Origin of the sequence: Agrobacterium sp. InxBP2 (genome assembly GCF_026191755.1) — a bacterium.
Taxonomy (GTDB): Bacteria; Pseudomonadota; Alphaproteobacteria; order Rhizobiales; family Rhizobiaceae; genus Agrobacterium; species Agrobacterium pusense.
The window spans coordinates 286,862-368,594 of record NZ_JAINDY010000026.1; the positions used below are offsets into that span (position 1 = coordinate 286,862).

The 81,733-nt window shown below is 59.6% G+C and carries 72 protein-coding genes (1 of these 72 only partly in view); 44 read left to right on the forward strand and 28 right to left on the reverse strand.

Annotated elements, in window-relative coordinates; translation table 11 throughout:
* Together cmk and rpsA are read left to right on the forward strand one after the other, a co-directional pair.
* Positions 1-27: the 3' end of a (d)CMP kinase gene (gene cmk / locus K7A42_RS09345; protein WP_004437829.1), read on the forward strand. 606 nt of this gene lie to the left of the window's left edge; only the last 27 of its 633 coding nucleotides appear in the window; its start codon lies beyond the left edge, outside the window; the stop codon is at positions 25-27.
* Positions 28-197: 170 nt separating this feature from the next.
* On the forward strand, positions 198-1,898 hold the full coding sequence (gene rpsA / locus K7A42_RS09350) for a 30S ribosomal protein S1 (protein WP_004437832.1): 1,701 nt from the start codon (positions 198-200) through the stop codon (positions 1,896-1,898).
* Positions 1,899-1,983: 85 nt separating this feature from the next.
* Here rpsA and K7A42_RS09355 read toward each other — a convergent pair whose 3' ends face one another.
* The 4 genes from K7A42_RS09355 to K7A42_RS09370 all read right to left on the reverse strand — a co-directional run bounded on the left by K7A42_RS09355 (position 1,984) and on the right by K7A42_RS09370 (position 6,089).
* Positions 1,984-3,528 (reverse strand): hypothetical protein, encoded by a 1,545-nt coding sequence (locus tag K7A42_RS09355; protein WP_112555386.1) that lies wholly within the window; start codon positions 3,526-3,528, stop codon positions 1,984-1,986.
* Between the two features lie 265 nt (positions 3,529-3,793).
* On the reverse strand, positions 3,794-4,102 hold the full coding sequence (locus K7A42_RS09360; protein ID WP_037090631.1) for a hypothetical protein: 309 nt from the start codon (positions 4,100-4,102) through the stop codon (positions 3,794-3,796).
* 48 nt (positions 4,103-4,150) lie between these two features.
* A complete protein-coding gene (locus K7A42_RS09365; protein ID WP_112555388.1) occupies positions 4,151-5,380 on the reverse strand; it encodes a hypothetical protein in 1,230 nt (409 codons plus the stop codon).
* Between the two features lie 82 nt (positions 5,381-5,462).
* Positions 5,463-6,089: a ribonuclease D gene (locus K7A42_RS09370; RefSeq protein WP_006698074.1), complete on the reverse strand. Its 627-nt coding sequence runs from the start codon at positions 6,087-6,089 to the stop codon at positions 5,463-5,465.
* A gap of 175 nt (positions 6,090-6,264) precedes the next feature.
* Here K7A42_RS09370 and K7A42_RS09375 point away from each other — a divergent pair, with 175 nt between their 5' ends.
* The 8 genes from K7A42_RS09375 (at position 6,265) to K7A42_RS09410 (ending at position 14,756) form a co-directional block, all read left to right on the forward strand.
* The gene (locus K7A42_RS09375; protein ID WP_035210668.1) at positions 6,265-6,879 is read left to right on the forward strand and encodes a nucleoside 2-deoxyribosyltransferase; all 615 of its coding nucleotides are present in this window, start codon (positions 6,265-6,267) and stop codon (positions 6,877-6,879) included.
* Entirely contained in the window at positions 6,876-7,625 is a 750-nt protein-coding gene (locus K7A42_RS09380) for an SDR family oxidoreductase (protein ID WP_035210670.1), read from the forward strand. Before K7A42_RS09375 ends, K7A42_RS09380 begins: the two co-directional genes overlap by 4 nt.
* 551 nt (positions 7,626-8,176) lie before the next feature.
* Positions 8,177-9,364, forward strand: a complete 1,188-nt coding sequence (locus K7A42_RS09385) for a M24 family metallopeptidase (RefSeq protein WP_112416480.1) — start codon at positions 8,177-8,179, stop codon at positions 9,362-9,364.
* 120 nt (positions 9,365-9,484) lie between these two features.
* On the forward strand, positions 9,485-11,089 hold the full coding sequence (locus K7A42_RS09390) for an ABC transporter substrate-binding protein (RefSeq protein ID WP_037090635.1): 1,605 nt from the start codon (positions 9,485-9,487) through the stop codon (positions 11,087-11,089).
* Positions 11,090-11,152: 63 nt separating this feature from the next.
* A complete protein-coding gene (locus K7A42_RS09395; RefSeq protein WP_004437854.1) occupies positions 11,153-12,160 on the forward strand; it encodes an ABC transporter permease subunit in 1,008 nt (335 codons plus the stop codon).
* Positions 12,157-13,071 carry an ABC transporter permease subunit gene (locus tag K7A42_RS09400; protein WP_004437857.1) on the forward strand — a complete coding sequence of 305 codons (915 nt, stop codon included), beginning with the start codon at positions 12,157-12,159 and terminating at the stop codon, positions 13,069-13,071. Before K7A42_RS09395 ends, K7A42_RS09400 begins: the two co-directional genes overlap by 4 nt.
* Before the next feature lie 3 nt (positions 13,072-13,074).
* Positions 13,075-13,914: an ABC transporter ATP-binding protein gene (locus K7A42_RS09405; RefSeq protein ID WP_112555392.1), complete on the forward strand. Its 840-nt coding sequence runs from the start codon at positions 13,075-13,077 to the stop codon at positions 13,912-13,914.
* Positions 13,911-14,756 carry an ATP-binding cassette domain-containing protein gene (locus K7A42_RS09410; RefSeq protein ID WP_004437861.1) on the forward strand — a complete coding sequence of 282 codons (846 nt, stop codon included), beginning with the start codon at positions 13,911-13,913 and terminating at the stop codon, positions 14,754-14,756. The genes K7A42_RS09405 and K7A42_RS09410 overlap by 4 nt, the downstream gene beginning before the upstream one ends.
* 49 nt (positions 14,757-14,805) lie before the next feature.
* On the opposite strand, the gene K7A42_RS09415 is transcribed toward K7A42_RS09410, so the two are convergent.
* Complete coding sequence (locus K7A42_RS09415; RefSeq protein WP_112555395.1) at positions 14,806-16,275, reverse strand: mannitol dehydrogenase family protein; 1,470 nt, start codon at positions 16,273-16,275, stop codon at positions 14,806-14,808.
* A gap of 104 nt (positions 16,276-16,379) precedes the next feature.
* A complete protein-coding gene (locus tag K7A42_RS09420) occupies positions 16,380-17,054 on the reverse strand; it encodes a GntR family transcriptional regulator (RefSeq protein ID WP_108081688.1) in 675 nt (224 codons plus the stop codon).
* Positions 17,055-17,334: 280 nt separating this feature from the next.
* Here K7A42_RS09420 and K7A42_RS09425 point away from each other — a divergent pair, with 280 nt between their 5' ends.
* Positions 17,335-18,453 carry a mandelate racemase/muconate lactonizing enzyme family protein gene (locus K7A42_RS09425; RefSeq protein ID WP_112555397.1) on the forward strand — a complete coding sequence of 373 codons (1,119 nt, stop codon included), beginning with the start codon at positions 17,335-17,337 and terminating at the stop codon, positions 18,451-18,453.
* A gap of 188 nt (positions 18,454-18,641) precedes the next feature.
* Here K7A42_RS09425 and K7A42_RS09430 read toward each other — a convergent pair whose 3' ends face one another.
* Entirely contained in the window at positions 18,642-19,664 is a 1,023-nt protein-coding gene (locus tag K7A42_RS09430; protein WP_044459600.1) for an LLM class flavin-dependent oxidoreductase, read from the reverse strand.
* Positions 19,665-19,797: 133 nt separating this feature from the next.
* Complete coding sequence (locus K7A42_RS09435) at positions 19,798-20,715, reverse strand: LysR family transcriptional regulator (RefSeq protein WP_112555399.1); 918 nt, start codon at positions 20,713-20,715, stop codon at positions 19,798-19,800.
* A 212-nt stretch (positions 20,716-20,927) separates the two neighbouring features.
* Here K7A42_RS09435 and K7A42_RS09440 point away from each other — a divergent pair, with 212 nt between their 5' ends.
* The 11 genes from K7A42_RS09440 to K7A42_RS09490 all read left to right on the forward strand — a co-directional run bounded on the left by K7A42_RS09440 (position 20,928) and on the right by K7A42_RS09490 (position 33,758).
* Positions 20,928-22,136: an ABC transporter substrate-binding protein gene (locus K7A42_RS09440; protein ID WP_006698064.1), complete on the forward strand. Its 1,209-nt coding sequence runs from the start codon at positions 20,928-20,930 to the stop codon at positions 22,134-22,136.
* Between the two features lie 29 nt (positions 22,137-22,165).
* Complete coding sequence (locus tag K7A42_RS09445; protein ID WP_004437874.1) at positions 22,166-22,951, forward strand: ABC transporter ATP-binding protein; 786 nt, start codon at positions 22,166-22,168, stop codon at positions 22,949-22,951.
* Between the two features lies 1 nt (position 22,952).
* Complete coding sequence (locus K7A42_RS09450) at positions 22,953-23,654, forward strand: ABC transporter ATP-binding protein (RefSeq protein ID WP_112556699.1); 702 nt, start codon at positions 22,953-22,955, stop codon at positions 23,652-23,654.
* Positions 23,655-23,656: 2 nt separating this feature from the next.
* A complete protein-coding gene (locus K7A42_RS09455; RefSeq protein WP_004437878.1) occupies positions 23,657-24,544 on the forward strand; it encodes a branched-chain amino acid ABC transporter permease in 888 nt (295 codons plus the stop codon).
* Position 24,545: 1 nt separating this feature from the next.
* Complete coding sequence (locus K7A42_RS09460; RefSeq protein WP_006698062.1) at positions 24,546-25,553, forward strand: branched-chain amino acid ABC transporter permease; 1,008 nt, start codon at positions 24,546-24,548, stop codon at positions 25,551-25,553.
* A 73-nt stretch (positions 25,554-25,626) separates the two neighbouring features.
* Positions 25,627-27,222 (forward strand): GMC family oxidoreductase, encoded by a 1,596-nt coding sequence (locus tag K7A42_RS09465; protein WP_112556697.1) that lies wholly within the window; start codon positions 25,627-25,629, stop codon positions 27,220-27,222.
* Positions 27,223-27,235: 13 nt separating this feature from the next.
* The gene (gene mmsB / locus K7A42_RS09470; RefSeq protein ID WP_112556695.1) at positions 27,236-28,120 is read left to right on the forward strand and encodes a 3-hydroxyisobutyrate dehydrogenase; all 885 of its coding nucleotides are present in this window, start codon (positions 27,236-27,238) and stop codon (positions 28,118-28,120) included.
* Positions 28,117-30,072, forward strand: a complete 1,956-nt coding sequence (locus tag K7A42_RS09475; RefSeq protein WP_112556693.1) for an acetoacetate--CoA ligase — start codon at positions 28,117-28,119, stop codon at positions 30,070-30,072. The genes mmsB and K7A42_RS09475 overlap by 4 nt, the downstream gene beginning before the upstream one ends.
* A gap of 4 nt (positions 30,073-30,076) precedes the next feature.
* Complete coding sequence (locus tag K7A42_RS09480) at positions 30,077-30,862, forward strand: 3-hydroxybutyrate dehydrogenase (protein WP_004437889.1); 786 nt, start codon at positions 30,077-30,079, stop codon at positions 30,860-30,862.
* 124 nt (positions 30,863-30,986) lie between these two features.
* Positions 30,987-31,328, forward strand: coding sequence for a hypothetical protein (locus K7A42_RS09485; protein WP_112556690.1), 342 nt, complete (start codon positions 30,987-30,989; stop codon positions 31,326-31,328).
* Positions 31,329-31,421: 93 nt separating this feature from the next.
* Complete coding sequence (locus K7A42_RS09490) at positions 31,422-33,758, forward strand: glucose/quinate/shikimate family membrane-bound PQQ-dependent dehydrogenase (RefSeq protein ID WP_044459434.1); 2,337 nt, start codon at positions 31,422-31,424, stop codon at positions 33,756-33,758.
* A 76-nt stretch (positions 33,759-33,834) separates the two neighbouring features.
* Here K7A42_RS09490 and K7A42_RS09495 read toward each other — a convergent pair whose 3' ends face one another.
* On the reverse strand, positions 33,835-34,335 hold the full coding sequence (locus K7A42_RS09495) for a ferritin-like domain-containing protein (RefSeq protein ID WP_044459433.1): 501 nt from the start codon (positions 34,333-34,335) through the stop codon (positions 33,835-33,837).
* A 174-nt stretch (positions 34,336-34,509) separates the two neighbouring features.
* Between K7A42_RS09495 and K7A42_RS09500 the strand changes: the two genes are divergently transcribed.
* Positions 34,510-34,995: an MgtC/SapB family protein gene (locus K7A42_RS09500; protein WP_004437902.1), complete on the forward strand. Its 486-nt coding sequence runs from the start codon at positions 34,510-34,512 to the stop codon at positions 34,993-34,995.
* 6 nt (positions 34,996-35,001) lie between these two features.
* Here the strand turns inward: K7A42_RS09500 and K7A42_RS09505 are convergent, their stop codons facing one another.
* The 6 genes from K7A42_RS09505 to K7A42_RS09530 are packed head-to-tail and all read right to left on the reverse strand — an operon-like array spanning position 35,002 to position 38,879.
* Positions 35,002-36,228, reverse strand: a complete 1,227-nt coding sequence (locus K7A42_RS09505; protein WP_022563476.1) for an NAD(P)/FAD-dependent oxidoreductase — start codon at positions 36,226-36,228, stop codon at positions 35,002-35,004.
* A 19-nt stretch (positions 36,229-36,247) separates the two neighbouring features.
* Complete coding sequence (locus K7A42_RS09510) at positions 36,248-36,658, reverse strand: TIGR02588 family protein (protein WP_022563477.1); 411 nt, start codon at positions 36,656-36,658, stop codon at positions 36,248-36,250.
* A 7-nt stretch (positions 36,659-36,665) separates the two neighbouring features.
* Positions 36,666-37,526 carry a TIGR02587 family membrane protein gene (locus K7A42_RS09515; protein ID WP_004437909.1) on the reverse strand — a complete coding sequence of 287 codons (861 nt, stop codon included), beginning with the start codon at positions 37,524-37,526 and terminating at the stop codon, positions 36,666-36,668.
* A gap of 53 nt (positions 37,527-37,579) precedes the next feature.
* A complete protein-coding gene (locus K7A42_RS09520; protein WP_112556688.1) occupies positions 37,580-38,020 on the reverse strand; it encodes a PPC domain-containing DNA-binding protein in 441 nt (146 codons plus the stop codon).
* A gap of 59 nt (positions 38,021-38,079) precedes the next feature.
* Positions 38,080-38,640 (reverse strand): DJ-1/PfpI/YhbO family deglycase/protease, encoded by a 561-nt coding sequence (locus K7A42_RS09525; RefSeq protein ID WP_004437914.1) that lies wholly within the window; start codon positions 38,638-38,640, stop codon positions 38,080-38,082.
* A 17-nt stretch (positions 38,641-38,657) separates the two neighbouring features.
* The gene (locus K7A42_RS09530; protein WP_006698052.1) at positions 38,658-38,879 is read right to left on the reverse strand and encodes a hypothetical protein; all 222 of its coding nucleotides are present in this window, start codon (positions 38,877-38,879) and stop codon (positions 38,658-38,660) included.
* Positions 38,880-38,923: 44 nt separating this feature from the next.
* On the opposite strand from K7A42_RS09530, the gene K7A42_RS09535 reads away from it, so the two are divergent.
* From K7A42_RS09535 to K7A42_RS09550, 4 genes are read left to right on the forward strand one after another with little or no spacing between them, the layout of a single operon-like run.
* Positions 38,924-39,154: a hypothetical protein gene (locus K7A42_RS09535; RefSeq protein WP_004437918.1), complete on the forward strand. Its 231-nt coding sequence runs from the start codon at positions 38,924-38,926 to the stop codon at positions 39,152-39,154.
* A 15-nt stretch (positions 39,155-39,169) separates the two neighbouring features.
* Positions 39,170-39,988: an N-formylglutamate amidohydrolase gene (locus K7A42_RS09540; protein WP_022563483.1), complete on the forward strand. Its 819-nt coding sequence runs from the start codon at positions 39,170-39,172 to the stop codon at positions 39,986-39,988.
* A complete protein-coding gene (locus K7A42_RS09545; protein WP_072495045.1) occupies positions 39,985-41,862 on the forward strand; it encodes a flavohemoglobin expression-modulating QEGLA motif protein in 1,878 nt (625 codons plus the stop codon). The genes K7A42_RS09540 and K7A42_RS09545 overlap by 4 nt, the downstream gene beginning before the upstream one ends.
* A gap of 10 nt (positions 41,863-41,872) precedes the next feature.
* Entirely contained in the window at positions 41,873-42,919 is a 1,047-nt protein-coding gene (locus K7A42_RS09550; RefSeq protein WP_004437928.1) for a glutathione synthase, read from the forward strand.
* Here the strand turns inward: K7A42_RS09550 and K7A42_RS09555 are convergent, their stop codons facing one another.
* A complete protein-coding gene (locus tag K7A42_RS09555) occupies positions 42,920-43,942 on the reverse strand; it encodes an NAD-dependent epimerase (protein ID WP_112556686.1) in 1,023 nt (340 codons plus the stop codon).
* An 83-nt stretch (positions 43,943-44,025) separates the two neighbouring features.
* Positions 44,026-45,357, reverse strand: coding sequence for a UDP-glucose dehydrogenase family protein (locus K7A42_RS09560; RefSeq protein ID WP_112556684.1), 1,332 nt, complete (start codon positions 45,355-45,357; stop codon positions 44,026-44,028).
* Between the two features lie 384 nt (positions 45,358-45,741).
* Here K7A42_RS09560 and K7A42_RS09565 point away from each other — a divergent pair, with 384 nt between their 5' ends.
* Entirely contained in the window at positions 45,742-46,629 is an 888-nt protein-coding gene (locus K7A42_RS09565; protein ID WP_112556682.1) for a DMT family transporter, read from the forward strand.
* Between the two features lie 28 nt (positions 46,630-46,657).
* Here the strand turns inward: K7A42_RS09565 and K7A42_RS09570 are convergent, their stop codons facing one another.
* Positions 46,658-47,560, reverse strand: a complete 903-nt coding sequence (locus K7A42_RS09570; protein WP_112556680.1) for a LysR family transcriptional regulator — start codon at positions 47,558-47,560, stop codon at positions 46,658-46,660.
* Positions 47,561-47,770: 210 nt separating this feature from the next.
* On the opposite strand from K7A42_RS09570, the gene K7A42_RS09575 reads away from it, so the two are divergent.
* The 4 genes from K7A42_RS09575 (at position 47,771) to K7A42_RS09590 (ending at position 52,140) form a co-directional block, all read left to right on the forward strand.
* Entirely contained in the window at positions 47,771-49,300 is a 1,530-nt protein-coding gene (locus K7A42_RS09575) for an aldehyde dehydrogenase family protein (RefSeq protein ID WP_220367380.1), read from the forward strand.
* Positions 49,301-49,554: 254 nt separating this feature from the next.
* Positions 49,555-50,508: an aliphatic sulfonate ABC transporter substrate-binding protein gene (locus K7A42_RS09580; protein ID WP_282455077.1), complete on the forward strand. Its 954-nt coding sequence runs from the start codon at positions 49,555-49,557 to the stop codon at positions 50,506-50,508.
* Positions 50,509-50,524: 16 nt separating this feature from the next.
* Entirely contained in the window at positions 50,525-51,304 is a 780-nt protein-coding gene (locus tag K7A42_RS09585) for an ABC transporter permease subunit (protein ID WP_004437949.1), read from the forward strand.
* 8 nt (positions 51,305-51,312) lie between these two features.
* Positions 51,313-52,140 carry an ABC transporter ATP-binding protein gene (locus K7A42_RS09590; RefSeq protein WP_112556676.1) on the forward strand — a complete coding sequence of 276 codons (828 nt, stop codon included), beginning with the start codon at positions 51,313-51,315 and terminating at the stop codon, positions 52,138-52,140.
* A 46-nt stretch (positions 52,141-52,186) separates the two neighbouring features.
* Here the strand turns inward: K7A42_RS09590 and putA are convergent, their stop codons facing one another.
* Entirely contained in the window at positions 52,187-55,861 is a 3,675-nt protein-coding gene (putA, locus tag K7A42_RS09595; RefSeq protein WP_112556674.1) for a trifunctional transcriptional regulator/proline dehydrogenase/L-glutamate gamma-semialdehyde dehydrogenase, read from the reverse strand.
* 175 nt (positions 55,862-56,036) lie between these two features.
* On the opposite strand from putA, the gene K7A42_RS09600 reads away from it, so the two are divergent.
* A complete protein-coding gene (locus tag K7A42_RS09600; RefSeq protein WP_004437958.1) occupies positions 56,037-56,507 on the forward strand; it encodes an Lrp/AsnC family transcriptional regulator in 471 nt (156 codons plus the stop codon).
* A gap of 64 nt (positions 56,508-56,571) precedes the next feature.
* Here K7A42_RS09600 and K7A42_RS09605 read toward each other — a convergent pair whose 3' ends face one another.
* Together K7A42_RS09605 and K7A42_RS09610 are read right to left on the reverse strand one after the other, a co-directional pair.
* Positions 56,572-57,138: a sigma-70 family RNA polymerase sigma factor gene (locus K7A42_RS09605; RefSeq protein ID WP_004437960.1), complete on the reverse strand. Its 567-nt coding sequence runs from the start codon at positions 57,136-57,138 to the stop codon at positions 56,572-56,574.
* Entirely contained in the window at positions 57,138-57,344 is a 207-nt protein-coding gene (locus tag K7A42_RS09610; RefSeq protein ID WP_004437962.1) for a NepR family anti-sigma factor, read from the reverse strand. Before K7A42_RS09610 ends, K7A42_RS09605 begins: the two co-directional genes overlap by 1 nt.
* A gap of 138 nt (positions 57,345-57,482) precedes the next feature.
* On the opposite strand from K7A42_RS09610, the gene K7A42_RS09615 reads away from it, so the two are divergent.
* Together K7A42_RS09615 and K7A42_RS09620 are read left to right on the forward strand one after the other, a co-directional pair.
* Positions 57,483-58,277, forward strand: coding sequence for a response regulator (locus K7A42_RS09615; protein WP_112556672.1), 795 nt, complete (start codon positions 57,483-57,485; stop codon positions 58,275-58,277).
* A gap of 96 nt (positions 58,278-58,373) precedes the next feature.
* On the forward strand, positions 58,374-59,363 hold the full coding sequence (locus K7A42_RS09620; RefSeq protein ID WP_034500236.1) for a sensor histidine kinase: 990 nt from the start codon (positions 58,374-58,376) through the stop codon (positions 59,361-59,363).
* Between the two features lie 257 nt (positions 59,364-59,620).
* On the opposite strand, the gene K7A42_RS09625 is transcribed toward K7A42_RS09620, so the two are convergent.
* Entirely contained in the window at positions 59,621-61,345 is a 1,725-nt protein-coding gene (locus tag K7A42_RS09625) for a sensor histidine kinase (protein ID WP_112556670.1), read from the reverse strand.
* A gap of 232 nt (positions 61,346-61,577) precedes the next feature.
* On the opposite strand from K7A42_RS09625, the gene K7A42_RS09630 reads away from it, so the two are divergent.
* Positions 61,578-62,153, forward strand: a complete 576-nt coding sequence (locus K7A42_RS09630) for a PRC-barrel domain-containing protein (RefSeq protein ID WP_004437975.1) — start codon at positions 61,578-61,580, stop codon at positions 62,151-62,153.
* Positions 62,154-62,250: 97 nt separating this feature from the next.
* Here the strand turns inward: K7A42_RS09630 and galE are convergent, their stop codons facing one another.
* The 3 genes from galE to K7A42_RS09645 all read right to left on the reverse strand — a co-directional run bounded on the left by galE (position 62,251) and on the right by K7A42_RS09645 (position 64,192).
* Positions 62,251-63,234 (reverse strand): UDP-glucose 4-epimerase GalE, encoded by a 984-nt coding sequence (gene galE, locus K7A42_RS09635; RefSeq protein ID WP_004437978.1) that lies wholly within the window; start codon positions 63,232-63,234, stop codon positions 62,251-62,253.
* A 171-nt stretch (positions 63,235-63,405) separates the two neighbouring features.
* On the reverse strand, positions 63,406-63,843 hold the full coding sequence (locus tag K7A42_RS09640; RefSeq protein WP_282455078.1) for a hypothetical protein: 438 nt from the start codon (positions 63,841-63,843) through the stop codon (positions 63,406-63,408).
* Positions 63,844-63,847: 4 nt separating this feature from the next.
* Positions 63,848-64,192, reverse strand: a complete 345-nt coding sequence (locus K7A42_RS09645) for a DUF883 family protein (RefSeq protein ID WP_004437983.1) — start codon at positions 64,190-64,192, stop codon at positions 63,848-63,850.
* A 277-nt stretch (positions 64,193-64,469) separates the two neighbouring features.
* On the opposite strand from K7A42_RS09645, the gene nspC reads away from it, so the two are divergent.
* Both nspC and K7A42_RS09655 read left to right on the forward strand, forming a co-directional pair.
* Entirely contained in the window at positions 64,470-65,567 is a 1,098-nt protein-coding gene (gene nspC / locus K7A42_RS09650) for a carboxynorspermidine decarboxylase (protein ID WP_112556666.1), read from the forward strand.
* A 59-nt stretch (positions 65,568-65,626) separates the two neighbouring features.
* On the forward strand, positions 65,627-66,865 hold the full coding sequence (locus tag K7A42_RS09655) for a saccharopine dehydrogenase family protein (RefSeq protein WP_004437987.1): 1,239 nt from the start codon (positions 65,627-65,629) through the stop codon (positions 66,863-66,865).
* A gap of 292 nt (positions 66,866-67,157) precedes the next feature.
* Here K7A42_RS09655 and K7A42_RS09660 read toward each other — a convergent pair whose 3' ends face one another.
* On the reverse strand, positions 67,158-69,005 hold the full coding sequence (locus K7A42_RS09660; protein WP_022563496.1) for a DEAD/DEAH box helicase: 1,848 nt from the start codon (positions 69,003-69,005) through the stop codon (positions 67,158-67,160).
* Between the two features lie 390 nt (positions 69,006-69,395).
* Between K7A42_RS09660 and K7A42_RS09665 the strand changes: the two genes are divergently transcribed.
* The 6 genes from K7A42_RS09665 (at position 69,396) to clpB (ending at position 79,256) form a co-directional block, all read left to right on the forward strand.
* On the forward strand, positions 69,396-70,673 hold the full coding sequence (locus tag K7A42_RS09665; RefSeq protein ID WP_006698035.1) for an aspartate kinase: 1,278 nt from the start codon (positions 69,396-69,398) through the stop codon (positions 70,671-70,673).
* Positions 70,674-70,847: 174 nt separating this feature from the next.
* On the forward strand, positions 70,848-73,115 hold the full coding sequence (gene ptsP / locus K7A42_RS09670; protein WP_112556664.1) for a phosphoenolpyruvate--protein phosphotransferase: 2,268 nt from the start codon (positions 70,848-70,850) through the stop codon (positions 73,113-73,115).
* 29 nt (positions 73,116-73,144) lie between these two features.
* Positions 73,145-74,224, forward strand: coding sequence for a peptide chain release factor 1 (gene prfA, locus K7A42_RS09675; RefSeq protein WP_004437995.1), 1,080 nt, complete (start codon positions 73,145-73,147; stop codon positions 74,222-74,224).
* On the forward strand, positions 74,221-75,090 hold the full coding sequence (prmC, locus tag K7A42_RS09680) for a peptide chain release factor N(5)-glutamine methyltransferase (protein ID WP_035210709.1): 870 nt from the start codon (positions 74,221-74,223) through the stop codon (positions 75,088-75,090). The genes prfA and prmC overlap by 4 nt, the downstream gene beginning before the upstream one ends.
* Before the next feature lie 395 nt (positions 75,091-75,485).
* The gene (locus K7A42_RS09685) at positions 75,486-76,268 is read left to right on the forward strand and encodes a DUF4167 domain-containing protein (protein ID WP_112556662.1); all 783 of its coding nucleotides are present in this window, start codon (positions 75,486-75,488) and stop codon (positions 76,266-76,268) included.
* 363 nt (positions 76,269-76,631) lie between these two features.
* Positions 76,632-79,256 (forward strand): ATP-dependent chaperone ClpB, encoded by a 2,625-nt coding sequence (gene clpB / locus K7A42_RS09690; protein ID WP_006698032.1) that lies wholly within the window; start codon positions 76,632-76,634, stop codon positions 79,254-79,256.
* A gap of 67 nt (positions 79,257-79,323) precedes the next feature.
* Here the strand turns inward: clpB and K7A42_RS09695 are convergent, their stop codons facing one another.
* Complete coding sequence (locus tag K7A42_RS09695) at positions 79,324-81,270, reverse strand: M23 family metallopeptidase (RefSeq protein ID WP_006698031.1); 1,947 nt, start codon at positions 81,268-81,270, stop codon at positions 79,324-79,326.
* Between the two features lie 166 nt (positions 81,271-81,436).
* Positions 81,437-81,733 (reverse strand): hypothetical protein (locus K7A42_RS09700; protein ID WP_282455079.1); only part of this gene is annotated, 297 nt, incomplete at its 5' end.

The following is an 81,733-nucleotide window of genomic DNA, read 5'->3' on the forward strand; positions in this document are numbered from 1 at the left end:
ATCATCGACGCCGCTCTGAAGAGATAGGTTTTTCGCGGAACGGCTTCCTGCCGTCTGCGTTTAGTCAGGAATTGCCCGAAGACATGTCCTTGCGCCGGAAAGCCTTTTGAAAAGGCGGGCATGGGGTCGGGTATCAACAACACTAGCCCACCGGCGCTTTTGTATTCGCCATTGCGCGGATGCAATCAGGAGATTTCATGTCAGTATCTACCCCCACGCGCGAAGATTTCGCAGCGCTTCTCGAAGAATCCTTTGCCTCCAACGATCTTGCCGAAGGCTATGTTGCCAAGGGTATCGTAACGGCAATCGAGAAGGACGTTGCCATCGTCGACGTCGGCCTCAAGGTTGAAGGCCGCGTACCGTTGAAGGAATTCGGCGCGAAGTCCAAGGACGGCACGCTGAAGGTCGGCGACGAAGTCGAAGTTTACGTCGAGCGCATTGAAAACGCTCTCGGCGAAGCCGTTCTGTCGCGCGAGAAGGCTCGCCGCGAAGAAAGCTGGGTCAAGCTCGAAGCCAAGTTCGAAGCTGGTGAGCGCGTCGAAGGCGTCATCTTCAACCAGGTCAAGGGTGGTTTCACCGTCGATCTGGATGGCGCTGTTGCGTTCCTGCCGCGTTCGCAGGTCGACATTCGTCCGATCCGCGACGTTACCCCGCTGATGCACAACCCGCAGCCCTTCGAAATCCTCAAGATGGACAAGCGTCGCGGCAACATCGTTGTTTCGCGTCGTACGGTTCTCGAAGAGTCGCGTGCCGAGCAGCGTTCTGAAATCGTTCAGAACCTCGAAGAAGGCCAGGTTGTTGACGGCGTCGTCAAGAACATCACCGATTACGGTGCGTTCGTTGACCTCGGCGGCATCGACGGTCTGCTGCACGTCACCGACATGGCATGGCGCCGCGTCAACCATCCTTCGGAAATCCTCAACATTGGCCAGCAGGTCAAGGTTCAGATCATCCGCATCAACCAGGAAACCCACCGTATCTCGCTCGGCATGAAGCAGCTCGAGTCGGATCCGTGGGATGGCATCTCCGCCAAGTACCCGGTTGGCAAGAAGATCTCCGGTACGGTCACGAACATCACCGACTACGGTGCATTCGTTGAACTGGAGCCGGGCATCGAAGGCCTGATCCACATTTCCGAAATGTCCTGGACCAAGAAGAACGTACACCCCGGCAAGATCCTGTCCACGAGCCAGGAAGTTGACGTTGTCGTTCTCGAAGTCGATCCGTCCAAGCGCCGTATCTCGCTCGGTCTCAAGCAGACGCTTGAAAACCCGTGGCAGGCATTCGCTTACAGCCATCCGGCTGGCACGGAAGTCGAAGGCGAAGTCAAGAACAAGACCGAATTCGGCCTGTTCATTGGCCTCGAAGGCGATGTCGACGGCATGGTTCACCTGTCGGACCTCGACTGGAACCGTCCGGGCGAGCAGGTCATCGAAGAGTACAACAAGGGTGACGTCGTTAAGGCTGTCGTTCTCGACGTTGACGTTGAGAAGGAACGCATCTCGCTCGGCATCAAGCAGCTCGGCAAGGACGCTGTCGGCGAAGCCGCTTCTTCCGGCGACCTGCGCAAGAACGCAGTCGTTTCCGCTGAAGTCACCGCGGTCAACGATGGCGGTATCGAAGTGAAGCTCGTCAACCACGAAGACCTCACCTCGTTCATCCGTCGCGCTGATCTTTCCCGTGACCGTGACGAGCAGCGCCCTGAGCGCTTCTCCGTTGGCCAGGTTGTCGACGCCCGCGTCGTCAACTTCTCGAAGAAGGACCGCAAGGTCATGCTTTCGATCAAGGCTCTGGAAATCGCTGAAGAGAAGGAAGCCGTCGCACAGTTCGGTTCGTCCGACTCGGGCGCTTCGCTCGGCGACATCCTCGGCGCGGCTCTGAAGAACCGCGGCGAATAATCGTCTAGATCGTTGAAATGAAGAACCCGCCGGAATTTTCCGGCGGGTTTTTTCTTGGGCGATCCGCCGGCAGGCAATTTGGCGTTCAGAGAACGCCGCTCATCTTGAGGTAATAATTCTCCGCGCTGTCGTCGGAGGCCGTCGCCGTCGGACTTTCCTGCGTGTCGATCCCGTCATTGGCGGCAATGCGCTCTTCCAGGCCATCGCCATCGCCGGAATTTTCAGACTCCGCTCCGCTTTCGCTTTCCGCCTCATCGTCGGAAAAAGGCCCGCCGCCGCGGGGTGGCGTTTCTGATTCGTAATCATCATCGGCAGGGGGATAAGCGACGAGCGGCAGCGGCGTACCGTCTTTTGCCAAAGCGGCGGCGATCAGCGATTGCGAAGCGGATTGCTCCATCATCGCCATTCTCGCTTCCGGGTCCAGCGGGAGTCGCGAAGAGTAGGGAGTTTCAGGCCGGTGAGCCACTGTTTCCGCTTCTTCCCCTGTTGGGTGGGCAGCGGACGTCATCAGCCCCGACTTTTCGGTTGGCTGATCCTCCGGCGGCGGCGGCTCGATGCCCTGCGGCATGGCGGGGGGCTGCTGCGTCGTGCTTGCTCTCGCCGGCAGTTTGCCGGCCGTGGCGGCCAGCACAAGACTGGCCACGTTCTCTGCATCAGTTGCAGGCGGGCCGAAAATTGATGGTGAGGCGGTGCGGACGTCTTTCTGCTCGGTCTTCATCATCTCCCGAGGCGGAAGGGCAGGGCGTGTTTCGCCGGTTTGCGCGCGAGGCGGATTGCCTGGACGGGTCTCTGCCGGCGCTTCTTTTGTCATGCTGCCCGTCTGCGGCGGAAGCGGACGCGTTGTGTTTTCCGTCCTGCCTTCCGGTTTTGCCGGCTGGTCTGGCAGGTCAGGCGCATTTGCGGGCGCGGCGGAATGCCGGACGGCTCCTTCCGGTTGCGCGGTCAGCGCCGCGGGAGTTGCCTTCATTGCCGCACCGCTGAGGGCGAGTGGGCCGGTGAGCAGCGGCAACAGACGGCCGGTTGTCGTGGAGCCCTGCAATTGCGCTGCCGCGGGCGGATTGGAACGGAACTCCGCATTGGGGTTCGCGGCGGTCGGCTGCTGCCCGGGCTGGGCGGGCGCCGGACTGGCGGAATTATTCTGCTGATAGGAGGAGACCACCGCCCTCGCAGCCAGATCGGCCCCCCTGTAACGCGAAAGCTCGATCAGCAGCGCAAGCCGCGCCGCATCCGGTCCCGTCGGCTGTTTCAGGATTTCCGCGAGCATCGAAAGGCTGAGACCCTGCAGTGCTTTGCCAATCTGCTGTTCCAGCGCAAGACGCTGCGCGGGCGGCAGGGCGCGTAAGGCTTCCGTCAGACGCCCGACATAGGTTTCGACGGCTTCGCCGTCCCGTCGCGGCAGGTTCATCAGCTTGCCGAGTGTTTCCGCCAAGACTGCGGTGCTCCGGGCCAGCTGGAACTCGCCGGCGAGGGAGGCCACTGCAGCCCGTGAAAAAAGGCTGGCGCTCTGTTCGGGAAGGGCAGCGCTTGGTTGCGGCTGCACGACGCCTTTCGGCTGCGCGCGCTGTGCCGGCGCGAGCGAGGCTCCATAGGTGGCATCGGCTGCGGAAACTTTGGATACAGGCGGTAACATGCTGCGCTCCGTTTCAATCGGTGGCCGGCGCCGGCTGCGAAAGCGCCAATCCCCATTGGCTCTGTGATCCGCATCTGCCTCGAATGTTGAAAATCGCCACGCCGCTGGCATACAGGTGTCATCTCGCCCGCTCATGCGGGAGCGCCATGTGCACCATAGGCTCGAAGGCCCGCTCTTTTCAGCGCACACAGAATCATCAAGCCGAATCCTCGCCTGCAGATATTAAGATTTGGCTAACCAAGTGATTGCGACCGGCCGGACCGGCTCAGGGCGAAACGCCGATGAACATGCGATAAAGCCCGTTATCGTCCGAATTGACGGAGGAGATACGATCGGGTTCGCTCACCGTGACTTCCAGCGCCTCCGGCGGCATGGCATCCAGCCAGCTCGCTTTCGGAAAGCTCCGCTCCGGCTGGATTTCTGCGGGCGCGATAGTCGCTTCTTCGCCAGCCAGTGAAATGATGGCGGCATCCTCCGGCGCGAGGGGCGGAGCCGCCATGGAGAGAAGGGCCTGGGCCGCGTTCGGTTCGGCATCGTGAATGGCGCCGCCTGATACGCCTGAGATATCGACCATGTCTGAACTCACATCATGTTTCGCTCACGTGACAGTTCAAGACGGCAATCATGCCGCCTTTTTCTTCAGCAATGCATAGAGGCCGTTTTCATCGACCGAAATCGGCAAGATGTCGGTTCCGGCAGCTTCGACAGCGGCCTGTGCATCAAGCAGCTTTTCTGCCTCGTTTTCCGCATCGGCCGGCGTGGTGGCCGCATCCGCTCCCTCAGGCTCGTTATCGCCTTCAGCAGGTGGGGCCTCTTCCGCCGGCGTTGCCGCGAGCACGGAAATCAGGGCGATTTCCGATGAGATGTCGGCGGGGCCCTGGCCGGCTGCGCCATCCGTCTTCTCATCGGCGGAGGCGTCAATGTGCTCCTTCACGACGTCCTGAAGTTCCTGCACGTCCTCAAGCTTGCCCTGTGCGTCACGGGTCTGGATATCTTCTTCCCGTTCGGCTGCCACTTCCGCATCGTTGATTTCGCCAATGCGCTTTTCGCCACGTTCGGCCTGCAATTCTTCCTTGGACTTGGGATCCGCCACGTCTTCCAGACGCTGGATGACCTTCAGGGTCTCCCTTGTCATGAAGAGAGTGCCTTGCGCCTTGTCATTGAGCGCATCTTTTACCGCTCGCGCCTGATCTCCGTAAGGATTGGCGATGGCGGCGATCATCGCGCTGGCTGAGATGCCGAGCTCCTCGAGACCGGTCGATTCCTCCAGTTCACTGACGTTCCTGGGCAAGGTCGCCCGCGCGGCCATGATGGCCTCCGACATCTGCGCGCCAAAATCCTCCTCCGTTCCGGTGAGGCCGGCACGCTCGGCGATGCGGGCGGCAAGCGCCGCCATGGGATCGGTTTTGGCGTTGACGCCGTTGTTCAGCACATCGACGACCTGCAACTGCGAAACATCGAAGGAGGCGAAGGAAATTGTGGTGGCTTTTCCCCGCGCATCGGTTTTTTCGAAACCCTGGGTCAGGGTCAGCGCATCCTGAAGCCTTTGTGCGAAGGAAAAATTGGATTCATCCACGTCCTGCGTGATGCCGAGGGCGGCGGAAAAGCGGGAAACAAGCGAGGCGAAGGCATCCGGGTCCGGCTTCATGGCACCGAAGAGATAAGCGCTTATCTTCTCATTGGCGACGCGCTGGCTTTCATCCGGCTGCGGGTTCGTTCTGACCGCATTATCCTTCTTGGTGCCGTTGGCCTTTTCCTGCTCCTCGCGCTGGCGTTCCTCGATGGATTCGACCATCGAGCGCATGAGGTCGCTCACTGCAATGCCCGCCGTCTGTTGTAGCGGAGTAATCATCTGGAAAGTCCCCGGCCGCCCAAAGTTACGGCCGAGAATAGGCAAGTCTGGTAAATCAGTGTTTAAACGAAGGCGAAAACGCTCAGCTATGGGCGAAAATGTCGGTTTCGTCCCAGCCGAGCAGGTCTAGCTTCGCACGGGTCGGTAAAAACGCGAAACAGGCATCGGCATGATCAAGGCGGCCGTCGCGGATGAGACGCGCCGTCAGCTTGTCGCGCAGCGCATGCAGATAAAGAACGTCGGAAGCGGCATATTCGAGCTGCGCCGGGGAAAGCGTTTGCGCTGCCCAGTCAGAAGATTGCTGCGCCTTGGAAATATCGACCTCCAGCATTTCCTTGAGGTTGTCCTTCAGCCCGTGCCGGTCCGTATAGGTGCGGGTCAGCCGTGAAGCGATCTTGGTGCAGAAGACAGGCGTGGTCGTCACACCGAACGTATGGAAAAGCACGGCGATATCGAAACGGCCATAGTGAAAGATCTTCTGGTGGGCAGGATCGGCAAGCATGCGCACGAGGTTCGGCGCTTCTTTCTGCCCAGCGGCGATGCGGATGATGTCTGCCGTGCCGTCGCCCGGCGAAAGCTGGACGACGCAGAGGCGGTCGCGACGCGGCACCAGCCCCAGCGTTTCCGTATCGATGGCGATGGCGCCGGTATAGCGCGCGGCATCTTCGGCGGAAATATCGCCTTCGTGATAACGGATGGGTGCTGCCATGTCCTGCTCCAGAAATTCCTGTCTACTGCTCCGGCTATAACGGAAAGACTAGCGGGACGATACCGTTTTATCGGTCGGTCCGCCGCGCCACGCCGCACGCCCTTGGCACTTGCCTTTGCGAAAGTCCCCGGGTTAGGGTCGGAAATCTTTTCCTGACAAATCGCATGAATTCCCGATGACAAAGAAAATCTATCTCGCCGGACCGGAAGTGTTCCTCCCGAATGCGCGCGAAATGCTCGACCTCAAGGCAGCACTGGCGCGGGAGGCCGGCTTCATCCCGCTTTCGCCGGGCGATCTGCAGATCCCGCCGGCGGATACCAGGATCGGTCATGGCTGCAACATCAATGAAGTCGACGAACGGATGATGCTTGAAGCGGATGCCGTGATTGCCAATCTCACACCGTTTCGCGGCATCGCCGCCGACACGGGAACGAGCTACGAGCTGGGCTTCATGTGCGCGCTGGGCAAGCCGGTGTTCGCCTACACCAATGTCGCGGCCAATCACTTCAGCCGCATCAAGGCGCATTACGGCAATGTTGTCACCGTGGATGAAACGGGCCGGTATCGCGGACCGGACGGGTTGTCGATCGAGAATTTCGACATGGTCGACAATCTCATGCTGCACGGCGGGATTTTGCGGCGGGGCGGCAACGTTATTGTCGGCGACGTTTCCGATGAGGACTTGTATACGGATCTCGCGGCCTACCGGCGTTGCCTTGCAGCGGCGGCGGAAAAACTACTGACACCGATTGACCCTGAAAAAACGAATAGAGTGGAGGCATCATCATGAGCGGAACCATCCTCATCACCGGCGCGACGTCGGGCTTCGGAGAGGCTACGGCCCGACGCTTCATTAGAGAAGGCTGGAAGGTCATCGGCACGGGCCGTCGGGCGGAACGACTGGAGGCACTGGCGGCCGAACTCGGATCGGCTTTCTACGGCGCCGCCTTCGACATCACCGATGAGGACGCGGCCGAAAAAGCGCTTGCCGCCTTGCCGGAGGGCTTCCGAGACATCGATGTCCTCGTCAACAATGCCGGTCTGGCACTGGGCACGGCCCCCGCGCCGCAGGTGCCGCTAAAGGACTGGCAGACCATGGTGAACACCAACATCACGGGTCTGCTGAACATCACCCACCATCTTCTGCCGACACTGATCGACCGTAAAGGTATCGTCGTCAACCTTTCGTCTGTTGCCGCGCATTATCCCTATACGGGCGGCAATGTATACGGCGGCACCAAAGCCTTCCTGCGGCAGTTTTCGCTCGGTCTGCGCTCGGATCTGCACGGCAAGGGCGTCAGGGTAACCTCAATCGAACCGGGCATGTGCGAAACGGAATTTACGCTGGTGCGCACCGGGGGCAATCAGGAAGCTTCGGACAATCTCTACAAGGGCGTCAATCCGATCACGGCCGATGATATCGCCAACACCATCTATTGGGTCGCCTCACAGCCCAAACATATCAACATCAACAGTCTTGAGCTCATGCCAGTCAACCAGTCCTTCGCCGGTTTCCAGGTCTACCGGGAGAGCTGACCTCCCGCGGTAGGGTAGGTTGTGCCGAAAAACCGGGCAGTCATTCCGGAGCTATGCAGAAATGCAATGCTGCATTGCGAGACTTGCTCTGTTAAAAATCACAGATCCCGCTATATTCAAATCATCGAAGCGACGCACTCCTCCTCCCAGCGTCGCTCGATGTGGATCGGTGGTACTCCTCCTCCCAATCACCGATCAAGTTTGAAGCCTGCCGCACCTCCTCCCGCGGCAGGCTTTTTCCTTTTCTGGGCTCTTTTTTACGTGGTGGATTGGCGTCCGTTTCCCGGCTGCACGCGACGCGTGGATAAGGGGCCGGTTTCTCCCTTGGATTTCCGGGGGATTTTTGATTTCCGCGTCAAGGCAACGACTGCTGAAATCAGGCTCGCGTCGATCACGATTTCGTTATGTCTAGATAAATATGCACAGTTTTGTGGCGGTGCGTCCTCCCGCCCCATTGCTTAGCCTTCCCCCTGTGGTTAAGCATGGGCAAAAGAACGCTTGGGAGGTGCCGGCACGCCAGTGTCCGTGCGCCCGAAGGCGGCGGGGAGAGAATGGCAGACTTTCAAGAGGCGCTGAAGCAGTTTCAGCCGATCGCGGTTTCATCGATCGCTGAAGACGAGCTCAGGTTGCGGTTGCGTGGCCTGCAGGCGCGAATGACCCAGCAGAACATCAAGGCGGTCTGGCTCGACGCTTCGTCGTCGCTGACTTATTATACCGGTCTGTCGCTTGGCCTTTCCGAGCGTATTCACGGTGCTCTGGTGCCGGCCGAGGGCGAGCCGATCTATATAAGCCCGACCTTCGAGGAACCGAAACTCCAGACCCTGATCCGTATCCCCGGCGCAGTCGCCACCTGGGAAGAGGATGAAAGCCCGTTCGACCTGATGGCAAGGCGTATCGGTGCGCTGGCCTGTGCAGGTCACTTCGTCGCCATCGATCCGGCTACGCCCTTTGTTTTTGCATCCGCGCTCATGCAGCGTCTGGAAGGCCGCATCATTTCCGCTCAGCCCTTGATCGTCGCCCAGCGGCAGGTCAAGTCTGCAGCGGAGATCGCACTCATTCAGACCGCGATGGATGCGAGCTATAATGTGCAGAAGGCCGTGTTCGAAGGCCTGCGTCCCGGCATCTCCACCACGGAAGTCGCGGATTTCGTCAATGCCGCCCATATTGCCCTTGGCATGAAGCCGCTTTTTGTGGCGGTGCAGTTCGGCGAGGCGACGGCCTATCCGCATGGCGTGCCCCATGCGCAGACGCTGAACCAGGGCGACATGGTGCTGGTCGACCTCGGTGGTATTCTTCATGGCTATCGTTCCGATATCACCCGTACCTATGTCTTTGGCAAGCCAACGGAACGGCAGCGTTTTCTCTGGAATGCCGAACGTGACGCACAGGCCGCGGCCTTCGCTGCCGCCCGCGTTGGCGCCGCCTGTTTCGAGGTGGACAAGGCCGCCCGGGACAGTCTGAAGGCGGCCGGATTTGGCCCGGATTATCAGCTTCCCGGTCTGCCGCACCGCACGGGTCACGGGCTTGGGCTGGATATTCACGAAGAACCCTATATCGTTGCAGGAAATGCCACGGCGCTTGAGCCCGGCATGTGTTTTTCCATCGAGCCGATGCTGTGCGTTTATGGGGAATGCGGCGTTCGTCTCGAAGATATCGCTTACATGACGGAGGCAGGGCCGCGCTGGTTCTGCCCACCGGAAACGAACCTCGACCGGTTGTTTCAGCCGGTCGCCGGGTAATTGGTCGGGAGGCAAAGACCGAACGGCGAGACGGGCATCCCCGTGCCGCCGCTGACCAGAAGAAGGTAGGCCCCTGGAGGGGGCCGCAGGAACTCAGAAAAAGAGGGAAAGGACCATCAGATGAAAATGCTGACCCGCAGTTTGCTTATCGCTTCTGCACTTGCGATGACTTCCGCCATGCCAGCCATGGCGAAGACCTTCGTTTACTGCTCCGAGGCATCGCCGGAAGGCTTTGATCCGTCGCCTTACACCGCAGGCGGCACCTTCGACGCTTCCGCGCATCCGGTCTACAACCGTCTGACGGAGTTCAAGAAGGGCACGACAGAAGTAGAGCCGGGCCTTGCGGAAAAGTGGGACGTTTCCAAGGATGGTCTCGAGTACACTTTCCACCTGCGCAAGGGCGTCAAGTGGCACTCCAACGACAAGTTCACGCCGAGCCGCGAATTCAACGCTGACGACGTGATCTTCAGCTACAACCGCCAGGGCGACGCGAAGAACCCGTGGAACCAGTATATCGCAGGCATCACCTACGAATATTACAACTCCATGGAAATGCCGTCCCTGATCAAGGAAATCGTCAAGGTCGACGATTACACGGTCAAGTTCGTGCTGACCCGCCCGGAAGCGCCGTTCCTCGCCAACATCGCCATGCCTTTCGCATCCATCGTGTCGAAGGAATATGCCGATACGCTTGAGAAGGCCGGCACCAAGGAAGACTTCAACAACCTGCCGATCGGCACCGGTCCGTTCAAGTTCGTCGCCTATCAGAAGGACGCGGTCATCCGCTTCCAGAAGAACGCCGACTACTGGGGTGACGCCCCGAAGATCGACGACCTGATCTTCGCGATCACGCCTGACGCCGCCGTTCGCCTGCAGAAGCTGAAGGCTGGCGAATGCCACCTGATGCCATACCCTGCTCCGGCTGATCTCGCGACCATCCGCGCCGACAAGAACCTCAAGCTCGATGAACAGCCGGGCCTGAACGTCGCTTACTTCGCCTACAACACGACCGTTGCACCTTTCGACAAGCCGGAAGTCCGCAAGGCGCTGAACATGGCGATGAACAAGCAGGCGATCATCGACGCCGTGTTCCAGGGTGCAGGCCAGGTTGCCAAGAACCCGATCCCGCCGACAATGTGGTCCTACAACGACAGCATCAAGGACGATGCTTACGATCCGGAAGCTGCCAAGAAGGCTCTCGAAGCCGCTGGCGTCAAGGATCTGTCGATGAAGATCTGGGCGATGCCTGTGCAGCGTCCTTACATGCCGAACGCCCGTCGTACCGCCGAGCTGATCCAGTCGGATTTTGCGAAGGTCGGCGTCAAGGCCGAGATCGTCTCCTTCGAGTGGGGTGAATATCTCAAGAAGTCCACCGAAACGAAGCGCGACGGCGCCGTCATCCTCGGCTGGACCGGCGACAACGGCGACCCGGACAACTTCCTTAGCGTTCTCCTGTCCTGCGCCGCAACCGGTGAAGGCGGTGCGAACCGTGCACAGTGGTGCAACAAGGAGTTCTCGGACCTCTTGGCCAAGGCAAAGCAGACCACCGACGTTGCCGAGCGCACCAAGCTTTATGAGCAGGCACAGGTGATCTTCAAGGAACAGGCTCCGTGGGCGACGCTTGCGCACTCCACGCAGTTCGTTCCCATGTCCGCCAAGGTTTCCGGCTTCACCATGAGCCCGCTTGGCGACTTCACCTTCGAAAACGTCGACATCGCGGAGTAATCCCCGAACAACCGGACGCGCGGAAGAACCCTGTTCTTCCGCGCGTCTTTTCAGGAAAAAGCCATGATCCGGTTCATTCTCGGCAAACTTCTCTATCTCGTTCCGACCTTCCTCGGGATCACCATCGTTGCCTTCGCCTTCGTGCGCGTCCTGCCGGGCGATCCCGTGCTGCTGATGGCGGGCGAGCGTGGCATTTCGCCCGAACGGCATGCGCAGCTTGCCGAACAGCTCGGCTTTGCCCAGCCCGTGTGGCAGCAATATCTTCATTTCCTGGGACGGCTGCTTCAGGGCGATCTCGGTAATTCGCTGGTCACCAAGAAGCCGGTTCTCACCGAGTTCCTGTCGCTCTTTCCCGCGACGGTCGAGCTTGGTCTCGTCGCCATCATCATCGCAACGCTCATCGGCGTGCCGGTCGGTGTCATCGCCGCCATCAGACGTGGTTCCTGGTTCGACCAGATTTCCATGACGACGGCTCTGGTCGGTTTTTCCATGCCGATCTTCTGGTGGGGGCTGCTGCTCATCATCATGTTCTCCGGTATCCTGCAATGGACGCCGGTTTCCGGCCGCATCTCGCTGATGTATTTCTTCCCCTCCGTCACCGGTTTCATGCTGATCGACAGCCTGATTTCGGGACAGAAGGGCGCCTTCGCCTCGGCCTTTTCGCATCTCATCCTGCCCTCGGTGGTGCTTGCCACCATTCCGCTTGCCGTCATTGCGCGCCAGACGCGCTCGGCCATGCTGGAGGTTCTGGGCGAGGATTATGTGCGCACGGCCCGCGCCAAGGGCATGTCGCCTTCCCGTGTCGTCGGCATTCATGCGCTGCGCAACGCCATGATCCCCGTCATCACCACCATCGGTCTGCAGATCGGCGTGCTGATGGCTGGCGCCATCCTGACCGAAACCATCTTTTCCTGGCCGGGTATCGGCAAGTGGATGATTGATTCCATCTCGCGCCGCGACTATCCGGTCGTGCAGAGCGGCCTGCTGTTGATTGCGGGTCTGGTGATGATCGTCAACCTGCTCGTCGACCTCACCTACGGCCTCATCAATCCAAGGATCCGTCACAAATGAGCGATGTGACCACAGCTCCGGTCGTCAGGCTTTCTGACGCCGCCATCCGCCGCCGGATGATCGCCGATTTCTGGTTCTATTTCCGTCAGAACCGTGGTGCCGTCATCGGCCTTGCCGTGTTTATTCTCCTCGTGCTGGTCGCGGTTTTTGCGCCGCTCATCGCACCGCATGATCCAACCCAGCAATATCGCGATGCGCTACTGGTGCCGCCGGTCTGGCAGGAAGGCGGCCGTGCCGGATTCTTCTTCGGCACCGACGCCGTCGGGCGTGACATGTTGTCCCGTCTGATATACGGCGCGCAATATTCGCTGTTCATCGGCATCGTTGTCGTTTCCATCGCGCTCATTGGCGGCATTGTCATCGGTCTCATCGCAGGCTTCTTCGGCGGCTGGGTCGATACCGTCATCATGCGTGTGATGGACGTCATCCTGGCGTTTCCATCGCTGCTTCTGGCGCTGGTGCTTGTCGCGATCCTTGGGCCGGGGCTCACCAACGCGATGATCGCCATTGCCATCGTCTATCAGCCGCATTTTGCGCGTCTGACGCGTGCGGCGGTGATGAGCGAGCTTCGGCGTGAATATGTCACGGCCGCGCGCGTGGCCGGTGCCGGCAATCTCCGGCTGATGTTCAAGACCATCCTGCCGAACTGCCTTGCACCACTGATCGTACAGGCAACGCTTTCGTTCTCGTCCGCGGTTCTCGATGCGGCCGCACTCGGCTTCCTAGGCATGGGCGCTCAGCCGCCTGCCTCCGAATGGGGCACGATGCTGGCGGAAGCGCGTGAGTTCATTCTGCGCGCCTGGTGGGTTGTTACCCTTCCCGGCCTGACGATCCTGATCTCGGTGCTTGCCATCAACCTGATGGGTGACGGGCTGCGTGATGCGCTCGATCCCAAACTGAAGCGGAGCTGAGATATGAGCCTGCTGAAAATCAAGAACCTGACGGTGAAATTCGCCACCGCCACCGGTGCCTTCACCGCCGTCGACGGCATTGATGTGTCCGTGGACAAACACGAAGTGCTGGCCATCGTCGGTGAATCCGGTTCGGGCAAATCGGTATCGATGCTCGCCGTCATGGGCCTGCTGCCGGATACGGCGACGATTACCGCCGATGAGATGGTCTTTGACGGCATCAATCTGCTGGCCATGTCGCCGCAGGAGCGCCGCAAGCTGATCGGCCGTGAGATCACCATGATCTTCCAGGAGCCGGTCGCCTCGCTTAATCCGTCCTTCACGGTCGGCTTCCAGATCGAGGAAGTGCTTCGCCTCAATCTCGGCATGAGCGGCGCTGCCGCCCGCGCCCGCGCGCTGGAGCTATTCCGTGCTGTCGGTATTCCCGATCCGGAATCCAAGCTCAAAGCCTATCCGCACCAGATGTCGGGCGGGCAGTGCCAGCGCGTGATGATCGCCATTGCGATCGCCTCCAAGCCGCGTCTCCTGATCGCCGACGAGCCGACGACCGCGCTCGACGTGACCATTCAGAAGCAGATCCTCGACCTACTGATGAAGCTGCAGGAAGAATATGGCATGGCGCTGATCCTCATCACCCACGATATGGGCGTGGTTGCCGAGACCGCCGATCGTGTCGTCGTGCAATATAAGGGCCGCAAGATGGAGGAGGCGGATGTGCTGAGCCTCTTCGAAGCCCCGCAGCATCCCTACACCAAGGCATTGCTTTCGGCCCTGCCGGAAAATGCCACCGGCGACCGTCTGCCCACCGTCTCCGATTTCTTCGGCAAGGAGGGCTTTCGATGAGTATCGTGGTTGAAGGCAAGGGCATTACCCGCGACTATCACGTTCCCGGCGGCCTGTTCGGCGGTGCGAGGATGGTGCAGGCCCTGAAGGGCATCGATTTCGCCGTCGAGCGCGGCAAGACGCTCGCCATTGTCGGTGAATCCGGCTCGGGCAAGTCGACGCTGGCTCGCATCATTGCCCTCATCGATCCGGCTTCCGGCGGTGAATTGAAGATCGATGGCCAGCCGGTCGATATCGCCAGGCGCCGTCCCGGCACGGAAATGCGCTCCAAGGTGCAGATGGTGTTCCAGAACCCCTATGGCAGCCTCAATCCGCGCCAGAAGGTGGGTGACGTGCTGATGGAACCACTCATCATCAACACGAAGATTCCTGCTTCCGAGCGCCGCGAGCGGGCTGAAGCCATGCTCGTCAAGGTCGGCCTTGGTCCTGAGCATTTCAACCGTTATCCGCACATGTTCTCCGGCGGCCAGCGCCAGCGCATCGCCATTGCGCGTGCACTGATGCTGAACCCGGCGCTGCTGGTGCTGGACGAGCCGGTCTCGGCACTCGATCTTTCGGTGCAGGCACAGGTCTTGAACCTGCTGCGCGATCTGCAGGAGGAATTCGAACTGACCTACGTCTTCGTCAGCCACGATCTTTCCGTGGTGCGTTACATTGCTGATGACGTGATGGTCATCTCCAAGGGCGAGGCGGTGGAGCAGGGCACGCGCGAGGAACTTTTCGCCGATCCGAAGCACCCCTATACCCGTCAGCTCTTCGCCGCGACCCCGATCACTGACGTCGATGCCATTCGCGCCCGCGTGGAGCGCCGCAAGGCGGCGAGACAGGCGGCGACAGCCTGACGGTTGACGAAAGGTTGGGAGCAGGCCGGATTTCCGGCCTGTTCTTTTTTCAGGACTTCAGGAATCGCCCAATTGCCGCCAGCGCGCCCTGCTCGCGAATGTTGCGATAGGCGGCTTTCAGGGCTAGGACAAAGGTTTCGTTGGCGGGCAGGTCGCTGCCAAAGGTGCGTTCGAAAGCGAGGAAGCGGTCGACCACCGCATCCGGAGCCATCGCCAGTTGATCCGGCGCATCCCACTCTCTGAAGGCGGGGTCGAGAATGGTGATCGGCTGCCCCTTTTCATCCTCCTCTGCGCAGGACCTGATCCACAGCGCGACGGCAAAAATGACCGCTCCGCACTCAGCCTTTTTCGCCAGCAATTCTCGTAGTGGTGAAAGTATCCGCAGCGGCACTTTCTGCGACGCATCGGAGGCGATCTGCATGGTCTTGTGCTGCAATGAGGGATTGGCGAAACGCTGCCGCAGGCCGGCTGCGAATTCAGAACCATCGACGGCAGGGTCCAGCGTCCGTCCGACCTCACGCCAATAGACGTCGATGAAGTCGCGCACGGTCTTTTCAGCCCAGGCATCTGCCACCGTCGCAAGGCCGGCAATCTGGCCGATGGCGGCGATGGCGCTGTGGGAGCCGTTCAGCATCCTCAGCTTCATATGCTCGTAAGGTTCGACATCATCGACGAATTCCACGCCTGATTTCTCAAGCGCCGGCCTGCCATGGGGAAAACGGTCTTCGATGACGAAACGGAAATAAGGTTCCGCGACGACCGGCCATGCATCGCTGAGGCCGAGTGCGGCCGAAATCGCATCCCGGTCCGCATCCGTGGTGGCGGGAACGATACGGTCCACCATCGAGCAGGGGCAGGCAATATTGGCTTCGATGAAGGAGGCCAGTTCCTGATCCGCAAGGCTCGCGAATTCCAGCAGCAGCTTTCGCAGCATGTGGCCGTTGGCGGGCAGGTTGTCGCAGGACAGCAGCGTCAGCGGCAGGGAGCCTTCGGCACGTCTGCGCCGGGTCGCTGCAAGGATGAAGCCGAAGATCGAGCGCGGCCGCTCCGGGTTTTCGAGATCGTGGACGATATCGGGATGGTCGCGCAGCAGGCTGCGGGAGGCGAGATTGGTCAGGTAACCCTTTTCCGTCACGGTCAGGGTCACGATGAGAACGCGCGGGTCGGCCATCCGCTCCACCAGTCGTTCCGGGTTTTCCGGGGCGACGACGGTTTCAAGAATCGAGCCGACGATGCGCAGGCGCTCGCTTTGGCCATCGCGAAGGCAGAAGGTGTAGAGATTATCCTGCGGTTCGATGGCGTCGCGGGTGTCCGGGCTGCGCAGCGATGCGGCGACGATGCCCCATCCTGTTTCGCCGCGATTGAGGCAATCGTCGATGAAAACCGCCTGATGCGCCCGGTGAAAGGCGCCGACGCCGAGATGCACGATGCCGGGCGTGATTTTCACGCGCTCATAGGCAGGGGTCGTGACCGTGTGCGGCAGGCGGGGCAGGGTTCTAGCGGAAAGCCGGTCCATCATCAGCACAAAATCCCCCTGTGGAATGAGATGGTCTCGGCTCGCGCTGATGGAATCGCGACCCCGTGGTTTTCGTGCATGCAGTCCTCCACTTGTCTTTTAAATGATCAGGCGCCGGCCTCTTTGAGCAATCGGACCTGACGCAGCGTGTTCTGGCGGCTGCGCTCCAGGTGCCGCCACAGCGCATCGATGATCTGGGCCTTGCTGCCGGCGGCAATGGCATCGGCAATATTCTGGTGCTCCTCGACCGAACGGGCGTAATCACCGAGGATCGAGACGAAGACCGTGTGGGTCTGGTCTAGAATGCGCTCATGCGAACCGGAAATGACCGGAATGCGCGCCGCTGCGACCAGGGTCGCGTGGAAACTGCGGTCGTAGAAAAGCGCTTTCGACAATTCATCCAGCGTCGAGCCTTTGGCGAAGGCGCGATGTTTGTCGAGGCTTTCCAGCAGTGCCACGTGCAGCGTTCCGTCCAGCTGCCCGGCATCGAAGGCCACTTCCACCGCACCTTTTTCAAGCAGCATCCTGGCCGCGTATAGTTCCTCCACATCCTCGACCGTGAAGTCGCGCACCACCATCCCGCGCCGGGACGAATTGACCACCAGCCCATCCGCCTCGAGTTTCAGGCAGGCTTCCTTGACCGGCGTCGGGCTGATGCCGAGATCGGCGGCAAGTTCATTTGGCAGCAGACGTTCGCCGCCGCGCAATTTGCCGCTGACGATGCGTGCGCGCAGTTCCCGGTGCGCCTGTTCGGCGAGCGTGACTTTGACGAGTGTGTTCATGCCCACATCATCGCCCAGCTTTGCGAAGCAGGCAATGATCGAATATTAAAAATAAAAAATTTTTTATTTTACAAAATCCGTTTTTCCGTTAGCTCTATCTGCCATCGGAAGCCGGCTGCCGGAGGAGGGCGGTCCGGCAATCCCCTGACGGTTTGACTCGTTCAACCATTGGACGCGGGAGATGACGCGATTTCACCCGCCCAGTCGGCAAAGCGTGTCTCAGAAAGGGACTTCCGCCTTTCCTCCCCAGAAGCGTTCAAGCATCGAGGAATGACCGATCATGAAAATTACCGCCGTCGAACCCTTCATCCTGCACCTGCCGCTGACATCGGACTCCATTTCCGATTCCACCCACAGCATCACCCATTGGGGTGTTGTCGGCGCAAAGATCACCACCTGTGACGGCCTCGAGGGCTATGGTTTCACCGGCACCCATGCGCATCTGGCGTCGGACAGGCTGATCACATCCTGCATCAGCGATTGTTACGCGCCCTTGCTCGTCGGCGAGGATGCGTCGGAGCATTCACGGCTTTGGATGAAGCTCGCTCGTTATCCCTCACTCCAATGGGTCGGCAGGGCTGGCATCACCCATCTGGCGTTAGCTGCGATCGATGTGGCTCTCTGGGACCTGAAAGCGAAAAAGGCAGGCGTGCCGCTGTGGCACTATCTCGGCGGCGCACGCACGGCGGCAGTGGAAGCTTATAATACCGATATCGGCTGGCTTTCCTTCTCGTTGGACGATTTGCTTGCAGGCAGCTCAAGGGCGGTGGAGGAAGACGGTTTCACCCGGCTGAAAATCAAGGTCGGGCATGACGACCCGAATATCGATATCGCCCGGCTTGCTGCCGTCCGCAAACGCGTCGGCTCATCCATCCGCATCGCCATCGATGGCAACGGCAAATGGGATTTGCCCATATGCCAGCGCTTCTGTGCGGCAGCGAGGGATCTGGACATCTACTGGTTCGAGGAGCCGCTTTGGTATGACGATGTGACAAGCCATGCCCGACTGGCGCGCAATACCACTATCCCGATTGCGCTCGGCGAGCAGCTTTATACGGTGGATGCGTTCCGTTCCTTCATCGATGCCGGCGCCGTCGCTTATGTCCAGCCGGATGTAACACGGCTTGGCGGCGTCACCGAATATATCCAGGTTGCCGATCTGGCACTCGCCCATCGCCTGCCTGTCGTGCCGCATGCCGGCGAGATGAGCCAGGTGCATGTGCATCTGAGCTACTGGCATCCGGCGTCGACCATTCTCGAATATATTCCGTGGATCAAGGATCATTTCGAAGAACCGATCCAGGTGCGGGATGGTGTCTACAAACGGCCTGAGCAGCCGGGTGCGAGCACGACACCACTGGCGGAAAGCTTCGTGCGTTACGGCAAGGCGCTGAACTAGAGCAGCGGTATACCGCCCGGATTTTAACGGAGGGAAAGCACGTCCTCCGTCATGCCGGACTAGATCCGGCATACAGCCACGGCGCGTCTGCGCCGTAAAAAGACTCTTTTGCGATCAAAGACTTGATCGCGCTGGACCCCGGATCAAGTCCGGGGTGACGGCGTGTGGATGATACGATTTTTCCAGATTTAGCGCCAGCCAAGTGCCGGCGCTACCTGCTTCAGGATGGTCTCGATCACATGGGCGTTATAATCGACGCCCAACTGGTTCGGCACGGTCAGCAGCAGCGTGTCAGCTTCGGCGATGGCTTCGTCGGCCTTCAGCTGTTCGATCAGCTTTTCCGGTTCGGCGGCATAGCTGCGTCCGAAGATCGCACGCGTCTTGTCGTCGATATAGCCGATCTTGTCGTCGCCTTCGTTACCGTAACCGAAATAGGCGCGGTCGCGATCATTCACGAGGGCGAAGATGCTGCGGCTGACGGAGACGCGTGGCTCACGCGCATGCCCGGCCTCCTTCCAGGCTTCCCGGAACGTGCGGATCTGCTGGGCCTGCTGGACGTGGAAAGGCTCACCGGTTTCGTCCGTCTTCAGCGTGGAGCTTTGCAGGTTCATGCCAAGCTTTGCCGCCCACACTGCCGTTGCATTGGAGCTCGAGCCCCACCAGATGCGCTCGCGCAAGCCTTCGGAATGCGGCTCCAGCCGCAGAAGACCCGGCGGGTTGGGGAACATCGGCCGCGGGTTCGGCTCGGCAAAGCCTTCGCCCTTCAAAAGCTCGAGGAAGACCTCGGTGTGCTGACGCGCCATATCTTCTTCGCTCTGGCCCTCGGCCGGGCGATAACCGAAATAACGCCAGCCATCGATGACCTGCTCCGGCGAGCCGCGGCTGATGCCGAGCTGCAGGCGTCCACCGGCGATGAGGTCGGCCGAACCGGCGTCCTCCACCATGTAGAACGGGTTTTCGTAACGCATATCGATGACGCCGGTGCCGATCTCGATCTTTTTCGTGCGGGCGCCGACGGCGGCCAGAAGCGGGAAGGGCGAGGCCAGCTGACGGGCGAAATGGTGCACACGGAAATAGGCGCCGTCAGCCCCCAGTTCTTCTGCGGCCACGGCGAGGTCTATCGACTGCAGCAGCGTATCGGCCGCCGAGCGGGTCTGCGACTGGGGGGAGGGCGTCCAGTGGCCGAAGGATAGGAATCCGATCTTTTTCATAATGACCTTCCAGATTTGGAGGATGTCCGCTAGTGCAGCGACATCGTTGTTATCCCTCATATAAGCAACGGCGCAGATCCTCCAACCTGCGAGACGAAGACAGGGTGTCGCCGAAATGTGAACGATCGCGACTTCAGACCATGATGCCGCGCTTGAGAATAAAGAGCCTTTCGTGGGCGCGCGCGGTGGTGAGGATGAAATCCATCAAGGAGCGCACCCGTGGCACATTGGCAAAGTCCTGATGGCTGGTGAGCCAGTAACCTCGCCGCAGCTCGACCTCACCCGGAAGCACCATCTGCAAATCCGGGAAGCGCGCGGCGATGAAATTCGGCAGGATGCAAAGCCCTCGGCCACCAAGCGTGGCGGTCAGTTGCGCAAAAATGCTCGAAGACTGGAAATTTGGCCGCAGGCCCGGAAGCACATCGCGCATGTAGTCGAGGCCGGGTGAAAAGATCAGATCCTGCACGTAGCCGATGAAGAAGTGGTCGAGCAGGTCTTCCCGCTTCGTGATTTTCGGCTGTCCGGCGAGATAGGACCGTGAGGCGTAAATATGCAGAGTGTAATCGATGATCTGTTCATTGATATAGGGACCGGCCTTCGGCGGATCGAGCGTGACAGCCACATCCGCCTCCTTTCGGGAAAGCGCCATGATCTGCTGGATCGTCACCATTTCCACCATGATGTGGGGATGGGTGGCGGCGAAGTCCTTCAGCCTCTCGACGAAGAAAAAATTGGAAAAACCTTCGGGAGCGCTCAGGCGCACAACGCCGCGCAGCAGGCTGCCGCTTTCGGAAATATCCGATTGCAGCCGTTCAGCCTCTGCCTCTATGCGCTCGACGGTATCGACCAGTCGCCGCCCCACCGTCGTCAGCTCATAACCGCGCGGGTTCCGCTCGAAGAGCTTGGTTTTAAGCGAAAATTCCAGCCGGTCGATGTGGCGGGAGACGGTGGCGTGGCTGGTGCGCAGGCTTCTGGCGGCGGATGAGAGCTGCCCGGTGCGGGCCACGGCCAGGAAATATTGCAGGTCGTCCCAGGTGAAAGGGGTCGCCATAATTGTCTCCCATCAAGAGTTCTGTTCAAAAATGAACAGTCCCTGTTCGCAATTTGATGATGACACGCTCTTGTGTCAACGGCCGAATTCGAGAAGTCTACGCTCAGGATGCGCCGCTTTGAGGAGGGCGGTGCGGCCATTCATGTGCAGGGTTTCGGTTCACTGCTGCACAGACAATCTGAGGCTCGCAATCATCTCTGGGAGGAGAAGTCATGCGCAAGAGTATCGTTTTATCCACGGCCATGGCACTGGCCGCCGGCACCGCCGCTTATGCCGCCGAGATTTCGGACGGCAAGGTCAAGATCGGTATCCTGAACGACCAGTCCGGCGTTTACGCCAATTTCGGCGGCAAATACTCCTATGAAGCCGCGAAGATGGCGGTCGAGGATTTTGGCGGCAAGGTGCTCGGTGCGCCGGTGGAAGTGGTGACCGCCGACCACCAAAACAAGGCTGACGTTGCCTCCAATATTGCCCGACAGTGGTACGACACCGAACAGGTCGACTCCATCATGGAACTGACCTCGTCATCGGTGGGCCTTGCCGTGCAGGCACTTTCGAAGGACAAGAAGAAGATCACCGTCAACACGGGTGCTGCCACCACAGAGCTGACCGGCAAGCAGTGCAGCCCCTATGGTTTTCATTGGGCCTATGACACCTATTCGCTGGCTGTCGGCACCGGTGGCGCACTCGTCAAACAGGGCGGCGACAGCTGGTTCTTCCTGACAGCCGACTATGCCTTCGGTTATTCGCTGGAAGAAAATACGTCCAATTTCGTCAAGGCCAATGGCGGCAAGGTGCTGGGCTCCGTGCGCCATCCGCTCGCAACCACCGACTATTCGTCCTTCCTGCTGCAGGCGCAGTCTTCGGGCGCGAAGGTTATCGGTCTTGCCAATGCCGGTCTCGACACCTCCAACGCCATCAAACAGGCTGCGGAATTCGGTATCGTTGCAGGTGGCCAGCGCCTTGCAGCGCTTCTCTTCACGCTAGCCGAAGTCCATGGTCTCGGCCTTGAGGCAGCTCAAGGGTTGACACTGACGGAAGGTTTTTATTGGGACCGCGACGATGAATCGCGCAAGTTTGGCGAGCGCTTCAAGGAACGCACCGGGGCCATGCCGAACATGGTTCACACCGGCACCTATTCCGCTGTCTTGCATTATCTGAAGGCGATCGAGAAGGCCGGCACCGACGATGCAGACGCCGTCGCCAAGGCCATGAAGGAAATGCCTGTCAACGACGTCTTCGCCAAGGATGGCCATGTGGCCGCCAATGGTCGGATGATCCACGACATGTACCTCATGGAAGTGAAGAAGCCTGACGAAAGCAAGCAGCCCTGGGATTATTACAAGGTTCTCGCCACCATCCCCGGCAAGGAAGCCTTCATGGACCCCGCAAAGAGCGGTTGCCCGCTGGTGACGCAATAAAAGACTGACGCAATAAAGGGGAAAGTTTCATGACGATCGCTCCCGCCCCCGCCGGGCAGGCAGAACCTCGCGTCGTTCTTTCGGCGCGTGGTCTCACCAAGACCTTCGGCGCATTCGCAGCCGTGAAAAACGTCGATCTCGACGTGCATCACGCCCGCGTCCATGCGCTGATCGGCCCCAACGGCGCCGGCAAGACAACGGTTTTCAACCTGTTGACCAAGTTTCTCCAGCCGACAGGCGGGGCGATCACCTTCATGGGAACGGATATAACAAAAACGCCACCGGACAAGGTGGCGCGTCTCGGCCTCGTCAGGTCTTTCCAGATATCGGCGGTGTTTCCGCATCTGACGGTTCTGGAAAACGTGCGGGTGGCGTTGCAGCGGCCCAACAGCCTTGCAACGCAGTTCTGGCTGCCGCTCTCTTCGCTGGACAGGCTGAATGCCCGCGCCGAGGAGCTGATCTCCATGGTGGGCCTCACGCGGGAAAAACACGCGCTTGCGGCCGATCTGTCTTACGGCCGCAAGCGGGTTCTCGAAATCGCGACTACGCTGGCGCTTGATCCCAAAGTTCTGCTGCTGGACGAGCCGATGGCGGGCATGGGTGGAGAAGATGTCTCGCATGTGGCCGAGCTTATTCGTGAGGTGGCAAAGACCCGCGCGGTGCTGATGGTCGAACATAATCTGAAGGTCGTGGCCGATATCTGCCATCACGTTACTGTTCTGCAGCGTGGAGAAATTCTGGCTGAGGGCGATTATGCCACGGTTTCTGCCGATCCGCGCGTGCGCACGGCCTATATGGGCACGGAGGAGGCTTGATATGGCGGCAATGCTCGAAGTCTCCAACCTGAAATCCTGGTATGGCGAAAGCCAGGCGCTGCACGGCGTCGATCTGACGGTCGGCGAGGGCGAAACCATCACCATTCTCGGCCGCAATGGCGTGGGCAAGACCACGACGTTGCGAACCATCATGGGCATCATCCGCAACCGCAAGGGCGTCATCAAGCTCGGCGGCAAGGATCTAATGCCGGTGCCGCTGCATCGCACCGCAAAATGCGGCCTCGGTTTCGTGCCGGAGGAGCGCGGCATCTTCGCGACATTGAGTGTCGAGGAGAATCTGATGCTGCCGCCCGTCGTCGCCGCCGGCGGCATGACGCTCGATGAAATCTACGAGCTGTTTCCCAATCTTTACGAACGCCGCACCAGCCCCGGCACGAAGCTCTCCGGTGGCGAGCAGCAGATGCTGGCCATGGCGCGCATCCTGCGCACCGGCGTCAAGGTGCTGCTGCTGGATGAGCCGACCGAAGGGCTTGCCCCCGTCATCGTACAGCGCATTGGAGAGGTTTTGCAGAAGCTGAAGAGCCGCGGCATGACCGTGGTTCTGGTGGAGCAGAATTTCCGGTTTGCGAGCCGTATCGCCGATCGCTTCTACCTCATGGACCACGGCCAGATGGTCGGCGATTTTCCGGTGGGGGAGCTTTCCGCCCGCATGGGCGAGCTTAACAAGGTGCTGGGGGTTTAACCATGACGATGATCTTCGGCGTTCCAATTCAGGCGCTCCTCGGGCAATTGCTGGTCGGCCTTATCAACGGCTCATTCTATGCGCTGCTGTCACTTGGGCTTGCTGTCATCTTCGGGCTGCTGCGCGTCATCAATTTTGCCCATGGCGCGCAATATATGCTCGGCGCTTTCGTCGCCTTTCTCGGCCTGCAATATTTCGGCATCAATTTCTGGGTGGCGCTCATCGTCACGCCGCTCGTCGTCGCGCTGTTTGGGGCGATCATCGAACGTTTCCTTCTGTCGCGGCTTTATGATCTCGATCCACTCTATGGTCTGCTCTTCACCTTCGGCCTGGCGCTGGTGGTGGAAGGCACGTTCCGGTGGCTTTACGGCGCGGCGGGCCAACCCTATTCGGTGCCGCGCGAACTCGCAGGCGGCACCAATCTCGGCTTCATGTTCCTGCCGAACTACCGCGCCTTCGTCGTCGTGATCTCGCTGATCGTGTGCATCGCCACCTGGGCCTTGATCGAAAAGACGCGTCTCGGCTCCTATCTGCGCGCCGCGACGGAAAACCCGACCCTTGTGCAGGCTTTCGGCATCAATGTGCCTGTTCTGTTGACGCTCACCTACGCGCTCGGCGCCGGCCTTGCGGGTTTCACCGGCGTTCTCGCCGCCCCCATCTATCAGGTCTCGCCGCTGATGGGCACAAACCTCATCATCGTCGTCTTTGCGGTGGTGGTCGTTGGCGGCATGGGCTCGATCATGGGCGCCATCGTCACCGGCTACATGCTCGGTATCGCCGAGGGCCTCACCAAGGTGTTCTACCCTGAGGCCTCCAATATCGTCATCTTCGTCATCATGGCCTTTGTGCTGCTCATCCGCCCCGCCGGACTTTTCGGAAAGGACGCCTGATATGTCCAAAGCCACCCATAGCCCAACAGCCGGCGCAATGCCGCGGACGGAAGTATCGACGACGGCAGCAACCATCAAGACGGTGCTCATTCTGGCCGGGCTTGCCATTCTCATCGCCGCGCCGATGTTCGTTTATCCGATCTTCCTGATGAAGCTTCTCTGCTTTGCGCTCTTTGCCTGCGCCTTCAATCTGCTGATCGGTTATACCGGGCTGCTTTCCTTCGGCCATGCGGCATTCTTTGGCGGCGCTGCCTATTTCACCGCCTATTCGGTGAAGGAATGGGGTGTCACACCGGAAATCGGCCTTGTCATCGGCATGGCGGGGGCCGCTCTCCTCGGCCTTGTCATCGGCTTTTTCGCCATTCGCCGACAGGGCATCTATTTCGCCATGATCACACTCGCCTTGTCGCAGATGTTCTATTTCTTCTGCCTCCAAGCACCGTTCACTCATGGAGAGGACGGCCTGCAGGGCGTGCCACGCGGCCATCTCTTCGGTATTCTCGATCTCAATGGTCCGCTCAATATCTATTACACGGTGCTTGCCGCCTTCGTGTTGGCACTGCTGGTCATCTGGCGTTTCGTCAATTCGCCGTTCGGCATGATCCTGAAGTCGATCCGTGAAAATGAGCAACGCGCCATTTCACTCGGCTATAGCGTGCAGCGCTACAAGCTCGGCGCCTTCGTCATGTCGGCGGCGCTCGCCGGGCTTGCTGGCGGGCTGAAGGCGCTGGTGTTCCAGTTCGCGACGCTGACAGACGTGACATGGCAGATGTCCGGTGAAGTGATCCTGATGACGCTGCTCGGCGGCATCGGCACCATGATCGGCCCGATTTTCGGCGCAGGCCTTGTCGTGACCCTGCAGAACTATCTCGCGACCTCGGACTTCCCGGTCACCATCATCACCGGCCTCGTCTTCATGGCCTGCGTTCTGGTGTTCCGTCGCGGTCTGATCGGTGAATTTTATGCTTCCCGGCTGGGGCGGAAACTCGGCTTTCAGCACCGCAGCTAGCCAATTTTGAAAACACCTGGAAAGCCTCCCCGCGTTCGGGACGACGCGGCAAGGATGGCGTGTGGAGAAGAGAATGGGCGAATATGACTATATCGTCATCGGAGCGGGGAGCGCCGGATGCGTTCTCGCCAACCGCCTTTCGAAAGACCCGAACAACCGCGTGCTGCTTCTGGAAGCGGGCGGCAACGATAACTACCACTGGATTCATATTCCGGTCGGTTATCTCTATTGCATCAACAATCCACGCACGGACTGGTGTTTCAAGACGGCGGAAGAGCCTGGCCTGAATGGACGCGCGCTGATCTATCCGCGCGGCAAGGTGCTGGGCGGCTGCTCCTCCATCAACGGCATGATCTACATGCGCGGGCAGGCGCGGGACTATGACGTCTGGCGGCAGCTTGGCTGCGAAGGCTGGGGCTGGAACGACATCCTGCCCTATTTCCTGAAGTCTGAAGATTTTTATCGCGGCAAGAGTGACCTGCATTCCAGCGGGGGCGAGTGGCGTGTGGAAAAGGCCCGCGTGCGCTGGGATGTGCTTGATGCCTTCCAGAAGGCGGCAGGAGAAGCGGGTATTCCCGCGACTGACGATTTCAACCGCGGAGACAATGAAGGGGCCGGTTATTTCGATGTCAACCAGCGGGCGGGCTGGCGCTGGAACACGGCGAAAGCATTCCTGAAACCGGTGCTTGGCCGCAAGAACCTCACCGTTTTGACCAAGGCCCATGTCAAAAGGCTCATCATCGAAGAAGACCGGGTGACGGGTGTCGAATTCCATCATGACGGCGTCCTGAAAAAAATGCGGGCGCGGCGCGAAACCGTGCTGTCCGCCGGCGCAATCGGCTCGCCGCATGTTCTGGAGCTTTCCGGGGTCGGCCGTGGGGATGTGTTGCAGGCTGCGGGTATCGATACGGTGGCGGAGGTTCAGGGTGTGGGCGAGAACCTGCAGGACCATCTGCAACTGCGCATGGTCTACAAGGTCGCCGGTGTTCTGACGCTCAATGAGCGGGCCTCGACGCTCTTCGGCAAGGCGCGGATCGGCCTGGAATATGCGCTGACGCGCTCCGGGCCGATGTCGATGGCGCCGAGCCAGCTCGGTGTCTTCACCCGCTCTTCGCCGGAAAAGGAAACCGCTGATCTGGAATATCATGTGCAGCCGGTTTCGCTCGACAAGTTCGGGGATCCGGTTCACACTTTTCCCGCCATAACGGCAAGCGTCTGCAATCTGCGGCCGGAAAGCCGTGGCTCAGTGCATGTGAAAGGACCGGATTTCGCCATGCAACCGGAAATCCGCCCGAACTACCTTTCCACTGAAGGCGACCGGAAGGTGGCCATAGATGCCATGCGGCTGACGCGCCGCATCGTCGCCCAGCCGGCCTTTTCCCGCTTCAGGCCGGAGGAATACCGGCCCGGCCCCTCCTTCGAAAACGACAATGATCTTGCCAAGGCGGCAGGTGATATCGGCACCACCATCTTCCACCCTGTCGGCACGCTGCGCATGGGGTCGGATATGGAAAGTGTCGTTGATGCGCGCCTGAAGTTCCGCCGGCTCGCCGGGCTGCGCGTCGCCGATGCCTCGGTGATGCCGCGCATTACATCCGGAAATACCAATTCGCCGACGATCATGATTGCCGAAAAGGCCGCCGACATGATCCTTGCGGATAATCGCTGAAAGGAACCTACCGATGAAGACCATCGCTTTTCTGGGGCTGGGACATATGGGCCTGCCGATGGCCGCCAATCTCGTCAAGGCGGGATATGCCGTCAGGGGATACGATCTTGCCGAAGCCTGCCGTGCAGCGGCAAAGGAGGCGGGCATTCCGGTTGCCGCGAATTCTGCCGAAGCAGTCAACGCGGCTGATGTGGTCATCACCATGCTGCCCAAGGGCGAACATGTCGTTTCGGTCTATGACGATCTGACTAGTAAAATCTCTGCCGGAACGCTCCTTATCGACTGCTCGACCGTGGATATGGCAAGCGCATTGAAGGCGCATGAACTGGCCGCTTCCGCCGGTTGCCCTTCGGTCGACGCCCCCGTTTCCGGCGGCACGGGCGGTGCGGCCGCCGGCACCCTGACCTTCATGTGCGGTGGTGAGGCGGAGGCTTTTTCGGCGGCGAAGCCGCTGCTGGAAGCCATGGGCAAAAAGATTGTGCATTGCGGCAAGGGCGGCAACGGGCAGGCGGCCAAGATCTGCAACAACATGATCCTCGGCATTTCCATGATCGCGGTTTCCGAGGCTTTTGTGCTCGGCGAAAAACTCGGGCTTTCGCACCAGGCGCTGTTCGATGTCGCCTCCACCTCTTCCGGGCAATGCTGGTCGCTCACCACCTATTGCCCGGTGCCGGGTCCGGTGCCGACATCACCCGCCAACAAGGATTACCAGCCCGGATTCGCCGCAGCCTTGATGCTCAAGGACCTGAAGCTTTCGCAGGAGGCGGCCAATGGTGCTGACGCCTCCACGCCGCTGGGTGCTGCGGCGGCGGCGCTTTATGAGAGCTTCGTCGACGACGGGCAGGGCGGGCGTGATTTTTCCGCCATCGTTGAAATGCTGCGCGGGAGCAGAGCATGACAGCCGCCGCGCCATCTGACATTCTGTGGGTGCCGCCGGAAGAGAGGGTGAAGCGCTCGGCGCTTTTCGCCTTCGCGACAAGAACCGCAAAGATACACGGGCAGGCCGCCGATGATTATGCCGGCCTGCTGCGCTGGTCCATCGACGCGCCGGAAGAGTTTTACGATGCGCTGTGGGACGAGCTCGGCATTATCGGCACGCGCGGCGACGTTGCGTTCAAGCCGGGCGCGACGATCCGGGAGGCTGAGTTCTATCCGGGCGCGAGGTTGAATTACGCCGAAAACCTTCTGCGCGATGCCGATGAGCGGTTGGCCATCATCGCTCATCGTGACGATGGTACAAGGCGCGAGATAAGCCGCAAGGGGCTTTACAACGCAGTGTCCCGCATGGTGCAGGCGCTCGTGCATGCCGGGGTGCAGGAAGGTGATCGCGTCGGGGCGATCGTCACCCATGATATAGAGGCGATTGTGGGATATCTGGCCGTGAGCGCCATCGGTGCCATCTGGTCGTCCTGCTCTCCGGATTTCGGCCCGGCAGGCGCCTCTGACCGCCTGTCTCAGATCGGCCCGAAAATCATCATCGCCGTGCCGGAATATGGTTATGCCGGTAAACGCATCGACGTCGGCCCGACCATCCGCGCCGTGGCGGAGAGTGCGGCCCCTGAAAAGATCGTTCTGATCGGTGAAACCGTTCCCGAAAGCCTTACTGATCTCGGCTGCGTCACGCTTGCGGCTTTCGTTGCGCCTTATGCGGCGGGCGAGATTGTCTTCAACCGTCTGCCCGTCCAGGCGCCGCTGGTGATCCTTTATTCCTCCGGCACGACAGGCAAGCCGAAATGCATCACCCATTCCGGCGGCGGCCTGCTTCTTCAGCACATGAAGGAGCTGAAACTGCAATGCGATATCAAGGAGGGTGAGCGCTTTTTCTATTTCACCACCTGCGGCTGGATGATGTGGAACTGGCAGGTCTCCGGTCTCGCGCTCGGTACCACCCTCGTCACCTATGATGGCAATCCCGGCTATCCGACGCCCGGCCGGCTGATCGATCTCATCGACGCCGAAGGGATCGCCACTTTCGGCACGTCTGCGAAATTTATCGATGCATGCCTGAAGGCGGGACTGAAACCGCGGGAAAGCCATGATCTTTCATCGCTGCGAACAATTCTCTCCACTGGTTCGCCGCTCATCCCGCAATCCTTCGATTATATCTATCGCGACTGGAAGGCGGATGTGCATCTCGCCTCCATTTCCGGCGGCACCGACATCTGCGCCTGTTTCCTCGGCGGCAATCCCCTACAGCCGGTTCATCGCGGTGAATTGCAGGGCGCGATGCTCGGCATGGATATCGATACGCTTGACGATGAGGGCCGTTCCGTTCGCGGCGTTCCCGGCGAACTCGTCTGCCGGAATGCGCATCTGTCCATGCCGGTGAAATTCTGGGGCGATGAGGATGGTTCGCGCTATCAGGCCGCCTACTTCGATCGTTTCCCCGGCATCTGGGCGCATGGCGATTTCGCCGAACTGCGGCCCTCCGGCGGTTATGTGATCCATGGACGCTCGGACACGACGCTTAATCCAGGTGGGGTGCGCATCGGGACTGCGGAAATCTACCGGCAGGTGGAAACCGTGCCCGAAGTAGAGGAGGCCATTGCCGTTGGGCAGGATATCGACGGGGACCAGCGGGTCATCCTCTTCCTGCGCATGAAGGGTGGTGCTGCCTTGACGGAAGAGCTGGAAAAGACCATCCGCAGCCGCATCCGTTCGGGGGCGACGCCGCGGCATGTGCCGGCAAGGATCATTGCTGTCAGCGCTATCCCACGCACACGCTCCGGCAAGATTTCCGAAATCGCGGTGCGCGACACCATCCATGGTCGGCCGGTGAAGAATGCCGATGCGCTCGCCAATCCCGAAGCGCTCGAACTTTTCCGCAACCTGCCGCAGCTGAAGGACTAGGCCCATGGAGGATCAACCGAAAACCGTGCTTGTCACCGGTTCCACCAGCGGCATCGGACTTGCCATCGCCAGGCGTTTCGCCGAGGCGGGCTATCTGGTCGCTGTGCATGGCATAGAAACGGTGGAGGAGGCGACGCAGGCGCTGGAGGCTGTAGGGAAAGTGGCGCGGCAAAGGCCGGCCTATTTCTCCGCCAACCTCGCGAACTATGAAGAAAGCGCGCATCTGCCTGAAAAGGTCATTGCGGAATTCGGCCATGTCGATGTCCTCGTCAACAATGCCGGCATTCAGAAGGTCGCGCCGATCGATGAGTTCGACTTCGCGGATTTTTCCCGCATCGTTGCCATTTCTCTCGACAGCGCCTTTCACACCATCCGCGCTGCTTTGCCGGGCATGAAGGAAAGAGGCTGGGGCCGCATCGTCAACATCGCTTCCGCGCATGGTTTGCGCGCGTCTCCCTTCAAGGCTCCCTATGTGGCAACCAAACATGCGGTGGTGGGACTGACGAAAAGCGTTGCGCTGGAGGTTGCCGAACTCGGCATCACCTGTAACGCCATCTGCCCCGGCTATGTCTGGACCCCGCTTGTGGCCGCGCAGGTCGCGGATCAGGCGAGGGTACACGGCATGAGTGAGGAAGATGTGGTGAAAAAGGTGATGCTTGCGCCGCAGCCGACAAGACGCTTCATCCAGCCGGAGGAAATCGCCGAAATGGCACTTTATCTCGCTGGCGATATGGCCCGTTCCATCACCGGCACCACCATTTCCATCGATGGCGGCTGGACCGCGAAATAACCGAGAGGCCCGGACGCCCTCTTCCGGTAAGGGCCAGATTGCGCCATGTCGAATGCGCCGGCCCCTCGCGGGAACAAAACCTCTCCCTGTGGATTAGATTGACAGAGTTTAGGGAGTGAAAGACATGGCCAGAGAAAATACCAGCTATCTCGACGGTCGGGATGCTCCGAAAAAGGAGACGGCCACACGGGCACGGCAAGGATCGACAGGACGTCCGGTTCTTGTCATTCTGATCGTCAGCGTGTTGTTAGCGCTGGTGGTCTGGGCTGTCGTGGAATACGCGGTTTTCGAACCGGACGAGAACCTGCCGCAAAATCCGCAGACGGAGAACGCCCCCGTCCCGCAGCAGCCCTCGGGTTCGGAAAGCTTCGACAACAATCCCGCGAACGGCGGTGCTTCGCCGCCGGCTTCAACGGAGCGAAACCCTTCCCCGCAGGACTCCACGGGGGCGCCACAGAACCCGTGACGCAGATGCCATGAATTTTCGTGGCGTTTGAATGGAACCATATTGCTCCCGATTTCATTTCACACAAAGTGACAGGAATCGGGGGTTTCATTCATGGCAGTCACCGTCACTGCAGTTTTTCTCACGCTCATCGGCCTCGCGCTGTTCGGTTTCGGCTCCCAGCTTGTGATGCTTGGGGGCAGTTTTTATTATGTGCTTTCCGGACTGGCCTTTCTGTTGACGGCCGTTCTGCTCTTCAAGCGCAATCGCGCAGCACTTCACGTCTATGCCGTCTTCATTGTCGCAACACTTGCGTGGGCAGTCTGGGAAGTCGGTTTTGACTGGTGGCAGCTTGGCCCGCGCGGCGGTTTTATCATTGTGATAGGCCTCTGGCTCTTGGTGCCCTGGGTGAGGAAGCCACTCGGTTTTGCAAGCCCGACGGGGCTAAGCTATGGGCCGAATGCCTGGCCGCTGGCGCTTTCCGTTCTCGCTTCCATCGCGGTTGCCGGATATTCGATGGCACAGGACCCGCATGATCAGCCAGGGTCCTTGCCGCAGGAAACGGCGTCCGCGACGCCCGCCTATGGCGGCAATGTGCCTGACGGTGACTGGCATCAATATGGCCGCACGCCCTATGGGCAGCGTTATTCCCCACTGACCCAGGTCAATGTCGACAATGTTTCGCAATTGAAGGAAGCTTGGCGTTACCAGACCGGCGACGTGAAGCTGCCGGACGATGTGGGCGAAACCACCTATCAGGTGACGCCGCTCAAGATCGGCAATACGCTTTTCATCTGCACGCCGCATAATTGGGCCATCGCCATCGATGCCGCGACCGGCAAGGAAAAATGGAAATACGATCCGAATGTCGGCCTCAATCCGGATCGCCAGCACCAGACGTGCCGCGGCGTGTCCTATTATGCCGAACCGGGTGCCGCGCCGGGAACGGCCTGCGCCGAGCGGGTCTATCTGCCCACGTCGGATGCACGGTTGATCGCGCTCGATGCCGCCACCGGCCAGGTTTGCACCTCCTTTGCCGATCAGGGTGTGCTGCATCTCGAGCAGGGCATGAAATATAATCCCGCCGGCTATTATTATTCGACATCGCCGCCCGTGATTGCTGCGGGCAAGATCATCATCGGCGGCGCGGTGAATGACAATTACTCCACGCAGGAACAATCCGGCGTGATCCGCGCTTTCGATGTGAACAGCGGTGCGCTCATCTGGAACTGGGATTCCGGGAACCCGCAAAAGACCGAGCCGATTGCGGCCGGTGAGACCTACACGACCAACTCGCCGAACAGCTGGTCCGTCTTCAGTTATGACGAAGGCCTCGGGCTCGTTTATGTCCCGCTCGGTAATCAGGTCCCGGACCAGCTCGGCATGGGCCGCAGCGAGAATGTGGAGAAATATTCTTCCTCCATCGTCGCGCTCGATATCAATACGGGCAAGGATCGCTGGGTGCGCCAGACGGTTCATCACGATCTCTGGGACATGGATGTGCCGGCCCAGCCGGTGTTGCTCGACATAACCAAGGATGGTCAGACCGTTCCTGCGCTCGTCGGGCCAACGAAGCAGGGGGATATCTACGTTCTCGACCGGCGCACCGGCGAGCCGCTTCTGCCGATCACGGAGGAGCCAGCCCCGGGCGGTGCGATCCCCGAGGACTTCACCTCGCCGACGCAGCCGACAACGGCCCTCTCGTTCAAGCCGGAGCCATTGCAGGAAAAGGACATGTGGGGTGTCTCCATGTTCGACCAGCTCGCCTGCCGCATCCGCTTCCACCAGCTGAACTACAAGGGCCGCTACACCCCGCCGTCACTGACCGGCTCGATCATCTATCCCGGCAATTTCGGCACCTTCAACTGGGGCAGTGTGGCTGTGGATCCTGAAAGGCAGGTCATGTTCGGTATGCCGACCTATCTCGCCTTCACCTCCCAGCTCGTCCCGCGCGATCAGATTCCGCCGAAGGGTCAGGACGAAAAGGGCAGCGAGCAGGGTCTGAACCGTAATGACGGTGCGCCCTATGGCGTTTTCATGGGACCGTTCCTCGGCCCGCTGCAGATTCCCTGCCAGGCGCCGCCGTGGGGTTATGTCGCCGGCGCGGACCTGCGCACCGGGGATGTGGCCTACAAGCACAAGAACGGCACGGTCTATGACATGACCCCGCTGCCGCTCCCCTTCAAGGTGGGCGTGCCGGGAATTGGCGGACCGATGATCACCAAGGGCGGCGTAGCCTTCCTGGGTGCCGCCGTGGATAATTATCTGCGGGCCTATGACCTCACCACCGGCAAGCAGCTCTGGGAAGCGCGCCTGCCCGCTGGCGGTCAGGCAACGCCGATGACCTATGCACTGGAAAACGGCAAGCAATATGTGGTGATGGTTGCGGGCGGTCACGGTTCCGTCGGGACCAAACCGGGCGACTACGTCATCGCCTACACCCTGCCGTAACCTTCAGGCTACGACGACAATAAAAAACCGGAATGGGTGACCATTCCGGTTTTTCTTTGAGCCGATGCGGATGGCGTCAGGCAGCCTTCTTCTCGGCCGCGGCGTTCACCGAAGTCTTGGCAAGCGCGGTCAGCGCGTCGTCGGTCTTCGACTCTTCCTTAAGAGTGGCATCGAGCAGCGATACCGCCTTGGTATGGCCGAGCTTTTCCGCCCAGGCCTTCAGCGTGCCGTAGCGGGCGATTTCATAGTGTTCGACCGCCTGGGCCGATGAGACGAGACCGGCGTCGAGGGCGGGGGTGCCCTTGAAATCCTCCATGATTTCCTCGCCCTCGGCGATAATGCCCTGGATGGCTTCGCAGGTCTTGCCCTGGGCGCGCTTGCCAATGATCTCGAATACTTCCTGCAGGCGCTCTACGTGGCCCTGCGTTTCTTCCTTGTGCTTTTCGAAAGCCTGCTTCAGCTTCGGGTCGGTCGCCGCCCGCGCCATTTTCGGCAGGGCTTTCAGGATCTGCCTTTCGGCGTAGTAGATGTCCTTCAGCGTGTCGTAAAACAGGTCGTCGAGTTTCTTCTCGGCCATTGGTCCTTCTCCCATGAAGTGGAAATGCACGATGTGCGCTCATGCGCACGGGAAACAAACTTTCAGCTGCTCCTATGGTTCCGGTTCGGTTGTACGCAACGTTTATATTGCTGTGCGGAACCATCGCGCCTTTTCGAACTTAGTGTGGAGAAATTTCCGGGAGGAGACGCGACAGTGCCCCAAAGCCTTGCAGAAGAATTTTCCATGAATATTTCCATTCCGTTCGAGGTGCTGCTGGTGCGCGTGTTCGGCGCGGTCATCCTGTGCGGCCTGATCGGTCTGGAGCGCGAATTTCACAAAAACACCGCTGGTCTGCGCACCAATATGCTCATCGGCCTTGCCGCCGTCACTTTCTGCGTCATCACCATCCATATGATGGAAACGATGGCGGAAGGGCATGAGGCAGCCCGGCTCGATCCCATCCGACTGGTGGAAGCCGTAACCGCCGGTATCGCCTTTCTCGCCGCAGGTGTGGTCGTTTACACCAAGGGCGACGTCAAGGGGCTGACGACGGGCGCAAGCATGTGGCTTTCGGCGGCGATCGGCCTCTCGGCCGGTCTCGGCATGTGGCCGCTCGCTCTGCTCGCCGCAGCAATGGGCATCGTCGTATTGTGGACGCTTCGCCGTATCCAGGTGGTAACCGGTATCAAGGATGAATGAACGGCATCAGCGGAAGTGAAAAAGATCGGCGTCGGGGTCGGTACCGCCATTGATGGCGGCGGCCACGATTTCGGCGGCGATCTGGCTGAAAGTGATGCCGTTGCCGCCGAACCCCATCACCGCATAGACATTCTTCATGCCCGGAACGAGGCCGATCAGCGGCAGGCCCGTGGTGGTCGTACCAAAGGCTCCCGCCCAGCGATAATCGGGTTCGCCGATATCCACGCCCAGCAGTGTTTCAATCTTGCGGCGGATTGTTCGTGTCTTGCCTGCCAGCTTGCTCTTCGACTGATAGGAGACAGGATTTTCCTCGTCCTCGCCGCCGGCAATCACTCGTCCCTCACGGTCGGTTCGCAGATAGAGATAGGGGTCTGCCGCCTCCCATACGATGTGGCTTTGCAGCCAGTCCGGCAGATCCAGCCCTTTCCTGCTGGCCAGCGCCCAGGTGGAAATGATCCGGTGTGTCGGGCTTTCAAGCGCTTTCAAGAACTCATACCCGGTGCAAAATACGATGTTGCCGGCGGAGAGGATTTTCCCGTTGGCAGTGGCGACGATTACTTCGTCGCCAACGTTTCTGAGATCGGTGATTTCCAGAGGAGCGACGATTTCCGCTCCAGCGCTCGCGGTATGGCGCAGCAGACCCGCTGTCAACTGGGCGGGATTGGCGGAGGCCGATATGTCGCTGACGATGGCGGCGGTCCGTTCCAACCCATAATGCTCTCTCAGTTGCGCGGCGCCGAGAAACTCAGCCTCGATGCCGGCTTCTGCGCGGGCATCCGCCTCTGCCTTCAGCGCGCGCGAACCCATGTCGTCACCGGCGAGGTACAGTGCCTGTTTTCGTCTCATGCCGCAGGAAATATTGAGCGAGGTGACGATTTCCTCCAGACGAAGAACCGCGCGCGCCGAGCGCTGCCAAGCCCTGTCTGCAGCCTCCCTGCCGATCATCGTCCGGAGTTTCGTCAGCGGCGTGTCGATCTCGTGCTGTATCATTGCGGTGCTCGCCATGCTGCTGCCTTTGACGGGTTCGCGTCGGTCAACGATCAGCATGGATCGTCCCGGGCGATGCAGCGAGTGGGCCACCAGCGCGCCGCTGATACCGGTCCCGACAACGATTGTGTCGTAGTGGTTGTCTTTCGGCGTCTTGCCGCTTCTGACACCGATCCGCGGCGTATCGGCCCAGAGCGGGGTTGACTCCCTGAGGTCGCGTTCCTTCGTCAGGTCTGATGCGGTCATGAAATGGTCCTGAAAACTGTCACGGTTCGGTATAGCCGGCGACGTTGATGACAAGCCTCCCGCCTGCGGGATCGTTGCGGAAGAAAAGCGTTCCGCTGTCGCGCGATTCCGAGGCGACGTAATCGAATGTCACGTCCGCGCTTTCCTGCGTGCCGCCGTCCTGCTGCAGATCTCCGCGTACCTGCACCTGCGCCGCCGTCGTCATGGAGAGATTGCGGATATCGAATTTCACCCGATATTGCCCCGGCTCACCGTTAACGTCTGTCACGGCGATCTCGAAGCGGGCGTCGTCCGGTTCGTAGCGATAGATGTCGTAGAGGATCCAGCCGAGCATGGAGGCGACGAGCAGGGTGCAGATGGCGCCCGTGACCCATTCGATCCAGTGCGGATCGGAACTTTCCGTGTGTTTTCCATCCTTGGAGATTGTCATGATGTCCTCACAGGATCAGCCGGGCCGAGGCGGCGCCGATCGAGGCGGGAACGCCGAGAATGACGGCGGCATTCAATATCTGCGACAGGGAGGTGTGGTCGAGGCGTTCGAAAGTCCAGAGCGTGTAGATGCTGATGCCGATGGCGATGACGTAGCCCGGCAGGGTGAAGCGGATGAAGGATTGCCACCATTTCTGTCCCTCGTGTAGCCGATGCGAGCCCTTGAAATGAAGCGCGTAGACGAAACCATGCATGATGGCGATCGACAGCAGGCACAGGGCGAGAATGTGATAGGGGGTCACCTTATAGGCGATGAGGATCATTTCTTCCGTCGGCGCGACGTTGAGATTCAGAAAGAGCGCACCCACCACCATCATGAAAAGCTCGTGCAGATATCCGGTCTCGCCCGAATATTCGCCTTTCTCTTCATCCTGCTCATCGGAATGCTGTCCAAGCTGGCTGCGGCCAAGCAGGGCGCCTATGCTCGCGGGAACGGATTGTAACGCAACCTTTGTGACGATGTTGGAGGCGGTGATCTGGTCGTTGAGGACACCGAACAGCAGAAGTGCGGCCGCGCTCACCGCGACGCCCAGCCCATAGGCGGTTATTGCGTCTCGCGCCGCCTGGCTCCAGGAGTGAATATTCTCGAACCCGATCCGACGGGCGAGAAGTAGAAGCAGCGGCAGGTTGAGGACGCAAAGCAGCAGGAGCCGCCATGGGCTGATGTAAAGGCCCAGAAACCACATCTCCATGGTCATCAGCATGGGCAGGGCAAACAGCAATGCGCCCGCCGTTCCTCGCGCCAGACCTGTCAGAAACTGTCTGACCTCGTCGTCGCCTTCACCGTCCCGATCGATTGTCGCCGCCATGCCATCCCCCGTGTGAAGAGATAACGCAATGGCGTTTTTCCGGTTCCGCGGGATTATTTCGCGGGGTCGATGAGGGCTATGCCGAACTCACTGATATAGCTGCGTCGCAGTTCTGCGGGTGTTTCGCGGATAACCACCTCCAGTGTCGGTCGTACCACGCCTTTCAGAAAGTGCCCGCCCTTGGTCGAGCCATCGTCAAAGCCCAGAACGACATGCAGGTGCGGGTTCGGCGTATCGTTTTCGTCAAGGGTAATATCGCCGAGCAGGCTCAGGACCTCGCTCTGTTCCGTCACGGGTATTTCTTTGTATTCTCGCGATAAAAGGTCGAAAAACGCAAGCGTCGCGGTGGAGAAGGCACCGATCGCCGTCACCGACGCCGCGTTGATGTTTTCGGTCCGCGCAAAGCGGCGGATTGCGTCGAATGCCTCTTCTTCCGGCTCGATCACGAGAATGAAGGTACGTTCGGCGGCGCTCGCCAGCAATCTGCTTTTCATGACTTCCTCCCAAAAAAAGTGCCGCCGGAAGCCGGCGGCACAAAGGAATGCGGAGCTTATCAGGCGGCACGGCGCTCGTGGCGACCTTCCTCCACCTCTTCGACGATCTTGGCCACAAAGGCATCAAGGTCATCGGGGCTGCGGGAGGTTATGATCCCCTTGTCGGTAACCACCTTTTCATCCTTCCAGTTGGCGCCGGCGTTTTTCAGGTCGGTCTTGATCGACCAATAGGATGTGGCGTCACGGCCGCGAAGGGCGTCGGCTTCGACCAGAAGCCAGGGCGCGTGGCAGATGGCCGCTACCACCTTGCCGGATTTCAGAAAGTCGCGGACCACCCGCATGGCGTCTTCGTCATGGCGCAGCACGTCCGGATTGATCTGGCCGCCGGGAAGCACCAGCGCATCGAAATCATCCGGGCGAACGCTTTTCGCGAGGAGATCGACGGCAATACTGTCGCCCCAGTCCTTTTCATCCCAGCTTTTGATCTCTCCTTCCTTGATAGAGGCGATCTTTACATCCGCGCCTTTGGCCTTGAGCTGATCGTAGGGCACCCTGAGCTCCGAGCGTTCATAGCCGTCAGTTGCCAGGATAAGGATTTTTGCGGCGTTAATAGCAGTCATATCTGTCTCCTTTGGGTTCAATCTTCCTTGTCCGAATTCACGGAGGGGAGGAAAAATTCCACGTCCTTGCGGCGTTCCGCTTCGAGCGGTTCGATGTGCGTCTGCCAGAATGTCTCGGCTGCAGCTGGTTCGTGCTCCCATTGGCGCACAAATGTCTTGTTGTCGTCGATCATCACCTGACGCGTGCCGCCGAGCCGCAGATATTCTTCCGCAAGTTTGCGCGTTTCGGTTTTTTCCATGTCGCGGCTCCTAGTGTGTGGAATCGGGAACGGAGGGACGCCGGATGGGTAAGAAGCTCGACTGCCGTTTCGTTGGCCACCGGGAGAAAACGGAAAAACCCCGATGTTCTTCAGCGCCATCATGTCCGTTTGACACGGCGGCCCTCCTGCCAGAACAACGTGAGCTTTCCGGTATGGTTCCGCAGTTTTTTGACGGCGCATGCGTGCTGCGGCCCAATAAATCGCGCGCAATTTTTGCCGGAACAAACGGGCCGCTTGTGCTGTTTTACCCCTGATGCAGGGGAGGCAGCATGGTAGCCAGACACAGCGACGGCAAGGATGAAAATACGGGCTTCTGGACGATCGGGTTTGGCAATTCGCCGGTTATCGGCACGGCCATCCATGACGGTCACCGCATACGGCCAGATATAGCCGGGCTGATGGCCCTTTCGGGCGAACAACGCCTGAGAGAGGAAGATCCGTTCACCGGCGACATGATTGCGGGATTGACCAACCGCGTCATTGTGCACCACTCACGTTTCGAAATCGACCTCAACCGCGCCGCCGATCAAGCCATCTATCTGAAGCCGGAACAATCCTGGGGGCTTGAGGTATGGAAACAGGAGCCTGCGCCGGCAGCGGTCCGGCAATCTCTGGATTTCCACGCGGATTATTACGCGATGCTGGAAAATACGCTGGCCGCGCTCGAACGGCGGCACGGCGCTTTTGTCGTGCTAGACGTGCACACCTACAACCATCGCCGGCAGGGTCCGGCTGCGCCGCCGACCACGCCTGCGGAAGCACCCGATATCAATATCGGCACCTTTTCCATGGACCGCAGCCGCTGGAACGATATCGTCAGCGCCGTCGGTCATCATTTCGCGTCAGCGACCATTGCCGGACGCCGTCTTGATGTCCGCGAGAACGTGGCGTTTCAGGGCAAGGGGGAACAGACCCGTTTCATTCACGAGCGTTTCGCGGAAAACGGCTGTGCCATCGCCATCGAGTTCAAGAAATTCTTTATGGACGAATGGACAGGAAAGCCGGACAGGCGCGTAGTGTCGGAAATACGGGACATGATCACGGCACTTCAGCCCGTTGTCGAGGAATGTCTGAGGTCGCGGCGATGAATGTTTCTGCCGCCCGTGATGTCCCTTCTCCCACTGCCGAGCTGGTGGATGACGTGACATCCTGCCTCCAGGCAGGCAAGGCAATACGTCGCGATATCGGCAAAGACGGCCGGCTTCATATCGACCGGCCACTACCTTTCCTGTGCCTGCATCTGACCGGCGGCACGAAAGATCTTGCCGCGCGCGACATTGCCGCCGCTCACGCTTCCTATCTCATTGCTTCGACCGTTCAGGAGGCCGCGCCGTTGATCGAGGCCGTGGGTACGGCCATGCGGGAGCGTTTCGGCGCCTTCATCGTGCTCGATATCGGTGAGTTGGAGCACGACATCCTGCTTGCCGACGATTCACCCTTCTTACCGCATTATGAGGTCTCCGTTTCGGCAACAGCCGAACCGGAAACACAAAAGGCCCGTCGGGTATTCATCAAGGCTGTGTGTGACGCCGAGGTACGGTTTCGTACACCGCGCATCACCCGGCCCGAGCCGGAAGGCGACCCGATCCTCCGGTTTCAGAATGCAGGACTGGACTTTCCCTGTATCAGTGTCCGTTTCGCGCCGATCTATAGACAGCCGGAATCCGGTGCCGATTATCCGGGCCTGCGCGAGACGATGATCGCCGATCTTTTCGACGCGGGCCTGCAAGCCTTCTCGTCATTCTCTGCAGGGATGGACGCGCTCAAGGTGACCAGCCACAGGGCGCTCGGCCGCAAGGCCTTCGTCGATGCGGTCAGGCGCGCAGACAGGTCCATCGACGATATCGTATCGTCCTTCGATTTCCTTCTCTCCGTCACGCCAATCAATGCCCGCCGGGCCTTCGAGGAATTTCGGGACGGCAGCTTCCAGTTCGCGCCGCGTCTTCTCTACCGGCCGTTGGGCGTCGATGTCGAGGAGCAGAAGCGAAAGCTCTATTCGGTGGTTTTCGATCATCTGGAAGATCCGGTGCTTTACCATCTCTATCGGGAGAAACAGCAGGAGATCGATCTGCAACTGACGATGCTGGCCAATCTGCACCGGCGCACTTTCACGGATTTTTCCCGCGCCCTCTATGGCGCCGTCGAACCTGCGCTGCTGACGCTGGCGCTGCGGGTGCTGGAGGATTGTCCCCGCCGGGAGGAGGGCGGCGAAATCGCGATGGTAGATTGTTACGCCGTCGCACGGAAGTCGCGCGAGATGGTCGAGTCCTACTTGGCCGAGGAGCCGGGCTTCAAGGCACGGGTAGAAATCCGCGACGACCTGCCGCCGGGTCTGATGGTGACGGGCGAGAAACTTCTTATTTCCCGGCACACCGTTATGGAACAGCGCCGTGTCGAAGCGCTCCTGTCGCATGAGATCGGCGTGCATCTCCTCACCTATTTCAATGGGTCGTTTCAGGGGCTCAGGCTCTTTCGTACCGGCCTCTCCGGCTATGAGGGCGTGCAGGAAGGGCTGGCGGTGCTCGCGGAGCATCTGGCTGGCGGAATGACGCGCGAGCGCCTGCGGCTGATTGCGGCCCGCGTCGTCGGCTGTGCCGCCATGCTGGATGGCGCCAGCTTTGTGGAGACGTTCCGGCTCATGACCCGCGACCATGGTTTTGATGAGGCTGGCGCCTTCAACATGACGTTGCGCATCTATCGCGGCGGCGGCCTCTCGAAGGACGCGATCTATCTGCGCGGGCTGGCCGAGGTGCTGGACCATCTGCGCAAGGGCGGTGCGCTCGATCCGTTCTGGATGGGCAAGATAGCCGCCCAGCATTTCCCGGTCATGCAGGAGCTTGCCCTGCGCGGCCTTTTGCGCCCGCCAGGCGTCAGGCCCGCATTCCTGCTGCCGGCCAGGGCCAACGAGCGTCTGGAAAAAATCCGGGCGGGAATATCCATTGCCGAACTCGCGACATTATAGGAGGGGCTTCATGCGTATCGCATTTTTCGTCAATTCGATTGAAACCGAGGGGCCGAATTTTGCAACCGGCCTGCTGGCCATGGCGGCGCTCAATCGCGGCCATGAGGTTATCTATCTGACGCCGGGTGACTTTACCCTGCGTTCGGATGACAGCCTGACGATCCATGCCACGGTGCTGCCGAAGGCGAAATACAAGAAATCCGAAGCGTTTCATGCTGCTCTTCAGGACAAGACGCTGGAACGGCGGACCATGGATGTCGAGGAGGTCGATGCTCTGATGCTGCGCAACGATCCCTCGCTCGACCAGACCACACGGCCCTGGGCGGTCCATGCCGGCATCCTGTTCGGTCGGCTCGCCGAACAGCGCGGTGTCGTCGTACTGAACGATCCCGAAGGTCTGGCGCTGGCGCAGAACAAGCTCTATTTCCAGAGCTTTCCCGAAATCGTCCGGCCGACCACGATTATTTCGCGCAATGTGGATGAAATCCGAGCCTTCGCCGATGCCCATCCAAAAGGCGTCATCGTCAAGCCGCTGCAGGGCTCCGGCGGCAAGAACGTCTTCAAGATCGGCTCCAGCAAGGAAACCAATCTCAACCAGATTTTCGAAGCCGTCAGCCTCGAGGGTTATCTGATCGCGCAGGCCTATCTGCCGGCTGCTAAGGACGGCGATATCCGCTTCTTCATGATGAATGGCCGGCCGCTGATGCGCGACGGCAAATATGCCGCCCTTCGCCGTGTGCCTGCAAAAGGCGATCTGCGTTCCAACATCCACGCCCGCGGTACGGCGGAGGCCGTGAAGGTGACAGACGACATCGTGGCGCTTGCCGAAATGGTGCGGCCGAAGCTGGTGGAGGACGGCATGTTCCTTGTCGGACTTGATATCGTCGGTGACAAGATACTGGAGGTGAACGTGTTTTCACCGGGCGGGCTTTCCAATATCCGCGACCTCACGGATATGGATTTCAGCGACACGATCATAGAGGCAGTGGAAACCAAGATCGCCATGCAGAGCGCGTCCGGCGGCACCATCTCAAATCGCCTGCTGGCAACGCTGTAGTTATTCCTGCAGCGAGGAGGATTGCATCTGCCGATACCAGGCGACGAGGGCCTTGATGCCCTCTTCGACCGACGTCTGCGGCACGTAGCCGGTAAGGGCTCTCAAAAGATCGGGCGAGGCGAAAGTGCGGGGAACGTCACCCTGCTGCATCGGCAGCATGTTGCGGACCGCCGGTTTCCCAACCGCTTTTTCGACCGTCTCGACGAAATGCATCAGTTCCACCGGCTGGCCGCCGCCAATATTGACCACGCGGAATGGTGCATGGTGGGAGAGCGTGTCGGTGACGCCTTCTTGTGTGACGCGGTTTTCCTCGGAAGGGATGACCGCGCTCAGTCGGACGATGCCCTCCACCAGGTCGTCGATATAGGTGAAGTCGCGGCTCATTCTGCCTTGACCGTAGATATCGATCGGGCGGCCGTTCGAGATGGCGTCGACGAATTTGATCGGCGCCATGTCCGGCCGCCCCCAAGGACCGTAGACTGTAAAGAAACGAAAGGCGGTGGTGGGCAGTTTGTGCAGATGGGCATAACTGTGCGCCATCAGTTCCATCGACTTCTTGGTGGCGGCGTAAAGCGTCATCGGCTCATCGGCCTTGTCGCTTTCCGCAAACGGGATTTTCTCATTGGCGCCGTAGATGGAGGAGGTCGATGCCAGCATCAGGTGCTTGACATCAAGGCTTCTGGCAAGCTCCAGCATGTTGAACGAGCCAAGGAGATTGGAATCGACATAGGCGCGGGGATTTTCAAGGCTGTAACGCACACCCGCCTGGGCGGCGAGATGAATGATGATTTCAGGCTCGGAGGCGTCGGCCGCGCGCTTCAGCGCATCCGTATCCTCGAGCATGCCGATCTCCGCCCGGAAGCCGTTGGAGCGGGAAAGAATGGCGTGACGCTTTTCCTTGAGGCTGACATCGTAATATTTCGTCATGCCGTCGAAGCCGGTGACGAAATGACCAGCATCGAGCAGACGCTTGGCGACGTAAAAGCCGATAAAGCCTGCTGTGCCGGTGACCAGATAACGCATGATGATTTCCCGAATCCATTGGTGCGTCTGCGGTTAAACCGAAACGCAGAAAACCTTTTGATGAAACTGCGATGGCGACGCCTTCAAGCGTCGTTATCAGAACCGCCTTCCTGCGGGCGACCGACGGCGGCATAGATGAAGCCATGGGCGGCGACTTCGTCGGTGCGGTAAATATTGCGTAAATCCACCAGCACCGGGCTTTTCATGATCGCCTTGAGGCGCGGCAGGTCGAGGGCGCGGAACTGGTTCCACTCCGTCACGATGACCACCGCGTCAGCGCCTTCCGCAGCCTCATAAGGCCCGGTTGCGTAATCGATGTCCTCGATCAGATGGCGGGCATTCGCCATGCCTTCCGGATCGTAACCCACCACCTTCGCGCCCCCGTCCTGCAGGGTCTGGATGATGGCGATCGCCGGGCTGTCGCGCATGTCGTCGGTATTCGGCTTGAAGGTGAGGCCGAGCACGGCGATCTTCTTGCCGCGCACGTCACCACCCACGGCGTTGATGACCTTGCGGCCCATGGCGCGCTTGCGGTTGTCGTTGATGGCGATGGTGGTCTCGATCAGCCGCACCGGCGCGTCATAATCCTGCGCGGTCTTGGCGAGCGCCAGCGTATCCTTCGGAAAACAGGAGCCGCCATAACCAGGGCCGGCATGCAGGAATTTCGGGCCGATACGGCCATCGAGGCCAATACCGCGCGAGACATCCTGCACATTGGCGCCAACCTTTTCGCACAGATCGGCCATTTCGTTGATGAAGGTGATCTTCATCGCCAGAAAGGCGTTGGCGGCGTATTTGATGAGTTCGGAAGCACGTCTGGTGGTGAAGAGCAGCGGCGACTGGTTGAGATAAAGCGGGCGGTAAACCTCGGTCATGACCGGCCGGGCACGTTCATCCGACAGGCCGACGACGATACGGTCCGGCCGCTTGAAATCCTCTATCGCCGCACCTTCGCGCAGAAATTCCGGGTTGGAAACCACGGCGAAATCGGCCGAGGGGTTTTCCTCATGGATAATTCGTTCCACTTCGTCGCCGGTGCCGACGGGAACGGTGGATTTGGTGACGATTACGGTAAAACCATCCAGCGCATGGCCAATTTCCTTTGCCGCCGCATAGACATAACCGAGATCGGCATGGCCGTCCCCGCGCCGTGAAGGCGTGCCGACCGCGATGAAGACCACGTCGGCCTTGGCAACGGCGGCGGAGAGATCGGTGGTGAAGCTCAACCGCCCGGCTTTGGCATTGTTGGCGACGATGGTCTCCAGACCCGGCTCGAAGATCGGGATATGGCCATTTTTCAAGGCTTCGATCTTTTCCGGCATCTTGTCGACGCAAACCACGTCATGGCCGAAATCTGCAAAACACGCGCCGGACACAAGGCCGACATAACCCGAACCGATCATCACAATCCGCATTCTTTTTCCTTTCGGTTAGCGAGGCCATGGTAACGCAGCAATATCAGCCGGGGAAATCATCGGGTGAAAATCGCAGGATAATATTTAGCCGCCTTCATGCCCGTCGCCAAGCGCCGCGATCAACACCGGCTAACGTCTTTCCATGACGGGGATGTGATGGCGGACGGGACAAATTTGCCGCACCTTGCAGCCATTTGCACTGGTCGCGTTCAATCGGACCATTTTACGATTTTTCCGGCTTGCACTCATAGGTAGCCGGGTCTAGCCGTAGGGAGAGGATCAAAATCTGCCAGACTGTCTGTCCCCCGGAGTGGGGGCGTCCAGGCCGCGTTCCACGCGGCTGGGAGAAGCTTTGCGTTGCGGTCGATTTTCGGGGACGTTTAAATGCAAAAGGGTTTTCTGCTCGGTCTGTTCGCCTACGCGACCTTTTCCATGGGCGATGCCACCATCAAGTCGCTTGGATCGCAGATCAGCGTTTTCGAAATCGGCTTTTTCAGCATCCTGTTCTCCGGCATCTTCATCTTCTTCAGCAAACCGCGCGAGGAAAGGTGGCGTGAGTTCTGGCGCATGAGCCGGCCGTTCGCGGTGCACGGTCGCGCCATTTCCGGCCTGTTCGCGGGTATTTTCGGTATTTATGCCTTCACCACCATTCCGCTGGCGGAAGCCTATGCGCTGATCTTCCTGTCACCGCTCTTCGTCACCGTGCTTTCCGCCGTGGTGTTGAAGGAGAATATCGGCCCCTGGCGCTGGGCGGCGGTTCTGGCCGGCATCGTCGGCGTCATCCTCGTCGTGCGGCCGGGCTTCAAGACGCTGGAACTCGGGCATATCGCCGCCATCGGCGTGGCATTCCTTGCCGCCATGACCATCGTCCTGTTGCGCTCGCTGGCGGGCAAGGAAAAGCGCACCTCGATCATGGGTGTGCTGTTGATTTACGGCCTGACTTTCAACGGCATCGCTTCCATTCCCGAATTCGTCATGCCCAACCTGCACCAGTTGCTGGCCTTCGCCTTCATCGGCCTTTGCACGGCCACGGGACAGATCACGCTTCTGGTTGCCACCCGCATTGCGCCGGCAAGCCAGATCGCGCCCTCGCACTATTCGCAGATCCTCTGGGCGGTGGCGATCGGTATGACCTTCTTTCACGAATATCCCGATGCCATCGCGGTACTCGGTCTTGCCGTCATCGCTGGCTCGGGACTGCTGACGATGATCCGCGAAAAGGTCAGGCTCGGCACCGTGCGCTGGAACCCGTTTTTCCGCAATCGCCTCTGATCGCCGATGTGAACCGAACTGGTGCGGATTAAACCGGCTTGCCGACCTGATCGAGCAGCCAGGCCTGAAAGGCGCGGGCAAGCGCATTGTCCCGCCGTCCTTCCGGCAGGGCTACGTAGTAGCTCTTGTCGGTCTGCAGGGGGATGTCAAAAACGATTTCGAGGCGGCCGGAGGCAAGTTCCGCCTCGATGAGATATCTCGGCAGGAGGGCAAAGCCGATGCCGCTCGCGGCGGCTTCGATGATCATCGAAAACTGGTCGAAACGGCTACCCTGATAAGCATTGTCAGCCGTCACACCGTTCATTTCCAGCCATTCCGTCCAGAGCTTCGGCCGGGTCGTGACATGCAGCAGCGGCTGTCCGGCCAGATCCTGCACCCGGTTCACGCCGGCGCGGCGAAGCAGGGAAGGGCTGGCAACCGGCACGATCACCTCATTGCATAAGAAGGTGCAGGTGCCATGCGCCCAGACCGGCTGCCCATAATGAATGGCGAGATCGAAGCCCTCCTCATCGAAATCGAACGGATGCGAGCGTGAGCCAATCGTAATCGTCATGTCAGGATTGGCATCGATGAAGCGGGACAGGCGCGGCATCAGCCAGCGGCTACCGAATGTCGGCAGCGTCGCGACGGAGAGCGATGCATGCGAGGTGCCCGCCGAAACCGCCCGCACCATCAACTGTTCGGATTGCTGCAACAGGCGCCGTACGTCGGGCAGGAATTTGCGCCCTGCTTCCGAAAGTACCACCCGTCTGCGGATGCGCTCGAAAAGCTGCATGCCCGTCTGCGCTTCCAGCTCGCCGATCTGTCGGCTAACCGCGCTTTGCGTGAGGTTGAGTTCTTCGGCAGCGCGCGTAAAATTGCCATGCCGTGCCGCGCATTCGAACGCTTGCAGGGTAACGATATCAGGAACCAGTCTTCTGCGCGGATCCATTCCATTCTCGCATCAACTTACCCGCGTTTGTCATTGGAAACGGGTTGTTATGGTCATATATGATTACGGGAAAGAATGGAACGGCGTTTTCCGCGTGGCCGGTCCCAGTTTCAAACAACGAATGAAAAATTCGGGGAAAGATGAGTGACGGGAGTTTAAGCGCCGTATCAAACGGCCTTTCCTCCCCTTTCAACCAAAAGGACGATGGACATGGATGCGATGACGAAGCTTGACGTGAAACAGGAAGCCGCCGCCCTGCTCGAGAGGATGGGCGTTGCCCGCGATCTCTACACTGGTGGCGACATGGCCTCTTTCAGCCCGGTGACAGGCGAGCGAATTGCAAGTCTGAAGACCGTGTCGGTCGAGGGCGTAGCGGCCGTGATCGACAGGGCGGAGGCTGCCTTCAAGGCGTGGCGTAATGTTCCCGCGCCGCGCCGTGGTGAGCTGATCCGGCTGCTTGGTGAAGAACTGCGCGCTTTCAAGGCCGATCTCGGCCGTCTCGTGTCGCTGGAAGCGGGCAAAATCCCGTCAGAAGGTCTGGGCGAAGTGCAGGAAATGATCGATATCTGCGATTTCGCGGTCGGTCTTTCCCGCCAGCTTTATGGCCTCACCATCGCCACCGAACGCCCCGGCCACCGGATGATGGAAACCTGGCATCCGCTCGGCGTCGTCGGCGTCATCTCCGCCTTCAACTTCCCGGTCGCCGTCTGGTCGTGGAATGCCGCACTTGCCCTCGTCTGTGGTAACGCGGTTGTCTGGAAGCCGTCCGAAAAGACGCCGCTGACGGCGCTTGCCGTGCAGGGCATTTTCGAACGCGCTGCCGCCCGCTTCGGCGATGCGCCGGAAGGTCTGTCCCAACTGCTGATCGGCGACCGCGCGGTCGGCGAGGCATTGGTGGATAATCCCAAGGTGCCGCTGGTTTCGGCCACCGGCTCCACCCGCATGGGCCGTGATGTCGGGCCGCGTCTGGCGAAACGCTTCGCCCGTGCCATTCTTGAACTCGGTGGCAACAATGCAGGCATCGTCTGCCCCTCTGCCGATCTCGACATGGCATTGCGCGCCATCGCCTTCGGTGCGATGGGCACGGCCGGCCAGCGCTGCACCACGCTTCGCCGCCTTTTCGTGCATGAAAGCGTGTATGACGAGCTCGTGCCACGCCTGAAAAAGGCCTATTCTTCCGTCTCCGTCGGCAACCCGCTGGAAACCTCCGCACTCGTAGGCCCGCTGGTCGACAAGGCGGCATTCGAGGCCATGCAGAAAGCGCTCGAAGCGGCCAAGGCGGCCGGCGGCGTGGTGAATGGGGGCGGGCGCGTGGATACGGGTGCGGCAGATGCCTATTATGTGAAACCGGCGCTGGTCGAAATGCCGAAGCAGGTTGGCCCCGTTCTGGAAGAGACTTTCGCCCCGATCCTGTACGTCATGAAGTACAGCGATCTCGATCAGGCGATTGAAGCGCACAACGCCGTTGCCGCCGGTCTTTCGTCGTCCATTTTCACCCGCGACATACAGGAATCGGAACGTTTCCTGTCGTCGGAAGGCTCCGATTGCGGTATCGCCAACGTCAATATCGGCACGTCGGGTGCGGAAATCGGCGGTGCCTTCGGCGGTGAGAAGGAAACTGGCGGCGGCCGTGAATCCGGTTCGGATGCGTGGAAGGCGTATATGCGCCGCGCCACCAACACGATCAACTACTCCAAGGCGCTACCGCTGGCGCAGGGGGTTTCCTTCGATATCGAGTAATCGACTTTTCGATCGCGTTGTCGGAAGAGAAATTGATCCATCATGCCGGTGCGGCTTCCTCCGCGCCGGCATTTCTGTTCGATGGGTCTGACAAGGGCCTCCGCGATGATTTGCGGAAAACATGTGGTTGCGCGAAATTTTATTCCCGCAACATTGCCGATATTGAATTATCGTCTCTCTATCGTTTTAATGGAAAACCATAGCATTGCTCCATATCGTGATCCGGCCAGAGGGGCTGGTGATAAGGAGATGAAATGCCAGCCATCACCCGACGCGCGCTTTCCGCCAGCCTTTTTGCCGCCGCCGCATTCTCCGTCCTGCCGCTGCAGGCAGGGGCGGCGGAAGAGTTGAAGATCGGTTATCAGAAAACCGGCCTGCCTGTTATCGCCCGCCAGCAGGGCGTCATCGAAAAGGCGCTCGAAGCCAAGGGCGTGAAGGTTTCATGGGTCGAATTCACCGCAGGCCCGCCGCTGGTGGAAGCCCTGAATGTCGGCTCCATCAATGTCGGCTGGACAGGTGATGCACCGCCGATCTTCGGCCAGGCAGCGGGTTCGGCCATCGTTTATGTGGCGGCGCTTCCCTCGAACGGTAAGGGCGAGGCGATCTTCACCAAACCCGAAAGCGGCATCAAGTCGGTTGCCGATCTGAAGGGCAAGAAGGTTGGCGTCGGCAAAGGCACCAGTGCACATAACCTGCTCGTCGCGGCTCTGGAAAAGAATGGCCTGAAATTCAGCGATATCGAGGTGACCTATCTCAGTCCTGCCGATGCCGCGGCAGCCTTCGCCAGCGACAAGATCGACGCCTGGGCCGTCTGGGATCCTTTCTATGCGATTGCCGAAACCCGATACAAGCCGGTGACGCTGGCCCGCACCAGCGATGTGCTTGATGTCAGCACCTATTTCCTCGCCAATCGCGACTACGCCAAATCGCATGGCGATACCATCAACACGACGATCGATGCGCTCGGTGAGGCTGCGAAGTGGTCCGCCGCCAATCGCGACAAGGTCGCTGCGGCGCTGCATGAGGTGACGGGCGTGCCGCTGGAGGCACAGACGCTTGCCGCGAACCGTTCGGAATTCGGCATTACCAAGATCGATGACAAGATCATCGCCAGCCAGCAGGAAACGGCGGATCGCTTTTATCGTCTCGGCCTGATCCCGAAACAGATCAGCATCAAGGATGCCGTCTGGTCGGGCGCCACCAACTGAGCCGGAGGGACATGCCGTGAGCAGCAGTAAGCGCATCGAGTTCGGCGGCATCATCGGCTGGCTGCTTCCCGCACTCATCCTTGCAGGATGGGAGGTGGCGGCGCGCGCGGGGGTGATTTCCGCCAATGTGCTGCCCGCCCCCTCCGCAGTCGCCGAAGCCTTCTGGCGGCTTCTGCTCTCGGGGGAACTCCTCGCCAATATCGGTGTCAGTTCCGCCCGTGCACTCGCCGGTTTCGCCATCGGCGGCTCCATCGGCTTCATCTTCGGGCTGGCGAACGGTCTGTCGAAGTTCTCCCGCAGTTTCACCGATACAACGCTGCAGATGATCCGCAACATTCCGCATCTGGCGCTCATTCCGCTCGTCATCCTGTGGTTCGGCATCGATGAGGAAGCGAAGCTCTTTCTGGTCGCGCTCGGCGTATTTTTCCCGATCTACATCAACACGCTGCTCGGCATCCAGGGCGTCGATCCGCAACTGGTGGAAATGGGCCGTACCTACGGCATGTCGCCCTTCACGCTGTTCCGGCGGGTGATCCTGCCCGGCGCGCTGCCCTCGATTTTCACCGGCCTGCGTTATGCGCTCGGCATCATGTGGCTGACACTGATCGTGGCGGAAACCATTTCCTCCTCGTCGGGCCTTGGCTACATGGCCATGCAGGCGCGCGAGTTCCTGCTGATCGACGTCGTCGTGCTGTCGATCCTTATCTATGCGCTTCTCGGCAAGCTGGCGGACAGTTTTGCCCGCTTCCTCGAAAGCATCTTCCTGCAATGGCATCCAGCCTTCAAGAAAGTCTGAGGTAACCCATGTCGACCGGTAATGTGACGACGTTGAGACGCCCTGATGCCCAGCCATCCCCGCCGCCAGGAGCGGAGGCAAAGATCGAACCCGGCCCGAAATCGACCGAAGCTAAGGTTGCCTTCAGCTTCCGCAACGTCACGAAGAGCTTCGGCGACAAGCCGGTTCTGCGTGGCATTGATCTCGATGTGCGGGAAGGCGAGTTTCTGGCCATTATCGGCAAAAGCGGCTGTGGCAAGAGTACGCTTTTGCGTATTCTGGCCGGCCTCGACACCCCGACGACCGGAACCGTCTCTAAGGATGCGTCAAGCCGCACCCGCATGATGTTTCAGGAGCCGCGTCTTCTGCCGTGGGAGCGTATCGCGAATAACGTTTCAGTGGGATTGACCGGCATCGCCAGGGGCGAGGCGGCGCAGGAACAGGCGCTTGCCATTCTTGAAGAGGTGGGACTGAAAGACCGGGCAGGGGAATGGCCCTATGTGCTTTCCGGCGGACAGAAGCAGCGTGTTGCGCTGGCGCGGGCGCTTGTCGCCCATCCGCAGATCCTGGCGCTGGATGAGCCGCTCGGCGCGCTCGACGCGCTCACCCGCATCGAAATGCAGCTTTTGCTGGAGCGCATCTGGCGCAAGCAGAAATTCACCGCCGTGCTCGTCACGCATGATGTTTCCGAGGCCGTGGCGCTCGCCGATCGCATCGTCGTCATCGATGAGGGCCGCATCGCACTCGACCTCGATGTGAAGCTGCCGCGTCCGCGCCGCCATGGCACGGCGGAGTTTGCGAGACTGGAAGAGCAGGTTCTGAACCAGCTCTTCGGCCGGGGAGAGGTTACAGGGTAATAATGGGTGTCGCGGCAGGGCCAAGACGACCCTGCCGCCCCATGTTTTAGCCAATGCTCATCAGGCTGGCATTGCCGCCAGCGGCGGTGGTGTTGACGCTGACGGAGACCTCTTCCACCAGCCAGTCCAGCGTATAGGGCTGGCTTTCTCCGGAAAGCGCTTCCGTGGTAGCGGCCTGAACGAGAACCAGCGGACCGGAAAGAGCCGAGATTTTCCTGTTGATCTCAACCACACGCTCCGCATCGCCTTCAACCAGCGCACCGGCAAAGGGGCCTGACTTTGCCCAGTCATCCGCCCAGACGATGCGCGAGGTGACGGTTGCCGGCAAGCCATAGATCGACTTTTCAAGCCCCGACGCGTTGTCAATGACAACCGCATTTCCGGCCGCAAGCGCTGCCGCGAGCTGGCGGTAAAGCCCCTGTTCGGTTGCCGGGACCAGCAAAACCTTTCCGCGCGGATGCAGCGCATAGACATTTCTCTCACCGACAGGGCCTGCCAGTTCGGTCTCGAAGCCAAGGCCGGAAAGCGCCGCGGCCTGCCTTGCGGCTTCCGCCGCGACCGTCTCGCCGTTTTCGTCAAGCCAGCGGGCGAGATCGACGGCGGCCTGATCCTGCTGGCTGGCGATGCGGTCGATCTTCGGTGCCTTTTGCGTCATGCGCCCGAGATAGAGCGGGCCGCCCGCCTTGGGGCCCGTGCCGGAAAGACCGCGTCCGCCAAACGGCTGTACGCCGACGACTGCGCCGATGATGTTGCGGTTCACATAAAGATTGCCGGCCGCGACACGGGAGAGCACGTGCTGGATGGTATCATCGAGACGTGTGTGCAGACCGAAGGTCAGGCCGTAACCGGTGGCGTTGATCTCATCGATCAGCCGGTCGAGATTGTCGCGCTTGAAGCGGATGACATGCAGCACCGGACCGAAAACTTCGCGTTTCAGATCCGCAAGGGACTTCATCTCGATGATGGTCGGCGGCACGAACGTGCCCTTGCCGGTTTCGCCCGCAAGTGTGATCTGCTCGATGCGGTGACCGAGCGAACGCATGTCCTCGATGTGTTTTTCGATGGTTCCCTTGGCCTCGGCGGTGATGACCGGGCCGACATCAACCGAGAGTCGATCGGTGCGGCCGATGCGCAGCTCATGCAGCGCGCCTTTCAGCATGGTCAGTGTGCGGTCCGCAACATCTTCCTGCAGGCAGAGAATGCGCAGCGCCGAGCAGCGCTGGCCGGCGCTGTCGAAGGCGGATGCGATGACGTCGGCGACGACCTGTTCGGCAAGAGCCGAGGAATCGACGATCATGGCGTTCTGGCCGCCGGTTTCGGCAATCAGCGGTACCGGCTGGCCATTCGCCAGAACCCGGCCGGCAAGCTGCCCCTGAATGAGCCGCGCCACTTCCGTGGAGCCGGTGAACATGACGCCTGCCGTCAGCGGCGAACCCACGAGTGCTGCACCCGTCTTGCCGTCGCCCGGCAGAAGCTGCACAGCGTCTTGCGGAACGCCGGCCTCATGCAACAGGCGCACGCCCTGGGCGGCGATGAGCGGGGTCTCTTCAGCAGGCTTTGCCAGAACCGGATTACCGGCCACCAGCGCCGCCGTCACCTGACCGATGAAGATGGCGAGCGGGAAGTTCCATGGGCTGATGCAGACGACCGGGCCGAGCGGCTTTTCGCCGGCCGCGAAATTCCTGCGCGCTTCCGCTGCGTAATAACGCAGGAAGTCGATGGCCTCGCGCACCTCGGCAATGGCGTTCGGCATGGATTTTCCCGCCTCGCGCATGACAAGGCCGAGCAGATCGGGCATTTCGGCCTGCATGGCGTCGGCGGCGCGCTCCAGGCAGGCGGCGCGCTCTTCCACGGGGGTGGACGGCCAGTTCGAGGATGCCGCGCGCTGCATGGCCGCTTCCACATCAGCTTCCGTCGGTTCGGTGACGTATCCGACGATATCATTGTGGTCGCCCGGGTTGAGAACCGGCCGCGTTGCGCCGCCCGCTTGCGGCGCGGCCGCTTTCCACTCGGCCGATGCCCCGGCCTTCAGGACCTTGTCGAGAGCAGCGAGTGTCGTTTCGCTGGAGAGATCGAGGCCGGCGGAATTTTTACGTTGCGGCCCGAACAGGTCGGCAGGGGCGGCGATGCGGTCGTGACGTGCGCCGGGAACGTTATGGGCCTTGACGACGGCGGCCGGGTCTTCCAGCAGGGAATCCACCGGCACCGCGGGGTCGGCAATGCGGTTGACGAAAGAGGAGTTGGCACCGTTCTCCAGCAAGCGGCGGACGAGGTAGGCCAGCAACGTTTCATGGGTGCCGACCGGGGCGTAGAAGCGGCACGGCCGGTCGAGCTTCCTCTTGCCGACGACCTCGCTGTAAAGCGGTTCGCCCATGCCATGCAGGCACTGGAACTCGTAGTCGCCAAGTTTGAAGTCTGGACCGGCAAGATGATAGATCGTCGCCATGGACTGCGCATTATGGGTCGCAAATTGCGGGAATATCACATCGCGCGCGGCGAGCAGCTTGCGGGCGCAGGCAATGTAGGAGACATCGGTGTGCACCTTGCGGGTAAAGACCGGGAAGTCTTCCAGCCCCTCCACCTGCGCGCGCTTGATTTCGGCGTCCCAGTAGGCGCCCTTGACAAGACGCACCATGATGCGGCGGTTCGAACGGCGGGCAAGGTCGATAATGTAATCCAGAACGAAGGGGCAGCGGCGGCCATAGGCCTGCACCACGAAACCGAGGCCGTTCCATCCGGCAAGGTCCTTGTCCAGCGCCAGTTCTTCCAGAAGATCAAGCGACAATTCCAGCCGGTCCGCTTCTTCAGCGTCGATATTCAGGCCGATATCGTATTTTTTGCTAAGCAGCATCAGTGATCTCACGCGGGGCAGAAGCTCTGCCATGACGCGTTCGGCCTGCGCGCGCGCATAACGTGGGTGCAGCGCTGAAAGCTTGATGGAAATGCCCGGACCGCCATAGATACCGCGCCCGGCAGAGGCCTTGCCGATGGCGTGGATGGCGTTTTCATAATCCTTGTAATAACGCTCCGCATCCTTTGCGGTGGTCGCGGCTTCGCCCAGCATGTCGTAGGAGTACTGAAAGCCCTGTTCTTCCAGCGGCTTGGAACGCTTGATCGCTTCCCCAATCGTCTCGCCGGTCACAAACTGCTCGCCCATCATGCGCATCGCCATATCGACGCCGCGGCGGATGACGGGTTCGCCAGCCCGGGCGATCAACTTGGTCAGCGCCGCCGAAAGGCCGCTATCGTTCACCGTCGAGGTAAGCTTGCCAGTGATGACGAGACCCCAGGTAGCGGCATTGACGAAGAGCGAGCGGCCGCCGCCAATATGGGATTTCCAGTCGCCGCGAGCGATCTTGTCGCGGATCAGCGCATCGCGGGTGGCAGTGTCGGGGATGCGCAGCAGGGCCTCGGCGAGGCACATCAAGGCAACACCCTCGTGGCTGGAGAGCGAATATTCCTGAACCAGCCCTTCGACGCCGGTGCCCTTGGTCTTGGCGCGCAATGCTTCGATCAGTTTGCGAGCGGTCTCGCGAATGGCTTTCGCCTGTTCTGCCGTCACCGTCGCCGCCTCGATCAACGGCGCCATGCATTCTTCTTCGGTACGGCGATAGGCGGCAGTGATCGCCTTGCGCAGCAGGGTCTGCTCACGCACCGGCGGCGCAAAATTCTGGAAAATACCACTCGTCGTTACACCGGCGTTGCTTGCACCATCGGCCATTCTGAAAATCCTGAAAACGCTGTTGAAGACAGACTGCCGGCGGCAGCGTGTCCTCAGCCCGCCGCTCGTCATCCTTACGCTCACAATATCATTGCCACGAAAATTGCTATGGCCTTATTTTTAGCATAAAACAGGCAATACGAACTTTTATTGTCCCAATTTGGCGTGAAAATGAATGGCAAATAGTCAGAAAACAGACGGTTTGGATGACTTCGACCTCAAGATTCTCGAGGCGCTCAGCGAGGATGGGCGCATGTCCGTGCTGCAGCTGTCGAAAAAGGTAGGTCTTTCCAAGACACCCTGCCAGACGCGGCTGAAGCGACTGGTGGATGAGGGCTATATTCTCGGCTTCCGCGCCATGCTCAATCCGCAGAAACTCGGCGTCGACCATATCGCCTTTGCCGAGGTCAAGCTGTCCGACACACGGGAAAAGGCACTGGAGGAGTTCAACACTGCGGTACGCAAGATCAAGGAAGTAGAAGAATGCCACATGATCGCCGGCGCCTTCGATTATCTCCTGAAGGTCCGCACCAGCGACATACGCAAATACAGAAGAGTATTGGGCGAAAAAATCTCGAGCCTGCCCTCTGTCGCTAACACGTCGACCTTTGTGGTCATGCAGTCCGTCAAGGAAACCGGCATCTAAAAAGAAGACGAAAAAACGGGCAGACTCGCGTCTGCCCGTTCGTTACCTTCTGCGTCCAGTCCTCTCAGCGCGCCGTTGCAGCGGCGGTGACGGCTGTCATCTGCGCGTCGGGACCGAACTCGTTTTCATTCTCGATGCCCAGCAGTTCCTGCAGTCGCAACCTTGCACGGCTGACGCGGCTCTTGATCGTGCCCACAGGGCATCCGCAGATTTCCGCCGCCTCTTCATAGGCGAAGCCGGAAGCGCCGATCAGCAGTATGGCTTCACGCTGGTCGTCGGGCAATTTCGCGAGCGCTGCGCGGAAATCCTGAAGGTCCACCGAGCCATGCTGTTCCGGCGGGACCGACATGCGGGACGTATAGACACCATCCGTGTCCTGCACCTCGCGACCGGATTTGCGGATCTGGCTATAAAACTCGTTGCGCAGTATCGTTACCAGCCAGGCGCGCATATTGGTGCCGGGTTGATAACTGTCCTGTTTCGCCCAGGCTTTCATGATCGTGTCCTGCACGAGGTCGTCGGCCCGGTCCCTCGAACGGATCAGCGAAATTGCGAAGGCGCGAAGGTTGGGCAGTGCTGCCAGCATCTCGCGCTTGAAGTTGTATTCTGTCTGCTCCGGCTCTTTCGCCATCATTCCTCCAAAGCCTTGATTTTGGCTCTGCTTTCCGCTTCATCGAGTTTTTCGAGAAGGTCGAGGAATTTGTCAGGGATGCCTTCGTCCTGAACGGCATCATAAAGCTCCCTGAGCTTACGGGAAATCACCGCCCGCCCTGAGTGCGGGACCTGGGGGGCGGCCGGATTATCCGGCTGATCTTGGTCCGATTGAAATATGCTCATAACGTCCGGTATTCCTTTTTTGTCATGGCAAAGAATGCACGGCGAAAAAAATAGTTCCGGTGGTTCGGAACTTTTTTTGCGATGTGCACGTTGCTATCTTGGGTTTGCGTTGCAGACCGCATGAAAGGGGAGAATTCCATGTCAGTTTCTACACGCATCGCACCGCACCTGCCATATCTGCGCAGGTTCGCGCGTGCCGTTTGCGGCTCACAATCAACGGGCGATGCCTATGTTGCGGCTACACTCGAAGCGCTGATCGCCGATATCAGCATCTTTCCGCAGACAAGCAGCGATCGTGTTTCGCTCTATCAATTGTTCGTATCGATCTTTAGTTCCGTCACGATCAATATTAAGGTCGACGAAAACCTGTCTGGATGGGAAAAACGCGCTTCCGCCAATTTGTCCGCCGTGCCGCCACTTGCCCGCCAGGCTTTCCTCCTGACAACCGTCGAGGAGTTCTCGCCGTCGGAGACGGCTGAGGTTCTGCGGGTATCCGAAGACCAGGTCGGTAAGCTCATCGACGAGGCAGCGTCTGAAATCGCCCGGCAGGTGGCGACCGATATCATGATCATCGAGGATGAACCGCTGATCGCCATGGATATCGAACAGATGGTCACCGATCTCGGCCATCGTGTGACGGGCATCGCCCGCACGCACACGGAAGCGCTCGATCTCTTCCATCGTACACAGCCGAAGATGATCCTGGCCGACATCCAGCTCGCCGACGGCAGCTCCGGCCTCGATGCGATGAAGGACATCCTTCAGATGACCACCCTCCCGGTAATCTTCATCACTGCTTTCCCGGAGCGTCTTTTGACGGGTGAACGTCCCGAGCCGACATTCCTCGTAACGAAGCCCTTCAACCCGGACATGGTGAAAGCGCTCATCAGCCAGGCCCTGTTTTTCAACGAAAGCTCGCGCGTCGCGGCGTGAGATTTTGCCGAAACCGCACGCTGACCGGGAACCTCTGTGGTGCCCGGGCGTTGGCGGTTACGGTCGTGGGGCTGCCCCGCGACTTTCTGCAAGGAGATGAATTTGCATCGGCTGGCGTGGCATAACGCGGAGAGGGACGAAAGCGAACTTCACGATTCGCTCGTCCTTGCCTTGCTCGATTCGGGTGAGACAGTCATGCTCCAGGACCGGAACCGTGACTACATATTCGTGGCCAATCTTCCGGATGTCTGGAAGCTGCCGGCTGAATCCCCTCCAACTGATGAAAATCTGTTCGGAAAGGATTTGTCCGGGCGGTTGGCCGAGCTCAAGAAAGACATGGGCGCGGCTGGCAGTCGCGGCATGCTGGAAGTGGGCGCGGGCAATGATCGAGTCTTCCAGTTCCACGTGCACTCAACTTTGAATCAGATGAACCAGATGGTGATGAAAACCACCATCCGGGAAGTGACGGCGGAACGGCGGCGCGAGCAGCTTCTGCGTTCGTTGCTGCGCGAAGTCAGTCACCGTTCCAAGAATTTGCTGGCGATCATCCAGAGCCTTGCGGGCCAGACGGCCCGTTTCAGTCTCACCAAGGATGATTTCCTGCGCAAATTCCGGGGGCGCCTGCATGCGCTTGCCCAAAGCCAGGATCTCATCACCGATTCCGATTGGCGGGGGGCACGTATATTCGAGCTGCTGCGCCAGCAATTCGATCTCTATGTGCCTGAATATCCGAACCTCATCCATATGGAGGGCGAGAACCTGCTGCTCAATCCGAACGGCGCGCTCTATATCGGGCTCGCCTTTCACGAACTTGTTGTCAACACTGTCAGCCACAGCGGCAATCTCGCCTATCACCCGCCAATATCCCTGCAATGCCGGCAGGAGGGGGAGTTCTATATAGTCGAATGGAACGAGCCGATGACGCCGTCGAAGGAACCCGTGGAGGCAAGGCGCGGCAGTTTTGGCAGCGTCGTGCTGGAAAAGGTGGTTCCCTCCGCCCTGGGAGGAAGTGCAGAATATGAGCTTACTCCGGAGCGCATTGTTTATCGGCTGAAATTCCCCTCGGGCGACGTCGCAGATATGTAAGCGACGCACGCGGCCGGACGGACGTCTCGGCCGCCTTTCACTACAGAAGACATTAAAAAAGCACGGCTCAGAGAGAGCCGTGCTATTTCAATGACGGGTTTTCAGGGGCGAAACCCGTTTATACTGGGCCAAGCTTCAGGCGGGGACGGGGGAATTGCTTGGCCTGCATTAAAAACACACCTGGCGAGATTCGGTTCCAGCAAAATGTATATTTTTTGCGGCTCACGAATTATCGTCACTCTTGCGGGTCCGATTAGTTAGAGGGAGCCCGCCTGATCGGATCGTTTGGGCGTGAAGTAACGCATCGGCGCCTCCAGCGCCCATTCGAAACCGCTTTCACGATATTCCGTTGTCACATTCCCTCCGAAAGCGCCTTCCGCATGCCTCTTGATGACCGTAGTCCCGAAACCCTTGCGGCTGGGCTCCTGCGCCGGGGGGCCACCCGTTTCGGTCCATACAAGATGAAGCATCTGCCGCCCGTCTTTTTCAACCGGTTCCCAACGGACAGTAATTTTGCCTGAGGGCGCGGACAAAGCGCCGTATTTTATGGAATTTGTGGTAAGCTCATGCACGACGAGGCCAAAATTCTGCGCGGCCTCGGGCGAGAGCATGAAATCGTCTCCCGCCAGAACAAAACGCTCTGCCACCGTGCCAAAAACATCGAGGTGGGTCTCGATCAGTTTCCGGATTGGCAAGCCCTGCCACTGAACTTCCGCCAAGGCCCGGATCGACATGCCGAGGCCGCGCAGGCGATGGTCCACCTCTTTCTGGAATTCCGGAATGCTTTTATTCTCGCGGCCCAGTTGCCGTATCATCGCCTGAACAAGCGTGAGAATGTTCTTGGAGCGGTGCACCAGCTCATGCAGCAGCAATTGCAGCCTTTCTTCTGACTGGCTTCTGTCGAAGGAGGCGTTTGAAAGCGCGATGGCCACCTGATTGGCCTCTTTTATCTTGGTATCCACCGGCGCGACGATCTCACCTTCACCAATGCGCTCGGCCATGAGGGTCAGGTCGCGGATCGAGCTGCGCAATTGCCGCCCCACCAGATAGGCGCCGCCTATAGCAATCAAAACGAGTACCAGGCTGCCGATCATCATCTGCCGCCAGGTATCGACCAGCGCAGCCTGACTTGCGGCAAGCGGCCCCCACATGACGGTTTTCCACTGCCAGCCCGGCAATTGCGCATAGGCGTAAAGATTGCCCTTGCCGTCGAAAAAATTGCCGCTGAAGGCCTGCATTTCGGAGAGTATGTCCGGGGTGACGAACGGTTTGCCAATCGCCGCCTCGTCAGGAGCGGTGGATACAACGACACGATTGGTGCCGTCGATGATAGCGACCGCCCAGTTTCGCGGCAGGTTCTCGGTGGAGATGAGCCGGCTCAGGTCACTGGCGTTCTGCGTCAGGATGAGGGCGTCTCCGGCAGACCCGAGTTCCGGATCGAGCGGCATGGTAACGTTGAACACCCATTCCTTGCTGGTTGAGCCGAAAAAAATGTTCGATACCGTTATACGGCGGGATTCTATCGCTTTGGCGAGATCGGCCTCGACCGGCACCTTGCCGAGAGGCTTGCCGAAGGGCACACGGGTGTTGAGATGCTGCTGGCCATCCTTGGTGGCAAGAATGGCATAAAGACCCTCCCTTTTCAGGCTGTCTGCTACGCGTCCCTGAAAGGCGGCGAGATTGCCGCTTTCGAGTTCGGGAAATTGCGACAGCAGATTAAGCGAGGTGGCGATTTCCTGCAGACGGCGATCGATGTTGCGGCTGACGACCCGTACATCCTCGATCGTCTCCCGCTGCAGGTCGTCGCGTTTTTCCGCTTCCAGGCGGAGCATCAAGTAGCCGACGAAAAGGATCAGCGGCAAAGTGATGACGGTCGCCATCACCACCAGATAGGTGCCGATGGAGGCGGTCGGGAAAAAATTCGCGCTACGCCGACGCAAAGCCGAGATCATGTTCTTCAGTCTGTTGCCGGGTCGAGGCATATAAAAACTCCGGCATTTATCCCTTTGTTACGACATGGATAATACCGCGCCATACCCCATTGGCAATGGCTGATTTCTTACCTTTGGTTGTTGTGGTTCACGACATCTCCCAAAGCCGTGATTGAAAAAATCGGAACTATTTGGACAACCATGCCGTTTGCCAGTAGAACCGGTCGAAGAGCGGAAAAATGTTTCCGCCGGCCAGTTGAGAACGATGAAAGGAAGGTACGAAATGGCAAAGAAACTTACGATCCTCGTCACCGCCGCCCTCATGGGCACGACGGCTTTCGCGCCGCTTGCCATCGCTCAGGGCACGACGCAGCCCGCGCCGGCAAATCCCAGCGCACAGACTGAACCGGCGACGCCGCCAGCGACGCCCATGGCTCCTGCAGCACCCTCGGCCAATGACAGCGCAGCCACGACTACCGGCGGAGCCTATCTGACGGAGCAGGGCGAAACGCAAATCAGCGCCAATGACTATATCGGCAAGTCTGTCTACACAGCGGCCGATGAGAGCATCGGCAATGTGACGAACCTCATCATGGAACAGGACGGCGGTCTGGTTGCAGCGGTGATCGGTGTTGGCGGCTTCCTGGGTATCGGCGCCAAGGACGTGGCCGTTCCCATGGACAAGGTGACGATGACGCGCAACGCGCAGGACGGCACCATTCGCCTGACGACGACCGAAACCGCGGAAACGCTGAAGGCAGCGCCGGAATTCAAGACGCTGGAGCAGAAGACCAGCGAGCAGAACGCGGCAACCCCGGCGGCACCCGACAGCACCACCACTTCGGCGACAAAGCCGTAAATCCCATACCTGGGAGGCAGGAGCGGGAACAGGCGCCATCCGCCGTCCCGCGGGAGACACCGGCCGTCGGCCGGTGTCTTTTTATCAACTGACTGGTTTATTCACCCGCGTTCCGCGACGAATGCCATGCCCAGGCGGATTTGATGATATCGGAAAGAGAATAGCGCGGTTCCCAGCCCAGAACCTCTTTCGCCTTTTCGTTATTTGCCACCAGTGTTGTCGAATCGCCATCCCGACGCCCGGTATATTCGACGGGGAAGGGCCGACCGGAGACTTCCGAAATCGCTGCCAGCAATTCTTTGACCGTTGTGCCCGTGCCGGTGCCGAGGTTGAGTTCCACGGTTTCTCCGCCCGCCAGCAGATAATCCACTGCACGCACATGGGCGTCGGCGAGATCGAGAATGTGGATGTAGTCGCGCACGCAGGTTCCATCGCGCGTGTCGTAATCCGTGCCAAATACCTTGAAACCCTGACGCCGGCCGAGTGCGGCCTCGATGGCCAGCGGGATCGCATGGGTTTCCGGTTTGTGCCATTCGCCGATGCGGCCTTCGAAATCAGCTCCTGCGGCATTGAAGTAGCGCAGCATTACCGAGCGTAGCCCCTTATAGGCGCTGTAATCCTTCAGCGCCTGCTCGACCACCCATTTGGTGCGGCCATAGGGGTTGATCGGCGCCTGCCGGTGCGTTTCGTCGATCGGGACCTGTTCCGGCAGACCATAGGTGGCGCAGGTGGAGGAGAATACGAAGGCATTGACACCGGCATCGATGGCGGACGAAAGCAGGTTGAGCGAGCCGATGACGTTGTTGTCATAGAAAGCCACGGGCTGCTTGACCGATTCACCGACCTCGATCAGTGCCGCGAAATGCAGAACCGCCTCCGGCCGGTGTTTGGCGAAGACTTCGTCCAGCCGCGCCCGGTCGCGAATATCGCCCTGTTCGAAAGGCCCCCAGCGGACGAATTCCTCATGCCCGTTGGAGAGATTGTCAAAAACGACGGGTTCATACCCTCTTTCAGAGAGGAGAAGGCACGTGTGCGAACCGATATAGCCGGCACCACCGACGACAAGGACTTTCTTCTTCATCAATTGCCTTTCAAAAAATTACGGATGCGCCGAGACTGTATGTTACTTTGTTTAAATAAGGGCGGCGTGACGCAGTGCGCCATCAACCAGTCTATCCTTCGCGGGTAACATAAAAAAAACCGCGCATCCATGGGCCGGATGCGCGGTTGGTGTCGCTGGCGAGCCAAGAAGTTACTTGGTCTTTTTTGTACCTGCTCTCGTGGCGAGAAACCCGGCTGCGACGGCGACGGCAAGTGTCGCATAGGGGCGCGCCTGTATCGCGAGTGAAAGCAACGACTGAAGAGCAAGCGGCGCCGCCGTCAGCGGCGCTGCGGCGGCGAGTGGCGTGACCGGCCTCGTTGCATAGACCCTTGGACGCTTCAGGATGGCGAGTGCCACAAGCATGATGACTCCAAGCAGAAACGCAGATCCGGCGACGACCAGGGCTGCAGGGCCTGCGCCAACGTGCCGGGCGAGGTAAATCGATCCGGATACAACCGCCGCCACGAAGGCTATCAGGAAAAATATTCCCGCCAGCACCGATAATATGATGACAGAGCGCAGTCGTCTCGTGACGACACGCCCTTCACGCTGGGTCTCCCCCAGATAGACCAGCAATGCCTCAAGCATGAGCTTATCGACGTGTCAGGAGGGCAAGAACGAAACCGACGCCGACCGCAATGCCGAGCGACTGGAGCGGGTTTCGCTGGACCTGGTCCGTCAGATTGTCATTCAGCGTTGAAATCTCGTTGCGCACGGTATCCGCCATGTCGCTCGATGCGGAGATGGCATCGTCCGCAACACGGGCGGCCTGAGCTTTCAGCTCATGCGAAGCACCGACGCCAAGCGCCTTCACGCTCTTGGCAAGATTTGCCAGATCTTCGCGAAGCTGGGCGAGCTGCGCGGCCACATCGGCTGCATCACCGCTTTCGAGGGATTGCTGGATCTTGTCATTAACGCTGCTACGCACGCTTGCCATGAGTGAAGTCCTTCTTGAACATCGTTGATGGAGATGGCGACATGTCCATGACTGACGCCGCTTGACTTTCATTACGGCGGCAGAAATTACCCGCCTGTCCGTGATTGAAACGCAGCGACACCGACTTGGTTCCGCAACGTCATGTGTTTTCTTCGTCCCGCTCGACGCGCCTCATTTTTAAGGAATTAGCCCCCGGACATTTGTTTTCCTGTAACAAGCATCATATAAGGCCCATCATCCAAGACCGACCTTGACTTCAATCAATATGTGAAACGAGATGTTGCAGACGCCATATTACCTCATCGACAAGACAAAACTTCTTCGCAACATGGAGAAGATTGCCTATGTGCGGGAAAAATCCGGTGCCAAGGCGCTCTTGGCGTTGAAATGCTTCGCCACCTGGTCGGTGTTCGACTTCATGTCGCAATATATGGATGGCACCACTTCCTCCTCGCTCTATGAAGTCCGTCTTGGCCGCGAGAAATTCGGCGGTGAAACCCATGCCTACTCCGTTGCCTATGCCGATTACGAGATCGACGAGGTGATTGCGAATGCCGACAAGATCATCTTCAATTCTATTGGCCAGCTGGAGCGCTTTGCCGACAAGGCGTCCGGCATCACGCGCGGTCTGCGCCTCAATCCGCAGGTCAGCTCCTCGAGCTTCGATCTCGCCGATCCCGCACGTCCGTTCAGCCGCCTTGGCGAATGGGATGTCGCCAAGGTCGACAAGATCATGGATCGCATTTCCGGTTTCATGATCCACAATAACTGCGAAAACAGCGATTTTGCCCTGTTCGACCGCATGCTGACGCAGATCGAGGAAAAATTCGGATCACTGCTGTCGCGTGCCGAATGGGTCAGCCTCGGCGGCGGCATTCATTTCACCGGCGACGATTACCCGCTCGACCAGTTCTGCGACCGTCTGCGTGCCTTCTCAGAAAAATACGGTGTGCAGGTGTATCTTGAGCCGGGCGAAGCCTCGATCACGAAGAGCACGACGCTCGAAGTGACGGTTCTCGACACGCTGTTCAACGGCAAGAACCTCGCTATCGTCGACAGCTCCATCGAAGCGCACATGCTCGATCTTCTGATCTATCGTGAGAGCGCCAAGGTATCGCCGAACGAGGGCGAACATCCCTATATGGTTTGCGGCAAGTCCTGCCTCGCCGGCGATATTTTCGGCGATTTCCGTTTCGACAAGGAGCTGAAAGTGGGTGACCGCATCTCCTTCCAGGACGCAGCCGGTTACACCATGGTCAAGAAAAACTGGTTCAACGGCGTGAAGATGCCGACGATCGCCATCAAGGAACTCGACGGCTCGGTTCGCGCCGTCCGTGAATTCGACTTTGCCGATTTCGAGCAAAGCCTGTCTTAAACCCTGTTTCAACATCCAACGAAGCTCATCCCTGCGGGGAAAAGGAGGCATCACCTGAAATGAAGAAGAACGTTCTGATCATCGGCGCCGGTGGCGTAGCACAGGTCGTGGCGCATAAATGCGCCCAGAACAGCGATGTATTGGGAGACATTCATATTGCGTCACGGACTTTGGAAAAGTGCCGCAAGATTGTCGAGTCCGTACGCGAAAAGAAGAGCCTCAAGACAGATGTGAAACTTGAGGCCCATGCGCTTGACGCGATGGATATCGAGGCGACGAAAGCCTTGATCAACAAGACCGGCGTACAGATCGTCATCAATGTCGGTTCGGCTTTCGTCAACATGTCCGTTCTTCGTGCCTGCATGGACACTGGTGTTGCCTATATGGATACGGCGATCCACGAGGATCCCACCAAGATCTGCGAGACGCCGCCGTGGTATGGAAACTACGAGTGGAAGCGTGCTGAAGAATGCAAGGAGAAGGGCATTACTGCCATTCTCGGTGTCGGTTTTGACCCGGGTGTCGTCAACGCCTATGCGCGTCTTGCCAAGGATGAGTATTTCGACAAGGTCACCTCGGTCGATATCGTCGACATCAATGCCGGCAGCCATGGCCGCTGGTTCTCCACCAACTTCGATCCGGAAATCAACTTCCGTGAGTTCACCGGGGTCGTTTATTCCTGGCAGAATGGCCAGTGGCAGACGAACCAGATGTTCGAAGTCGGCCAGGAATTCGATCTGCCTGTCGTCGGCAAGCAGAAGGCCTATATGACCGGCCATGACGAAGTGCATTCGCTGTCCAAGAACATGGACGGCGCCGATGTCCGCTTCTGGATGGGGTTCGGCGATCACTATATCAATGTCTTCACCGTGCTGAAGAACCTCGGGCTGCTCTCCGAAAAGCCGGTCAAGACGGCTGAAGGTCTGGAAGTCGTGCCGCTGAAGGTGGTCAAGGCCGTGCTGCCCGATCCGTCTTCGCTGGCGCCCGATTATGTCGGCAAGACCTGCATTGGTGATATCGTCAAGGGTATCAAGGACGGCAAGGAACGCGAAGTCTTCATCTACAACGTGGCTGACCATAAGGAAGCCTATGAAGAAGTCGGCTCGCAGGGCATTTCCTACACAGCTGGCGTTCCGCCGGTTGCTGCCGCCATGTTGATAGCGACGGGCGAATGGGATGTGAAGCAGATGGCAAACGTTGAAGAACTGCCACCGAAGCCGTTCCTGAACCTTCTGAACAAGATCGGTCTTCCGAACCGCATCAAGGACGAAAACGGCGACCGCGCGCTGGAGTTCTGATTGCCGGTGTTGTGATTGCGTTAAATAGAAAGCCCCGCGAAAGCGGGGCTTTTTGCTGAATCTGTCGACCTGAATCGATTGCAAAGTTTTCGCATCCCCACTCCGTCACCCCGGACTTGATCCGGGGTCTAGCGCGATCAAGTCTTTGATCGCAAAAGGGTCTTCTCACGACGCAGACGCGTCGTGGCTGGATGCCGGATCAGGTCCGGCATGGCGGAGGAGGTCGTCGACCGGCTTGGGTCCCACAAAAAGGGACCCATTTTCTTGCAAGAGCTAAAAACGAAGGGCGTCCTCAGCCCTTTGTCGGCTTTGGCCCACGCTTTTCGAATGGCTTGTCCTTCTTGCCCTCATATTTCGGCTTGTCGCCAAAGGGCTTTTTCTTTTTCCAGGGCTTGTCTTCGCCCTTGCGATCATCGCGGGGGGCGCTCGCGTTGTCGGACTTGCTGAACTTACGCTGGGCCTTGGCCGGCCGCGTGTCTTCGCGGAAGCCGCCGGTCATCTCGGGTTTGCCCTCAAGCGCCTTGAGGCGAATGCCCTTTTCGAGCGTCATGTCCTTGCCGATGGCGGAGGTGAAGCGGTCGACGGCGTCGGCTGCCAGTTCCACGAAGGTTTCAGTCTGTTGCATGCGGATCGCGCCGATATCCTGGCGGGTGATCTTGCCGAAACGGCAGAGCATCGGGATAAGCCAGCGCGGTTCCGCGCTCTGCTTGCGACCGACAGACAGGGAGAACCAGGCACTGTCGGAGAAATCGGACCTATCGCGGCGCGGAGCGTTGTTTTCGGGTGTTTCGAAACTGTCGCGGCGCGGCTTGCGGGTGTTATCAAGCGCGACTTCAAAAATGTCTTCCGGTGCCGAACGTCCCGCATGATAAAGGCGCACGAAGGCCGCCGCGACTTTTTCCGCGCCATGCTGTTCCAGCAGCTTGGTCACGAAATCGCGTTCGTCATCCGCCACTGCTTCGCTCAGCGTAGGATCGGCCAGAAGCCGGGCGCCGTCGCGCTCGACGATCTCTTCAACGGAGGGTGGGTGTACCCATGCGGCACTGACCTTGGCGCCTTCGAGCAGGCGCTCGGCCTTGCGGCGCTGGCTGACCGGCACCACGATGGCGCTGACGCCCTTCTGACCGGCGCGGCCGGTGCGGCCCGAGCGGTGCAGAAGCGTTTCGGAATTGGTCGGCAGGTCGGCATGGATGACGAGTTCGAGGCCGGGCAGGTCGATGCCGCGGGCGGCAACGTCTGTCGCCACGCAAACGCGGGCGCGGCCGTCACGCATGGCCTGCAGGGCATGTGTGCGCTCGTTCTGCGTCAGTTCGCCGGAGAGAGCCACGACGGAGAAGCCACGATTGTTCAGGCGGGCCGTCAGGTGGTTCACCGCGGCGCGGGTGGAGCAGAACACGATGGCGTTGCGGGCTTCGTAAAAGCGCAGCGCATTGATGATGGCGTTCTCGCGATCGGAAGGCGAAACCAGAAGCGCGCGATATTCAATATCCACATGCTGCTTCTGTTCGGAAGCGGTGGCGATGCGCACGGCGTTCTTCTGGTAGCTTTCGGCCAGCTTGGCGATGCTGCGCGGCACGGTGGCCGAGAACATCAGCGTGCGGCGATCTTCGGGCGATTCCTCCAGAATGAATTCCAGATCTTCACGGAAGCCGAGGTCGAGCATTTCGTCGGCTTCGTCGAGCACGACAGCGCGGATCGATGAGAGATCGAGTGCATTGCGCTTGATGTGGTCGCAGAGACGGCCGGGCGTGCCGACGACGATATGAGCACCGCGCTCCAGCGCCCGGCGCTCATTGCGGATATCCATGCCGCCGACGCAGGAGGCGATGGAGACACCGGCAAATTCGTAAAGCCATTCCAGCTCGCGCTTGACCTGCATGGCCAGTTCGCGTGTGGGGGCGATGGCAAGCGCCAGAGGGGCAGCGGCCTGGCCGAAACGGGTGTTGTCACGCAGCAGCGTGGTCGCAAGCGCGATGCCGAAGGCAACGGTCTTGCCGGAACCGGTCTGCGCGGAAACCAGCGCGTCCTTGTCGGCAAGTTCCGGCGCAAGCATGGCCTGCTGCACGGGGGTCAAATCTTTGTAGCCGCGTTTTTCCAACGCCTGCGCGATCGCCGGGGCGATACCCTGGGTGTCTGTCATCTACCGTCTTTCGGATATGAAGCTGCCCGCATCCGCCCGAAACCAATAGATCCTAAAGTCTCCGGGGCAGCCGATACAGGCCATTTCGGCCATCTGGCCGGTTGCATTGCCGCGCTCATACTGCGAATGGGCCGATTTGTACAGTGCACCGCGGTACGCTCTTTTGCGGGTGCTTTATCCCGCCGGCGCGTCAGTGCGCCATTGTTGCATGTTCAGGCTCCCGAAAAAGGCGTACCGCATGGTTCATAAACGGCATTGCGTGGCCCCCGCCTTTTCGCTAAGAGACCCGCAACTTGAGGCTCTTTGTCAGGAAGAGCCGACTGGGTTTGTTCTTGTCCGTCCGTCTTTTGAAAGAGCCGGCGGGAAAATGGGATGGTACTGGTCAAGGCTATGGCTCGCATTGTCATGAAATTCGGCGGCACGTCCGTCGCGAACCTCGAACGCATTCACAATGTCGCCCGGCATGTGAAACGCGAAGTGGATGCCGGCCATGAAGTGGCCGTGGTCGTTTCCGCCATGTCCGGTAAAACCAACGAACTGGTTGACTGGGTGCAGAACGCAGCAAAGATTACGGGGAGCAATGCCGCCTCCTTTTATGATGCGCGCGAATATGACGCGGTTGTTGCATCCGGCGAGCAGGTGACGTCAGGTCTTCTGGCGATCACGCTGCAATCCATGGGCATCAATGCGCGCTCCTGGCAGGGCTGGCAGATCCCGATCCGCACCGATAATGCGCATGGCGCCGCCCGCATTCTCGAGATTGACGGCTCGGATATCGTGAAACGCATGGGCGAGGGCCAGGTTGCCGTTGTTGCCGGTTTCCAGGGCATCGGTCCCGATAACCGCATTGCAACGCTTGGCCGCGGCGGCTCCGACACCTCGGCCGTTGCCATTGCCGCTGCCGTGAAGGCGGATCGTTGCGACATCTATACGGATGTCGATGGCGTCTACACGACCGATCCGCGCATCGAGCCCAAGGCTCGCCGCATGAAAAAGATCGCCTTCGAGGAAATGCTCGAAATGGCGTCGCTCGGTGCCAAGGTCCTGCAGGTCCGCTCGGTCGAGCTTGCCATGGTACACAAGGTGCGCACCTTCGTTCGCTCCAGTTTCGAGGATCCCGATGCGCCGGGCATGGGCGACCTCATCAACCCGCCCGGTACTTTGATTTGTGACGAGGATGAAATCGTGGAACAGGAAGTCGTAACCGGCATCGCCTATGCCAAGGATGAAGCACAGATCTCGCTGCGCCGCGTGGCCGACCGTCCGGGCGTCTCCGCCGCGATCTTCGGGCCTCTGGCGGAAGCGCACATCAATGTCGACATGATCGTGCAGAACATTTCCGAAGACGGTTCGCGCACCGACATGACCTTTACCGTTCCTTCGGGCGACGTTGCCAAGGCGCTTAAGGTTCTCGATGACAACAAGGCCCAGATCGGCTTCGACGTTGCACAGAACGAAACCGGCCTCGCCAAGGTTTCGGTCATCGGCATTGGCATGCGCAGCCACGCGGGCGTTGCCGCCAGCGCATTCAAGGCACTGGCCGAGAAGAACATCAACATCAAGGCGATCACCACGTCCGAGATCAAGATTTCGATCCTGATCGATGGCGCCTATGCCGAACTTGCGGTTCGCACTTTGCATTCTGCTTACGGCCTCGATAAGAGCTAAGCCGAGACATCGGTTCCCGATGCTCCGATTCTTCGGAGTTGCGTTCTTCCGATGTGGCGTTTCATGAAAGCGTGTCCCTTGCGGGACGCGCTTCTCGCGCTATAAATTTTTAAATGACGTTTTGATTCCCGAATATTATGACATTCGGATCGGAAGCGTCGGGGAGCAAACGCGATGAGAGACCTTTCCGCAGGTCCGCGCGTCCTGCTCAAGCGGCTGCGCGAAATGATGGCGGAGCACCTTGAACCGCAGGACCGCCTTGACCAGATCGTCCGTCAGATCGCCGGCAACATGGTGGCGGAGGTTTGCTCGGTCTATGTGCTGCGTTCCGACAGCGTGCTTGAGCTTTATGCGACGGAAGGTCTCAACAAGGATGCCGTGCATCTTGCCCAGCTGAAAATGGGGCAGGGTCTTGTCGGCACCATTGCCGCTTCCGCCCAGCCGCTCAATCTTTCCGATGCGCAGGCGCATCCCGCATTCCGCTATCTTCCTGAAACCGGTGAGGAAATTTATCATTCCTTCCTCGGCGTGCCAATTTTGCGCTCCGGTCGCACTCTTGGCGTTCTTGTGGTCCAGAACAAGGCCAGCCGAACATACCGGGAGGATGAAATTGAAGCGCTCGAGACAACCGCGATGCTTATCGCTGAAATAGTGGCGAGCGGCGAGTTGAAGAAGATCACACGCCCCGGTGTCGAGCTGGACCTGACGCGTGCCGTCTCCATCGACGGCGACGCCTATGGCGAAGGCATCGGTCTTGGCCATGTGGTGCTGCACGATCCGCGCATTGTCGTTACCAACCTGCTGAACGAAGATGCGGACACGGAAATCCGTCGCCTTGCCGATGCTATCGGCTCGCTGCGGCTCTCCATCGATGACATGCTGCAGCGCCGTGACGTGCCGACCGAAGGCGAACACCGCGAGGTTCTCGAGACCTACCGCATGTTCGCCCACGATCAGGGCTGGGTGCGACGCATGGAAGAAGCGATCCGCAACGGCCTGACGGCGGAAGCGGCGGTCGAGAAGGTGCAGAGCGATACCAAGGCGCGTATGATGCGTCTCACCGATCCTTATCTGCGCGAACGTATGCATGATTTCGACGATCTCGCCAACCGGCTGCTTCGGCAGCTCATCGGTTTTGGCGGTCGTGGTCCGGAACAGGATTTCCCGCTCGATGCCATCGTGCTGGCCCGCGCCATGGGGGCGGCCGAACTCCTGGATTATCCGCGCGAAAAACTGCGTGGTCTGGTGCTGGAAGATGGCGCGGTGACCAGCCATGTCGTCATTGTGGCCCGCGCCATGGGCATTCCGGTTATCGGGCAGGCGACGGGCATTGTCGCGCTTGCCGAAAACAACGATCCCATCATCATCGATGGCGATGACGGCCAGGTGCATTTGCGTCCGATGTCGGATCTGCAACGCGCCTATGAGGAAAAAGTGCGTCTGCGTGCCCGCCGGCAGGAGCAGTTCCGCGCACTTCGCAATGTCGAACCGATCACCAAGGACGGCCAGAAGGTCAACCTCAAGATGAATGCTGGTCTTTTGGTGGATCTGCCGCAGCTGGATGAATCGGGTGCCGATGGCATTGGACTGTTCCGTACCGAGCTGCAATTCATGATCGCTTCCAACATGCCGAAGGGTGAGGAACAGGAGGCCTTCTACCGCTCCGTCCTGCGGCAGGCGAAGGGCAAGAGCGTTACCTTCCGCACGCTCGATATTGGCGGCGACAAGGTCGTTTCATATATGCGCGGCCAGGAGGAGGAAAACCCGGCGCTTGGCTGGCGGGCGATCCGCCTGTCGCTCGACCGGCCGGGGCTGATGCGCACGCAGATGCGCGCGCTTCTGCGTGCCGCTTCCGGTGCAGAACTGCGCATGATGTTGCCGATGGTGACGGAAGTGTCCGAAATCCGCGCTGCACGCGACCTGCTGCAAAAGGAAGTACAGCATCTTTCGAAATTCAGCCATGCGCTGCCAAAAAAGCTGCAGTTCGGCGCCATGCTGGAGGTGCCGGCGCTGATGTGGCAGCTCGATGAGCTGATGCAGGAGGTGGATTTCGTCTCCGTGGGTTCGAATGATCTCTTCCAGTTCTCGATGGCTGTGGATCGCGGCAACGCCCGTGTTTCGGATCGCTTCGACAATCTCGGCAAGCCGTTCCTGCGCATGCTTCGCGATATCGTGCGGGCGGGCGAAAGGCATCAAACTTCGGTTACGCTGTGCGGTGAAATGGCGAGCAAGCCACTTTCGGCAATGGCTCTTATCGGGCTTGGATTCCGTTCGATTTCCATGTCGCCGACGGCGATCGGCCCCGTGAAGGCCATGCTGCTCGGGCTCGATGCCGCAAGTCTTGCCGAAGAGTTGAATGCGGCGCTGGATGATCATAATTCGCTGGAAAGCGGGCGCGAGGTGTTGTTACGCTTTGCGGCGACGCATTCCATTCCCATTTAAAAAGAACTGTTTCATAATTGGAGTGACTGGTGGCGAAGCTTCCCGTCGAAAAAATGCGCGAGTTGGAAAGACGTTTCGGCGAGATCGAAGCGCGTATGTCGGCCGGGCCTGCTGCGGATGTCTATGTGAAGCTCGCTTCGGAATATTCCGAGCTCGAGCCGGTGGTGAAGAAAATTCGCGAATACGAGAAGGCGATCTCTGAGGCCGCCGATCTCGAAGCGCTGCTTGCCGACAAGACGACCGACAAGGATATGCGCGAACTGGCGGAAATGGAGCTTCCGGAGATCGAGAGCCGTATCGAAGAGCTCGAGAAGGACATGCAGGTCCTGCTGCTGCCGAAGGATGCTGCGGACGAAAAAAGTGCGATCCTCGAAATACGCGCCGGGACCGGCGGTTCCGAGGCGGCACTATTTGCCGGCGATCTGTTCCGCATGTATGAGCGCTTTGCTGCTTCCAAGGGCTGGAAGGTGGAAGTGCTCTCCGCAAGCGAGGGTGAAGCCGGCGGTTATAAGGAAATCATCGCCACGATCAGTGGGCGAGGGGTGTTCTCCAAGCTGAAATTCGAGTCCGGCGTTCACCGGGTGCAGCGCGTGCCGGAAACGGAAGCAAGCGGCCGCATCCACACGTCTGCGGCCACCGTCGCGGTGCTGCCGGAAGCGGAAGAAATCGATATCGAAATCCGCCCGGAAGACATCCGCATCGATACGATGCGTGCGTCGGGCGCCGGCGGCCAGCACGTCAACACCACCGATTCCGCCGTTCGCATCACCCATTTGCCGACAGGGCTGATCGTGACGAGCTCGGAGAAATCGCAGCATCAGAACCGCGCCAAGGCCATGCAGGTTCTTCGTTCACGGCTTTACGATATCGAGCGCCAGAAGGTGGACAGTGAACGTTCGGCCGACCGCAAGAGTCAGGTGGGCTCCGGCGACCGCTCCGAGCGCATCCGCACCTATAATTTCCCTCAGGGCCGTGTCACCGATCACCGTATCAATCTCACGCTCTACAAGCTGGACCGGATGATCGAAGGCGAGATTGATGAGCTCGTGGATGCGCTGATCGCCGATTATCAGGCGGGGCAGCTGGCGCAACTCGGCGAGCAGCATTGAGCGCGCCGGCCGGGGCCACTGTCGCAAGTGAACTTGCCGCGGCCCGCAAGCGGCTGCAGGCGGCAGGGATCGCCGATCCACTTCTCGATGCGCGTCTCCTGATTGCCGAAGTCGTCGGTTTTTCGTTGACCGACTTCGTGATGAAGCCGGACCGGTCGCTCACGACCGAGGAGCAAGCCCGAATTGATGCGATGGTTGAAAGACGCGCCGCCGGCGAGCCTGTTCACCGCATCCTGGGCCATCGGGAGTTTCATGGCCTGGATCTTCTTTTGTCGAGGGAAACGCTCGAGCCGCGCCCTGATACGGAGGTTCTGGTAGACACGCTGCTGCCTGCCTTGAAGGCTGCCGTTTCAGCCAGGGGCAGCGCGCGTATTCTCGATCTGGGCACAGGCACGGGGGCGATCTGTCTCGCGCTTTTGAAGGAATGCCCGGAGGCGACCGGTGTCGGCAGCGATATCTCCGCCGACGCGCTGGAAACAGCCTCGAGAAACGCATTCCGAAATGATCTCGGCGGTCGTTTCGAACCCGTTCAAAGCGACTGGTTCGAAAAAATCTCTGGCCGCTTTGACATAATTGTGTCGAATCCGCCTTATATAAGAAGCGATATCGTCGCAACGCTTGACCGAGAGGTTCGTCATCATGATCCTCTGGCGGCGCTGGATGGAGGTCAGGACGGCCTTGCACCGTACCGCCTCATCGCTGCCGAAGCAGGCCGCTTTCTTGTGGAAAACGGGATTGTCGGTGTGGAGATCGGTTTCGATCAAAGGCTTGATGTTTCCGCTATATTTTCTTCCCACGGCTTCTCTCTTCTGGACGCCGTGAAGGATTATGGCGGTAATGATAGAGTTTTGACCTTCCGGAGATAGTTGACGGCGATATGTCTGCGGAATTTTTTGCAAGGATATTTTGCACAGCAAAAGAAAAGGCTTGGATTTCCGCGGGAAGCGGGATAGTTTGCGGCCACATGCCGGGTGGCTGAGGACGAACTGAGATTCGTCAGGGTATGGGTCAGTCCCGAAGCGGGTTCTTTAAAGAGCCCTGAAAGGCTGGGCGTTTCCGGCATGTGAATCAGTAAACTTTGTTCGCAGACGGCTCGGTGCAGCATTTGCGCGACCGGTCGTCTTACGCGAGGTCTTGTCCGGAGGTATCTCGGCAGGGCGCGTGATGGAGCAATTTCAGGAAAAATTTCCAGCGGTTTTCCGCCCGGAATTGCATGAAAACAACCAGATTATCAGCAAAACAGAATTCAGGTGAGCAATTGATGAGGCCAGGACAGCAAAACAAGCGCGGCCGGGGGCGTGGAAACAACAACAATAATAATGGTGGCGGTAACAACAACTTCAACCGCAAGGGCGGTAACCCGCTGACCAGGACTTATGACAGTTCCGGCCCCGATGTTAAAATCCGTGGCACAGCCCAGCACATAGCGGAAAAATACGCGGCTCTGGCGCGCGACGCACAGAGTTCCGGCGACCGCGTGATGGCTGAAAACTATCTGCAGCACGCTGAACATTATAACCGCATCATCGCGTCGGCTCAGGCGCAGATGCAGGAACGCTTCCAGCGCGACGACCGCGGCGAGTATAATGCCGCCGATGCCGACGAGATGGATGTGAACGATGGTGACGAAGGCGCCATTGCACCGCAGCATCAGGCCGAACAGGCCGAGCGCGCGCAGCAGCCCGAACGCCAGGAGCGCGCCGAACGGAACGAGCAGCGCCAGGAGCGCCGTGACCGTCCCGACCGCCGTGAGCGGCAGGAGCGTCAGCCACGCCAGCAGGTGAGCGCAGATCAGCAGCCTCCGGTTTATGACGCCAGTCAGGCGCCGCAGCCCGTCATCGAGGGTACGCCAATGGAGGTGGCCGTCGAAGAGGAACAGCAGCAGGCGGAAGCTCCAGCCGAACGCGCACCGAAGACGCGCCGGGCGACCGGTCCGCGCCAGCGCCGTCCACGTCGCACTGCGGCTGCCGAAGGTGCCGAAGGTGAAGATGCAGGAGCCGGTGAAGAGGCCGCTCCCGCCACGCTTGAAAACGCCGCGGAATAACAGCGCAGGCAGACATGCCCCAGACTGAAAAACTCCGGCTCGCCGGAGTTTTTTTATTTTGGCGCGCCAAAGTCTATGGCTGCGCGCGCCAGCATGGCTAGCAGGGTGAAGCTGACGCCCGTCAACTTCCTGGGAAAATTTCTCGACGGCCGGATTTCTTCCCCTTTAAACCGATGAAAATGCCTCCCATATTCGAGCAGGATGGAAGGTTGCCGACACTGCTGGCGACCGACCATCGAGAGGCGGCGATCGTGAAATCCTTAAACACGACTGTCGTAGCGGGGCTTGCCTTTTGAGGGAGCCTCAACCCTAACACCCGGAGCCGTGCCGAAAGCGGGCGGGCCGGTCTATGGAGGTTCGACTATGAATATTGAAAAATACTCCGAGCGCGTTCGCGGTTTTCTGCAATCGGCGCAGACCTTTGCGCTGGCCGAAAACCATCAGCAGTTTTCGCCCGAGCATGTTCTCAAGGTGCTGCTCGATGACGAGCAGGGTATGGCGGCATCGCTGATCGAGCGGGCTGGCGGCGACGCGAAAGAAGCGCGTCTTGCCAATGATGCCGCGCTGGCAAAATTACCCAAGGTATCCGGTGGCAATGGCGGCCTTTCGCTGACGGCTCCCCTTGCAAAGGTGTTTTCCACCGCCGAAGACCTGGCCAAAAAGGCTGGCGACAGTTTCGTGACCGTCGAGCGTCTTCTGCAGGCGCTTGCGATTGAAAGCTCTGCTTCCACTTCGGCTTCCCTGAAGAAGGCCGGCGTGACGGCGCAGGCGCTCAATCAGGTCATCAATGATATCCGCAAGGGCCGCACGGCTGACAGCGCCAATGCCGAACAGGGCTTTGACGCGCTGAAGAAATTCGCGCGCGACCTGACCGAAGAGGCCCGCGAAGGCAAGCTGGACCCTGTTATTGGCCGCGACGATGAAATTCGCCGTACCATTCAGGTGCTGTCTCGCCGTACCAAGAACAATCCCGTGCTGATCGGTGAACCTGGCGTCGGTAAGACGGCGATTGCCGAAGGCCTCGCCCTGCGCATCGTCAATGGCGATGTGCCCGAAAGCCTCAAAGACAAGAAGCTGATGGCGCTCGATATGGGCGCGCTGATCGCAGGTGCGAAATATCGCGGTGAGTTCGAAGAGCGACTGAAGGCTGTCCTCAACGAGGTGCAGTCTGAAAATGGCGGCATCATCCTCTTCATCGATGAAATGCATACGCTGGTCGGCGCCGGTAAGGCGGATGGGGCGATGGATGCCTCCAATCTGCTGAAGCCCGCGCTTGCCCGCGGTGAGCTGCACTGCGTTGGCGCCACCACGCTCGACGAATATCGCAAGCATGTGGAGAAGGATCCGGCCCTTGCCCGCCGTTTCCAGCCCGTGCTGGTGGATGAACCGACCGTTGAGGACACGATCTCGATCCTGCGCGGGTTGAAGGAAAAATACGAACAGCACCACAAGGTCCGTATCTCGGATTCGGCCCTGGTTGCGGCTGCGACGCTTTCCAATCGCTATATCACCGACCGTTTCCTGCCGGATAAGGCAATCGACCTGATGGACGAAGCCGCGTCGCGTCTTCGCATGCAGGTGGATTCCAAGCCGGAAGAACTGGACGAACTGGATCGCCGCATCATCCAGCTCAAGATCGAGCGCGAAGCCCTGAAGCAGGAGACGGACCAGTCTTCTGTCGACCGGCTCAAGAAGCTCGAGGATGAACTGGCGGATACGGAAGAGAAGGCCGATGCGCTGACGGCCCGCTGGCAGGCGGAAAAGCAGAAGCTCGGCCACGCCGCCGATCTCAAGAAACGGCTGGACGAAGCTCGCAACGAACTGGCGATCGCGCAGCGCAACGGTCAGTTCCAGCGCGCTGGTGAATTGACCTACGGCATCATTCCGGGGATCGAAAAGGAACTGGCTGCAGCGGAAGCGCGGGACAGCAGCGGTGCCGGTTCGATGGTTCAGGAAGTGGTGACGGCGGACAATATCGCGCATGTCGTTTCCCGCTGGACAGGTATTCCGGTTGACAAGATGCTCGAAGGCCAGCGCGAAAAGCTGTTGCGCATGGAAGACGAACTTGCCAAGTCCGTTGTCGGGCAGGGTGAGGCCGTTCAGGCCGTGTCCAAGGCGGTTCGCCGTTCGCGTGCCGGCCTGCAGGATCCCAACCGGCCGATCGGTTCGTTCATCTTCCTGGGCCCGACGGGCGTGGGCAAGACCGAGCTGACCAAGTCGCTGGCCCGCTTCCTGTTCGACGACGAAACCGCGATGGTTCGCCTCGACATGTCGGAATATATGGAGAAACACTCCGTTGCCCGGCTCATCGGTGCGCCTCCCGGCTATGTCGGTTACGAGGAGGGCGGCGCTCTGACGGAAGCGGTTCGCCGCCGGCCTTATCAGGTTGTGCTGTTCGACGAGATCGAAAAAGCGCATCCGGATGTCTTCAACGTCCTGCTGCAGGTGCTGGATGATGGCCGCCTGACGGATGGCCAGGGCCGCACCGTCGATTTCAAGAACACCATCATCATCATGACCTCGAACCTCGGTTCGGAATTCATGACGCAGATGGGTGACAATGACGACGTGGATTCGGTTCGCGAACTGGTGATGGAGCGTGTCCGGTCGCATTTCCGGCCGGAGTTCCTCAATCGTATCGATGATATCATCCTCTTCCATCGCCTGCGGCGGGACGAGATGGGTGCCATCGTGGAAATCCAGTTGAAGCGGCTCGTTTCGCTGCTGGGAGACCGCAAGATTTCGCTCGAACTGGATGAGGATGCCCGTAACTGGCTTGCCAACAAAGGCTACGATCCGGCCTATGGCGCGCGTCCGCTGAAGCGGGTGATCCAGAAGGCGGTTCAGGACAGGCTTGCGGAAATGATCCTTGGCGGGGAAATCCCCGATGGTTCGCGGGTCAAGGTGACCTCTGGAACCGACCGGCTGCTGTTCAAGGTCAAGCCGCCAAAAGCCGAGGCCGACACTGAGGCCGCCGACGCTGCATAAAAAAAGGGCTCCGGAAACGGGGCCCTTTCCTATAAGCGGACTCTGTTGATCTGAAATCCCCTGCCGATCAGCGGCTTGCCACCTGATTGGACTTTTCTTCGATATTCAGCAGATTGTCGATGCGTTTTCTCTCGTCGGAGAAACGCGCCAGCGCCTCGCCGGAAAGCGATTTGCCGCCCGGCAGACGCACCTTCATCGCGTCCACCTTGGTGCCGTTGACGATCAGCTCGTAGTGCAGATGCGCGCCGGTCGAAAGACCGGTCGACCCCACATAGCCGATGACCTGACCCTGCCGGACCTTTGCCCCCTCGGTGACCCCCTTGGCGATCGCGCTCTGGTGGTTATAGGAAGAGACATAGCCATTGGCATGGCGGATCAGGGTCTGGTTGCCGTAACCGGAAGCCCATCCGGCCTTCTCGACAGTGCCGTTACCCGTTGCGATAATCGGCGTGCCCCGGGCGGCGGCCCAGTCTGTTCCCGTATGCATACGGCTGAATTTCAGCACGGGATGGCGGCGCATCCCGAAACCGGAGGTCATGCGGCCGTTTGGAACCGGGTTGCGCAACAGGAACTGCCGGATGCTTTTGCCGTTTTCATCGAAATAATCGATGCTGTTGTCTTCCGGATTCTGGAACCGGTAAAAGCGTGTCTCGTTGTCGCCGAACTTGGCATTGACATAGAGCAGCTCCGACTTGTCCGTCGCCTTGCCATCCGCATCTTCCACGGAGAAGAAGGCTTCGAGCGTATCCGCGGGCTTGAGCTGCGCCTGGAAATCGACGCTGCTGGCCAGAAGCTTGATCAACTGCGAAACCATGCCCTGGTTCATGCCGTAAGCAAGCGCGGCGCGGTACACCCCGTCATAGACGCTTGGCAGATCGCGCCCCGCCGCAGGTGCGGGTGTGCTGTCAAAGGCGGTCGCCACCGCGTCCAGTTTCGGTGGTTCGCTGGCCTTGATGAAGCGCTTGCGGTCATCGACGGCCATGGTGACCATGTGGCGGCCCTTGCGGTAAAGGCTCACGCGCACGATATCGCTTTTCTCGTCTTCCTGAAGGATGCCGACGCGCAGCACGTCGCCGCTTTCCACATTGTTCGACTGGATTTGCGGTGCCAGCAGGCCGGCAATCTCCGAAGACTGTGCCTTCGAATAACCCGCGCCGAAAAGCGCGGCCTCGATGGTTTCGGTCTGGCGGGCCGGGATCACGTCATCGGCATATTCCTTGACGGGAACGGAGGCCGATTGTGGTGTCGAGACCGACATGTTCTGTTCGACGACGCGGGCGGCCAGGCCGGCGGTGATGTCGACGTCGCCTTCGTCATTATCGAAACGGCGTGGATCGATGTAATAAAGCGCGGCAAGCTGTTCGTTGCCGTCCGTCAGGATCGAGCCGTTGGAACGCACGGCTTCCTCCACCTCATCGAAGCTCAGCGAGCCGGCGAAGGGGAATTTGGAATGCTGCACGGGAAAGGCAACGGTCTTCAGGCTGACTTCGGATTCGACCTCGGAACCGTAAATCGTTCCCGTCCTGCTCGGTGCGGGTGCCGATGCGTCCTTGTCGTCATTGCTGGCGAAGATATTGAGGGGATCGAAGGCTGGATAGTCGTCCTGCTTGGCGTAATTTGCCGCAAGCGGAATTTTCACGTGGGAGAATGGCACCTTTCGGACCACTTCCTTGTCGCCTTCGTTGATGACGGTCGAGACTTCCATGATCGAGCGGTCAGACGGTCGCGCGGCAATATTCGGTGCCACGAGGCGCGTGCCGCGACGGGCTGCCTCCGTCACGTTGTTGCCCATATCCGCCTTGGCGAAGGCTTCGGCGGGGATGGCAAGCTGCTGACGTCCGTCTAGAGCGGCAAACAGGGCCACACCCATCAATATGGAAGAGGTAATACCAGTGAGGAACGTGCCGGAAAGCCATCGAAGCGAAATTTCGCGGCGATCGGGTGCACGTCGCCCTTCCGCCAGAATTGGCGGTTCCGTGCCTAGCGACCGGATCACGTTGCGATCCGCAGTCATACTGGCTGTGCCCCGTCGGTCATGCGCTCTCCAGAAACTTCAGGCGAAGATGTGCAACTTTCAAAGCCGCGAGTCAAATCCATCGACACCATGGCTAAAGGTTTGCAGCGTGCTTTATAGGATATGCGCAGGCATGCCCCATGTTAACGCTTCGTTGACAAACCAATTAGTGAGGAACCGGGCCAAAAGAAGGCACGCCCCGGTTCTTGCGGGCCGTCGGGATCTTCTCCTGTGCAAAATCGCTGCGTTTAACAGGGCCCCGTCGTCCGGCATTTCCAGGAAACCGAAATAACATATTAAATCCAGATACTTGTCGAATTTTCTGAGTTTTTCGAATTTGGCCTGTTGACTTGTTCGGTGGGGTTCTCTTATAAGTCCGCTCACTGAACGAGGGCGGCGGCGCTGCTGGCGACGAAGTCTTTCGTTCTAAATAAATCAAGGAATGAGCTGGTTGCTTGTTTGG

Bases quoted from the DNA above. Each gene is read 5' to 3' on its own strand.
- rpsA (WP_004437832.1), top strand. From the start codon at position 198: ATGTCAGTATCTACCCCCACGCGCGAAGATTTCGCAGCGCTTCTCGAA.
- K7A42_RS09355 (WP_112555386.1), bottom strand. From the start codon at position 3,528: ATGTTACCGCCTGTATCCAAAGTTTCCGCAGCCGATGCCACCTATGGA.
- K7A42_RS09360 (WP_037090631.1), bottom strand. From the start codon at position 4,102: ATGGTCGATATCTCAGGCGTATCAGGCGGCGCCATTCACGATGCCGAA.
- K7A42_RS09365 (WP_112555388.1), bottom strand. From the start codon at position 5,380: ATGATTACTCCGCTACAACAGACGGCGGGCATTGCAGTGAGCGACCTC.
- K7A42_RS09370 (WP_006698074.1), bottom strand. From the start codon at position 6,089: ATGGCAGCACCCATCCGTTATCACGAAGGCGATATTTCCGCCGAAGAT.
- K7A42_RS09375 (WP_035210668.1), top strand. From the start codon at position 6,265: ATGACAAAGAAAATCTATCTCGCCGGACCGGAAGTGTTCCTCCCGAAT.
- K7A42_RS09380 (WP_035210670.1), top strand. From the start codon at position 6,876: ATGAGCGGAACCATCCTCATCACCGGCGCGACGTCGGGCTTCGGAGAG.
- K7A42_RS09385 (WP_112416480.1), top strand. From the start codon at position 8,177: ATGGCAGACTTTCAAGAGGCGCTGAAGCAGTTTCAGCCGATCGCGGTT.
- K7A42_RS09390 (WP_037090635.1), top strand. From the start codon at position 9,485: ATGAAAATGCTGACCCGCAGTTTGCTTATCGCTTCTGCACTTGCGATG.
- K7A42_RS09395 (WP_004437854.1), top strand. From the start codon at position 11,153: ATGATCCGGTTCATTCTCGGCAAACTTCTCTATCTCGTTCCGACCTTC.
- K7A42_RS09400 (WP_004437857.1), top strand. From the start codon at position 12,157: ATGAGCGATGTGACCACAGCTCCGGTCGTCAGGCTTTCTGACGCCGCC.
- K7A42_RS09405 (WP_112555392.1), top strand. From the start codon at position 13,075: ATGAGCCTGCTGAAAATCAAGAACCTGACGGTGAAATTCGCCACCGCC.
- K7A42_RS09410 (WP_004437861.1), top strand. From the start codon at position 13,911: ATGAGTATCGTGGTTGAAGGCAAGGGCATTACCCGCGACTATCACGTT.
- K7A42_RS09415 (WP_112555395.1), bottom strand. From the start codon at position 16,275: ATGATGGACCGGCTTTCCGCTAGAACCCTGCCCCGCCTGCCGCACACG.
- K7A42_RS09420 (WP_108081688.1), bottom strand. From the start codon at position 17,054: ATGAACACACTCGTCAAAGTCACGCTCGCCGAACAGGCGCACCGGGAA.
- K7A42_RS09425 (WP_112555397.1), top strand. From the start codon at position 17,335: ATGAAAATTACCGCCGTCGAACCCTTCATCCTGCACCTGCCGCTGACA.
- K7A42_RS09430 (WP_044459600.1), bottom strand. From the start codon at position 19,664: ATGAAAAAGATCGGATTCCTATCCTTCGGCCACTGGACGCCCTCCCCC.
- K7A42_RS09435 (WP_112555399.1), bottom strand. From the start codon at position 20,715: ATGGCGACCCCTTTCACCTGGGACGACCTGCAATATTTCCTGGCCGTG.
- K7A42_RS09440 (WP_006698064.1), top strand. From the start codon at position 20,928: ATGCGCAAGAGTATCGTTTTATCCACGGCCATGGCACTGGCCGCCGGC.
- K7A42_RS09445 (WP_004437874.1), top strand. From the start codon at position 22,166: ATGACGATCGCTCCCGCCCCCGCCGGGCAGGCAGAACCTCGCGTCGTT.
- K7A42_RS09450 (WP_112556699.1), top strand. From the start codon at position 22,953: ATGGCGGCAATGCTCGAAGTCTCCAACCTGAAATCCTGGTATGGCGAA.
- K7A42_RS09455 (WP_004437878.1), top strand. From the start codon at position 23,657: ATGACGATGATCTTCGGCGTTCCAATTCAGGCGCTCCTCGGGCAATTG.
- K7A42_RS09460 (WP_006698062.1), top strand. From the start codon at position 24,546: ATGTCCAAAGCCACCCATAGCCCAACAGCCGGCGCAATGCCGCGGACG.
- K7A42_RS09465 (WP_112556697.1), top strand. From the start codon at position 25,627: ATGGGCGAATATGACTATATCGTCATCGGAGCGGGGAGCGCCGGATGC.
- mmsB (WP_112556695.1), top strand. From the start codon at position 27,236: ATGAAGACCATCGCTTTTCTGGGGCTGGGACATATGGGCCTGCCGATG.
- K7A42_RS09475 (WP_112556693.1), top strand. From the start codon at position 28,117: ATGACAGCCGCCGCGCCATCTGACATTCTGTGGGTGCCGCCGGAAGAG.
- K7A42_RS09480 (WP_004437889.1), top strand. From the start codon at position 30,077: ATGGAGGATCAACCGAAAACCGTGCTTGTCACCGGTTCCACCAGCGGC.
- K7A42_RS09485 (WP_112556690.1), top strand. From the start codon at position 30,987: ATGGCCAGAGAAAATACCAGCTATCTCGACGGTCGGGATGCTCCGAAA.
- K7A42_RS09490 (WP_044459434.1), top strand. From the start codon at position 31,422: ATGGCAGTCACCGTCACTGCAGTTTTTCTCACGCTCATCGGCCTCGCG.
- K7A42_RS09495 (WP_044459433.1), bottom strand. From the start codon at position 34,335: ATGGCCGAGAAGAAACTCGACGACCTGTTTTACGACACGCTGAAGGAC.
- K7A42_RS09505 (WP_022563476.1), bottom strand. From the start codon at position 36,228: ATGACCGCATCAGACCTGACGAAGGAACGCGACCTCAGGGAGTCAACC.
- K7A42_RS09510 (WP_022563477.1), bottom strand. From the start codon at position 36,658: ATGACAATCTCCAAGGATGGAAAACACACGGAAAGTTCCGATCCGCAC.
- K7A42_RS09515 (WP_004437909.1), bottom strand. From the start codon at position 37,526: ATGGCGGCGACAATCGATCGGGACGGTGAAGGCGACGACGAGGTCAGA.
- K7A42_RS09520 (WP_112556688.1), bottom strand. From the start codon at position 38,020: ATGAAAAGCAGATTGCTGGCGAGCGCCGCCGAACGTACCTTCATTCTC.
- K7A42_RS09525 (WP_004437914.1), bottom strand. From the start codon at position 38,640: ATGACTGCTATTAACGCCGCAAAAATCCTTATCCTGGCAACTGACGGC.
- K7A42_RS09530 (WP_006698052.1), bottom strand. From the start codon at position 38,879: ATGGAAAAAACCGAAACGCGCAAACTTGCGGAAGAATATCTGCGGCTC.
- K7A42_RS09535 (WP_004437918.1), top strand. From the start codon at position 38,924: ATGGGTAAGAAGCTCGACTGCCGTTTCGTTGGCCACCGGGAGAAAACG.
- K7A42_RS09540 (WP_022563483.1), top strand. From the start codon at position 39,170: ATGGTAGCCAGACACAGCGACGGCAAGGATGAAAATACGGGCTTCTGG.
- K7A42_RS09545 (WP_072495045.1), top strand. From the start codon at position 39,985: ATGAATGTTTCTGCCGCCCGTGATGTCCCTTCTCCCACTGCCGAGCTG.
- K7A42_RS09550 (WP_004437928.1), top strand. From the start codon at position 41,873: ATGCGTATCGCATTTTTCGTCAATTCGATTGAAACCGAGGGGCCGAAT.
- K7A42_RS09555 (WP_112556686.1), bottom strand. From the start codon at position 43,942: ATGCGTTATCTGGTCACCGGCACAGCAGGCTTTATCGGCTTTTACGTC.
- K7A42_RS09560 (WP_112556684.1), bottom strand. From the start codon at position 45,357: ATGCGGATTGTGATGATCGGTTCGGGTTATGTCGGCCTTGTGTCCGGC.
- K7A42_RS09565 (WP_112556682.1), top strand. From the start codon at position 45,742: ATGCAAAAGGGTTTTCTGCTCGGTCTGTTCGCCTACGCGACCTTTTCC.
- K7A42_RS09570 (WP_112556680.1), bottom strand. From the start codon at position 47,560: ATGGATCCGCGCAGAAGACTGGTTCCTGATATCGTTACCCTGCAAGCG.
- K7A42_RS09575 (WP_220367380.1), top strand. From the start codon at position 47,771: ATGGATGCGATGACGAAGCTTGACGTGAAACAGGAAGCCGCCGCCCTG.
- K7A42_RS09580 (WP_282455077.1), top strand. From the start codon at position 49,555: ATGCCAGCCATCACCCGACGCGCGCTTTCCGCCAGCCTTTTTGCCGCC.
- K7A42_RS09590 (WP_112556676.1), top strand. From the start codon at position 51,313: ATGTCGACCGGTAATGTGACGACGTTGAGACGCCCTGATGCCCAGCCA.
- putA (WP_112556674.1), bottom strand. From the start codon at position 55,861: ATGGCCGATGGTGCAAGCAACGCCGGTGTAACGACGAGTGGTATTTTC.
- K7A42_RS09600 (WP_004437958.1), top strand. From the start codon at position 56,037: ATGGCAAATAGTCAGAAAACAGACGGTTTGGATGACTTCGACCTCAAG.
- K7A42_RS09605 (WP_004437960.1), bottom strand. From the start codon at position 57,138: ATGGCGAAAGAGCCGGAGCAGACAGAATACAACTTCAAGCGCGAGATG.
- K7A42_RS09610 (WP_004437962.1), bottom strand. From the start codon at position 57,344: ATGAGCATATTTCAATCGGACCAAGATCAGCCGGATAATCCGGCCGCC.
- K7A42_RS09615 (WP_112556672.1), top strand. From the start codon at position 57,483: ATGTCAGTTTCTACACGCATCGCACCGCACCTGCCATATCTGCGCAGG.
- K7A42_RS09620 (WP_034500236.1), top strand. From the start codon at position 58,374: ATGAATTTGCATCGGCTGGCGTGGCATAACGCGGAGAGGGACGAAAGC.
- K7A42_RS09625 (WP_112556670.1), bottom strand. From the start codon at position 61,345: ATGCCTCGACCCGGCAACAGACTGAAGAACATGATCTCGGCTTTGCGT.
- K7A42_RS09630 (WP_004437975.1), top strand. From the start codon at position 61,578: ATGGCAAAGAAACTTACGATCCTCGTCACCGCCGCCCTCATGGGCACG.
- galE (WP_004437978.1), bottom strand. From the start codon at position 63,234: ATGAAGAAGAAAGTCCTTGTCGTCGGTGGTGCCGGCTATATCGGTTCG.
- K7A42_RS09640 (WP_282455078.1), bottom strand. From the start codon at position 63,843: ATGCTTGAGGCATTGCTGGTCTATCTGGGGGAGACCCAGCGTGAAGGG.
- K7A42_RS09645 (WP_004437983.1), bottom strand. From the start codon at position 64,192: ATGGCAAGCGTGCGTAGCAGCGTTAATGACAAGATCCAGCAATCCCTC.
- nspC (WP_112556666.1), top strand. From the start codon at position 64,470: ATGTTGCAGACGCCATATTACCTCATCGACAAGACAAAACTTCTTCGC.
- K7A42_RS09655 (WP_004437987.1), top strand. From the start codon at position 65,627: ATGAAGAAGAACGTTCTGATCATCGGCGCCGGTGGCGTAGCACAGGTC.
- K7A42_RS09660 (WP_022563496.1), bottom strand. From the start codon at position 69,005: ATGACAGACACCCAGGGTATCGCCCCGGCGATCGCGCAGGCGTTGGAA.
- K7A42_RS09665 (WP_006698035.1), top strand. From the start codon at position 69,396: ATGGCTCGCATTGTCATGAAATTCGGCGGCACGTCCGTCGCGAACCTC.
- ptsP (WP_112556664.1), top strand. From the start codon at position 70,848: ATGAGAGACCTTTCCGCAGGTCCGCGCGTCCTGCTCAAGCGGCTGCGC.
- K7A42_RS09685 (WP_112556662.1), top strand. From the start codon at position 75,486: ATGAGGCCAGGACAGCAAAACAAGCGCGGCCGGGGGCGTGGAAACAAC.
- clpB (WP_006698032.1), top strand. From the start codon at position 76,632: ATGAATATTGAAAAATACTCCGAGCGCGTTCGCGGTTTTCTGCAATCG.
- K7A42_RS09695 (WP_006698031.1), bottom strand. From the start codon at position 81,270: ATGACTGCGGATCGCAACGTGATCCGGTCGCTAGGCACGGAACCGCCA.